Raw genomic sequence first — 111,556 nt, 5'->3', positions numbered from 1 at the left:
CGCTATCTGCCAATTGTTACTAATAAGATATCAACGGGACAAGATTCCCGTCAGGCCGCATCCAGCGACTGCTGTATGATGCGCGAGCCGCCGCCACCGAACACGTACGAGACAACCCTATGACTAAAGCCCTCATCATTGCCGAAAAGCCTTCCGTGGCGAACGATATCGCCAAGGCGCTCGGCGGCTTTACCAAGCACGATGAGTATTTCGAATCCGACGATTACGTGCTGTCGTCGGCCGTCGGCCACCTGCTGGAAATCGCGGTGCCGGAAGAGTATGACGTCAAGCGCGGCAAGTGGAGCTTCACCCACCTGCCGATGATCCCGCCGTATTTCGCGCTGAACCCGATTGCCAAGACCGAATCGCGCCTCAAGGTGTTGAACAAGCTGATCAAGCGCAAGGACGTCACCACCCTGATCAACGCATGCGACGCGGGCCGCGAAGGTGAACTGATCTTCCGCCTGATCGCCCAGAACGCCAAGGCCAAGCAATCGGTCAAGCGCCTGTGGCTGCAGTCGATGACCCCGGCCGCGATCCGCGACGGTTTCGCCCACCTGCGCAGCGACCAGGAAATGCTGCCGCTGGCCGATGCCGCGCGCTGCCGTTCCGAAGCGGACTGGCTGATCGGCATCAACGGCACCCGCGCCATGACTGCCTTTAACTCGAAAGAGGGCGGCTTCTTCCTGACCACCGTCGGCAGGGTGCAGACGCCAACTTTGTCGATCGTGGTCGAGCGCGAAGAAAAGATCCGCCGCTTCGTGCCGCGCGACTACTGGGAAGTGCGCGCCGAGTTCGGCGCCGCTGCCGGCATGTACGAAGGGCGCTGGCTGGACACCAAGTTCAAGAAGGACGAGAACGATCCGGAGCGCCGTCCAGAGCGCCTGTGGAGCAAGGCGGAAGCCGATGCCATCGTCGCCGCCTGCCAGGGCAAGCCGGGTACCGTCACCGAAGAATCGAAGCCGACCACCTCGATGGCGCCGGCCCTGTTCGACCTGACCTCGCTGCAGCGCGAAGCCAACGGCCGCTTCGGCTTCTCGGCCAAGAACACGCTGGGCCTGGCCCAGGCCTTGTACGAAAAGCACAAGGTGCTGACCTACCCGCGTACCGATGCGCGCGCGCTGCCGGAGGACTACATCGGCACCGTCAAGACCACGCTCGAGGTGCTGAAAGGCAATGCGAACTACCACCAGTTCGCCAAGCAGATCCTCGATAAGGGCTGGGTCAAGCCGAACAAGCGTATCTTCGACAACAGCAAGATCTCGGACCACTTCGCGATCATCCCGACCGGCGTGGTGCCGAAGAACCTGTCCGAGCCGGAACAGAAGCTGTACGACCTGGTCACGCGCCGTTTCATGGCCGTGTTCTTCCCGGCCGCCGAGTTCCTGGTCACGACCCGCTTCACCGAAGTCGCCGGCCACCAGTTCAAGACCGAGGGCAAGGTGATGACCAACCCCGGCTGGCTGGCGGTGTACGGCAAGGACACCACCGGCGACGACAAGGACGGGGCCAGCCTGGTCGCGGTCGCCAAGGGCGAACAGGTCAGCACGGACAAGGTCACGCCGAACGCGCTGGTGACGAAACCGCCGGCACGCTACAACGAAGCGACGCTGCTGTCGGCAATGGAAGGCGCGGGCAAGCTGGTCGACTCCGACGAGCTGCGCGATGCCATGGCCGGCAAGGGCCTGGGTACGCCGGCCACGCGCGCGGCCATCATCGAAGGCCTGCTGACCGAGAAATACCTGATCCGCGAAGGCCGCGAGATGATCCCGACCGCCAAGGCATTCCAGCTGATGACGCTGCTGCGCGGCCTGGGCGTGAACGAGCTGACCGCACCGGAACTGACCGGCGATTGGGAATACAAGCTGTCGCAGATGGAAAAGGGCAAGATTTCGCGTGAGGAATTCATGCGCGAGATCGCCGAGATGACGGAAATTATCGTCAAGCGTGCCAAGGAGTACAGTAACGACACCATCCCGGGCGAGTACACGACCCTCAAGACGCCGTGCCCGAACTGCGCCGGCGTGGTCAAGGAAAACTACCGCCGCTTCGCCTGCACCCAGTGCGATTTCTCGATGACCAAGGTGCCCGGCGGGCGCCAGTTCGAGATCGAGGAAGTCGAGGAACTCCTGCAGAACCGCACCATCGGTCCGCTGCAGGGCTTCCGCTCGAAGATGGGCCGTCCGTTCGCCGCCATCCTGCGCATCGTGCGCGACGAAGAAATCCGCAACTTCAAGCTGGAATTCGACTTCGGCCAGGACCAGGACGAGGGCGAAGAGGGCGAAGGCGTCGACTTCACCGGCCAGACCGCGCTCGGTCCGTGCCCGAAATGCAACGGCGGCGTCTACGAGATGGGCCTGGCCTATGTGTGCGAACACCAGGTCGCCAAGCCGAAGACCTGCGATTTCCGCAGCGGCCGCATCATCCTGCAGCAGGAAATCCTGCCCGACCAGATGGCCAAGCTGCTGAACGAGGGCAAGACCGACCTGCTGCCGGGCTTCGTTTCGCAGCGTACGCGCCGTCCGTTCAAGGCTTACCTGGTGCGCGGCAAGGACGGCAAGATCAGCTTCGAGTTCGAGGAGCGCAAGGCCAAGCCGGGCGCGAAGGGTAAGGCCGACGCCGGCGAGGGCGAAGAGGGCGGCGGCGTTGCAGTGGCGGCGAAGACGACGGCACGCAAGCCTGCCGCCAAGCCGATCGCCACCAAGGCGACGACCAAGACGGCCGCGGCCAAGACCGTAGCGGCGAAGAAGGCGCCGGCCAGGAAAGCAGCGGCGACGAAAAAAGTCACTGCTTAATTCGAGCCCGCTCCCCTTGAGCGTCGCCCCTGCGAAGGCAGGGGCCCAAGTTGCACGCGTTTCGACTGCGCATCAAACTTAGGCCCCTGCCTTCGCAGGGGCGACGGTTTTCAAGCCAACAAGTTTATTTTCGCTAATCAGCCTTCGACCTGTGACAATAAAAAAACCGCGACCCATCCGGCGTCGCGGTTTTTTTACGCCCGGCGCCACGAAGGGCGCGGCACGCATCCTGCCGGTGTCAGTCTTCCTGCAATGCGCGCAGAGCCGCCTCGCCATTGTGGATGGCTTTCACACGGCGCACGATCTCGGCGCGCCAGGCTTCGTCGGCATCCTGCTCGGGCTCGTCGCTATCCGTCAACAGCAAGCGCAACAGGTCGTGCTTGTCCGCGGCGGACAGTTGCTGGATCTGGACAGCCAGTTCGGCAACGGTAGACATTCGTAATGCTCCTGACACAAATATGGTTGAATAATATCTGGAACTCTAGAGCATGTCGACAGGTAACATGTTGTCTGTGGGCTTTCTATCAATCAATTTATTGTCGGGGTCAATGCCGGCCCGCGCCGGCCTTCCTGTCACGGTCAAAGTTATGGTTTGCGACGTCGCCGTCACCCGGCGCCGTTCGCGCGCCAGCGGGTTGCCGTCACCGTCGTCGACGCCGAATTCGATGTAATCGGCCAGCGCGGCCGGCTTTTCCTCGCCCAGTTCGCCGGCGCGCACCTTGCCCGCAGTGGCGTGGATCGTGACCGCATAGCGGCCGTCCGGCAGGCGCCGCGCCGTGGCGCTGTCGGCGCGATTCTCATACAGGACGATCGATTCGAACAGGTCGTCGATCAGGTAAGCCTTGTCGGGCGGGGTGACGGCGCGCAGGCGCTCGACCAGCGTCGACACCGTCGGGTAGGGCGCCGCCCGGAAGGCGAAATCCGCCACCAGCCCGTGCAGCACGCCATTGACCATGTCCTCGCCGAGCAGGTCCTGCAGCAGGTACATCGCCAGGCTGCCCTTGCGGTAGTGGATGTAACCCTGGTTTTCGTTCTGCGCCAGCGGCAGTTCCTTCTTGTTCTCGGTGGCGCGTCCCATCAGGTATTCGTCCAGGTCGTAGCGCAAGAAGCGCCGCATCCTGCCGGCGCCGACCGTGTTCTTCATCGTCATCAGCGCGGTGTACTCGGCCAGGCTTTCCGACAGCACGGTGGAGCCGCGCGCGTCGGCGCCGACGATCTGGTGGCCCCACCACTGGTGCCCGACCTCGTGCGCGCTGACGTAATACGGATAGTCGATGTCCTTGCGCGAATCCGGGTCGACCTTCGCGATGAAGCCGGCGCTTTCCGAGAATGGGATGGTGCCCGGCGCGGCCTGGGCGAAGGAAGCGTAGCGCGGGAATTCGGCGATGCGCAGCTCGCGCTGCTGGTAGGGGCTGAAATGCCTGGCGCCATAGGCCAGCGCCGCCTTGGCGCCGCGGATCATGCGGTCGACGTTGAAGTCATGGCCCGGATGGTAATAGACGTCGATGGTCGTGTCCTGCCAGCGGTCGTGGCGCACTTCGTAGCGCGCCGACTGGAAGGTGTAGACGTTCAGGATCGGCTTGTCCATGCGGAAATGGAAGTAGCGGCGGCCCTTGGCCATCCACTCCTGCTCGAGCGTTCCCGGTGCCACCACGGTCTGGTCCGGGCTGGTGCTGACCACGGCGTCGAAGCCGATCCAGTCGGCGTCGTTGCCGAGGTAGTTGTTGACGCGCGCGGCGCCGTCTTCGCGCGCCGCCATGCGCGCGCGCGGACCCAGGCCGTGGCGGCGGCGGTCGCGGTCGTCCTGCAACTCCATGAAGGGTTGGTAGCCGATGTGGGGCAGGATGGCGTTCGAAAAATAGGTGCCGTTGCCGACCACCGCGGTGTCGCGGCCCAGGCCGAGGATGCCGCCGGGGGCGTCTTCCATCTCGAAATCGAATCCCATGCGCGCGCCCGGCGGCAGCGGCGCGTCCAGCACGTAGCGCCAGACGCCGTGCTCCGGATCGGCGGCTACCAGCCGTGCCGGCTGCGACAGGCGTGGCTGCAGCTTCGGGCCCGGCTGCATCGTCACGACGATGTCGCGGATCGGCTGGCCGCTGCGGTTGTCCAGCTGGTAGAAGCCATGGATTTTCAGAGTGCGGGTCTCGGGCACGATGTCGACCTGCAGCTGCACCGCGGCGATGCGCGGCTGCGCCAGCGCGGCCAGGCTCTTCTTGTAGCGCTGCTCGTACTCGGCGCGCAGCGCATCCTGGCGCCAGGCGGTCTTGTAGGCGCCCAGGTGTTCGAGGTTGTACCACAGCAGGGCGCCGCTGCCGCCGAACAGCAGGGCGCCGATGCCGAACGCCGCCAGCACCGGCAGCCGCAGGCGGCGCCGCGCCAGGTGCAGGCGCTCCTTGACACTGTCGCTGACGCCGCGCGGCCACAGCACCAGTGCCAGTGTCGCCAGCATCAGCGCCGCGCCGCCCCAGTAGGCCAGCAGTGCGCGCCGCAGTGGCAGCGCGTTGCCGAAGCCGTTCATCGCCGAATAGGTGATGTCCGGCAGGTTTGCGTACAGCAGCATCGGATGCCCGAATCCGAAGCCGGACAGGGTGAGGGTGGCGACGTAGTACAGCACCAGCGCGAAATACGCCATGTAGCGCTGGTTGATGATGGCCTGCAGCGCGATCGCCAGCACCGCCAGCAGCGCGTATTGCGGCAGCAGGATGCCGAACAGGGTGTGCAGGTACAGGCCGGGTTCCAGCGCCAGGTAGCCGTGGGCCAGCTGGATCGCCATCCCGCACAGCATCGCCACCCCCAGCAGCAGCGCCTGCAGGCCCACCAGGGCGATGGTCTTGGCCGCCAGCGGCAGCCAGCTCGGCACCGGCAGCGCATCGATCATCTGGCCCATGCGCGCCTCGCGTTCGCGCCATACCATCTCGCCCGCATACAGGGCGGTGACCACCAGCACGAACAGCGCGAACACGTCGCGGATCAGCTCCAGCAGCATGTAGGTGACCGGATAGGTCCTGGTGCCGTAGATGGCGCCCAGGCCGAAGGAACTCGCCACCAGCACCAGTACGCCGGCCAGCGCGATCACGGCGAAGTACACGTTCTTGACCGCTTCGCGAAAATTCAGCCAGCTGCTCCTGGCCAGCAGCAGGCCCAGGCTGCGCGCGGCGAAGTCGGGACGCAGGCGGATGTCGGCGATGGCGTGAGCCGGTGCGGCACGATCGCCTTCGGGGCGCGGCTGGCGCCGTCCGGACGGCGTGGAAACGAAGGAGAAGCGCCAGTAGCCCAGCACCAGCACCGCCAGCGCGAACAGCGACCACACCAGGCGGTTGACCAGGAACACGCCCTCCAGCGGGATCTGGGCGGCGTTGCGCTCGGCCACGCTCCAGTACTCGGTCAGGCGCAGCAGGGCGGTGGTGCCGAACGGGTCGATCAGGGCCGCCAGCGTCTTGTAGTCGAGGTCGCGCGCCAGCGAAGGCGCGACGATGTAGCCGATCATCATGACCACGCTGGCCACGTACACCGGCAGCATGCGCCGCGTCAGCGCCGCCAGCATGAAGAAGATGGCGCCGAAGATGAACAGGTTGGGCAGCAGCGTAAACAGGTAGGGACGCAGGTAGCCCGCGAATGAGAACGGCCCGACCCGGGCCGGATCGATCCCCGGCAGCAGGCTGCCCAGCAGGTGGCCGAGCAGGATCGCCGAGAAGATCACGGCCAGCGTCGCCAGTGCACCGAGGAAGCGTCCGAACACGTAGGCGTGCTTGGGGATCGGCGCGCTGAAGAAGAAGTGGTGCATCTCGTGCTCGAAGTCCTGCTGCACCGAGCGCCCCATCAGGGCCGCCGCCACCACCACGCCAAGGCAGCCGAGGACGGAGGCGCAGATCGCGATCTGGCGCGGGGCGTTGATCAGGACCCGGCCGCCGAACGAGATGCTGGCGTCGCGGAAGGCGCCGCCGGCCGCGCCCATCCACAGCATCGCCAGCGCCAGGAAGACCAGGAAATAGACCCAGGTGGAGAGCAGCTTGAGGCGCTGGCGCGCTTCGAAGGCGGCAATGGCGAACAGGGCACGCATGGGGTCAGCAGTTGCCCGGCAGGGCGTTGTGGCGGCCGGCGATGGTGGCGAAGTACACGTCCTCGAGGGTCGGGTGGATCGGCTCGAAATCGTCGCCCGGGTAGCGCTCGGCATACACGTGGACCAGCGGACGGCCGGTCAGCAGGCGCGTCGAGATCACGGTGTGGCGCTTCTGGAAGTCGGGCAGGTCCTGCTTGGTGACGAAGCGCGCCCAGATCCGGCCTTCGATGCCTTCGATCAGGCGCGCCGGTTCGCCACACAGCAGCACGTGGCCCTTGTTGATGATCGCCATGCTGGCGCACAGGTCGGCCACGTCGGACACGATGTGGGTCGACAGGATCACGGTCTTGTCGTCGCCGATGTCGGACAGCAGGTTGTGGAAGCGCACCCGTTCCTGCGGGTCGAGGCCGGCGGTGGGTTCGTCGACGATGATCAGCTGCGGGTCGCCCAGCAGCGCCTGGGCGATGCCGAAGCGCTGGCGCATGCCGCCCGAAAAGGTGCCGAGCTTCTGGTGGCGCACCTCGAACAGGTTGGTCTGCTGGAGTAGGCCATCGACGACTTCGCGCCGCGGCCCGCGCTGCGACAGGCCTTTCAATTGCGCGAAATGGTCGAGCAATTCATAAGCGCTCACTTTCGGGTAGACCCCGAAATCCTGCGGCAGGTAGCCGAGCAGGCGGCGCACCTCGTCTTTTTCGTCGAGCAGGTCGATGTCTTCGAGGAAGACCGAGCCGCTGTCGCATTCCTGCAGCGTCGCCAGGATCCGCATCAGGGTCGACTTGCCGGCGCCGTTCGGCCCCAGCAGCCCGAACATCCCCGGCGGGATGCTCAGCGACACCCGGTCCAGGGCCACCACGCCATTGGCGTAGGTCTTGGACAGGTTGCGGATGCTTAATTTCATGAACACTCCCGGCACGATCGATTTGAGCATGTGAAAATGTGCGTATTTTCACGATTGTTGCATTGTATTAAAAACGAACGCCGACCGGAGTGCCGTTGCGATACACGGCGTTTTCATTCGCCCAGAGTGCAAAAAATCGGGGTCAGAGCGCAATGGCCCGACGCCCGAGCATACGCTCGACAAAAGCGAATGTCTACTTTGTCAACATTTGCGTGTATATCTCGCCCATGGGCATAATGGGGCCATGGACATCCCCATTCCCGAGGAAAAAATCCTGGCGATCACGCGCCAGGGCCGTACCCGGCTCGAAGCGACCGACTGGTTCCGCGTCGCCGCCGGCTTGCATTACCTGGCCGGGCTGATGACGCGCGAATCGATCGACTTCAAGGCGGTCGACCGCGACTGGAACCGCTTCATCTACCACAGCCTCGGCGGCGGCCACACGATCACCAGCGTGCTGCAGTTCATGAGCGGCGAGAACGTGCTGCCGACGCTGCGCTCGGCGCGCTTCATGGCGCTGTTCGCCGAGACCTGCCCGGAAGTGCCGGTCGATTCGATTCCCTTCCTGCTCGAACTGAACCTGGGCGTGGCCAAGAACATCTCGCAACTCGAGGTGGCGGGGCCGCTGCACGACTGGCTGCAGGCGCACAAGGCCCAGCGTGGCGAGGACGCGCCCGGCGAAGGCATATAATGGCGCTTTCAGGCGTACTCACATTGCAAGCTATGGACAACCTTACACGAGCCATCAACCCCTTCGATAACTTGATCGTCGGCTTCGACAAGGCCCTGCGCGTGGTGGGCGGCGTGGCCAAGGCGGCGCGTGCGAATCCGGGCACGCTGGCCAGCGACTGCGAACTCAACAACCAGGAGGCGCGCCACAGCGCCGGCCTGATGCGCGTCAACCACGTCGGCGAAGTGTGCGCCCAGGCGCTCTACGACGCCCAGGGCAAGCACGCCTCGACCCCGGCGATGCGCGCCCAGATGGCGGAATCGGGCCGCGAGGAAGAAGACCACCTGGCCTGGACCGCCGAGCGCCTGGCGGAGCTGGGCTCGCAGCCGAGCCTCCTGAATCCGCTGTGGTATGCCGGCGCCTACGCCCTCGGTTCGGTGGCGGCGCGCATGGGCGACGCGGTCAGCCTCGGTTTCGTGGTCGAGACCGAGCGCCAGGTCGAGGCGCACCTGAACAGCCACCTCGACGAACTGCCGCCGCAGGATGCCAAGTCGCGCGCCATCGTCACCCAGATGCGCGACGACGAGATCGAGCACGGCGGCAAGGCGCAGGCGATGGGGGCGGCCGAGATGCCGCTGCCGGTGAAAATGGCGATGCGGGCGATGGCCAAGGTCATGACCACCACTGCCTACTATATTTGATGGGTGGGACCGGTAGGGTGGGCACCCCGTGCCCACGCGAACGCTGGCGACGTGCTGGCTTGCGCGTGGGCTCGGGGAGGCCACCCTACGAAATCAGCCTTCGATAATTTCGAACGAGTGCGTGATCTCGGCCGTCTTGGCCAGCATGATCGACGCCGAGCAGTACTTGTCGTGCGACAGGTTCACCGCGCGCTCCACCGCCGCCGGCTTCAGGTTGCGGCCGGTGACCCTGAAGTGGAAGTGCACCTTGGTGAACACTTTCGGGTCGACGTCGGCGCGCTCGGCCTTGAGCGTCACGTCGCAGCCGCGCACGTCTTCGCGGCCGCGCTTCAGGATCAGGACCACGTCGTAGGCGGTGCAGCCGCCGGTGCCGAGCAACACCATTTCCATCGGACGCGGTGCCAGGTTGTGGCCACCGCCTTCGGGTGCGCCGTCCATGCTGACCAGGTGGCCCGAGCCGGTCTCGGCCCGGAAACTCATCCCGGAAGGGCCGTTCCAGCTGACTTTGACTTCCATTGCGTTCTCCGCTTTTTTGTGAGGCTGTATTGTAAGCCGATATGTGTAAGCTGATATCGCAAGGCGTTCAGACGGCCAGCACGTAGCGCTCGCTCTTCATGCGCCAGCTGGCAAAGGCGAACAGCGCCAGCGCCGCGACCGCCGAGCAGGCGAAGGTCAGCACGTAGGGCAGCGGGCCGAGTTCGCCGCCTTTCGAGATCTCGCGCATCAGGGTCTGGTTCGACAGCATCGGCACCGCGTACATCCAGGTCGCCGTCTTCAGGTCCATCATCGACACGACCAGGCCCGGCAGCATCGGCACGAAGGTGAGGATGGACACCGTACTCTGCGCCTCCTTGAACGAGCGCGCGTTCATTGCCACCGCGATCTGGGCCGCCGCGGCGAACAGCGGCAGCGGGACCGAGGCCAGGCACAGCTTGGCCAGGTCGCCCCAGCCCAGGCGCCAGCTCATCCCGATCTCTTCCAGCGGCAGCCAGGACAGGCCGATGTGCGCCACGATCAATTCAAACGTGATGCCGACGATGGCCAGCGAAGCCGCGGCCAGCCACTTGCCGCCCACCAGCTCCCAGGTGCGCACCGGCTGGGCCATCAGCACCTCGAGCGAACGGCGTTCGCGCTCGCCGGCGGTGCTGTCGACCGCGGCCGCCATGCCGCAGAAAAAGGCTGGGAAGAACAGGAAGCCCATCAGGCTGCCGATGAAGCCGGCCGAGCGCGCGGCATTGGTGCCGGTGTCGTAGCGCTGCAGGTCGATCGGCCCCAGCGTGACCGGCGACACGCCGTGGGCCAGCAGGCGCGCGCTGGCGATGTTGGCGTTGTAGGCGCGCAGCACGTCCTCGACGTCGCGCCGGCGCCGGTCCTGCTCGGTCGCCGAATCGAACCACAGCTCGATGCGGGCCGGGCGCATGGCCTGGTAGTTGTCGCTGAATTTGGGCGGCAGGCGCAGCACCGCCACCACTTTTTTCGCGCGCAGCATCTCGCCGATCGCCTCTTCGCCGGCGTCCGGGATATCGCGCACCGTGATGTTCTTCTGGCGCAGCTGCGACATCAGGGTCGGCGCCTGGCCCCCGCCGATCACGGCCAGTTCGATGCCTTCGCGCTCGGCGCGGGTGGCGCGCTCGATGTTCTGGTTCAGGATGTAGCCGAACATGATCGGGTACATCAGTGTGAACATGACGAGCAGGCCGAGCACGCGCTTGTCGCGCAGCGTTTCGCGCACTTCCTTCAGGAAGACGACCAGCAGTTTCGACCTCATGCCACGATCCCCTCATCGGTGCCGACCAGGCTGACGAAGGCGTCTTCCAGGTTGGCGATGCCGGTGCGCTGGCACAGCTGCTCGGGCGAGCCCTGGGCCACGGTATGGCCCTTGGCGATCACGATCACGTCGTCGCACAGGTGGCTGACTTCCTGCATCACGTGGGTCGCCATCACCACGCAGCAGCCCTCCGCGCGCAGGCTCGCCAGCGCATGGCGTACCGCGCGCGTGCTCATCACGTCGAGGCCGCGCGTCGGCTCGTCCAGCAGCAGGTGGCGCGGGCGGTGTAGCAGCGCGCGCGCCAGCGCCACCTTGATGCGCTGGCCCTGGGAAAAGCCCTTGCTGCGGCGTTCCAGGATGTCGTCCATCGCCAGCATTCCGGACACCTCGTCGATGCGCCGCCGCAGGTCGGCCTTCTTCATGCCGTTCAGTTCACCGAAATAGGTCAGGTACTCGCGCGTCGACAGGCGCTCGTACAGGCCGAACTGGTCGGTCAGGAAGCCGATGTTGCTGCGCACCTTGAACGGATCGCGTTCCGGGTCGACGCCGTCGACGGCGATGGTGCCGTGGTCGCGTTTCAGCATGCCGACCAGGGTGCGCAGCAGGGTGGTCTTGCCGGCGCCGTTGGGGCCGAGCAGGGCCGTGATGTGGCCGTCGCGGGCCGTGAAACTGACGCCGCCGAGCGCCTGGACCGGGCCGAATTGTTTGCGGACTTCGTGTGCTTCGATCATGTTCCGGGTCTCGATCAGGGTTGGGGGCCGGCGCTGCCGAGTTGGAAGGTGGGGGCGGGAATCTCGTCCAGGCAGCTGCCGTCGACTTTCCGCTCCGGATGGTCGAGGAAGGCGCGCAGCAGGCGCGGCGCGCAGCCCAGTTGCGACACGCCGTGGCCGACGTTGGGCGCGCTCAGGAGCTGGGCATGGGTCATGGTGCGTGCCGCGCTGGCGGCGCGATGCGGCGCCGTGACCGGGTCGAGTGCGCCGGACAGCAGCAGCACCGGCGCCTCGATCGTGGTCGGCGCCGGCAGGGCCACGGCCGGCACGTTCATGGCGCGGCACAGGCCGGGCAGGCGGCGCGCGAAGTCGCGCGTGAGTGGGGCATCGTCGCTGGCGACCAGTGCCGGCGTGAAGCGCGGCATGTCTTCGGCGCAGATCACCGCCAGGTAGAGCAGGGTGGCGGACGAGCCTTCCGGGGTGGAGTCGGCGCCCAGATTGCGGCGCGCCACGAAGGGCTGCCAGCGGCCCTGGGCCGCGCTGTGCACCAGGAAGGGCAGGCGGCGCGCGTCGGCCGGCGAGTACAGCATGCCGTGCACGGTGCCGAGCAGGCGTGCGCCCGTCATCTTGACGTCGACCTGGCGCGCGGTGCGCGGATCGGGCAGCGAGATCGTCAGGCCCTTGCCGACCTTGGCGACCAGGCCGTCGAACTCGGCGCGCAGGCCGGGATAGGCCTTGCGGCAGGCCGGGTCGGCATCGCACTGGCCGAACAGCTTGTCGAGCGCGGCCTGGCTGTCGCGGCCACCGGCCGGGATCACCTGGTCGGGCGCGGCGACGGCGTCCAGGATCAGGGTCCGCACGTTGCCCGGATAGGCGCGCGCATAGGCCTGGCCCAGGCGCGTGCCGTAGGAGCCGCCCCACAGGTTGATCTTGCCGTAGCCGAGCGCGCGCCGTACCTGTTCGATGTCGCGCGCGGCATTGGCGGTGGTGTAGGCGGCGAACGGCGCCTTGCTGGCCTGGATGCAGCGGACCAGGGCGGCGTCGACCTGGTCGTCGCTCAGGCTGCTGTCCTCGTCCAGGCCGGGCTCGCATTCGAGCTTGCCGGACAGGCCGGTGCCGCGCTGGTCGATGAAGACGATGTCGCGCGTCGGGCGCACGCGGCGCATGGCGGTGTTCAGGATCGGCACTACTTCGCTGCCGGCTTCGCCGGGGCCGCCGGCCAGCACGAACAGCGGATCGGGGCGGGCGCCTTCGCGCAGCGCCGGGGCGATCGTCACGTGCAGCCCGATGGTCTGGCCGGGGCGGGCCGGGTCGAGCGGGACGGGCAGCTTCAGGCAGCGCAGCGCGTCTTCGACGCCGGGCAGGTGGCAGCCGTGCGTCTGCGCCCTGGTGGAAGCATGCTGCGCCTGGGCGGCGCTGGGCAGGATGGCGGCCAGCAGCAGCGTGCCGAACAGCGTGCCGAAATTCAGGCTGGGTTTCAAGACACCTCCTTGTCAGGTGGGGTCATACTAAAGTGGCATTCTTTTCATGGTCAATGAAAAGTTGCGCGTATGCATTAAGAAACGTCCTACTATGCCTGTCTTTGCAACGTAAAACTAAACCTAACGCAAGACGAAGGCTGGCTTGACTGAGGTGTGCGGAATCGGCTATGATCGCAGGCTTTCCATTTGCTCAGGAAAAGACAATAAGGCCGAGTCCGCCGCTACTGACGCGCGGAACCACCATTTGAGCATTCAATACCTAGATATAGGAAGTCAACATGAAAACTTTTTCCGCTAAGGGCCATGAAGTCCAGCGCGATTGGTACGTGATTGACGCGACGGACAAAGTCCTCGGACGTGTTGCCAGCGAAGTGGCACTCCGACTGCGCGGCAAACACAAGCCTGAATTTACTCCGCACGTCGATACCGGTGACTTCATCGTCGTCGTCAACGCAGGCAAGCTGCGCGTGACCGGCACCAAAGCCACCCAGAAGACCTACTACCGTCACTCGGGCTACCCGGGCGGTATCTACGAAACCAACTTCCTGAAAATGCAACAGCGTTTCCCGGGCCGCGCCTTGGAAAAAGCCGTCAAAGGCATGCTGCCGAAGGGCCCGCTGGGCTACGCAATGATCAAGAAGCTGAAAGTGTACGCGGAAGCCACTCACCCGCACGCTGCCCAGCAACCGCAAGCACTCGACATCTAAGGAACTGACATGATCGGTAACTACAACTACGGCACCGGCCGTCGCAAGAGTGCAGTCGCTCGCGTGTTCATCAAGGCCGGCACCGGCCAGATCATCGTCAACGGCAAACCGGCCGCCGAGTACTTCTCGCGCGAAACCGGCCTGATGGTCATCCGTCAGCCGCTGGAACTGACCGGCAACGTCGAGCGTTTCGACATCAAAGTCAACGTGCATGGCGGCGGCGAGTCCGGCCAGGCAGGTGCAGTGCGCCACGGCATCACCCGTGCACTGATCGACTACGATGCAGGCCTGAAGCCTGACCTGGCACGTGCCGGTTTCGTCACCCGTGACGCCCGTGAAGTCGAGCGTAAGAAAGTTGGTCTGCGCAAAGCACGTCGCGCAAAGCAGTTCTCGAAGCGTTAATTCAGCTTCACCTCGCGGAATCGCAGCACTTCTGTGCTGCTTCCCCCGAAAAGCCGTCCGCCCCAAAGCCGACGGCTTTTTTGTTGCCCAAATTCGGGGTCAGAGCACTTATTCTGCTCTGACCCCGAATTGGTTTTATCTAGCGGCGCCGCGCCAGCGCCGCCAGCCCGATTCCGAGCGCGGCCCACAGCATGCGTTTACGGTTCGGGTAGTACTCGATGTGGCGCGTATAGAAACTCGATTCGATGGCTTCCTTCCCCCAGGTGCCGCGCACCGCGCCGATGCCGCGGGTTGGTTCGAACAGGTTGTCGTAGCGGTCGTCCGGCTTGTTTTCGGTCTGCAGCCGGAAACCGGCGCCGCGGGCCAGCATCAGCCGGTCGACCAGGCCGGGGCTGAGCTTGTCGAGGAAGATCGCCAGCGCCGCCTGGCCACCGACGACCAGGTTGCGGCGCGGGTGGGTCGCGGCGAACAGGATGGTGTCGGCCACCACTTCCGGCGCATAGATCGGCGGAATCGGCCGCGACTGGTGTCCGCCGAGCTTGGCGCGTGCATTGTGGAAGAAGGGCGTGTCGAGGAAGCCGGGCTGGATCAGGGTGACGGTGATCGGCATCTTTTCGTGCGCCAGGTCGAGCCGGATGCTGTCGGTGAAGCCGGCGATGCCGTGCTTGGACGCCACGTAGGCCGAATGCAGCGGTACCGCCCGATCGGATGCCGCCGAACCCATGTTGATGATGGTGCCGCTGCGCTGGCGCCGCATCGGACCGAGCGCCGCCTTCACGCCATAGATCTGGCCCATCAGGTTGACCTGGATGATGCGTTCCAGTTCCTCGATCGTCATGTCGACCACCGAGGCATGTTCGTTCACCGCCGCATTGTTGAGCCAGGTGTCGATACGGCCGAAGCGGCGCACCGCTTCGGCGGCCAGGTGCTCGACCTGGGGCCAGACGGCGACGTCGGTCACGATCACCTGCGCCTGGCCGCCGCTGGCCTCGATCTGCGCGGCGACATGCTCGAGCGCCTGGCGGTTGCGCGCCGCCAGCACCACGCTGGCCCCGCGTGCGCCGAAGGCGAGGGCGCTGGCGCGGCCGATCCCGCTGGACGCGCCGGTAATCACAACCACTTGTTCAGCTATCGGTTTCATTGGGTCTCCAGGAAAATCGTTTGTGCATCGCAGCAGAAATCCTAGCATTGCCGCGTCCGTCGCAGCGCGAGGCTGGCGCACTGTGCCTGTCAGGCTGTTAAAATTGCGCCCAATACGCGATGGATAGCGCTTACTTATTACTCGGGAAGGAAAGAACATGATCAAAGTTGGCATCGTTGGCGGCACCGGCTACACCGGCGTGGAACTGCTGCGGCTGCTCGCGGCCCATCCGGAAGCGCAGCTGACCGCCATCACGTCGCGCAAGGAAGACGGCCTGCCGGTCGCCGACATGTTTCCGTCGCTGCGCGGCCATGTCGACATCGCCTTCTCGAGCCCGGACAAGGCCGACCTGAAGCAGTGCGACGTGGTGTTCTTCGCCACCCCGCACGGCGTCGCCATGGCGCAGGCGCCGGAACTGCTGGCCGCCGGCGTCAAGGTGATCGACCTGGCCGCCGACTTCCGCCTGAAGGACCAGGCCACGTTCGAAAAGTGGTACAAGATCCCGCACACCGCCCCGGAACTGCTGGAAGAGGCCGCCTATGGCCTGGCCGAGCTGAACCGCGATGAGATCAAGAATGCGCGCCTGATCGCCAACCCGGGCTGCTACCCGACCACGATGCAGCTGGGCTACTACCCGCTGCTGAAGGCCGGCATCGTCGACGCCGGCAACCTGATCGCCGACTGCAAGTCGGGCGTGTCCGGCGCCGGCCGCAAGGCCGAGATCGGCACGCTGTTCTCGGAATCCAGCGACAACTTCAAGGCCTACGGCGTGCACGGCCACCGCCACACCCCGGAAACCTCGGCCCAGCTGCAGCGCTTTACCGGCGACAAGGTCGGCCTGATCTTCACGCCGCACCTGGTACCGATGATCCGCGGCATGCACGCGACACTGTACGCGCGCCTGACCCAGGACATCAGCAACGAAGCCCTGCAGGCGCTGTTCGAAGACCAGTACCGCGATGCGGAATTCGTCGACGTGATGCCGTTCGGCTCGCATCCGGAAACCCGCTCGACGCGCGGCTCGAACATGCTGCGCATCGCGCTGCACCGTCCGGACAACGGCAACACCGTGGTGGTGCTGGTGGTGCAGGACAACCTGGTCAAGGGCGCGTCCGGCCAGGCCGTGCAGTGCATGAACCTGATGTTCGGCCTGCCGGAAAGCACCGGCCTGAAGCAGATCGCGCTGCTGCCGTAAGAACTTGCCGGTGTCTGCTCGGAATTGTCGAGCAGACGCAGATCAAGGCCTCGGGCGGTGGGCACGGTAAATTGACGATGTTGCACTCAGTCATTTTTCGTGTTGCTCACTTTGCCAGGGGTCTGCCATGTTCGGTCGTAACGCCAAGAGCGAAATCGATAGCCTGATCGGTATTTCCGCACGCATCGAAGGGGACCTGATCTTCACCGGCGGCCTGCGCATCGACGGCGAGGTGCACGGCAACGTGATTGCCAGCGAGGGCGCCGAGAGCGTGCTGATCGTGTCCGAGCATGCACGCATCGAAGGCGAGGTGCGCTGTGCCAGCCTGGTGGTGAATGGTTATATCGCCGGGACTGTTTATTCAACGGAACTTCTTGAATTACAGCCGAAAGGCCGCATACATGGGGATGTCCATTACCGCCTGCTCGAAATGCACGGCGGTGCCCTCGTCACGGGCAAGCTGACCCATCAGCCGGCACCGCTAGCCGGCGGTGCCGAACCGGTGTTTCATTTTGGCGCGGCCGAAGCAGGGGCTTCAGCATGACCGGCGACAAGGGTCTATAATGGACGAATTCCGAAATTCATCAGGAGCTTATCCATGACCGCAATCGCCGAATTGCACCGCTCGCAAGAGCCGCAAGACGCCCCCCCGGCTCCCATCAACTTCTCGGACAGCGCAGCGCAAAAGGTCGCCCAACTGATCGAAGAAGAAGGCAATCCCGACCTGAAACTGCGCGTGTTCGTGCAGGGCGGCGGCTGCTCGGGTTTCCAGTACGGCTTCACCTTCGATGAAATCACGAACGAAGACGACACCGCGATGGAAAAGAACGGCGTCACCCTGTTGATCGACTCGATGAGCTACCAGTACCTGGTCGGCGCCGAGATCGACTACAAGGACGACCTCGAAGGCGCCCAGTTCGTCATCAAGAACCCGAACGCCACCTCGACCTGCGGTTGCGGTTCCTCGTTCTCGATGTAAGACCGTCTAGCACTTGCTGCCTTAAAAAGGCCGCCCCGGCATTGTCCGGTGCGGCTTTTTTGTTTTCATCGCCAGGCTGTTGGGTGTTTGCGCAAACAATTATTGAATGACAATGAAATGCGTCAAGGTTAGACTGGCATGTACGCCCTTTACCTGAAAACGCACATGCCTGCCAAGTCTCTTCTGATCTTCGGTGTTACCGCAATCACCATGTTCGCTGCGCCCGCGGTTACTGCGGCACCTGCGGTGGCCACCGCCCAGGCCGCCAAGCTGGACGACGGCAGCGGCGCCTACCGTACCCGCCGCTACCGCAACCTGCTGGCCGAGCGCCTCGGTGTCAGCCCGCAGGACACCCACCGCAAGATCGAAAGCGCCTTCCAGCAGCTGTTCCATGGCGACGGCCAGGAGCAGCGCATCTATTTCGAGACCGGCGCCAACGCCGACGGCCCGCTGGCCTACGTCACCGACTGGGCCAACAACGACGCCCGCTCCGAAGGCATGAGCTACGGCATGATGAGCGCGGTCCAGTTGGGCAAAAAACGCGAGTTCGACGCGCTGTGGAACTGGTCCAAGACGTATATGCAGACCACCGATCCGGCCAATCCCTCGCTCGGCTATTTCGCCTGGTCGATGGGTACCGACGGCAGCGCGCGCGCGGTCGGCGCCGCGCCCGACGGCGAGGAATATTATGTGATGGCCCTGTATTTCGCGGCGAAACGCTGGGGCAACGGCAAGGGCATCTACAACTACCAGAAGGAAGCCGACGCCATCCTGCGCGGCATGCGCCATCACCCGCTGGTCAGCGCCACCACGCCGTTCCGCATCCATCCGCAGGATCCGCCCTTCGTCGAGCCCGACCTGCCCTGGCCCAGCCCCAACAACCGTTACGAGCAGGCGCAGGCGGCGAAAGAGGGCAAGCCGTGGCCGCCGCACCGTCCGCACCACGCGCCGCGCCAGGTGACGGTCGGTCCGATGGTCGACGAAAGCCATGCGATGGTGCGCTTCGTGCCCGAGACCAGCATCCCGGGCAGCGACCCGTCCTACCACCTGCCGGCCTTCTACGAGCTGTGGGCACGCTGGGCGCCGCCTCAGGAACGCGCATTCTGGGCGCGCGCAGCCGCCGTGAGCCGCGACTATTTCGTCAAGACCGCGCACGCGCAGACCGGACTGGGGCCGGACCGCGCCGACTTCGACGGCACGCCGCTGCCGATGTGGGACGGCACGCCCGGCGCCTTCAGCTACGACAGCTGGCGCACCATCAGCAACTGGTCGGTCGATTACAGCTGGTGGGGCAAGGATGCGAGACAGACGGTGCTCAGCGACCGCGTGCAAACCTTCCTGGCCGGGCAGGGCATCGACCGCTTCGCCGACCGCTACACGCTGGACGGCAAGCCGATGTCGACCCGGCATTCGACCGGCATGCTGGCGGCGGCCGCGGTCGGCGGCCTGGCGGCGACGCCGGGCCAGGTGCCCGACGCCTTCCTGAAAGCGCTGTGGGACACGCCGGTGCCGGCCGGCGAGCAGCGCTATTTCGACGGCATGCTGTACTTGATGAGCATGATGCACCTGGGCGGGGAATTCCGGATCATCGACCGGCCGCAGCCTTGAGCGCTCGAGGCCGATGCGTCAGCGCGCCGCGTCCCGGTGCGCGAAAAAATCGCAGACGAAATCGACAAAGGCGTTCACTTTACGGGTAGCCAGGCGGCGCGACGCATGCAGCACCCATACTTCGACCGGCGGCCGGGTCGACGCGCCCCATTGGACCAGGCGCCCCGCCGCGATATCGTCGGCAACGATTGCATGCGGCACCATCGCCGCGCCGGCGCCGGCCACGATGGCATCGCGGATCGACAGGGGAGACGAGAGCCGCAGCACCGCACGCGGATGGTAGCGGCGGATCGCGCCGTCGTGTGCATCGATGACGGTCCAGGCATCCTCGTCGGCCATGCCGGTCCGCATCACGGCGGGAAAGGCGGACTCGTCGTCGTCCGGACGCCGTAAGCCGGGCGGTGCCACCAGTACCAGCGGATTGCGCAGGAAGCAGCGGCCGACCAGGTCGTCGTCCGGGCGTGGATTGGCGCGGATGACGATATCGATATCGCTGTCGCGCAAGTCGACGAAGCCGTCGTCGGTGCTGACTTCGAGCATGACGTCCGGATAAGCCCGCAGGAAGGCGGCCGCCAACGGACCCAGCGACAGGTTGGCGAACAGCAGCGGCGCACTGACGCGCAGGCGGCCGCTCGGCCGGCGCAGTCCGGCTTCGATGTCCTTCAGGGCGTCGGCGATGGCCCCGACCGGCGCCTCGGTACGCGCGTGGAGCGCTGCGCCGGCTTCGGTCAGACGCAGCGGCCGCGCGCCGCGCTCGATCAGGCGGATGCCGAGACTGTTTTCCAGTTCGCGGATGCGTCGTGACAAGGTCGCCTTGGAGATGGCTGTGGCGCGGCTGGCGGCGCCGAAGCCGCCATGTCTGGCGACCAGGTTGAAATCATTGACTGCGGTAAGGTCCATCCCGTTTCATTATTGAGACACGATGGCTCGATCTTAGCAGCTGTGCAATTCATTTTGGATACAGTAGGATCGTCCGCATCGATCGGAGCGAAGGAGAACGCAACATGAAGCAGACCGGCAATACCATTCTCGTCACGGGCGGCGGCTCGGGCATCGGCCAGGCGCTGGCACAGCGCTGGCACGATGCGGGCAACCACGTCATCGTCACCGGGCGCCGCCGCCAGGCATTGGACCAGGCGATCGCCGGCCGCGCGCGGATGCATGCCTATGTGCTCGACGTCACGGCGCCGGACGCTGTCGCGTCCTTCGCCCGCCAGGTGACGCAAGAGCATCCTCGGATCAATGTTCTGGTGAACAATGCGGGCATTTACAGTGCGGAGAAGATCGGCGCGCATCGCGACCTGTCCGATGCCGAAGGCATGATCGATACCAATATCCTTGGCCCAATTCGGATGATGAATGCCTTCATCGACCACCTCGCCACGCAGGCGGAGGCGGCCATCATCAATGTCTCGTCCGGTCTTGCCTTCGTACCTTATCCGGCCGCGCCCACCTACAGCGCGACCAAGGCGGCGCTGCATGCGTACACGGCTGCGATTCGCCCACTGCTCGAGGGCAAGGTGGAAGTGATCGAAATCGTGCCGCCCCAGGTGCAGACCGAACTGTCGCCAGGACAGTCGAACGACCCGAACAGCATGCCGCTCGACGCCTTCGCCGACGAAGTCATGGCATTGCTACATGCGGCGCAGACGCCCACCGAAGTGTGCGTGGAAGGCGTCCGCTATTTCCGCGAGGCCGAGGCCAACGGCCAATTCGACGAGGCATTGCGCATGCTGGCCAAGTACAGCTGATCACGATCCCGGATACGGCGCTTCCGCTACCGGCAAGGCCCGCCGCACCCTGATGGGAATGGTCAGCGCAGGATGCGATCCAGTTCCACGATGGCCGTCGCGACCGCAATTTCGCAATTAAATACGGCCTGATGCGTATCCCGGATCATCGACCGGCCGCGGCCGCGTCCCCGGGGCGAGCGGGTGTACCAGGCAATGCAAAATGGTGCCATGCGCGGCGCAGCTGGGTATCCGAACTGAATCCGGCCGCTGCTGCCGCCTGCGTCACGCTGTCGCCCGACGCCAGCGCCGTCTGCGCCACCGCCAGGCGGATACGGCGCAGGTACTGCAGCGGCGCGATCTGCGCATAGTCCATGAACAAACGCGTCAGGTGGCGTGGCGAGGTGTGCGCGACCGCCGCCATGGCGGACACCGACCAGTCGGCCGCGGGCGACTGGCCGACTGCGTCCTGCACCCGGTGCAGTGCCGGGTGCATATGGTGGCGATAGCTGAGAAACGGCGACAGCTCGGGGTCGTGCGGACCGCGCCGCAGTGCCACCACCATCGTCTGCGCCACCTGGGCCGCCAGCGCCGGACCGCACACGGCGCCGATGCGGTGCAGGACCAGGTCGATGCCGGTGGTGACGCCTGCGCTGCTGTAGACCGGGCCGTCTTCCACGAAGACCCGGTTGCGCACCACGTCACAGGCCGGCGCCACGCTTTGCAATTCATCGAGGTGGTGGTGATGGGTGGTGGCGCGCCGTCCCGCCAGCAAGCCGGCATGGGCGGCCAGGACGGCGCCGGCGCAAATCGTGACCAGTTCCAGCCGGCCCTGCGCCAGTTGCAGCGGGCGCAGCCAGTCGAGCAGGGCGCGCGTGTCGGGCGCGTCGATGCCGATGCGCGCGCCGGTCTGCCCCACCAGCACCACCCAGCTGGCATGCGGCCCAAGCGCTACCGGCAGTGCTTCCAGTCCCGCCAGCTGCACGCCGACCGAGGTGGTCGATTCCGGACGCGGCGACGCAAAGCGCAGCGCGAAGGGCGCGGCCTTGCCCTGCTTGCGCATCAGTCCATTGGCCGTGCGCAGGGCTTCGGCCGGACCCGCCCAATCCAGGATCAGGCTGTCCGGCAACAGCAGGAACAATACGTCGATCATGCCGCGCGCGCCAGGGCTTGTTGCACCGAGCACAAGGTGGCGAAACGCCCGCTCAAGACCGCGGCCGTGCGCGACTTGATGTCGGCCACGCGCAAGGGGCTGCCATCCGGCTGGCGCATGTCGAAGGTATGGGTGGCATCGGTGACGAAATCGATGTGCCAGCCCAGGTCGGACGCATGGCGCGTCGTCGTTTCGCAGCACTGCTCGGTACGGATGCCGCTGACGATCAGGCGCCGGATGCCCTGTTCGGTGAGCCAGACCTCGAGTCCCGTCCCCACCAACGCGCTGTGGCGGCGCTTCAGGAAGCTGGCGGCCGGGGTGAATGCGCGCAAGCCGCGCAGCGGCACCACATGGCCGGACTCGAGCGCGAACGGATTATCGGCCTGCGCCGGGCCGTCGCTGTGCAGCACCCGGACAATGGGGATGCCGCGCTCGTCGCAGCCGGCAATCAAGGCATTCTGGGCCTGCAGATAGAGTTCAAAGCCGTCTTCCGTGAAATAAGGGCGGTGGCGGAACGATTCCTGGACATCGATCACAATCAGACACGTTTTCATGGGCGCTTTCCTTCTCTGGTGAAGTATAGAGCCCTATTTTCTGTCTGTGGCATATTGCGCGCCGCTCACCGGCAGACCGGTTTCGATCATTTCCGGACATCGATCACCGCCATGTCGTAATCCATGTAGCGTGCCAGGCGCTCAACGTACGGATGCCACGCCTGGCGCATCCGTGCGTACTCTTGCGCGCCGGCGTCCTGGTCGGCACGCAGGCCGATGCCTGCCTGTTCCAGCTGGCGCAGCGCGGCCCGGTAGCTCGCGCGCCAGGCATCGTGCTGGCCCGCCTGCGCCGGCGCGTCCCGGGTGTCCGTTGCGTCGCCGGTCAGGAAGGTACCTTCCAGGGTCCTGGCCAGGAGCAGGGCCATGCCGCCGAGGTTTTCCACCGCCGCCGATTCCTTGAGCCAGCGGTATTGGCCGTCGTCGAGCGCGCTGCGCAGCAGCGTGACCGTGTCGAGTGCGATGAATGCGATCTGCGGGATCGAACTGGCCGGGTGGTAGGGCCGGTAAAAGAACAGCAGGGGATACAGGTGGTGCGCTTCCTTGATGGCCGCCAGCTGCGCCGCGAGGTTGGCCACGATGGTGTAGCCGCTGTCGAACCGGCCCTGCGGGCCCAGGCCGGCCAGCAGCACTGCAGGGTCGGCAGTGCCCTTGGTGATCATGCAGATGCTCAAGCCGAGGGCATTGCGCTGCTGTACCGCATTGTAGATCTGCATAACATAGGTGATCGTTACCGAGATACTGGCCGTGCCGATCAGCGCGTTGACGAGGTACAGCAGGCGATAGAAGCCCGTCTGCGGGTAAAAGTCGCTGCTGGAGGCGATCGACAGGCTGGAGCCGCCGACGTACAGGGCCGAGAGAAAGTCGTGGACGTGAGGGCTGCTGCTCGAGCGCACGCCTTCGCCGAGGGCCGGGTGCAGCATCAGCGCGGCGCCGACCGCCAGCAGCGTCGACCACACCAGCACCAGGCAGACCACGGTCACCGCCCCGCAAAACGACCAGACGGCGTCGCGCTTGAACGGCAGGCGGCTTGAGAGGTGCCGGAATAGCCACCAGACCGCGCGCGCGACCCGCAGGCTGATGATGCCGGCGCCGGCACGGCTGGCGCCGTGCGCGCCGATCTTTGCGTACAGGACGGTGAGAAAAATGTCGAGGAGGGCGCAAACGATCACCAGTGCGCCCGCCAGTTGCTCGATCCATCCGGCCATCGCGCCCTCCACCGAACCAGTCAACGGGTGCCACGAGTGGCAGGAGACTGATTGAACCGCAATCGGCAGGTTGCGGGCGCGCGGTTTGTTTCACCAGCTCGCGGCCGTTTAGTTCAGCATGGCAGCTTACCGGATCACAAAAATCACATGGCGTCGTGGGAATCGCAACCGACCAGAAGCAGACAGTCACATTCGCTTGCGCAGTCACAGCCAGCGGTCACGACCAGCCATGCTTTTACGACGCTTGGTGAACGGGAGGATCGAATTGTAAAGCGCCTGCGATACGATTCCAGGCATTGATGGCGCCAATCGCTGCCGTCAGGAATGCAATTTCGGACTTTGAAAACACGGCTTGCAGTTGTTCATATGCACTGTCTGCGATGTGATGCTGGGCCATCAACGTCAGAGCTTCCGTCCACGCCAAGGCAGCGCGCTCACGTTCCGAGAAGATCCGGCAGTCGCGCCAAGTGGCGACCAGATCGATCTTGGCCGGTGACAAACCATGCTTGCGTGCGAGATTCAAATGGTATTGCAAGCAAAACGCACATCCATTTATTTGGGATGCGCGCAGTTTTAGTAGCTCTGTCAGCTGCTTGTCCAGCCCCGACTCGTCGATGGCCTTGCCCAGCATCGCCAGCGCAGAAATGACACCTGGTGCCGCCTGTTCAAACGCATGCCAGTCACTTCGTTGAAAAAATTGAGATGCCACAGACACTCCAGAGAGTTAATATAAGAACTCGAACAATAATATTCGAACTCTAACATCATGCGCAAGTCTGAAACACATCACCTGGACATTCCAGAAATCGGCGAGGGCAAAAGGGGAGAGGCCGGGCATATCGGGTACTTGTTGAGGCAGGCGCACGGCGTTCATAGAATCAGGATGGAACGTGCATTGCACGATATGGGCGTCACCCTCCCTCAGTTTTCGGTACTGACGATGCTTGCTGCCTACCCGGGTACTTCAAGCGCTGAGCTAGCCAGATTGTCGTTGCTCACCCCACAGACGATGAGCGTAATCGTCGGAAATCTGGAGCGCACCGGCTTGATTTCACGGCGGCCGCATGCGCAACATGGACGCGTACTGACGATTGACATTACCGAGTCAGGATTGCAATTGCTGGCCCGTTGCAAACTGGCAGCACAGCAAGCTGAAACGGCGTTACTGAAAAATGTCAGCCCCGCTGACGAAATTGCCGTTCGTCGGTGGCTGGCCGAGGTGGCTAGAAATTTTGACGATACAACGCCTGATACCAATGCGCTTCCAGACGCGCCGCGATAATGGCGCTTGGCAGCTTTTGTGGCTGGACGACTCTACGCGCTAAGCCGACAACAAGCCGTCCAGTGGAGACGCTTCCTGCCTCCATGGCGTTCTAGGCGGGATACAGCGCCCCCAGCACCCGCAGCCCCGCCGCGCCGGTCACGGCCGGCAAGTTGCCCGGCTGGCGCCGCATGAAACGGTAGCCCAGCCAGGCAAAGGCCAGCGCCTCGACCCGGTTCGGCGCCACGCCCAGCGTGTCGGTCGACTCGACCGGGACGGCGCCGCCCAGCGCCTGCCGGATCTCGTCCAGCAGCACGCCGTTGTAGGCGCCGCCGCCGCATACGTACACGGCCGCCGGCGCCCAATGCCGCGTGGCTTCCCGGATCGCCTGCGCGATCGACAGCGCCGTCAGCCGCGTCAGCGTGGCCTGCACGTCGGCCGGTGCCAGGCCCGGGTACATGGCCAGCTTGGCGTCGAGCCATTCGGCATGGAACAGGTCGCGCCCGGTCGACTTGGGCGGCGGCTGGCGGAAATAGGGTTCGTCCAGCAGGCTTGCGAGCAACGCATCGTCGACCGTACCAGTCGCCGCCCAGGCGCCATCGGCGTCGTAGGCCTGCCCCAGGTGGCGCGCGATCCATAAGTCCATCAGCACATTGCCCGGCCCGGTGTCGAAGCCGCTGACCCGGCCGTCGCCGTGCAGCACGCTGATGTTGCCGATGCCGCCGATATTCACCACCACGCGCACCTGGTTGCGCTTGCCGAAGCGCGCTTCATGGAAGGCCGGCACCAGCGGCGCACCTTGGCCGCCGGCGGCGACGTCGCGCGCGCGGAAGTCGGCGATGACGTCGAGGCCGGTCAGCTCGGCCAGCAGGGCCGGGTTGTTGGTCTGGCGCGTAAAGCCGCGTTCCGGCCGGTGGCGGATGGTCTGGCCGTGCACGGCGACGGCGCGTACCGGTCCCGGCGCCAGGGCGACGAGTTGCTGCACGCAATCGGCATAGCAGTGCGCCAGCACATTCGCGGCCAGCGCTTCGCGCTCGAGTTCGTTGTGGCTGGCGGCCTGCAGCGCCATCAGTTCGGCGCGCAGGTCGGGCGGGAAGGGCGTGAAGGCGGCCTGCAGCGTGCGGATGCCGCGGCCGTGGAAATCGGCCAGCACGCCGTCGACGCCGTCCAGGCTGGTGCCGGACATCAGTCCGATGTAGAGGGAAGAGGCGGCCATGATGCGGTCTCGTCTAATATATAAATAGAGGGTACAAGCTGGCGGTCCAAAGCAAAAGCGCCTTGCACTGTCAGCAGTGCAAGGCGCTTCCTTGTTTCAGCGCGTTAGTGGCTGACGATCAGCGTGCAGCCATCGTGTTGCCGGCCGGGGTCAGCAGCGAGAAGCGGTGCGACATGTCGGCGGCAGCCATCTTGAAGCGCGACAGTTCGCCGGTGGTCAGCGGCTGTTGCTGCAGGTTCTTCAGGCCCATCGGGTCGACTGCCTGGCCGCCGATGCGGAATTCATAGTGCAGGTGCGGGCCGGTGGCCCAGCCGGTGGCGCCGACGTAGCCGATGATGTCGCCCTGGTGGATCTGCTGGCCGCGGCGCAGGCCGCTGGCGAAACGGCTCATGTGGCCGTAGGCGGTGCTGTAGTTCGACCAGTGCTTCAGGACGACCAGGTTGCCGTAGCCGTTCGAGGTGCCGGCGAAGTCGACGGTGCCGTCGCCGGAGGCGCGGATCGGGGTACCCATCGGGGCCGCCATGTCGATGCCCTTGTGCGCTTTCCAGACGTTGAACACCGGGTGCGTGCGCATCGAGAAGCCCGACGAGATGCGGGTAAAGGCGACCGGGGACTTGAGGAAGGCTTTTTTCAGTGCCTTGCCGTCCAGGCTGTAGTAACCGCCCTGGTGGCTGACCGGGTCTTCGTACCAGACCGACTGGTAGGCGACGCCGCGGTTGATGAACTCGCCGGCCAGCACGCGGCCGGTGCGGACGAGTTCGCCGTCCTGGTAGAAGTTTTCGTAGACGACGTTGAAACGGTCGCCTTTCTTCAGGTCGCCGCGGAAGTCGATGTTGGTCGAGAACATCTCGACGATCTGGTTGACCACCTGGTCCGGGATCTGGCCGCCGTCGACGTTGGCGTCGGCCGCCGAGTACAGCGAACCGTTGGTGATTTCGCGCGAACGCATTTCGACGCGGCGCTCGAGTTCGACCGGAGCCTTGGTCGAAACGAATTGTTCGCCCTTGCGGGTGATGGTGACGGTGTTGAAGCTGTCCTTGCCGACGGCGATCGTGGCGCGCAGGGTCAGCAGCAGGCCGTTCTCGTCGGTTTCCGCCTGGATGCGCTTGCCGGTCTTCAGGCTGAGGATGCTGCGCGCCAGCTTGTCCTTGCGCACGAAGGCCTGGGCTTGCTGGTCTTCGATGCCGAGGCGGGTGAACACGGAGCCGAGCGAGTCGCCGGCACGGATGCGTTCTTCGTGGATGAATTGCTGCTCGTTCTGTTGCAGGGCAGCGATCTGGTCGGAGAGGTTGGGCAGCTGGAGGTCTTCCGCAACCGACTTGGTCGGCATGTCGGCCGGATCCTGGGAGATCGGCGCGACTGCGGTCGCACCGAAAGCGGCCAGGGCCAGGGCGGTGGCGCCGCCGGCGACGATACGGGTTTTACGGCTGGTGTTGACCAGGCCGAACCAGAGCTTACCGGTGATTTTCTGTATTGGATTCATGCAATCAGTTAAAATTTACCGCTTCAAGGTTCCAGCCCAACTCTCTTTTATTATTTTTCTTAGTCTAGTCGTCTTTGAAACTTTTCATGCGGCAAGATTGACGGGATCGCGAATTATATCAAAATACGGCGTCCTACAACCGTTTTAGCCAAATTCCTACACGAAATTATGACTTCCCAAGAGCTTTCTGGTAATGCCAGAACAACAACATCTGCTGCCAGCCCTGCGCTTCTTCCTCTCAGCGACGCGGTCCAGGAAGCCCTTGCCATCACCAAGCGCGGCGTCGACGAGCTGCTGATCGAAACCGAATTCGCCCAGAAACTGGCGCGCTCCGAAAAAACCGGCACTCCGTTGCGCATCAAGCTGGGCCTGGATCCGACGGCCCCTGATTTGCACCTTGGCCACACTGTCGTGTTGAACAAGATGCGCCAGTTGCAAGACCTGGGTCACCAGGTGATTTTCCTGATCGGCGACTTTACTTCGATGATCGGCGATCCGTCGGGCCGCAATGCCACCCGTCCGCCGCTGACCAAGGAGCAGGTCGAAGCCAATGCGATGACCTATTTCAAGCAGGCTTCCCTCGTGCTCGACCCGGCCCGCACCGAAATCCGCTACAACTCCGAGTGGTGCGACCCGCTCGGCGCGCGCGGCATGATCCAGCTGGCCTCGCGCTACACCGTGGCGCGCATGATGGAACGCGACGACTTCACCAAGCGCTACAAGAGTGGGACTCCGATTGCGGTGCATGAGTTCCTTTACCCGCTGATGCAAGGTTATGATTCAGTGGCTTTGAAATCAGACCTTGAGCTAGGTGGAACGGATCAGAAATTCAACCTCCTCGTCGGCCGTGAGTTGCAGAAAGACTACGGACAGGAACAGCAGTGCGTCCTGACCATGCCATTGCTGGAAGGCCTGGACGGTGTCGACAAGATGTCGAAGTCGAAGAACAACTACATCGGCATCACCGAGCCGGCCAACACCATGTTCGGCAAGCTGATGAGCATTTCCGACGTCATGATGTGGAAGTACTACGAGCTGCTGTCGTTCCGCTCGATCCAGGACCTGGCCGCGCTGCGTGCCGAGGTCGAGGGTGGCAAGAACCCGCGCGACGCCAAGGTGGCGCTGGCCCAGGAAATCGTGGCGCGCTTCCACTCGCAGCAGGCGGCCGAGGATGCACTGGCCGACTTCGTCAACCGCTCGAAAGGCGGCATCCCGGACGACGTGCCGGAAGTTGCCATTAGCGGTGCGCCGCTGGGTCTGCCGCAACTGCTGCGCCAGACCGGCTTGTGCGCCTCGTCGGGCGAAGGAATGCGCATGATCGACCAGGGCGGCGTGCGCATCGACGGCACAGTGGTGACCGACAAGGGCTTGCAGGTCCAGGCCGGTACCTTCGTGCTGCAGGTCGGCAAGCGCAAGTTCGCGCGCGTGACACTCGGCGCATGATCGGCCTGCTCCAGCGCGTCAGTGCCGCCAGCGTCAGCGTCGACGGTGCCGTCATCGGCGCCATCGGGCGTGGCTTGCTGGTGCTGGTGTGCGCCGAAAAGGGCGATACCGAGCGCGAAGCCGACGCGCTGCTGGGCAAGCTGCTCGGCTACCGCGTGTTTTCGGACGAGGCCGGCAAGATGAACCGCAGCCTGGCCGACGTCGAAGGCGGCCTGTTGCTGGTGCCCCAGTTTACGCTGGCGGCCGACACCCGCTCCGGCACGCGCCCCTCGTTTTCGCCGGCCGCCGCGCCGGCGGACGGACGGCGCCTGTTCGACCATGCCGTGCGCCAGGCGCGGGCACGCCACGCTATCGTCGAGACAGGCCAGTTCGGCGCCGACATGCAGGTGGCGCTCACCAACGACGGACCGGTGACCTTCTGGCTTCGGATTGATCCACCCAAGACATCAGCTTGAAAACTTGAAACCAGGGCGGGCCGCCGTAGTCAATAAGAGGAAAGCGGTCAGCGGAGAGCGAGCAGGGGGCGACAATGAAGATCTGGAGTGATTCCTTTACCGAAGGCGGCACGATTCCGTCGCGCTGCGCGTTTGCCGCCATCGATCCCGCCAGCCACATCAGGCTGTCGAGCAACCGCAGCCCCCACGTCGCCTGGGACGACGTCCCGGCCGGCACCGAGTCGCTGGTGCTGCTGTGCCACGACCTGGACGTGCCGACCGTCGGCACCGACGTCAACCAGGAAGGCCGCGTGGTGGCCGACGCGCTGCCGCGCACCGATTTCTATCACTGGGCGCTGGTCGACATCCCGGTCAGCCTGCATGCCTTCGCCGAAGGCCTGTTCTCCGATATGGTCACCCCCGGCGGCAAAAGCGGCCCGCTGGTGCCGTTCACGATCAAGAACGGCACCGAGCACCAGCTGCGCCATGGCGTCAACGACTACACCGGCTGGTTCGCGAGCGACCCCGACATGGCCGGCGAATACTATGGCTACGACGGTCCATGCCCGCCCTGGAACGACGAACGCGCGCACACCTACGTGCTTACCCTGTATGCGCTCGACATCCCGCGCCTGCCGCTCGACGGCCGCTTCACCGGCAAGGAAGCGCGCCTGGCGATCAAGGGCCACATCCTCGACGAGGCCAGCATCTTCGGCGTGTATGCATTGAATCCCGAGATTGCGGCCATCCTGCCCAAAGAATAATCATCCCCGATGCACCTATTGCCGACTACCGCACCCACCACCATCCTCCTGATCCGGCACGGCGAAACCGCATGGAACGCCGAGCGCCGGCTGCAGGGCCATCTCGACATTCCGCTGAATCCCGAAGGCGAACGCCAGGCGCGGCTGCTGGCGGCGGCGCTGGCAACCGAGCCGCTCGACGTCCTCGTCTCCAGCGACCTGATGCGCGCACGCCAGACCGCGCAGGCGATCGCCGACCTGCGCGGCATGCCGCTCCAGATCGAACCCGGCTTGCGCGAGCGCTGCTACGGCGGTTTCGAGGGCTTGCTGTATGCCGAGATCGAGGCGCGTTACCCGCGCGAGTTCGCGGCCTGGCAGGCACGCGACGTCGATGCCGTACTGCCGCCGGGCGCCAATCGCGGCGAAACCTTCCGCGCCTTTTTCGAACGCGCCACCGCCGCCATCCTGGCGCTGGGGGCGGCACATCCCGGCAAGACGATCGCGCTGGTGGCGCATGGCGGCGTGCTCGAGTGCGCCTACCGGCTGGCGCGCGGACTGCCGCTGGAGACGCCGCGCGACTTCAAGGTGTTCAATGCGAGCGTCAACCGGTTCGTGCTGGAGGAGGGGGTGTTGCGCTCGACCAGTTGGGGCGAGGTCGAGCATTTGCGGCCGGCTGTGCTGGATGAGCTGACCTGAAACTTTTATTAACGTCGCCCCTGCGAAGGCAGGGGCCCAAGTTGCACGAGCGGCCGAAACGCGTCGAAATTGGGCCCTGCCTTCGCAGGGCGACGGCTCAAGCGCAGCAGCTGCCCCGAAGTACGAACCATTTGCAAGCGATTTATATCGCGTACGCAACAATCCTCCAAAAAAATGTGCTGAGAAATTAAGCAGAGCTTCGGGTAAAATAGCGAGTTCCCGTCGACGCTTGTGGTTTTCTGCCGTGCAAATTGGTCCTTACCTCCTTCGCAACAATGTCTTCGTCGCCCCGATGGCCGGCGTGACCGACCGTCCGTTCCGCCAGCTGTGCAAGCAACTCGGCGCCGGCTATGCGGTGTCGGAGATGGCGGCCTCGAACCCGCGCCTGTGGGCCAGCGAAAAGAGCGCGCGCCGCACCGACCACGCCGGCGAGATGGAGCCGAAGGCGGTGCAGATCGCCGGCGCCGATCCGCAGGACCTGGCCGATTGCGCCCGGTTCAACGTCGAGCGCGGCGCCCAGATCATCGACATCAACATGGGCTGCCCGGTCAAGAAGGTGTGCAACAACTGGTGCGGCTCGGCCCTGCTGCAGCACGAAGACCTGGTGCAGCGCATCCTCGACGCCGTGGTGAGCGCGGTCGACGTGCCGGTCACGCTGAAGTTCCGTACCGGCTGGGATCGCGAGAACAAGAATGCACTCACCATTGCCCGCATGGCCGAGCAGGCCGGCATCGCGATGCTGACCCTGCACGGCCGCACCCGCGCCGACGGCTACAAGGGCGATGCCGAATACGACACCATCGCCGCGGTGAAGGCGGCGGTGTCGATTCCGGTGGTGGCCAACGGCGACATCACCAGCCCGGAAAAGGCGAAATTCGTGCTCGACTACACCGGCGCCGATGCCGTCATGATCGGCCGCGCCGCCCAGGGCCGCCCGTGGATTTGCCGCGAAGTCGATCATTACCTGCGCACCGGCGAACTGCTGCCGGCGCCGCGGGTCGACGAAGTGCGTCAACTGATGAACGAGCACCTGCCGGCCCACTACGCGTTCTATGGCGAATACCTGGGCGTGCGCACTGCGCGCAAGCATATCGGCTGGTATGTCGAGGATTTGCCGGGCGGCGAGGAATTCCGCCAGCGCATGAACCTGCTGGAATCGACCGCCGACCAGCTGGCCGCCGTCGATGAATTTTTCAAATCACAACATCGGTACGGGGAGCGGTTACAATACCGGCCCGCGCATTCCACCGAGGATGCGATTGCCGCCTAATAAATAACAAGAAAAAGAGATTCGGAGACGTTGTTGCCACAAGCAGCATATTAACCAGGACACAGCAGCAGATATGAGCAAAGAAAGTATCCAGGAAGTCGTACAGAAAAGCCTCGAAGACTATTTCAACGACCTGGGCGAGCAAAAACCGTCGAATATCTATGACATGATGCTCCTGACCGTCGAAAAACCGATCCTGCAAGTCGTGATGACACGTGCCGAAGGCAACCAGTCGCACGCGGCCCAGATGCTGGGCATCAACCGCAACACCTTGCGCAAGAAGTTGCAGGAGCACGGGTTGCTGTAATCCGCCGACGGAGGGCCGGGGCGGTGCAGTTGATGAAACCTGCCGCGTCGGCCGTGGTCCGATGTACGGAGCAACAACAGCACCGCACCATCTTTCATCAACAGGCCTTCCCCATGATCAAACAAGCCCTCATTTCCGTTTCAGACAAAACCGGCGTGCTCGATTTCGCGCGCGCACTGTCCGCGCTCGGCGTGAACATCCTGTCCACCGGCGGCACTGCCAAGCTGCTGCAGGACAATGGCGTCGCCGTGACCGAAGTTGCCGACTACACCGGTTTCCCGGAAATGCTCGATGGCCGCGTGAAAACGCTGCACCCGAAGGTGCACGGCGGCATCCTGGCCCGTCGCGATTTTCCAGAACACGTCGCCAAGCTGGAAGAGCACGGCATTCCGCAGATCGACATGGTGGTGGTCAACCTGTACCCCTTCCAGCAGACTGTGGCCAAAGAACAGTGCTCCCTGGAAGAAGCTATCGAGAACATCGACATCGGCGGCCCGACCATGCTGCGCTCGGCAGCCAAGAACCACCGCGACGTGGTCGTCGTCGTCGATCCGGCCGATTACGACGTCATCCTGGCTGAAATGAAAGCGGGCGACGTCGGCTACGACACCAAGTTCCGCCTGGCCAAGAAAGTGTTCGCCCATACCGCCCAGTACGACAGCGCGATCACCAACTACCTGACCAGCCTGGGCGAAGACAAGCAGCACACCACCCGCGCCGCCTACCCGCAGACGCTGAACCTGCACTTCGAAAAAGTCCAGGACATGCGCTACGGCGAAAACCCGCACCAGAGCGCCGCCTTCTACCGCGATCTGGCCCCTAGTGACGGCAGCCTGGCCAACTACCGCCAGCTGCAGGGCAAGGAACTGTCGTACAACAACATCGCCGACGCCGATGCGGCCTGGGAATGCGTGAAGTCGCTCGGCGGCTTCGAGCAGCCGGCCGGCTGCGTGATCATCAAGCACGCCAACCCGTGCGGCGTGGCGATCGGCGCCGATGCGCTGGACGCCTACCAGCGCGCCCTCAAGACCGACCCGACCTCGGCCTTCGGCGGCATCATCGCCTTCAACGTGCCGGTCGACGGCCGTGCGGCGGAAGCGATCGCCAAGCTGTTCGTGGAAGTGATCATCGCGCCGGTGTTCACGCCGGAAGCGCTGCAGATCCTGGCGGCCAAGCAGAACGTGCGCCTGCTCGAGATCGCCCTGGGTAACGGCCAGAACACCTTCGACGTCAAGCGCGTCGGCGGCGGCCTGCTGGTGCAATCGCCGGATGCGCGCGACGTCGGCCTGGCCGACCTGCGCGTGGTCAGCAAGCTGCAGCCGACCCCGCAGCAGCTGCAGGACCTGCTGTTCGCCTGGCGCGTGGCCAAGTACGTCAAGTCGAACGCGATCGTGTTCTGCGCCGGCGGCATGACCCTCGGCGTCGGCGCCGGCCAGATGAGCCGCATCGATTCCGCCCGCATCGCCTCGATCAAGGCGCAGAACGCCGGCCTGTCGCTGAGCGGTTCGGCAGTGGCGTCGGACGCCTTCTTCCCGTTCCGTGACGGCCTGGACGTGGTGGTCGACGCCGGCGCGACCTGCGTGATCCACCCGGGCGGCTCGATGCGCGACCAGGAAGTGATCGACGCGGCGGACGAGCGTGGCGTGGTCATGCTGTACACTGGCACCCGTCACTTCCGTCATTAAGACTGGGTAGGGTGGACGGCTCTGCCGTCCACGCGTTCAAGCGTCCTCCGATTTGTTGCGGATGAATGCGAGCGGTACGTATCACCGCGTGGACGGGGAACCCGTCCACCCTACGGTTGTGGTGACAAAGTCGCCACGACCTGTGTTTTTGCACAGTATTTTTTCCCACGAAACACCCTGGCCGGTATAACATTCGAAGATGATTATTCTCGGCATCGACCCGGCCCTGCGCACCACAGGGTTCGGGGTTATTGAAAAGCAGGGCAGCCGGCTGCGCTACATCGCGTCCGGCACCATCAAGACCGGCAGCGAAACCGCCTTGCCGCCGCGCCTGAAGGTGATCCTCGCCAGCATCGGCGAAGTCATCGCCACTTACCGGCCGGCGTGCGCCGCCATCGAAAAAGTCTTCGTCAACGTCAATCCGCAATCCACGCTGTTGCTGGGCCAGGCGCGCGGGGCGGCGATTACCGCGCTGGTCGGCGCCGACCTCGACGTCGCCGAGTTCACGCCGACCCAGATCAAGCAGGCCGTCGTCGGCACCGGCAAGGCCACCAAGGCACAGGTGCAGGACATGGTCGCGCGCCTGCTCAAGCTGCCCGGCCTGCCCGGCAGCGATGCCGCCGACGCGCTGGCGGTGGCGATCTGCCATGCGCACAGCCATGATGCACTGTCGCTGATCGGTTCGCTGTCGCCGGGCGCGTCAAGCCTGCACATGAAGAACGGCCGCCTGGTCTAACCTGTCCCCAATATTGAAAGGTCACCGATGATCGGTCGTCTGTCTGGAATTCTGCTGGAAAAAAATCCGCCGCAAGTGCTGGTCGATTGCCAGGGCGTCGGCTACGAAGTCGACGTGCCGATGAGCACCTTCTACAACCTGCCGCACACCGGCGAGAAAGTGGTCCTGCACATCCATTACGTGGTGCGCGAGGATGCCCATCTGCTGTTCGGCTTCGGCACCGCCAGCGACCGCGCCGTGTTCCGTCAATTGATCAAGATCACCGGCATCGGTGCGCGCATGGCGCTGTCGATCCTGTCCGGCATGACGGTGGCGGAATTGTCGCAGGCGGTCACGCTGCAGGAAGCCGGCCGCCTGGTGAAAGTGCCCGGCATCGGCAAGAAGACCGCCGAACGCCTGCTGCTGGAACTGAAGGGCAAGCTGGGTGCCGACATCGGTGTGGTGGCGCGTGACGACGCCCAGGCGGACGTGATGAACGCGCTGCTGGCACTGGGGTATTCTGACAAGGAAGCGCTGGCTGCGCTCAAGACCATGCCGGCCGGCACCAGCGTGTCCGACGGCATCAAGCTGGCGCTGAAGGCCTTGTCGAAAGCGTAAACTAGAGAGCAACAATGAGCATCCAGACCGACAACTTCACCGAGCAGCGCATCATCGATGCGGAACCGGCCTCGCCCAACGAGGAGGCGATCGAGCGCGCCTTGCGCCCGAAGCACCTGGACGAATACGTCGGCCAATCCAAGATCCGCGACCAGCTCGAAATCTTCATCCACGCCGCCCGCAAGCGGCGCGAAGCGCTGGATCACACGCTGCTGTTCGGTCCGCCGGGCCTGGGTAAAACCACGCTGGCTCACATCATCGCGCGCGAGATGGGCGTCAACCTGCGCCAGACCTCGGGCCCGGTGCTCGAGCGCCCGGGCGACCTGGCGGCGCTGCTGACCAACCTGGAAGCCAACGACGTCCTGTTCATCGACGAGATCCACCGCTTGTCGCCGGTGGTCGAGGAGATCCTGTATCCGGCGCTGGAAGACTACCAGATCGACATCATGATCGGCGAAGGCCCGGCCGCGCGCTCGGTCAAGCTCGACCTGCAGCCCTTTACCCTGGTCGGCGCCACCACCCGCGCCGGCATGCTGACCAACCCGCTACGCGACCGTTTCGGCATCGTCGCCCGCCTCGAGTTCTACAACGTCGAAGAGCTGACCAAGATCGTCAGCCGCAGCGCCGCTCTCCTGGCGGCCCCGATCAACGAGGAGGGTGCCTGCGAAGTCGCCAAGCGCGCCCGCGGCACACCGCGTATCGCCAACCGCCTGCTGCGCCGCGTGCGCGACTATGCGGAAGTGAAGGGCAACGGCGAGATCACCAAGGACATGGCCGACCGCGCGCTGAAGATGCTCGACGTCGACACGGTCGGCTTCGACGTGATGGACCGCAAGCTGCTGGAAGCGGTACTGTTCAAGTTTGCCGGCGGCCCGGTCGGCATCGGCAACCTGGCGGCGGCGATCGGCGAAGCGGCCGACACCATCGAAGACGTGCTCGAGCCCTACCTGATCCAGCAGGGCTACCTGCAGCGTACCCCGCGCGGGCGCATCGCCACGCCGCTGGCGTATAAGCACTTCGGCGTGTCCGCGCCGCGCATCAGCCCCACGGGTGACCTGTGGGACAACCTGCCCACCTCATGATGTCTGTGCGCTGATGGAGATCTGGGTCGACGCCGACGCCTGCCCGGGGGTGATCAAGGAAATTCTGTTCCGGGTGGCCGATCGCCTGCAATTGCAGGTGACCCTGGTCGCCAACCAGCTGATCCGGGTGCCTGGCTCGCGCTTCATCCGCGCGCTGCAGGTACCGAGCGGCCCGGACGTGGCCGATACCGAAATCGTGGAGCGCCTGGCGCCGGGCGACCTGGTCGTCACCGGCGATATCCCGCTGGCGGCGCGGGTGCTGGAGAAGGGCGGATTTGCATTGAATCCGCGCGGCGAGTTTTACACCAAAGACAATATCGCCCAACAGCTGACGATGCGTGCCTTCATGGAAGAGTTGAGGAGCGGCGGCGTCGACACCGGCGGCCCGCCCGCCTTCAGCCAGGCCGACCGCCAGCAATTCGCGAATGCGCTCGACCGCCATCTTGCGCGCCACTTTCCGCGCAAGCCTCGATAAGGACGCTCAGTCGGCTGCCGGCACCGGCATCAGGATGGCCGACGGTTCCTGGCGTTCGCGTTCATGCTCGCGCATCGGGCGCTGGCGCGGGTCCAGCGTCGGCATGATCACGAAGTGCAGCAGCAGGACGATGGTGAATACCAGCAGGGCGCCGCTGCCCCAGAGCAAAGGCGCGTCGCCACGCGTGGCGATCGTGGCCAGCGCAGCGATCGCCGGCACCATCAGAAGGGCGGCGCCCACCATGCGTGCCTGGCCGCCACGGCGCATCTTCCTGCCGGCCGCACCCACATAAAAGAAAGTCGAGGCGACCATGACGATGCCGAGGATACCGGCCATGACGGTCCCGAGCGGCACGTCACTGGCCATCGGCATCAGCATCGGCGGTACGACCAGCACCAAGCCACCAGCGAGCAGTGAAAGCAAACGCATGCCACCACTCATGGCTGCCCCCGGCGCGCAAAATGAAGGGAAACGGAAGGGTAAGTCATGTTGACGTATGGATATTGAAGATTGGTATTGTAGATTATCATGGATGCAATATGACGGGCGTCTGTTTTGTTGACTGTTACATCTACTGTTGTAAGTCCGCTCCAGTCCAGTCAGGCGATTGATTGTGAAAAGGAAATTTCCTTAAAGTATTGAGATCGCGCATTCCGGGGAGTGGGGTCCCTTCATAAGATCGGCTTTTGCGATCGTGAAGGAGCCTGTGCCATGGCGGTTACCCGATGAATGTCCCGCTCGACATCGCCGCGCTGTCCGGCGCCGGCCTGAGCCAGCATGCGCGCCTGCTCACCCTGGCCAGTGCCCACGACAGCGGCGTGCCCGAATCGCTGGCCGTCGAAGCGATCCACGGCTTCGAGGCCATCAACGCCCTGTTCAGCTTCGACGTCGACGCCCTGAGCACCTCGGCCGATCTCGACCTGGCGCAATTCCTCGGCGAAGAACTCACGATCGGCCTGCTGCAGCCGGACGGCAGCCGGCGCGCCTGGCACGGCATCTGCACCGGCGCAGGCTGGCTGGGCGCGGATGGCGGCGTGGCGCGCTACCGCCTGCGCCTGGAACCGGCCCTGTGTCTGCTGGCGCTGCGCCGCGACAGCTATATCTTCCAGGAACAGGATGCGCGCGCCGTCGTCACCGAACTGCTGCGCGATTATCCGCAGGTCCGCTTCGATTTCGACCTCACCCAGCCGCTGGCGGTGCGCCCGGTGTGCACGCAGTACCGCGAAAGCGATCTCGCCTTTTTCACGCGACTGCTGGCGTCGGAAGGCCTGAGCTGGCGCTTCGAGCACGAACAGGCGCTGGACGCGGAGCTCGATGACCACGGCCAGGCGCGCCATCGCCTCATCGTCTTCGACAGCCGCGCCGCGCTCCCGCCTACGCCGGGCGGCGACGTGCTGCGCTTTCACGGCGTGCGCGCCACCGAGCGCGACGACACCATCGACGGCTTCGGTGCGCGGCGCCGGCTCGCCGCCAATGCCGCTGGTATCAGCAGCTGGGATCCGGCGCAACTGCTGGCGCCCGCCGCCGAACGGCAATCCTGCCTGGATGCGGGCGCGCTGCCGTCGATGCCGGTCTACGACGGCAGCGGCGAACGCGTGGTCGCCGGCCGCGAGGCCGCCGACCTGCACGGCCGCCTGATGCTGCAGGCGCTGGAGCTGGACAACAAGGATTTCGAAGGCGCCGGTGCGGTGCGCCGCCTGGCGGCCGGCTGTACCTTCCAGCTGACCCAGCACGCGCGCTACCCGGCCGGCGACAACGCGTTCACGGTGCTGTGGGTCGAGCACGAGGCGCGCAACAACTTCCGCACCGGCATCCGGCGCGCCGCGCAGGACGGTATCGACGACGGGACTTACCGCAACCGCTTTGCCTGCGTGCGCGACACCGTCCCGATCGTGCCCGCCGGCGCCGCGGCGCCACGTCCCCGCACTGCACCCGGCCCCCAGACCGCGCTGGTGGTCGGCCTGGCGCAGGGCATTGCCACCAGCACCCGCGACCACCAGGTGCGCATCCAGTTTCCATGGCAGCGCGGCGCCGCGCCGAACCCGGGCGGCATGCCCCACGACACCGATGCCCGCGGCAACGCCCCCGGCAACGAGACGGCCGGCACCTGGGTGCGCGTGGCCGAAGCGCTGGCCGGACCCAACTGGGGCACGCTGTTCACGCCGCGCATCGGCACCGAAGTGCTGGTCGATTTCATCGAAGGCGACATCGACCGGCCGGTGATCGTGGCGCAGCTCTACAACGGCACCGACACGCCGCCGTTCGCCGCCGGCGTCGACGCCGATGCCGGGCACGCGGGCGTCCTGTCCGGTATCCACACGCACAACTTCGACGGCAGCGGCTTCAATCAATGGCAGCTGGACGACACCCCGGGCCAGCTGCGCACCCGGCTGGCGACCTGCAGCGCCGCCAGCCAGCTGAACCTCGGCTACCTGGTCGATCAGCCACCCGGATCCGCCGTGCGCGGCGCCTACCGCGGCAGCGGCTTCGAACTGCGCACCGACGCCTGGGCCGTGGTGCGCGGCGCCGAAGGCGTGCTGCTGTCGACCAGCCGCCGCCCGGCGCTCGGCAGCGGCATCACCTCGACCCAGATGGAGGTGGCCGAAGCGCTATCGATGTTCAAGGGCGCGCATGCGCTCGGCCAGGCACTGGCCGGCGCCGCGGCCCAGCAGGGGGCGCTCTACAGCAGCGCCGCGGCCGAGGCCCAGCGCGCCTTCATCGCCCAGCTCGATCCGCAGCAGCAGGGCAAGTACACGGGCGCCGTCAACGGCCAGCCGGCCCTGAAACCGCAGCCCGGAACGCGCACGCCGGACGCCTGCCAGCCGGTGGAAAAATTCGGCGCCGCCGTCGTGCTGATGGAATCGGCGGCCGCCATCAACTGGGCCACGCCGGCGTCCACGGTGCTGTACGCGGGCCGGCAGCTGCACTGGACCACGCAGTCGGACCTGCACATCGCGGCGGCGCACACGGTGTCGTCGGTGGCCGGGCAGGCGGCCAGTTTTTTCACCCACGCCGGCGGCATCCAGGCGATTGCCGCCAACGGACCGGTGTCGTTGCAGGCGCATACCGATCAGCTGGAGATCCTGGCGGACAAGGAAGTGGTGGTGATCTCGGTCAACGACGGGATCGAGATCAAGGCGAGCAAGAAGATCGTGCTGCAGGCGGGGCAGTCGGCGGTGACGCTGGAAGGTGGGGACATCACGTTTGCCTGCCCGGGGACATTCAGTGTGAAGGGTGGGCAGCATGTGTTCGACGGCGGTGCGAGCCAGACCGCCAATATCCCGAATCTGCCAGGCGGGCTTGCGCAAGAGGCGCAGCACTGGATCGCGCTGCACTATCTGGACCCCGAGACGAACGAAGGCATTGCCGGCGCTGACTACGAGATCCACTTTGCGGGCGGTCCGATGCTGACCGGGACCCTGGACCAGGACGGCAAGGCGCGCCATGAAAACGTGCTGGACAAGCCCGTCAAGAAAATCGTGTACAAGCCGCGCAAGCCGGCGTCGCCGGCGTTGGCGCCCAGGCTCGAAGAGATTCTCAAGGGATAGGGGGCCGGCATGAGCGACGTAGCGACGACGCCGATGCGCGACGCCCTGGCCTGGGCGACGAACGACACCAGCAAGGCCAAGGAACCGAGTACCAATCCTTTCGTGTGGCTGTGGGAAGCGATTGAAGGCGACTTCAACGACGAGCGCTCGACGGCGCAGATCCTCTTCGATGCCGCAGTATCGATGATTCCTTTGGTGGACCAGTTATGCGATATGCGCGACCTGGTTGCCAACGTCAGGAAGCTGTCGCGCGACGCACACGACATGTGGAACTGGGTCGCGCTCGTGCTTACCCTGATTGGTCTGTTTCCGACCCTGGGTTCACTGGTCAAAGGTGTACTCAAGATTTTCTTTGCCTTCATTCGGCACCATGGCGGCACGGCTGCGGCCAAAGCCGTCGATGCGGGGATGACATGGGTAATTACCTTTTTGCGGCGCAGGGATGTGCAGCGCTATATCAGCCTGAGCAAGATTGACGAGATCTTCAAATGGTTGGCGACCGAAATCCGGGCCATGCGCGCCAAGGTGAATGTCAGGGAGCTCATGCGTGCTTTCGACCGGGGGATCGATGTCCTTCAGGGGCTGGTGGGCAAGGTCGAAATCATACCGGTGGTCGGCAAGAAGGCGACTGCCACGCTGGAAGACGTCAGGCGTATCCGCATGATGGCAAACGAGCACTTCGCGGGTGCGATCAGGCCGGTTCAGGATCTGCTGGATAGCATCGTGTTGCGGCTGGAAAAGGAGGCGCTGGCCAAACAGAAAGGCATTGTCGACGTCGCGAACATTCACTTTCGTGGCAACTTGCCTGAGGCGGCTGCGGTGGCTTTGATGAGGAAATATTCACCTAGATGGCTAAGCAAAAATGGAGACGAATTTCTTTATAGCGTGAAGGCCGACGACTTTCGCACAATAGTTAGAAATGTCAGTGCCAAGACTGATCCCCATGGTCGGCTGATACCGGAAAAAGACCGGTTTCCCTATCTTTCCGACCAGAGTGTCGAGTCCTTCCATACGCTTGCACAACACGTAATCCGAGGGCCTGCTCGCCTGTATCGGGTGCTCGGCCCATCCAGCCGTGCCATGAGCGATTGCTGGGTCACGGAAGCCGTCTTCAAAAAGCTGCAAAGCGCTCCGGACCCGAAAGCCGCATGGCGTGAACATTTGGCGGTGTGGCCAGATTGGAACCCGGACGGGCAGTTCGTCATCTACGACATCAAGGCCGGCGAAACCCTGAATGTGTGGTGCGGAAAGGCAGCAAGCCAGAGGAAAGCTGGTCTACCCGATCATTTCTTACGAGGAGGAGAGGAACAGATCGTCTTCAATATCGAGCGCACCGATGTGCGTAACGATACGGTTCTGTACTACAAAAACACATCCGGAAAGCCACTGTCACAGGTAAAACCAATGACGCAAGAGCAGGTGAATGCTCTCAAGCAGAACATGACAGCCGCACAAAGGAAAGCATTCGACGATTCTCATCTGTGCTTGCGTCAAAAAATCAATCACCCGAATATCAGCGGTCCGTTCGAAACCGGATGGGGATATACCGAGTTCGATGGCGTGCTTCGAGCGGCAAAAATTGGATTACCCGAACTTCCGGGTCAACTCACCACAGTCAACAGGTAAATCACATGGATTCTGATGGCCTCAACAGCAAGCTTGCACTCAGCCCTTGGCAACAAAAGCAGGCAGCAATGCTCACCTATTTCTCGTCGCTGGAATACCTGATCAGCTTGCATACGCTTGTGACCCGTTTAATCGACGGGAACATTGATCCAGTTCTGGACCAGGCGAAATCGCAGGGTCGAGATGCCGTGCTGGTTGACGAGCGCTGGGGAACGCGCGATACCTCACAAAATTGGTCCAACAATGGATGGCCTTACTTGAAGGGCCTGCAGGATTTGCTTGCCAAACAAATAGCCGAACGGCCGCTTGGAAAATATGCCATGGCGCCGGTCAACGAATCTTTTCGCGGCATGGATCAGTTTTCCCTGGGATGGATGACGCCGGACGAGGAAGACGCCTTCGATGAAGAAAGGCAGAAAATCAGCGATTGGGCATCGCCCATCAATTACACGATGGCTGACCGGATGTCGAAGGCGTGGAACGACTTTTATTTTGCGTGTCATTATCCTGCATTTGCTTCCCGCTTTGACCGGATCCCCAGGTTCCGCATTCGCACCGATATTGCTTACCCGACGGGCGTCATCCCTAAACAAACCGGTATCTATATAGCGAAAGACGATCCTCATGCCGCCCTGCAGTTCGCATGGTGCGGCAAACACGGACGCGAGTTGCGCCAGGCGACCACGTTTAACGAATTGGGCCTGGACGCCTTCGCCGCAGTCGGCCGCCAGGATCTGTGGTTCAGCGACGAAAAGATGTTCAAGTTCACGACATCACCTCCTTACGCCAAACTCTTCCATGAAGACGTCATCTGGAAAGACGGCCCGCATCCCAATCTTGCGCCGTCAGCCGTCGCCAGAAGAGCATTCACTAAGCATGATTCGGAGTGGTACCTGCTTGAACGCATTGAAGGCGAATTCGACAGCTTGGCCGATCTCGAGACTTCGGAGACCGTGAAGGTGAGCCCACGCATCACTGGTGGAGAAAAATGTGTAGAGCCGGGATTCTACTTCTCGCCGTCTCGACCGGGCTCGCGCCGCTACCTTGCCAAGGACGAGCTCGCACCGACCTTCGATACCGAATATGGCCAAACCTTCTGGCAATGGGATGCCGGCCAGACCTAGCCAGCAGAAATTTTTGCACCCCGGCGCCGGCGCCACAACCGGCGCCCGCCCCAGCCCAGCACCGACATCAGCAACAGCCACGGAATCAAGTAAGCCAGCCCCGTGATTGCCGTCGAGATCCCCTCCGCCAGGTGCCCACCGAACTCCCGCAGCGCGCGCCCGATCGGCGCCCAGAACGAGCGGTGCCGCGCCGAGCGGATCGAGACGTCGAGAATCTCGGTCTCGACGCGCTGGGCGAGCAGGGCGCGCTTGCCGGCGGCGGCTTCATAGTTGGCCTGCACCTCGGCCAGCTCGTGGTTCACCTTGATCAGCGCCTCGATATCGTTGCCTGCCCGGCTGCGCAGGGCTTCGAGGCGGGTGCGGTAGTCGTCCAGCATGGCCAGCTGGCGGGCCGCGTCCGCGATCGGGGCCGACAGGTCTTCGGCGCGTGTGGACTGGCGGACCAGCTCGGCGTGTTGGCCCATCGCCGCCACCAGCTTCGGAATGACGTCCGGCCGGGCGCGGAATTTCAGCGTGGCCGCGGCGTTGGGCTCGCCCTCGATGCTCGACGCGAGCAGGGTGCATGCGGCGGCGGTGGCGTCGCGGCAGGCGCGCAAGCCGGCGGCCTGGGTGCTTGCCACCCGGTCCGGCGCGGTATCGATGTCGACCTCGTGCTCATAGGCGAGCTGGCGTGCCGGTCCGGCCGCCTGTTGCGCGACTTGCGCGTTGCCCTGCTCGGCGCCATGCCGCGCCGAGCAGCCGGCCAGCAGCACCAGCAGGCCCGCGCAGACAATGGACAATGGTCGTGGATGCATGCTTGGGCGCGTGTGCCGCTGAGCTTATTCCTGGCGCAGCCACACCTGCGAACGGCCGAACATCGGCATGCCGATGAAGCCGCGCACCTCGACCTTCTTGCCGCCCTCGCGCACGGTCAGCTTGCTCTTGTAGACCTTGCCGTTCTTCGGATCGAGGATCTCGCCGCCGGTGTATTCGTCGCCGGTCTTCTTCAGGCCGGTAACGATGGTCATGCCGACGATCGGCTGGTCCTTGCGCCCGTCCGTGCATTGCACGCATTTCGGGTTCTGGTCTTCGTTCGGTGCGCGGAACAGTTTTTCGATCTTGCCCTGCAGTTCGCCCTGCTGCTCGGTGATGCGGATCAGGGCGGTCGGCTTGCCGGAGGCATCGTCGATGGTCTTCCACAAACCGACCGGCGAGCCGTCCTGCGCCATGGCGAGGGGGGTAGCGGCGATGGCGGCAAGCAGGGACAGGGTGAGCAGGGGGCGCATGGCAGTCTCCGGTTGAGTTATCTGGCCAGTGTAGCAAACTGCTCGACCGTGCGGTCATGTGTTGCCTAGAAGTGACATTTGTCATACGAAAGTCATGGCAGTCGTGTCTGCCGCCGTGGGCCGGGTTTGCGGATACTCCTTCCATCGATAACGACATGAGGGTTCCATGAAACCGACCATCCTGACCACCCTGCTTCTGGCCGCCGGCCTGGCCTGTGCGAGCGCCGCCCATGCGGGCACCACCCTGATCCGCGACGTGCGCGTGTTCGACGGCGCCGTCGCGCGCGAACACCGTTCGGTGCTGGTGCGCGACGGCGCCATCGTCGATGCCGATTATGCCGGCGAGGTACCGGCCGGTGCGCGCGTGGTGTCCGGTGCCGGGCGCACGCTGTTGCCGGGCCTGATCGACGCCCATGTACACGCCTTCCAGCATCTCGACCTGCCCTTGATGTTCGGCGTGACCACGCAGGTCGACATGTTCACAGGCGTGTCGGTGATGCAGGCAGTGACCAGGGACATGGCGGCCGGCCGCAACGGCAGCCGGGCCGACCTGTTCTCGGCCGGCACCCTGATCACCGCGCCGGGCGGCCACGGTACCGAATTCACGCTGCCGATCCCGACGCTGGAGAAGGGCGCCGACGTCCAGGCTTTCGTCGACGCCCGCATTGCCGAAGGCTCGCATTTCATCAAGGTCGTGATGGAGGAGGGCTTCGGCGAGCACCATTTCAAGAGCCTTGACCTGGCCACCGTAAAAGCCGTGATCGACGCGGCCCACAAACGCGGCAAGATGGCGGTCGTGCACATCAGCACCTTGCAGAACGCGCGCGCCGCGCTGGAAGCCGGTGCGGACGGCCTGGCCCACCTGTTCCCGGGCACCGCGATTGCGCCGCAAGACGTGGACGGGCTGGTACGGCTGGCGAAATCGCATGGCGCCTTCGTGATCCCGACTTTCTCGGTGCTGGAAAGCGTGGCCGGCATCAAGCCGCGCGATCTGCTGGACGACCCCGGCGTGACCGGCCTGCTCGACAAGGATGAGCGCACCACGCTCGAAGTCGGTTATGGCCAGACCCCGGCGCCGGCGCGCCTGACGGCGCCCAGGATCGTGACGGCGGCATTGCGCGAGGCCGGCGTCCCGCTTTTGGCGGGCACCGACGCCGGTAATCCCGGTACCCAGTACGGGGCCAGCCTGCACCACGAGCTGGCCAGCCTGGTCGACGCCGGTCTCAGCCCCGCCGAAGCGCTGGCCGCAGCGACCAGCGTGCCGGCCGCCGTGTTCAAGTTGGGCAAGCGCGGGCGCATTGCGGCCGGTTACAAGGCCGACCTGGTACTGGTACAGGGCAATCCGCTGCAGGACATCGGCGCTACCCGTCGCATCGTCGAGGTGTGGAAGGATGGCGCCAGCGTCGAAGCGCTGCGCCAGCAGCAGCGTCGCCAGGTGGCGCAGGAAGCGGTACCCCGCACCTCGCCGGCGCCGGCGCTGCCGCCCGACGGGCGCATCAGCCTGATCAAGGACGGCAGGCTGGCCAGTCCTTTTGGCGTTGGCTGGATGCCGTCGGATGACAGCGTGGCAGGGGGCGCCTCGCGCGTGAAGCTGGCCACGCAGGCAAGCGAAGGACAGGCCGTGGTGACGGTCGAGGCCAGCGTGAAGGCCGGCTTCTTCTATCCGTGGGCCGGCCTGGCCTTCCTGCCGGGCGCGGCGGCGCCCGGCGCCATAGGCGAGGCCGACCTCGGCGCCGTCCGCGCGATTCGCTTCCGCGTGAGGGGAGACGGCAAGACCTATCAGCTGACGATGGCGTCGCGCGGCATGCGCATCCCGCGCACCGTCAACTTCACCGCCGGCACGCAATGGGAAGAGGTGGCGATTCCGTTCAGCGCCTTTGCCGGGGTCGATCCGGCGGCGGTGACCATGATAGGATTTAATGCCGGGCCACAACCCGGCGACTACCGGTTCGAGATCGCCGACGTGCGCTTGCTCGACCGCTGATCCTCACCACAGGCACAATCGATGGAACGACTTGTCAGCATCATGCGGCGCATCTCGGATGGTCCCTGGGTCCCGCCCGAACTGGGCAAGATGCCCTACCTGTGGGCCGCATCGCTGGTATTCATGGTGTGGCAGTATTTTTTCAAGCCGCCCGGCGCGCTGGAACTGGCCATGCTGTTGTTGACCGTGGCGCTGTTCGTGCCGCTCTACCTGGCCAGCTTCTGGGCCAGGGACCACGGCGTCGTCGCCTGCGCACTACTGGCATGCAGCGTCGGTTTCCTGTGGGCGCCCTGGAATTCGGGTGCCGGCACCTTCTTCATCTTCGCCGCCGGCATGTGCGGACGCCTGGCGCCGGCGCGCAGTGCCTACCGGCTGCTGGCGCTGGTCCTGGGACTGGTCACCGTGGCCGCCTTCACGGTGTCGCCGTTCGGCCTGCCCTTCCTGATCGCGCCCTGGACCATCGGCCTGCCGGTCGGCATCGCCTCGATCATGGAGCAGGGACTACGGGTGTCGCGACGCCAGCTGCATCGCAAGCAGGAAGAAGTCGAGCACATGGCGCGGATCGCCGAACGCGAACGCATTTCGCGCGACCTGCACGACCTGCTGGGCCATTCGCTGTCGCTGATCGCGCTGAAGGCCGAACTGGCCGGCAAGCTCGCCGGGCGCGATGCGGAGGCCTGCAGGCGCGAGATCGGCGACATCGAAACCAGCGCGCGCCAGGCGCTGGCCGAGGTGCGCGCCGCCGTCACCGGTTACCGCCACAGCGGCCTGTCCGGCGCACTGGCCGGCGCGCGCGCCAGCCTGGCCACCGCCAACGTCGAATTGCGCGAGGAGGTGGCCCAGTTCGCGCTGGCGCCGGCGGCGGAACACGTGCTGGCGCTGGCGCTGCGCGAAGCCGTCACCAACGTCGTGCGCCACGCCGGCGCCAGCCGCTGCACGCTGGGCCTCGCGCTGGAGCAGGGCAGCGCGGTGCTGCGCGTGGCCGACGATGGCGTGACCCTCGAGTCAGGCGCGGAGATCCGCGTCGGCAATGGCCTGGCCGGCATGCGCGAACGCGCGGCCGCCCTGGGCGGCAAGCTGCTGCTCAGCGTCGACGCCGGCCTGCGCCTCGAGCTGCGCGTACCGGCGGGAGACGCACCATGATCCGCATCGTCATCGCCGAAGACCAGGCCCTGGTGCTGGGTGCGCTCGCCGCGCTGCTCGGGCTGGAAGACGACCTGGAGGTGGTCGGCACCGCCGGCAACGGCAAGGATGCGCTGGCGTTATGCCGTGAGCGGCGGCCGGACATCGTGCTGACCGACGTCGAGATGCCGCAGATGACCGGCCTCGAACTGGCGGCGCAGCTGCGCGAGCTCGGCCTGCCGTGCAAGGTCGTGATCGTGACCACCTTTGCCCGCAGCGGCTACCTGCGGCGCGCGCTCGAGTGCGGGGTATGCGGCTACCTGCTCAAGGATGCGCCGGCCGACACGCTGGCGGCAGCCATCCGCCAGGTCCACGGCGGCGGCAGGGCGATCGCGCCCGAGCTGGCGCTGGAAAGCTGGAGTGCGGGCCCGGACCCGCTATCGGAGCGCGAGCGCCAGGTGCTGCGCCTTGCGGGCGAAGGCAAGACCAGCGCCGAGATCGCGAAGCTGGTGCACCTGTCGGAGGGCACCGTGCGCAACTACCTGTCGGAGGCGATCAGCAAGCTGAACGCCGGGAACCGGGTCGAGGCTTACCGGCTGGCGCGCAACGCGGGCTGGCTGTAAGCCGCCTCCTGCTGCCGCAGCGCGCAACCAGCAGTGCACGACGCGCCCGGTCGGACTAGCCTGAATAGCCACCGCCCTGTGCGCGGTACAGGCTTTCCTGGCGCCTGCCGCGTCAGCGCGTGCATTGCGGCAGCGTGCCCCGGGTCGCGATCACGGCGGCGCTGTCGTCCTGGGAGCGGGTGTTGTCGGTGAACTTGCAGCCGTACTGCGGATCGGCCACCACCGAGGGTGTCAGCACGTCGTCGCCAGCCGGCTTCACGCCCTGCTGTTCCCACTTGATCATCGCGTCGAAGGCGGCCGCCTGCTCGGCGATGGTGAAGTCGCAGTGGCTGATGCCGCGGATCGCGCGCTGTACCAGCATGCTTGAGGTGCCGAGCGCGTCGGCGCGGCGCTTGTAGATCTGCTCCATCTTGAACGGCACGTACAGGTCGCCCAGGGTGTGGATCGTCACCACCGGCACCTTGATCTGGGCGTTGGTCTTGGGCACCCAGCGCAGGCCGTCGCGGCGCAGGCGGTTGGCGTCCGGGGTGGCCTGGACGCGGTAGATCGCCGCGTTGTAGGCCTGTTCCGCGGCGCTCATGGCCGGGTCGGCGTCGAGCTGGAACACGATGTCCTTGGTGGTGACGACGTCCTCGTTCAGGATGCCCAGCATCTTGCCGTCGCGGCCGAAGGTGCTCCACACGGTCGCCTGCAGCGGGCTGGCGTAGGCGTAATCGAACAGCGGACGCGGGCCGCCGCTGAGGTTGGCGACGATCTGCTTCAGGCGCAGGCCCTGTTCGGTCGGTACCGCCGGCGCGGTCGGCGTGCTGCCGCCCGGGAAGCTGGAGAACATTTTCGCCTGCACCTGCGGGCCGACCGTGGTCCAGTCCTGCGCCGGCCAGCTGGTGGCCGGCATGCCGGCTTCCTGCATCGCCGCGGTCTGGTAGGCGGCGAAGTAGTCGTACAGCTCGGTGTCGCCCAGCACGCCGCACATCGGGACGGCGCCGTTGTAGCGGATCTTGTTGTTGGCGGTGGCGATGTTTTCCTCGTCCACGGCGGCCGCCGTGACGTGGCCGCCCATCGATATGCCGATGATGTAGGTCTTGCTCGGCGCCGCCAGCATGCGGCCGTTCTTGCCGGCGATGTCGCGGAAGGCCAGCGCCAGCGCGTTGGTGTCCTCGACGCCGGCGCGCACGTCGTAGTAATTGCGGCTGTAGCTCGACGCGGCCCAGGCATAGCCCTGTTCCAGCAGGTGGCGGCGGATGGCCGGCGGCGATACCGACAGCGCCGCCCCGGTACCGGCGTAGCCGTGGGCATACATGACGAGCATGCCGTTCCAGTTTTTCGGCACCTCGATCTGGTAGCCGGCGTTGTTCAGCACGCCCCACCAGCGGTCGGCGTCAGGCGCGCCGCTCAGGGCGGCGAGGGGGAGGTTGGCTTCGTTCACGGTGTAGACGCGCGCATCCTGCGGCCGTGCCGGCTCCGGCTGTACCTGCACCGGCGGTGGCGGCGTTACCTGTGTCACGGTGTCGTCGTCGCTGCCGCAGGCGCTGAGGGCCAAGGCGGCGAACAAGGGGAGGATGCAGGGGATGAACGTGCGGGGCTGCTTTTTCATTCGAGTCTCCATGATCGTTGTTGTGCGCTACATGTTTCGCACAGCGAAATGAAGAACCGCTGTGTGATTTATTGTAGGTCTAAAACAAGATCAGGAGAGCAAGCACCAAAAAGAATGGCCCGTATGCCGCCGTGTTCAGGGCATACGGGCCAGTGGCGGGGCCTGGAACCAGGCCCCGCGGGAATTACGAGATACGACCGTGGGCGATGGCCGCTCAGGCCGGCGGCAGCTTTGCCAGCTGCTCGCGCATCTTGTCCAGCGTGGCGCTGAAGTTGGCCACGCGTTCGCGCTCCTGGGCCACCACGGCGGCAGGGGCACGGGCGACGAAGCTTTCGCTCGACAGCTTGCCGTTGGCCTTGGCGATCTCGCCTTCGACGCGCGCGATTTCCTTGGACAGGCGCTCGCGCTCGGCGGCGACGTCGATCTCGACCTTCAGCATCAGCTTGGTGGTGCCGACGATCGACACGGCTGCCGGCGATTCCGGCAGGGCGTCGACGATCTGCACTTCCGACAGCTTGCCCAGCAGCTGGACGTAGGGTGCGAAACCCTGCGCCGCGATGCGGTCGGCTTCGGAACCCGGTTCCACGATCAGCGGCACGCGCACCGACGGCGACAGCTTCATTTCGCCGCGCAGGTTGCGGGTGGCGTCGGTCAGCTTCTTGAACTGGTCCATCCAGGCTTCGGCGCCTTCGTCGATCATCGCTTGGTCGGCGACCGGGTAGGGCTGCAGCATGATGGTGTCGCCCGTCTTGCCGGCCAGCGGCGCGACTGCATGCCACAGCTGCTCGGTCACGAACGGGATGATCGGGTGCGCCAGGCGCAGGATCACTTCCAGCACGCGCAGCAGGGTGTGGCGGGTGGCGCGCTGCTGCGCCTCGGTGCCTTGCTGGACCTGGACCTTGGCCAGTTCCAGGTACCAGTCGCAGTACTCGTCCCACACGAACTTGTAGATCGCGTTGGCGATGTTGTCGAAGCGGTAGTCCTCGAAACCTTTCGCTACTTCGAGTTCGACGCGGTTCATCAGCGAGATGATCCAGCGGTCGGCCTGCGACAGGTCTGCCGGGTCCGGCTTGCCGCAGTCTTTTCCTTCGGTGTTCATCAGCACGAAGCGGGTGGCGTTCCACAGCTTGTTGCAGAAGTTGCGGTAGCCTTCGGCGCGGCCGAGGTCGAAGTTGATGTTGCGGCCCAGCGAGGCGTAGCTGGCCATCGTGAAGCGCACGGCGTCGGTGCCGAAGGCCGGAATTCCGTCCGGGAACTCCTTCCTCGTGGCTTTCGCGATCTTATCAAGAGCGCGCGGGTCCATTAGGCCGGATGTGCGCTTGGTCACCAGCGACTCGACGTCGATGCCGTCGATCAGGTCGATCGGATCGAGCGTATTGCCCTTCGATTTCGACATCTTCTGGCCCGACGAGTCGCGCACCAGGCCGTGCACGTACACGGTCTCGAACGGTACCTTGCCGGTGAAGTGCGCGGTCATCATGACCATGCGCGCGACCCAGAAGAAGATGATGTCGAAGCCGGTCACCAGCACCGACGACGGCAGGAACATCTTCATGTCCGGGGTCTCTTCGGGCCAGCCCATGGTCGAGAAGGGCACCAGCGCCGACGAGAACCAGGTATCGAGCACGTCGTCGTCACGGCGCAGCGCGCCGGTGATGCCGGCGGCTTGGGCCTTGGCCTGCGCTTCTTCTTCGTTGCGGGCAACGACGATCTGGCCGTCCTCGGCATACCAGGCCGGGATGCGGTGGCCCCACCACAGCTGGCGCGAGATGCACCAATCCTGGATGTTGCCCAGCCACTGGTTGTAGGTGGTGGACCAGTTCTCGGGCACGAACTTGATCTCGCCATTCGCCACTTTTTCGAGGGCGACTTCGGTGATCGACTTGCCCGGATTGAAGGTGCCTTCCGGCGCCGGCTTGCTCATCGCGACGAACCACTGGTCGGTCAGCATCGGCTCGATGACGACGCCGGTGCGGTCGCCGCGCGGCACCATCAGCTTGTGCGGCTTGACCTGTTCCAGCAGGCCTTGCTCTTCGAGGTCGGCGACGATCTTCCTGCGCGCGGCAAAGCGGTCCAGGCCGCGGTAGGCTTCGGGCGCGTCGTCGACGATCTTCGCTTCCAGCGTCATGATCGACAGCATCGGCAGCTTGTGGCGCTGGCCGACCGCGTAGTCGTTGAAGTCGTGCGCCGGCGTGATCTTCACGCAGCCGGTGCCGAAGGCCTTGTCCACATACTCGTCGGCGATGATCGGGATCTCGCGGCCAACCAGCGGCAGCTTCAGCATCTTGCCGACCAGGGCGGTGTAGCGCTCGTCGGTCGGGTCGACCGCGACGGCGACGTCGCCCAGCATGGTTTCCGGACGGGTGGTGGCGACCGTCAGGTGGCCGCTGCCGTCCGCCAGCGGGTACTGGATGTACCACATCGAGCCGTCTTCTTCCTGCGAGTCGACTTCCAGGTCGGAGACGGCGGTGCCCAGCACCGGGTCCCAGTTGACCAGGCGCTTGCCGCGGTAGATCAGGCCCTGCTCGTACAGGCGCACGAAGACTTCGGCCACGGTTTTCGAGCGCGGCTCGTCCATCGTGAAGTATTCGCGGTTCCAGTCGGCGGAAGCGCCCAGGCGGCGCATCTGGCCGGTGATGGTGCTGCCCGACTTTTCCTTCCACTCCCAGACTTTTTTGACAAATTCCTCGCGGCCGAGGTCATGGCGCGAGATCTTCTGGGCGTCCAGCTGGCGCTCGACCACGATCTGGGTCGCGATGCCGGCGTGGTCGGTGCCCGGGATCCAGGCGGTGTTAAAGCCACGCATGCGGTAGTAGCGGGTCAGGCCATCCATGACGGTCTGGTTGAAGGCGTGGCCCATGTGCAGGGTGCCCGTCACGTTCGGCGGCGGCAGCTGGATGCTGAACGACGGCTTGCCGGCGTCCATGGTGGCGGCGAAGTAGCCGCGCTGTTCCCATTCGGTGCGCCAGAATTGTTCGATATCGGCTGGCTCGAAAGACTTTGCTAATTCCATGATTGGCGGTCGGGGGTAAAGGGTAAATATAGCGAAACGGCCATTATAAATGACGGGAGCGCCGAAGCGCTCCCTGCTTGATTACCGCTTATTGCCCGCTTATTGTCACCCTTTGCCGCTTTTTTAAGCGGATCAGAACGCTGCGCGCAGCGTCAGCCGCAGCGTGCGCCGCTCCACCGGGTGGGTGTGGATGTCGTCGACGCCCTCGGCCGGCTCGCCCGGCAGGCGCGAGGTGTAGTAATAGTCGACGTCGCTGGCCCTGCGGTCGAACAGGTTGAACACGTCGGCCGTCAGCCGCCAGCGGCGGTCCAGGCGGTAGCCGGCGCGCAGGTAGGCGATCGCCGTGGTGGCCGAGCGCACGCTGTTGTCTTCCACCAGCGGCCGTGGCCCGAAATAGCGCAGCTGGAAGGCGCCCGACCAGGGGCCGAGGTCGTTGACGGTGGCGCCGAACGAGGCGACCCGCTCGACCGCCCCCGGGACGTGGTCGCCGGCCGGGTCGAAGCCGGTGTAGCGGGCGGTCGATGCCGCCAGGTCGAGATCCAGCAGCAGCCAGCGGCTGGCCACGTAGTGATTGTTCCACTCGATGCCGGCGCGCTTGCTGGCGCGGCTCGGCGCGGTGTCGCCGGCGTCGCCCGAGAACACCAGTTCGGAGCCGGAGCGCAGGCCCCACAGCGCGATCGAGGTTTGCAGGCCCGCGACGATCTCGCTGCGCAGGCCGATCTCGGCGCCGCGGGTCTTCACCAGCGGCGTGACCGGCTCGACCGGCTCGCGCGCGCGCGGCGACAGCCGGGCCGTGGTGCCGCGCGCATCGTTGCTGTGAAAGCCTTCGCCGTAGTTGGCGAAGAATTCGGTCTTGTCCCATGGGCCGAGCACGAACGACAGCTTGGGCGAGGCGATGTGGTCGTCCGCGCTGCCGGCATTCTCGGCGATCGAGCTGCCGACCTTGAAGCGGTAGCGGTCGTAGCGCACGCCGGCGATGGAACGCAGCCACGGCGTCCATTGCACGGTGTTCTGGAACCACAGCGCGGCGCTGGCCTCCGACACCTGCGATTCGGCGATGGTGTCCAGCACGCGCTGGCGGGCGGTGGCGTACAGGCCGAGCGGGGCGATGCGGTCGAAGCGGCCCTGGATGCCGACGGCGTTGTTCATGGCGCGCTCGCCGAGCCGGCCGAACCAGGTGTGCGACAGATCGAAGCCGCCCATCTTGCGCCGTTCGGTCTGCAGGAACTGGTCGCCGTTCACCGGGTCGTCGAGGTAGTAGGTGAAGTCGTTGTACAGCGCCAGGTCGGAGCGCACCGCGTAGACATGCGCTTCGGTCAGCGTGTCAAGGCCGCGGCGGCGCCATTCGCCAGACAGGCTGTAGCGTGCCGTGCTGCCGCCGTCGCTGGGATCGACCGCGGCGAACCGGTCCAGGCTGCCGTCCTGCACCGCGCGCAGCGGAATCTGGCTGGTGGCGTGCCAGGCACCCTTGTAGCCCATCGCGGTCAGGCTGAAACGCTCGGCGGCGGTGCCGGCGCTGTAGCGCAGCAGGGCCGACGATTTGTGGAAAGCTTCCGGCGTCTGCCATGGGCCGTCGTTGTGCGCCAGTTCCAGCGCATACAGCAGGGTGCCGTTGCCGGCGCCGGTGGAGCCCGTGACCAGGCCGCGGCGGTAGGCGTTGGCGCCCGCGGTTAGGGCGGCGACGCCTTCGTCCAGCCTGTCGGCCAGGCCCAGGTGCGCGGAGCCGACCGAGGCGAAATCGCCTTCGTCGGCGTAGTAAGGGCCCTTGCGGTAGTGGATGTTCTTGACCAGTTCGGGGATCAGGAAATTCAGGTCGGTATAGCCCTGGCCATGCGCATGGGTGCGCATGTTGACCGGCATGCCGTCGACGAAGGTGGCGAAGTCGGTACCGTGGTCGAGGTTGAAGCCGCGCAGGAAGTACTGGTTGGCCTTGCCGTCGCCGCTGTGCTGGGTGACGATCACGCCGGGCACGAATTCGAGCACTTCGCCCGGCCGCAACGCCGGGCGGCTGGCAATCAATGCCGCCGTCACGCTGCCTTCGCTGGCGGCGTCGGAAGTGCCGACGCCGTTGTCGTAGTGGCCAAGCACGCGGACCGTGTTCTGGGTTTCCTGTGGCGGGTTCTCCGCCGGTTGTTGCGCATGCGCGTGCGCGGCCGCGCACAGCGCCCCGGCGACGCCGAGTATCACTCTGGTTTTCATAGGATGGATGTCAAGCTGCCGCCGCACCCACTTCCCCGTAAGCGCGGCTGAACGGTGCGCGCCGCCTCGCGGCCGCGCGTACCACCTGTCTGGCCGGTATCCGGGCTGGCAAGGCGGACCATCTCGCCTTCCCATGCTGTTAAGAGCCTGTCTCAGCAGGCGGAAGTCGCTGCTGGCGCGCCTGACGAGCGTGAGCGGCGTTGTTCGTCGTCGCATGGATCACCATGCTTCCTCCTCACGCCTTGCTCACACTCGCCATCCATCGCCATCCGCTTCTTCCCGCCTGCCGAGACAGGCTCTTGTGCACAGTGGCGTTCGAGATGGCCTGTCGTCAGCGACGACGCTTGCTTACCGTTGCGGGGGCAGCACACCCTGGCCTGCCGGTGGAACCGGCGCGGCCATGTGTTTCCCGTTTAACTGCGCGCTCGAGACAAGCGCGCGGGCACCAAACGCCGTCATTATAGTTGAGGCACCGTGGCGGCCGGTCAAAGCGCCGCGTACCAGCCCGCATACGGCGTGTTGGCCACCAGCTTGCGGTTGAAATCCGGTGCGCCGTCGTTCCACCAGACCGGGCCGCGTTCGCCCAGGCCGCGCTTGGCGTCGTCGACCGCGGCGCGGGCGCGCCGTTCGGCCTCGGGGTCGGCGGCCTTCTTCGCCGCGCCGACCTGGCGCCGGGCCTGCATCAGCGCATTGACCAGTGCCTGGCGCTGCGCCGGATCGAGATCGGGATTGCTCATGCGCCAGAGGCGGTCCTTGACGACGAAGTAGCGACCGTCCGGGGTGCTGGGGTAGTTGGCAGGGCTGGGCATGGGTCCACTATACGCAAAGAGGCTCATTGGCTGCGTCCGTCAGCGCCTGCGCGGGTGTACCATGCGGTTTCACCCGACTCCCTGGACGCCGCGATGCGCACGCCGACGACACGCCTCCTGTTCCCGCTCCTGGTCCTGCATTGCGCAGCCGGCTTCGCCTGCGCCATCGTCCCGCCCGAAAAGCAGGCCGAGACGCATGCGAAACACCTTGCGGCCTACAAGGCCGAAGTGGCGGCGGTCAAGGAGGAAGCCGACCTGATCTTCATGGGTTCGCTGAGCACGCTGACCTCGACCCCGGAAACCGTGACGTTAGCGTCGGGACAGTCCCGGGTGCTGCAGCACCACCAGGCGGTATTCCTGCCGTGGGAGCAGATCAAGGGCGTATACCGCGACGGCCAGGTGCTCGACTACACTACCGACAAGAACCGGGTAATGGTCGGCTGCGGTCCGGCATTCCGGACCCTGCCGAAGGAAAACGGGGCAGGGGAGGTCTACCTGGTGTACGCCCGCGAGGGCAGGATTCTGCGCACCAATCATATTCCGATGGATGCGCAGGTCCTGAGCGGCTACGAGGAAGCGGCCTTCCTGCGCGGCGGCGAGTAGCGGCGCTTAGTTTTCGCAGCCCACGACTTGATGCTGTCGCAGGCGGCTTTGGTCTGCACCAGGCCGTCGCCGTACTTTACAAAATTGATTGTCAATCGTGCGCGCGGGATGTTGCGTTATCGCTGGAATATGCAATTTGATTGACGAAGCGCCTTGCCGGCATGCTATATTTTTGGCCGTCGGATTTCGGTCATGTGGCATTGCATCCGCAATGATCGATTCACTTCCTTCTTCACGCGAGAACGATAACAATGAACGCGACCCTTTCCCCCCGCCGCCTGGTCCTGCTGGTCGACGACGATGCCATCCTGCTGGAATACCTGTCCACCGTCCTGAAGCATGCCGGCTACGACACGCTGGAAGCCGCTTCCGCGCCCGAGGCGCTGCAACGCATCGCCGAGCGCGAAGGCGACATCGCGCTGGCCCTGCTCGACATCAACATGCCCGGCATGTCCGGCCTCGACCTGGCGCGCCGCCTGAGGGACCACACCCAGGTCGCCTTCATGTTCCTGTCCTCGGTCGACGACGCCGAAACCGCGCGCCAGGCCGCCAGCCATGGCGCGGTCGGCTTCGTGGTCAAGCCGGTCGACGCCGCGCGCTTGCTGGCGGCCTTCGAATCGGCGCTGGCGCGCGCCGACGAGATCCGCCAGCTGCGCCGCACCGAAGCCAACCTGAACGCGGCGCTGGCCGCCGGCCGCGAAACCAGCCTGGCCGTCGGCTTGCTGATGGCGCGCTTCCAGACCGACCGCAACACCGCCTTCGAAGTCCTGCGCGATCACGCGCGCTCGAACCGGCGCAAGGTCAACGAAGTGGCCGAACAATTGATCGCGGCCGAGGAGCTGCTCAACAGCCTGCACGGGGCGTTTGCCGGGCGCCTGCGCAGCAAATAAGCTATTTGGCCGCGGACACGCCGGTGGTGGCGAAGCGTTCGCGGTACAAGGTGGGCGCGATGCCCATCCGTTTCTGGAACACGCGCCGCATCTGCGCTTCGCCGTTGAAGCCGGCGCGTGCCGCCACTGTCTTCAGCGGCAGCGCCAGGTCGGACAGCAATTGCTTGGCGCGCTCGAAGCGGCAGGTTGCGATGAATTCCTGGGTGCTCAGTCCGACTTCCTGCAGGAACACGCGGGCGAAGTGGCGCTCGCTCATCATGGCCTTTTGCGCCAGCTGGGCCACCGACAGCCGTTCGTGCAGGTTGTCCAGAATCCATTTCTGAATGTCGCGGATGCCGGGCCGTGCGGTCCGTTCGCTCAGCAGGTGCGAGCTGAACTGCGACTGGCCGCCGGGGCGTTTCAGGTAGACGACCATGTCGGTGGCGACCTGCAGCGCCAGTTCCTTGCCGAGGTCTTCCTCGACCAGCGCCAGCGCCAGGTCGATGCCGGCGGTGACGCCGGCAGAGGTCCACAGGTGGCCGTCGCGCACGAAGATGGCGTCGGCATCGACCGCCACGCCGGGGTAGTCGGCCTGCAGGGCGGCCGCCACGCTCCAGTGGGTGGCCGCCGCCTTGCCGTCCAGGACGCCGGCGGCGCTCAGGAAGAAGGCGCCGGAACACAGCGCCGCCAGGCGCTGCAGGCGGGTACAGGCACGCGCCACCCAGTCGACGATGGCGCCGCCCTCGGCCAGTGCCCCCCGGATATCGCGCGCACCGACCACGATGGCGGTATGCGGCAAGGCCCGGGGATCGAGCGCCCGGGTGGCCTGCAGCGACATCAGCGTATCGGAAGGGATGTTGCCCTCGCGTGTGGACACGACCTGGACGTCGTAGGCGGCCGCTTTACCGGCGCGCCGCAGGTGCACGTTGGCATATTCGAACACCGACATCGGGCCGATGGCTTCCATGGCCTTGAAGCCGGGGTAGACGATGATGTCGATGGTGATCGGTGCGCTGGCTGGCCTGTCTTGCATGGTTCCGCTAAAGATGTTGGGGGCTGGCAAATCCGGTCATTATTGCACCATTTTCTGCCATCTAAGGGTGTGCCCCTTGGCCGCAGGCGGGCTTGTGCGGATAATGGCCGCATCGCATAACCATCCAGGAAAGTATCGAACATGAAAACCAAGGCAGCGATTGCATGGCAGGCGGGTAAGCCGCTGACGATCGAGGAAGTCGAACTCGAAGGCCCGAAGGCGGGCGAGGTACTGGTCGAAGTCAAGGCGACCGGTATCTGTCATACCGACTACTACACGCTGTCCGGCGCCGATCCGGAAGGCTTGTTCCCGGCCATCCTCGGCCATGAAGGCGCCGGCGTGGTGGTCGACGTGGGCCCGGGCGTGACCAGCGTGCGCAAGGACGACCACGTCATCCCGCTGTACACCCCGGAATGCCGCCAGTGCAAATTCTGCCTGTCGCAAAAGACCAACCTGTGCCAGGCCATCCGCTCGACCCAGGGCCGCGGCCTGATGCCGGATGCGACCTCTCGCTTCTCGCTCGACGGCAAGCCGATCTATCACTACATGGGCACGTCGACCTTCTCGAACTACATCGTGGTGCCGGAAATCGCGCTGGCCAAGGTGCGCAGCGACGCCCCGTTCGACAAGATCTGCTACATCGGCTGCGGCGTCACCACCGGCATCGGCGCCGTGATCTTCACGGCGAAAGTGGAGGCGGGCGCCAACGTGGTCGTGTTCGGCCTGGGCGGCATCGGCCTGAACGTGATCCAGGCGGCGCGCATGGTCGGCGCCGACAAGATCATCGGCGTCGACATCAACCCGGACCGCGAAGACATGGCGCGCAAGTTCGGCATGACCCACTTCGTCAATCCGAAGGAAGTCGGCAACGTGGTCGACGCCATCGTCCAGCTGACCGACGGCGGCGCCGACTACTCGTTCGAGTGCATCGGCAACACCACCACCATGCGCCAGGCGCTGGAGTGCTGCCACAAGGGCTGGGGCCAGTCGATCATCATCGGCGTGGCCGAAGCCGGCGCCGAAATCTCGACCCGTCCGTTCCAGCTGGTCACCGGCCGCGAATGGAAAGGCTCGGCCTTCGGCGGCGCCCGCGGCCGCACCGACGTGCCGAAGATCGTCGACTGGTACATGGAGAACAAGATCAACATCGACGACCTGATCACCCATCACCTGCCGCTGGACCGCATCAACGAAGGTTTCGACCTGATGAAGTCGGGCGAGTCGATCCGCTCGGTGGTCGTGTACTGATCGACTTCTGCGGCACGCCATGCCGTAGTTTATTGCGTTAGCTCCTATACGTCGCCCCCGGCCTAGGCGGCCCCCTTGGCGGGGGCCCCAAGTTTGCCTGCGTTACGTCAGCGCGCAAAACTTGGGCCCCTGCTTTCGCAGGGGTGACGTAATCCTTTCTCGTTTCTCCTCCTTTTCTCCCGTCTGTTCCGCCGATCCTGCAGCCTGTCGCAGCCTGCTGGCCCGGCCGCGCACGTCCCGCTATCGTGCAGCCATCCACCCCACGTGCACATCTAGAAAAAAAGTTCTAGACAAAACTTTCTAGTCATTCCATACTGCCCTGGACAAAAGGAAACGGCATGAACCCGCACTTCACCTACAAGCGCAAGGCGCTGCCATGAACGCCCTGGCCTGGGCACTGCTCGATTTCGTCTGGCAGGGCGCGCTGCTGGGCTGCGCCGCCGCCGCCGTGCTGGCGCTGATGGGCCGGGCGCGGCCGCAGACGCGCTATGCGCTTGCCTGCGCCGCCTTGCTGCTGTGCGCGGCCTTGCCGCTGGCCGGGGTGCTGGTGCGCCTTGGCGGCGTCGAGGTCGGTGCCGGTTCCGCACTGCCGGGCGTGCTGCTGCCGGATACGGCGGGCCGGGCATCCGCCGCCGCCTTGGCAGCGCAGGGCCTGGACACCGGCGCCGGCGCGCATGGCTGGCTGGAAGCCATGCGGCTGGGGCTGCAGCCGCGCCTGCCGCTGGTGATCCTGTGCTGGGCGGGCGGGGCAGGGATGCTGGCCCTGCGCCTGCTGCTGGGCCTGGCCTGGGTGCGGCGGTGCAGCCGTCCCGGCGCCTGGCGTCCCGACCCGGCCTGGCAGGCCGTGCTCGACCGCATGGCGGCGCGCCTCGGCATCGGCCGGCGCGTGATGCTGGGCCTGGTCGACGATGCCGGGGCGCCGGGAGAAGCGCGCATCGGCGGGCCGGTCACGGCGGGCTGGTGGCGTCCGCTGGTGCTGGTGCCGGCGGCGCTCGCCACCGGCATGGCGCCGCCGCTGCTGGAAGCCTTGCTGGCGCACGAACTGGCCCACGTGCGGCGCCACGATTACCTCGTCAACCTGATGCAGAGCGCGGTCGAGGTCCTGCTGTTCTATCACCCGGCGGTGTGGTGGCTGTCGCACCGCATCCGGATCGAGCGCGAACTGATCGCCGACGATCTTGCCGCAAGCTTGCTGGGCGAACCGCGGCGCCTGGCGCTTGCCCTGTCCGAGCTGGACCAGTTCCAGCTGTCCACCCACTCGCTCGCCCCTGCGGCGCACGGAGGAAATCTCATGTCCCGTATCAAACGCCTGGTTCGTCCGCAATCCGACCCTCACACTGGAAAACCGAACTGGAAGCTGGCGCTGCCGCTGCTGGCCCTGGTGCTGTCGGCCGCGGCATCGACCCGGATCGGCAGCGCCAACGCCGCGCCGCAAGCGCAAGCCGAGGCGGCGGCAGCGCAAGCACAAGCCGCGGCAAGCCGTGCGCAAGCACAAGTGCAAACAGCCGCCGGCCAGGCCAGGGCCGCGGCACGCGATGCCGAGCGCAGCGCCGGCCACCGCCGCCATGACGAGAGCTTTGCGCTGGTCAGCGGCACCGAGCACAACCTGAGCGCCAGCGGCGACGTGAGCGACTGGGCCGATATCCGGCAACTGCGCCGCAGCATCGACGGCGAATTCCTGTGGTTCCGGGCAGACGGCAAGTCCTGGGTCGTGCAGGATCCGAAGGTGCTGGCCCAGGTGCATGCCGCGTACGAGCCGATGGAGCGCCTGGGCCGGCAAATGGAAGGCTATGGCAAGGAGATGGACCGTCACGGCAAGGCGATGGATGCGCTCGGCAAGGACATGTCGCGTTCGGCGGCCGATATCCGCCCCGACCAGGCCCGCCTGCACGACCTGCAAAGCCGGATGAACGACCTGGGCCGCCAGATGGGCGACCTCGGCCGGCAGATTGCACAGGCCGAGGACGACGGCGAACGCCAGCGCCTGCAAACCCGGATGAACCGCTTGAGTGCACAAATGAACACCCTCGGTACCCAAATGGGCGAAGCCGCGGATGCTGCCGCCCAGCGCGCCGCCCGCCAGAAGACGGACGAGATCGGCCGCCGCATGGACGAAGCCGGCAAACCCATGGATGCGCTCGGCAAGCAGATGGACGCGCTGGGCAAGCAGATGGAGCGGGAAGGGGAGCGTGCCAATGCTGCGGTGCGCGCCCTGATCCGCGACGCCATGGCGCGCGGCCTAGCGCGGCCGGCACCGCAAGGATGAGCCGCTCGCTGTGACCGACCGTCAATACGCTCCCTTAACTGCAGAGTATCATTTTCGCCACAAACAGGGGCACGATTGCACCAGCGCCGTGCAAGAATGTCATTGAATGGTTATAATTGCTTCTCTGCAATTGATAAATTAACTCAATTGCTCAATACATATTTATTGATCAGGAAATCGACATGTTGAAGAAATTTGCTGCCGCTGCAGCCCTGGCCCTGGTGGCTTCCTCCTCGTTCGCTGCCGCCCCGACCGCCTTCTACGGCGGCCTGGACGTCGGTTCGACCAAGATCGACGACTTCGACCAGGACAAGACCAGCTTCGGCGGCTTCCTGGGCTACGGCTTCAACCAGTTCTTCGCAGTTGAACTGGGCTACCGTTACCTGGGCAAGTTCGACGTGTTCGGTACCGACGTCAAGGCCAAGCAGACCCACCTGTCGCTGGTCGGCTCCTACCCGCTGAACGCACAGTTCGACGTGTACGGCCGCCTGGGCTACAACAACCTGCGCGCTGAAGCCAAGGCCAATGGCATCACCTACGGCGACGACACCGACGGTGGCCTGTACGGTATCGGCCTGAACTACAACTTCAACCCGCAGCTGTCGGGCCGTTTCGAAGTCCAGAAGCCATCGAGCGACTCGACCAACTACAGCGTCGGCGTGGTCTGGAAGTTCTAAGCGACTTCTCGTAGCACGAAGCTTACAAAAACGGCGGCTGTTCCCGAGGGGGCAGCCGCCGTTTTGCTTTGTAGGCGTTGTGTGTCATCCAGTAAATATTGTCGGGCTGGTATTTATATGGCAGCATGTCGGCGCGCCGCTGACCGGGTGGCGCGTTGTCATTTCCAGTATCCCACCAGGAACCTGCCCATGCGCCAGTTCGTTCGCCTTGCCGTGTCCGCCACTTTGGCCGGACTTGGCGCCCTTGCCACTGCCCAGACCACCACGCCCGCGCCCGCCGCCTCCGCTGCACCTGCGGCCAAGGCGGAACGCCCGGCCACCGAATTCCCCTACACGCCGGGTCTCGACGTGAATGCGATGGACCGCAGCGCCGATCCCTGCGTCGACTTCTACCAGTACGCCTGCGGCGGCTGGATGAAGAACAACCCGATCCCGGCCGACCAGGCGCGCTGGTCGGTGTACGGCAAGCTGGCCCAGGACAACCGCCGCTACCTGTGGGGCATCCTGGAAGACCTGGCCAAGCGCCAGGACGGCCGCAGCGTCAGCCAGCAAAAGATCGGCGACTACTTCGGCGCCTGCATGGACGAGCGCGCGATCGAGGCGCGTGGCGCCGAGCCGCTGAAACCCTACTTCGACCAGATCGCCGGCCTGCGCTCGCAGCGCGACCTGCCGCGCGTGCTGGCGAAACTGCACCTGGCGCTGGCCGACCAGGGCCTGTACTTCGGCTTCGGCTCGAGCCAGGACTACGGCGATTCCTCGCGCGTGATCGCGTTTGCCGTCGCCGGCGGCCTGGGGCTGCCGGACCGCGATTCCTACCTCAAGACGGACCAGCGCTCCAAGGACATCCGCGCCAAGTACGTGGCCCACATCGCCAACACCTTCAAGCTGCTGGGCGACACCCCGGAGCAGGCGCAGCGCGAAGCCGCGCGCGTGATGGAGATCGAGACTGCGCTGGCCAAGGCCTCGCTGTCGCGCGTCGACAAGCGCGACCCGTACAAGCTGTTCCACAAGGTCGATGCCAAAGGCCTGCAGGCGCTGACTCCGGGCTTCGACTGGCAGGCCTACCTCGATGAGCTGGGGCAGGGCAAGCAGACCACCTTCAACGTCACCGAGCCGGCCTTCTTCAAGGCGCTGGGCCAGATGTGGAAGAGCGGCGACATCGCATCGACCCGCACCTATTTGCGCTGGCACGTGGCCCGTACCATGTCGCCGGCGCTGGCCTCGAACTTCGACAACGAGCATTTCGACTTCTTCAGCAAGACCCTGCGCGGCGTGCAGCAACAGCCGCCGCGCTGGAAACGCTGCGTGGCGCTGGTCGACCGCCAGCTGGGCGAAGCGCTGGGCCAGGAATTCGTCAGCCGCGCCTTCTCGCCGGCACTCAAGGCCAAGTCGCTGCACATGACGCGCCAGATCGAAGACGCGATGAAGAAGGACATCGAGTCGCTCGACTGGATGAGCGCGGACACCAAGAAGAAGGCGCAGGAAAAGCTGGCCGCGATCGTCAACAAGATCGGCTATCCGGACAAATGGCGCGATTACAGTGCCTATGACGTAAAGGCGGGCGATTTTGCCGGCAACGTCGTGCGCGGCAACATGTTCGAACAGCGGCGCGACCTGGCCAAGATCGGCAAGCCGCTCGACCGCAGCGAGTGGGGCATGACGCCGCCGACGGTGAACGCCTATTTCAATCCGCAGATGAACGACATCAACTTCCCGGCTGGCGTGCTGCAGCCGCCGCTGTTCGACCCGAAGATGGATGATGCGCCGAACTACGGCAACACCGGCGGCACCATTGGCCACGAACTGACCCACGCCTTCGACGACGAAGGCCGCCAGTTCGATGCCAACGGCAACCTGAAGGACTGGTGGACCAAGAAGGATGCCAAGGCCTACGAAGAGCGCGCCCAGTGCATCGTCGACCAGTACGCGCAGTACACGGTGGTGGACGACATCAAGATCAACAGCAAGCTGACGCTGGGCGAGGACATCGCCGACCTGGGCGGCCTGATCCTGGGCTGGATGGCGTGGAAGGAAGAAATGGCGAGCATGCCGCAACAAGCCCAGCCGGCGCAGCCGCGCGACGGTCTCACGCCGGAGCAGCGCTTCTTCATCGGCAACGCCCAATGGGCCTGCGAAAACGACCGCCCGGAAAACCTGCGCGTGACTGCCATGACCGATCCGCACTCGCCGGGCAAGTTCCGCGTGAACGGGCTGGTGGTGAACATGCCGCAGTTCCAGCAAGCCTTCCAGTGCAAGGCGGGCCAGCCGATGGTCAAGGAAAAGCGCTGCCGCGTGTGGTAAATGCCTTGGTAGCTTTATTAGTAAGCGCATAAATAACAACGCCACCGGAGGGTGGCGTTGTTATTTAGTAAGGAATCAACAGGCTTCAATGGCGCACTCCCAGTTTGCCGAACTGGGCCTGCATGTGCACCAGGTTCGCTTCGAACACCTGCATTTCCAGCGCCACCGCGCTCAGGTCCAGATGGGCCAGTTCCAGCATGGGGAACAGTTCCTCTTCTTCTTCGCGGATGTGCGCCAGGGTCGACTGGATCATGTCGCGCATCAGCATGTCGGCACGCCGTTCGTCGATATGCATGCCCTGCAGCGCCGCCAGCATGTCGTCGACGTTCAGGTGTTCTTCTTCGAAGTGGGCAACCAAGTTCGGCTCGACCTTGCGCACGCCGGGATAGAACACCGCTTCTTCGAGGCGCGAGTGGGTGTGGATGGCTTGCACCAACTGGATCGCTGCTTGGCGCCGTACATCCAGGCTATGGCCGTTGAGATATTTGTCGGCCAGCTTGCGGATCATGTCGTGGTCGCGGCGCAAAGTCTGGATCGGGCTTTCTGCGAACGCATCGCGCGGACGCCGGGCGTTGGGGTGGTGAATGCTGGCCATGGTTTCTCCTGATTGTCTTAAAACCATGGTAGTCCCGAAATGAGCGTAGCACCGGAATGTTTGGTCACAAAATGTAAAAACGCCGCACGAGGCGGCGTTTTGACAGAGGATGCTCGCTTAATGCTGAGAGATGCTGCCGCGCCAGGCGCCGGTCTCGCGGCCGCGTTTTTCCAGCATGTCCTTGAATTTCTGCAAGTTGCCGCAGGTTTCCAAACGCACGGCACCGAAGGCGTCGCCCAGTTTCTCGAGCGGGCCTTCCGGCTGGTAATCCATCTGCAGGGCCACGCGGGTCAGGTTGTCCGAGATCTTGTGGAAGGTGACGACGCCGCCGTTCGGCACGCCGCTAGTGCTGCGCCACGCGATGCGCTTGTCGGGGATCTGTTCGGTGATCTCGACATCCCACTCCTTTTCTTCGCCGGCGACATTCGCTTTCCAGTGCAGGTGCTTGTCGTCGAGCTGGCGGATTTCATGAACGCTGGCCATGAACTGCGGGAAATCTTCGAATTGGGTCCACTGGTTGTAGACGGTGCTGACCGGCGCATTGACCTCGATCGTTTCGATGATCGAGGAATCCATGCCGGAGCCCTTGTTTTTCTTCATTTGTTTCGACAGCAGTGCACCGCCCACGGCGAGTGCAGCGACGGTAACGACGCGGTTCAGCATGTTCAGCCTCCTTATGGCAAAAAAGTTCGCGGCCCGCAATCCCGCAGCTTGGCGGGGCGGCGGCCTGGGGAACACATCGGCTGCCAAACGTACGGTATCCGTGCGCGCCATGGCGCCAGCGAGCCGTGCGGAAAGATTGCACACCGCCAGATCGCGTCGTGAAAACCTCCGGGTTGCCCGTTGTGATACTGTATATATGATCAGTAAAAACCCATCTCCGCGACGCCGCTGGCATGGTCCGACGGTATAATGCCTGCATGAATCTCCTCGACAACCTGAATCCCGAACAGCTGGCATCCGTCACGCTGCCGTCCCAAAGTGCCCTGATCCTGGCCGGCGCCGGCTCGGGCAAGACCCGTGTCCTGACCACCCGGATCGCCTGGCTGATCACGACCGGGCAGGTGTCGCCGGCGGGCATCATGGCGGTGACGTTTACCAACAAGGCGGCCAAGGAGATGCTGACCCGCCTGTCGACCATGTTGCCGATCAATACCCGCGGCATGTGGATCGGTACCTTCCACGGCCTGTGCAACCGCCTGCTGCGTACGCACCACCGCGACGCCGCGCTGCCCCAGACCTTCCAGATCCTGGACAGCCAGGACCAGCTGTCGATGATCAAGCGCATGCTGAAGGCGATGAACGTCGATGATGAGAAGTACCCGGCCAAGGACTTGATGTACTTCATCAACAACAACAAGGACCAAGGCCTGCGCGCGCACGACGTCGAAGCCTACGACCACGTGCAGCGCCGCATGGTCGAGCTGTACGAAGCCTACGACAACCAGTGCCAGCGCGAAGGCGTGGTCGACTTTGCGGAACTGCTGCTGCGCGCCTATGAGCTGCTGCAGCGCAACCACCCGCTGCGCCAGCATTACCAGATGCGCTTCCGTCATATCCTGGTCGACGAGTTCCAGGATACCAACGACCTGCAGTACAACCTGCTGAAGCTGCTTGCCGGCCACAACGAGCCGGCCGGCGGCGCCATCTTCGCCGTCGGCGACGACGACCAGAGCATCTATGCCTTCCGCGGCGCCAACGTCGGCAACATGCAGGCGTTCGAGCGCGACTTCGAGGTCAAGAACCTGATCAAGCTGGAGCAGAACTACCGCTCGCACGGCCACATCCTCGACAGCGCCAACCTGCTGATCGCCAACAACGCGAAGCGCCTGGGCAAAAACCTGCGCACCGACGCCGGCCAGGGCGAGCTGGTGCGCGTGTACGAAGCCTCGTCCGACCTCGAGGAAGCCCAGTGGATCATCGAGGAAGCCAAGAGCCTGATGGCCGAGGGCATGTCGCGCAACGAGATCGCGATCCTGTACCGTTCCAACGCCCAGAGCCGCGTCATTGAGCACGCGCTGTTCGCGGCCGGCCTGCCGTATACCGTCTACGGCGGCCTGCGCTACTTCCAGCGCGCCGAGGTCAAGCACGCGATCGCCTATCTGCAGCTCATGGACAACCCGCACAACGATTCGGCCTTCCTGCGCGTGGTGAACTTCCCGACCCGCGGCATCGGCGCGCGCTCGATCGAGCAGCTGCAGATGGCGGCGGACGCCCACCGCGTGTCGCTGTACGCGGCGGTGCCCTACATGACCGGCAAGGCGGGCAGTTCGCTGGGCAATTTCGTCAAGCTGATCGAGAGCGCGCGCTTCGAGACCCAGCAGTTGCCGCTGCCGGACATGGTGCGCGTGGTGCTGGAGCGCAGCACGCTGCTGGCGCACTACGAAAAGGAAAAAGAGGGCCAGGAGCGCATCGAGAACTTGCAGCAGATGGTCAACGCGGCCACCCAGTTCGTGCAGGAAGAGGGCTTCGGCACCCACACGCCGGCCCACCTCGGTCCGCAGGCCGCGGCGGCCAGCGGCGACGCCATCGTGAATGCCGACGGGGTCGAGATCATCGACGCCGATGCGCCGCTGGCGGCCGTGATGTCGCCGCTGTCCGCCTTCCTGGCGCACGCTTCGCTGGAAGCGGGCGACGCCCAGGCCCAGGCCGGCCAGGAAGCGATGCAGCTGATGACCGTGCACTCGGCCAAGGGCCTGGAATTTGACGCCGTCTTCATTACCGGCATCGAAGAGGGCCTGTTCCCGCACGAGAGCAGCGCGCGCGAGCTCGATGGCGTCGACGAGGAGCGGCGCCTGATGTACGTGGCGATTACGCGCGCCCGGCGCCGCCTGTACATGAGCTTTACCCAGCAGCGCATGCTGCACGGCCAGACCCGCTTCAACATGAAGTCGCGCTTCTTCGACGAACTGCCGGAAGAGTCGCTGAAATGGCTGTCGCCGCGCGTGCAGACCAACTGGTTCGCCGGCCGCAAGTCGACCACGGCCTGGGACGACGCCAACTTCCGCGAAGGCGGCGTCGACAACCAGATCGCCAAGCAGATCACGCAGAAGTCGACGAGTGCGCTAGGGAACGGCACCGGCTGGCGCATCGGCGAGACCGTGTCGCACGCGCGTTTCGGCGAGGGCGTGATCGTCAACATCGAGGGCGGGGCGGGCAGTGCGCGCGCGCAGATCAATTTCGGCGCGGCGGGGATGAAGGTGCTGGACCTGTCGGTGGCCAAGCTGGAGCGGGTGGGGCGGTAATCGGCTTGGGCCGGTAGCTGAGCACCGGGGTCATAGCCCCTCAAAGCAAAACCGGGCTCTGACCCCTAGGCAACACCGGGCTCTGATCCCTCCGCCGGCTTGCCGAAAATGGTGCGATAACCCGCATACATCGCACACTGCAGCAGCAGCACGAACAGGAACACCACCCACATCACCACCACCTGGCCGATCCAGATTTCACGGAACAGCAGCTGCGCGATCCAGACCAGCACGAAGAACAGCCCGAACCAGGCCAGCAGCAGCACCAGGAACACGCGTGCCGAGCGCACCACCGCGAAGAAGCTGTAGAACAGCGCCTTGCCGGTACTCATGTGCTTCCAGTAGGTCAGCGGTCCGGCAAAATACAGCGTGATCATGATCAGCATGTTCACAATCATGATGCAGAAGAAGGTCATGAACAGCGGCGCCGCTGCCATGATCTGCGCTTCGTCCTTGGCCAGCTGCCGGCTCTCGGCCACCTTCTGGAAGAATTCCGGCCCCAGGGTCAGCGCCACGATCCCCATTTCGACCAGCCAGACCCCGAGGTAGACCAGGCCGACCTTGCACAGGGCCGCCAGCGCCGGCTTGCGAAAGCCGGTCAGCAGCACGGACAGCGTGACGCGTTCGCCGTTCTCGATCATCAGGCAGGCCTGCATGACCGCCATCGACAGCGACGGCACCAGCACCGGCCCGAGCAGGGGGCCGAACAGCGGCACCAGGCCCAGGAGCAGGCTGAACAGGATGGTGGCGAACAGGAGCGTGGTCAGGGCGGCCGGCTGCTTGCGAAACAGGCCGATGCCTTGCTTCAGCCAATCCCAGCCGGTACTTGCGGGGAGCTTGTTCATGCGTTCAGCCGGGGTGCGGGCGTCTGGAGGCGTTGGCGCAGGACGCGCTCGAAATGGGTCGGATCGTGCGGCGTCAGCATCTCGGCCGCGCGCGGCTTGTAAAAGTCATGCAGGCGCGACACCCAGAAGCGCAGCGCCGCGGCGCGCAGCATCGGCTGCCAGGCGTCCTGCTCGGCCGCGGTGAACGGGCGCGCCGCGTGGTAGGCATGGGTCAGCGCCTGCACGCGCGCCGGGTCGAGCGCGCCGGTGGCCAGGTCGATGCACCAGTCGTTGACGGTGACGGCGATGTCGAACAGCCAGCTGTCCCAGCCGGCGAAATAGAAATCGAAGCAGCCGCTCAGCTTGTCGCCGACGAACATCACGTTGTTGCGGAACAGGTCGGCGTGCACCGGACCGCGTGCCAGCGCACGGTAGGTGTCGGTGGCGGCAAATTCTTGCTGGAACGCGAGTTCCGACGACAGCAGGGCGGCGGTGTCCGCATCGAGGTGGGCCAGGACGCCGGGCACGGTCTGGGTCCACCAGTCGAGGCCGCGCAGGTTCGGCTGTTGCAACGTGAAATCGCGTCCGGCCAGGTGCATGCGTGCCAGCATGGCGCCGACTTCGGCGCAGTGCACCGGTTGCGGGTCCATCTGCGAGCTGCCTGCGAGCTTGCTGACGATGATCGACGGCTTGCCGTGCAGCGGCACCACCAGTTCGCCGCGTTCGTTGGCCACCGGATCCGGGACCGGCACGCCGCGCTCGGCCAGGTGGCGCATCAGTTGCACGTAGAAGGGCAGTTGCTCGAAGCTGAGGTTTTCGAAAATCGTGAGGACGAACTCGCCGCGTTCGGTCGTCAGGAAGAAATTGGTGTTTTCAATGCCGCTTGCAATGCCCTGCAGGTTGAGGGCTTGGCCAAGGGGAAACTGCTTGATCCACTGGGACAGATCGTCCAGTGTGACCGAGGTGAATACTGCCATTGTCGTGGTGAAGTGGGGGCAATGAAAGGCTCGACACATCGGCCGCGCATCGGACGGCCGATCGAGAGGATGGCTTACTTGGTGTCCGGTCCCGGACCGGCAGGCATCGGCGGCGGTGGCGGCGCATCGGCCGTGGTCGGGGTGTTCTGGCCGGCTTCGTTGCCGGCGCGGCGCTTGCCGCTCAGGTCGAACTCGCCCACTTTCCACTGCGGCGCGCGGATCGCGGTGGTCTGCGCGTTGCCCGGCTGGTTATTCGGCCGCATGTAATAGTGGCTGCCACCGGCGGTGACTTCGACTTCGGTAACCTGGCCGCTGTTGTTGCGGTGTTCGGTGATCTCGGTACCGCGCTTCGGCGGAATGTTGGTGGCCGGCACGTCGCTGCCCGGTTCGATACGCTGCACGTTGGCCGGCGGCGTCTGGTTCTGGGTTGCTTGCGAGCTGCCTTGCTGGGCCGCGGCCTGGCCGGCGGCAAGCGCCAGCAGGGCTGCCGACAGCGGCATGGAGAGTTTCAGGGCGGAAAATGAGCGCGGCATAATGGTCACCTTTGTCGATTTGGCCATTGTAACAAACACGCCCGCTCCCTGTGAAAGTGTTGAAGCGTCCCCATCTGTAGTGCATAGCGAGTGCAACCCCGGCCGTGCTTTTTTGCTGGCCGATTCTGCGATAATGGCACCGATTCGCCGCGTCCGCCGCGGCCCACCCGATTTCAGTTTCCATGGACAATACTCTCCTTCTCGTCGACGGTTCCAGCTACCTGTACCGCGCCTTCCACGCACTGCCGGACCTGCGCAGCGGCGACGGCCACCCGACCGGCGCCATGCACGGCATGGTCAACATGCTGCGCCGCCTGCGCACCGACTTCCCGGCCGCCTACATCGCCTGCGTGTTCGACGCCAAGGGCAAGACCTTCCGTGACGACCTGTATCCCGAGTACAAGGCCACGCGCGCCTCGATGCCGGAAGACCTGGCCAAGCAGATCGAGCCGATCCACGAAGTGGTGCGCCACATGGGCTGGCCGATCCTGATGGTCGAAGGCGTCGAGGCGGACGACGTGATCGGCACCCTGGCGGCCCAGGCGACCGCGCGCGGCATGAAGACCGTGGTCTCGACCGGCGACAAGGACCTGGCCCAGCTGGTCAACGACAAGGTCATGCTGATTAATACGATGAGCAACGAAAAGCTGGACGAAGCCGGCGTCGTGGCCAAGTTCGGCGTGCCGCCGAACCGCATCATCGATTACCTGACCCTGATCGGCGACACCGTCGACAACGTCCCGGGCGTGACCAAGTGCGGCCCCAAGACCGCGGTCAAGTGGCTGGCCTTGCACGGCTCGCTGGATGGCGTGATCGAAAACGCGGCCTCGATCGGCGGCGCCGTCGGCGCCAACCTGCAGGCGGCGCTGGAATGGCTGCCGAAAGGGCGCGAGCTGATCACCGTAAAAACCGACTGCGACCTCGCCAACCACCTGGTGTCGATCGAGGAATCGCTGGTCGGCCGTCCGGAAGACAAGGACGCCCTGCGCGATTTCTTCCAGCGCTACGGTTTCAAGAGCATGCTGCGCGAACTGGGCGCGGGCGGCGCTAACCCGGGCAAATACCTGTCGCCGGGCGCGAATGTCGACGCCAACGGCGCCCTCAACTCGCCGGAAGGCGCGGCCGCCGGCACCCAGCCTGGCATGCCGATCATCAAGGGCGAATACGAGACCGTCAGCACCGAGGAACAACTGGCGCGCTGGCTCGACCTGATCGACAGGGCCGAACTGACCTCGGTCGATACCGAAACCACCTCGCTCGACCCGATGACGGCCGAGATGGTCGGCATCTCGCTGTCCGTCGAAGCGGGCAAGGGCGCCTACATCCCGCTGGCGCACCGCTACGCCGGCGTGCCCGAGCAGCTGAACCGCGAAGACGTGCTGGCGCGTATGAAGCCGTGGCTGGAAAATCCGGACAAGCCCAAGCTCGGCCAGAACCTGAAGTACGACAGCCACATCTTCGAAAACCACGGCATCAAGTTGCGCGGCATCGTGCACGACACGCTGCTGCAATCCTACGTGTTCGAGTCGCACAAGCCGCACGACATGGACACCATGGCGCTGCGCCACCTCGGCTACACCACGATCCCCTTCGTCGACGTGTGCGGCAAGGGCGCCAACATGATCTGCTTCGACCAGGTTGAACTGGGGCGCGCCACCGAGTACGCGGCCGAGGATTCGGATATCACGCTGCGCCTGCACCAGGCCATGATCGGCCACGTGGAAAGCGACAAGGGCCTGGATTACATCTACCGCAAGATCGAGCTGCCGACCTCGGTCGTGCTGCAGAAGATCGAGCGCAACGGCGTGCTGATCGATGCGGACCTGCTGGCCGTGCAGTCGAACGAACTGGCGGCGCGCATCCTGGAACTGGAAAAGCAGGCCTACGAGCTGGCCGAAGGCCCGTTCAACCTCGGCTCGCCGAAGCAGATCGGCGAAATCTTCTTCGGCAAGCTGAAGCTCCCGGTGATCAAGAAGACCGCCACCGGCGCACCGTCGACCGACGAAGAGGTGCTGCAGAAGCTGGCCGAGGATTACCCGCTGCCGAAGGTACTGCTGGAACACCGCGGCCTGTCGAAGCTGAAGTCGACCTACACGGATAAATTGCCGAAGATGGTCAACCCGAACACCGGTCGCGTGCACACCAACTATGCGCAGGCGGTGGCGATCACCGGACGCCTGGCGTCGAGCGATCCGAACCTGCAGAACATCCCGGTGAAGAACGCGGAAGGCCGCCGCATTCGCGAAGCCTTCGTGGCGCCGCCGGGCAGCGTGATCGTGTCGGCCGACTATTCGCAGATCGAACTGCGCATCATGGCGCACATCTCGGGCGACGAGGCGATGCTGCGCGCGTTCGCCTCCGGCGAGGACATCCACCGCGCCACCGCCGCCGAAGTCTTCGGCGTGGCGCCGGAAGAGGTGAACAGCGAACAGCGCCGCTACGCCAAGGTCATCAACTTCGGCCTGATCTACGGCATGAGCGCGTTCGGCCTGGCCCAGAACCTGGGCATCGAGCGTGGCGCCGCCAGCAACTACATCGACCGCTACTTCGCGCGCTTCGCCGGCGTCAAGCAATACATGGACGAGACGCGCCTGTCGGCCAAGGCCAAGGGCTACGTCGAAACGGTGTTCGGCCGCCGCCTGTGGCTCCCCGAGATCAATTCGCCCAACGGCCCGCGCCGCGCCGGCGCCGAACGCGCGGCGATCAACGCGCCGATGCAGGGCACGGCGGCCGACCTGATCAAGCTGGCCATGGTGGCGGTGCAGGACTGGATCGAGACCGACCAGCTGGGCACGCGCATGGTGATGCAGGTGCACGATGAACTGGTGCTGGAAGTGCCGGAAGGCGAGCTGGAACTGGTCAAGGCCAAGCTGCCGGAGCTGATGGCGGGTGTGGCGACGCTGAAGGTGCCGCTGGTGGCCGAGACCGGGGTGGGGCGGAATTGGGAGGAGGCTCACTGAGCCTCCGCGCACTAGCACTTCCGCGAGCTGCCGGCTCGTTTCATTCGTTGGCTTGAAAACGTCATCCCCGCGAAGGCGGGGATTCAAGTTTGCATAAGCCGTCGAAACGCGCGCAACTTGGATTCCCGCCTTCGCGGGAATGACGCTCAGGCGTCAGCGGTTCGGCGTGCGCCACCCGCGCACCAGCGCCAGCAACGTCAACCCACCCAGCAACAGCGCCGAGGTCTCCGGCTCAGGCACCGGCACCGCATGCGACTCCGCCACCGCATACGCGTCGAACGCCAGCCGACCTTCCGCCCATTCCCCCTGCGAGGCCGCCGTTACCGACAGCGTGCCGCGCCGCACGCCATCCTCGAGCCGGAAGGTGTCGGTAAAACGCTCCCCGTCATTGAACCCATCGAGCGAGCCATACAGCTCGGCCATCGCGGTCGGCCACGACACGCCGGGCGTCTCCGGCCGCGCCCACAGGTCGGCATCCACGCTGAATGTCACCTGCGTATGTGGCGACAGCAAAAAGTGCAGGCTGCGGTTGGCGCTCACGTAGCCCCAGCCGCTGTACAGCGTCAGCAGCACATTGGCGGCATCGGCACTGGTTTGGGCATGCAGGCTGGCCCAAGGATTGTCGAAGCCGGTGCTGCCGAAACGGTCGATGTCCGTGCCCGCGACCTCGTTCCCTTCCTGGTCATAGACGTGCGCATAGGCGTGGGTGGCCTGGCTGTTGAAGCCGATCCACGGGTCGATGCCATCGTCCGGCGCCAGGTCGAGCAGGCGATAGCCGAGTTGGCCGAGGGTGACGCCGGCCGCTTGCTGGGCCTGTGCGGGCGCGGTGGAGGTGGCAGCCAGCAGGGCGATGGCGCAGGCTGCGAGGACGGGCTTCAGTTGCATGATGTCTCCAGAAATAAGGTCATGCCGCACTGTACGGCAGCGTCCGCCAGAGACTTTATGACGCGTCAATACCCGGTCGGCATGCATTCAGGCAACAAGGTGCGCGCCAGCAGCGCGCCGGCCCCGCTGCTAAGATAGGCCCCCCTTGCCATCCCGACCGAAAAACGACCTATGACAGATAACTCTCAGAAAAGCGGCACCGGCTTCGCCGCCGCCACGCCACCGACGGCCAACGTGATCACGACCGATACCGAGGGCCTCAGCGCCGGCTGGATCGACCTGGACGTGAACGGCCAGACCGTGCCCGTTTACCGCGCGCAGCCGGCCGGGCAATCGGACCTGCCCATCGTCCTGGTGATCTCGGAAATCTTCGGCGTCCACGAACACATCGCCGACGTCGCGCGCCGCTTCGCCAAGCAGGGTTACCTGGCGCTGGCGCCGCAGCTGTTCGTGCGCCAGGGCGACCCGTCCACCATCGCCGACATTCCCACGCTGTTCCGCGACATCGTCTCGCAGGCGTCGGACGCCCAGGTGAACGGCGACCTCGATGCCTGCGTGGCCTGGGCCGCGCGGAACGGCGGCGACGTCGACAAGCTGGGCATCACCGGCTTCTGCTGGGGCGGACGCGTGACCTGGCTGTATTCGAGCCATAACCCGAAGGTGAAAGCGGGCGTGGCCTGGTATGGCCGCCTGGCCGGCGACACCAACGGCAAGCAGACCAGCCACCCGGTCGACGTCGCGCCTGCGCTGCGCGTGCCCGTGCTGGGCCTGTACGCCGCCCAGGACACCGGCATCCCGCTCGATACCGTGGAACGGATGAAGGCCGCGCTTGCGCAAGGCAGCAGCGGTTCCGAGTTCGTGGTCTATCCGGATGCCGGCCACGCCTTCTATGCCGACTACCGCCCGAGCTACAACGCGCGGGATGCGCAGGACGGCTGGAACCGTGCCCTGGACTGGTTCCGCCAGCACGGCGTCGCCTGAAGCCGCGAGTACTGCCGAGTTGCACGGACGCGCGCCGGGGAGGGTACAATGCCCGGCTCGCATACGATCAATAAGAAGAGGCTCTTAAATCGATCCCGTCCTCATCTCCATCCTGCTGGCCACCGGGCTGGCGGGCGTTGTCAGCATCACGGCTGCCGCGGTGTTTTCATTTACCCTGCTCTCGAAAGTGGTCGAGCGCATGGTCAGCCTGTCGGTCGGCATCATGCTGTCGACCTCATTGCTGCACGCGCTGCCGGAGGCGTTCGAGTCGAAGGCGGATCCGCACAAGCTGTTCGCGACCCTGCTGGGTGGCCTGCTGGCCTTCTTCCTGCTGGAGAAGGTGGCCCTGATGCGCCACTCGCACCACCACGAAGGCGACGGCCACCACCATCATCACGGCCACGACGCGCAGCAGGCCGGCAAGGCCGGCTGGATGATCCTGATCGGCGACGGCATGCACAACTTCACCGACGGCATCCTGATCGCCGCTGCCTTCCTCGCCAATCCGCAACTGGGCATCGTCACCGGCGTGGCCATCATCGCCCACGAGATCCCACAGGAGATCGGCGACTTCATCGTGCTGCTGAACGCCGGTTTTTCACGCGTGCGCGCCTACGTCTTCAACCTGTTGTGCAGCCTGCTGGCGGTGGCCGGCGGCCTGCTCGGCTACTACACCCTGGAAAATGCCAGCGACCTGGTGCCTTACGTGCTGGTGTTCGCGTCCTCGGGCTTCATCTACATCGCCGTGAGCGATTTGATGCCGCAGATGCAGCGCCGTGCCACGCTGCGCGAATCGATCCCGCAGGTGCTGCTGATCGGGTTGGGGGTGGTGATCGTGTTGTTCCTGACGCATGGACACTAAGGACCACTGAGGGCCAATGAGGCGCATTAACCTCATGCGGGCCGGATATTGCGCCGCAAGATTGACAGCCTAATTTCTTCCATTTTATGCTGAATCGTTAGTCGGGATTCAGCTCGATGCGCAGTTCAATGCGCAGTTCAATGGAGAAAAGCATGGCAAGCCTGGTCAGTCAACTCACGGCCCAATGCGTCGCGGCGCTGCGCGAAAAACCGTGGCGTTTCGGTTACGTGCTCGGCGCACTGGTGGTCTCGGTGGTGCTGTTCACGATGGCGGACATCCTGCCCGCCCCGTACGACTACAGCCGCTGATTCAGCTGCCGGTGGCCACCGGCCGTGAAGGATCGGCGCTCCACTCGCTCCACGATCCCGGATACAGCGCCGCGCCGGGCAGAGCGGCCACTTCCAGCGCCAGCAGGTTGTGGCAGGCGGTCACGCCCGAGCCGCACTGCATGATCGCCCGTGCCGGATCGCCGACGATGCTCCCCAGTTCCGCCTGCAGCTGCGCCGGCGCCTTGAAGCGGCCGTCGGCCTGCAGGTTGTCCTTGAAGAAGCGGTTCTTCGCGCCCGGGATGTGGCCGCCGACCGGGTCGATGGTCTCGTTCTCGCCGCGGAAGCGATCCGGCGCGCGCGCATCGACGACCGTGCGGCCGCCGTCCTGTACATTCTGCAAGACCTCGTTCACGTCGACGCTGGCGACCAGCGTATCGCGCAGCGCGATCGTGCCGCGCGCACGCGGGGCAGGAGCCTCGGTCGACAGCGCATTGCCCGCAGCCTGCCACGCCGGCAGGCCGCCATCCAGCACCGCCACCGCCTCGTGGCCGACCCAGCGCAGCATCCACCACACGCGCGCCGCGAACATGCCGCCGTGGGCGTCGTAGGCGACGACCTGGGTAGCGTCGTCGATGCCCCAGGCGCGCAGCTGCTCGATGAATGCTTCGCGCTGGGGCAGCGGATGGCGGCCGCGGAAGGCGCCGTCACTGCCGTCAGCTTGAGGATAGCGTTTCGCGCCCGACAGCGCGGTCTCGACGTCGGCGAACTGCGCCTGCGGCAAGTGCCCGGCCGCATAGGCGTCGCGGCCCGCGGCCAGGTTCACCAGGTCGTGCCGGCAGTCGAGCACGACCCAGGCCGGGTCGTCGATGCGGGCGGCCAGGGTGGCGGGGTCGATCAGGGTCGTATACATGGGAGGCTCCTTATTCGCTGGCGATGGGGTCGGTGTCCTTGACGACGGCGCCGCGCGCCGTTTTCTGCGTATTGTAGAACGTCGCGGCGATGCCGGAGGCCAGGATCACGGCCATGCCCAGCCAGACGTGCCAGTCGAATACGTCGCCCCACAGCAGCATGCCCCACAGGCTGGAAAAGATGATGCCGGTGTACTGCAGGTTGGCCACCACCAGCACCTTGCCAAGGCGGTAGGCGCGCGTCATCGCCATCTGGGCCAGCAGGGCCGGGAAGCCGACCGCCAGCAGCAGGCCGGCGCTGTGCCAGGTATGCGCGTGCAGCGGAGTAGCGAAGCCGTTCTCGAACGGGGTGCCCAGCAGGCCGGCAATCGCCATGGTCAGCGAAAAATAGAACACCACGCGGTATTCGGGCTCGCCCATCTGGCCCAGGCGGCGCACCTGCAGGTAGGCCATCGCCGCAATGACGGAGGAGGCGATGGCGACCGCGCCGCCCAGCCACTGGTCGGTCTCGGCCGCCGGGCGCAGCACCTGGGTCACGCCGACGAAGCTCGCGCCGACGGCTAGGATCAGCGGCCATTCGCTCAAGCCTTTGCCCTGCCACCAGCCCTTGAAGAACATGTACGCGGAGAGCCAGATCGGCGCCATGTAGTTCAGCGTGATGGCGGTGGCCAGCGGCAGCTTGCCGATCGCGTAGAACCACATCCACAGCGAGACCACGCCGACGATGCTGCGCCACAGGTGGGCCTTGGGGAAGGGTGTGCGCAGCGTACCGCGCTGTTGGCGGATCATCGGCAGCAGCAACAGGCTGCCGAGGATCCCGCGGTACATCACGATTTCGGAGGTGGAGTAGGTGAGGGAGGCCAGCTTCACGGCCGCACCCATGGCGGCGAACGCAAAGCTGGCGAACAGCATCCATAAAGCAGGCATCAAACTCCCGAGGCGCCCGGCCCGATGTCCTGCAGGCGGCTGCGGTACCACTCGTGGAAGTGCTGCATGCCGTCTTCCATCGGCGACTGGTAAGGACCCACTTCGCTGACGCCGCGTTCCATCAGGATCTTGCGGCCGGCATCCATGCGCAGGGCGATCTCGTCGTCCTCGACGCAGGTTTCCATGTAGGCGGCGCGTTCGGCTTCGACGAAGCCGCGCTCGAAGAGCACGAATTCCTCGGGGTAGTAGAACTCGACCACGTTGCGCGTCTTTTGCGGACCCATCGGCCACAGCGTCGACACCACCAGCACGTTCGGATACCACTCGACCATGATGTTCGGATACAGCGTCAGCCAGATCGCACCATACTTCGGCGGCTGGCCGTTGTTCAGCCTCAGGATCTGTTCCTGCCATTTTTTATAGGCAGCCGACCCGGATTTCTGCAGGCCGCGGTGCACGCCCACGGTCTGCACGCTGTAGTCCGGCCCGAATTCCCATTGCAGGTCGTCGCAGCTGACGAAGTTGCCCAGGCCCGGGTGGAAGGGCTCGACGTGGTAATCCTCCAGGTAGACTTCAATGAACGTCTTCCAGTTGTAGTCGCACTCGTGCACTTCGACGTGGTCGAACATGTAGCCCGAAAAGTCGAGGTCCTTCGTCACCGACATGTTCTTGAGCTTGTCCATGACGTGGTAGCCGTTCTGTTCGAACAGCAGGCCGTTCCAGTTCTGCAGCGGCGTCTTCGACAGGTTCAGGCAGGGGGTGTCGGCAAAATGCGGTGCGCCGATCAGCTCGCCCTTGAGGTCGTAGGTCCAGCGGTGCAGCGGGCACACGATGTTGTTGGCATTGCCGCGGCCATTGAACATCAGCGCCTGGCGGTGGCGGCAGACGTTCGACAGCACTTCGATGCCGCCCTGGTTGCGCACCAGCATGCGGCCCTCGTTCTCCGATTTCAGGGTCGCAAAGTCGCCCAGTTCGGGCACCATCAGTTCGTGGCCGACGTAGCGTGGGCCATTCAGGAACAATTGCTGCATTTCGCGCTGCAGCAGCGCTTGGTCGAAGTAAACATTTACCGGCAGCTGCGCGGACGAGCGCGCCAGCTTGGCGTGGGTAGCCAGATCGGACATCCCAACCCCCCTTTAGAAATCAGTCAAAGAAGAGAAAGAATCCGAGAACCAGCATTACAGAGCGTAGAACCTTTATGGTTTTTTACGCTCTTTTAAGGAACGGAATGCGGTAATTCGGAGACAGAACCGGAGATTATAGCCTGTAAAGAGGCGTCTAGTCTCGGGCCCGCTCGCGGTTGTGGTCCTTGCGTGCTCAAAAATTGCCTGAATGGCATCGTTTTCATGAATCCGGGGACGCTTTGCGATAAAATGTATCTTTGCTTGCAAGCTTGCAGCGACTGTTGCACCGTCATGCACGAGTATGATTGTTTAAAATAAGCGATTAGACTGGCGTGCTGCGCGCAAAGTTGCCCAGGACCCGAAACAATCAAAGTCATTATGCCAAATAAAACAACCGCGGAGAGCGCCGTAGCCGGCACGCAAGCTCCGGAGTCTTTCGAACAGGCGATGGCCGAACTGGCCCAGCTGGTGAGCCAGATGGAAGGCGGCGCGCTGCCGCTGGAAGCCTCGGTCGCCGCCTACGCGCGCGGTTCCGAACTGGTGCGCTATTGCGCGGCCCAGCTGGAAAAGGTCGAAGCGCAAGTCAAGGTGCTGGAAGGCGAGATGCTCAAGCCCTTCAGCGACGGTGGAGACGACGCATGAGCGGCGTTGCATCGGCATCCGGCGCCGGCTTCGGCGTCTGGATGAAGGACGTCCAGGCGCAGACCGAGGCCGCCCTCGGCGCCTTCCTGCCGCCGGCCGGCCGTGAACCGGCCAAGCTCCACGAAGCGATGCGCTATACGGTGCTGGGCGGCGGCAAGCGCGTGCGCCCGCTGCTGGCGTATGCCAGCGGCGCGCTGTTCGGCGCCGATCCGGATGCGACGGCGCGTGCCGCCAGTGCGGTCGAAATGATCCACGCGTATTCGCTGGTGCACGACGACATGCCGTGCATGGACGACGACGCCCTGCGCCGCGGCAAGCCGACGGTGCACGTGGCCTACGACGAAGCGACCGCGCTGCTGGTCGGCGACGCGCTGCAGGCGCAAGCCTTCGAGGTGCTGGCCGGCGCCGCCAGCGTGCCGCCGGCCCGCCTGGTAACGATGCTGCGCCTGCTGGCCGAAGCCGCCGGTTCGGCCGGCATGTGTGGCGGCCAGGCGATCGACCTGGATAGTGTGGGCATTAGCCTGAGCCTGGAACAGCTGGAGCGCATGCACCAGCTGAAGACCGGCGCCATGCTGCGCGTGTCGGTACTGCTCGGCGCACTGGCCGGCCGCGACCTGGCAGCGCACGAACAGGAAGCGCTGGCGGCCTACGCGCGCGCGATCGGCCTCGCTTTCCAGGTGGTCGACGACGTGCTCGACGCCACCGCCGATTCGGCGACACTGGGCAAGACCGCGGGCAAGGATGCGGCGGCCAACAAACCGACATACGTATCGATTCTGGGGCTGGAGCCGTCCAAGGCACTGGCGGAACAATTGCGGCAGCAGGCGCATGAGGCGCTGGCGCCGTTCGGAGAGCAAGCACTGCGGCTGCGCGAACTCGCGGACCTGATCGTGCAGCGGAAGGCATAAATGAAACTGCTAGAGACCATCAACGACCCGGCCGACCTGCGCAAACTGGCGCGCACCCAGCTCACCCCGCTGGCCACGGAGCTGCGCGACTACCTGCTGGATTCGGTATCGAAAACCGGCGGCCACCTGTCGTCCAACCTCGGCACCGTCGAGCTGACGATCGCGCTGCACTACGTGTTCAACACGCCGGAAGACCGCATCGTGTGGGACGTCGGCCACCAGACCTACTCGCACAAGATCCTGACCGGCCGCCGCGACCGCATGCCGACGCTGCGCCAGCACAATGGCCTGTCCGGGTTCCCGAAACGCGACGAAAGCGACTACGACACCTTCGGCACCGCGCACTCGTCGACCTCGATCTCGGCGGCGCTGGGCATGGCGACGGCGGCCAAGATCAAGGGCGAGAAGCGCCATGCGATCGCCGTCATCGGCGACGGCTCGATGACCGCCGGCATGGCCTTCGAAGCACTCAACAACGCCGGCGTCGAGGACGACGTCAACCTGCTGGTGGTCCTGAACGACAACGACATGTCGATCTCGCCGCCGGTGGGCGCGCTGAACCGTTACCTGGCCCGTTTGATGAGCGGCCAGTTCTACGCCGCCGCCAAGAACGTCGGCAAGAGTGTGCTGCCGGCCCCGATGCTGGAGCTGGCGAAAAAGCTGGAAGAACACGCCAAGGGCATGGTGGTCCCGGCCACGATGTTCGAGGAATTCGGTTTCAACTACGTCGGCCCGATCGACGGCCACGACCTCGACTCGCTGATCCCGACGCTGCAGAACATCCGCAAGCTCAAAGGCCCGCAATTCCTGCACGTGGTGACCAAGAAGGGGCAGGGCTACAAGCTGGCCGAGGCCGAGCCGATCCTGTACCACGGCACCGGCAAGTTCAACCCCGTCGAAGGCATCAAGCCGGCCACGGCGCCGGCCAAGATCACCTATACCGAAGTGTTCGGCAACTGGCTGTGCGACATGGCCGCCGCGGATAAACGCCTGGTCGGCATCACGCCGGCGATGCGCGAAGGCTCGGGCATGGTGCGCTTCCACCAGCAATACCCGGAGCGCTACTTCGACGTCGGCATCGCCGAGCAGCATTCCGTCACCTTCGGCGCCGGCCTCGCCACCGAGGGCATGAAGCCGGTGGTCGCGATCTACTCGACCTTCCTGCAGCGCGGCTACGACCAGCTGATCCACGACGTGGCCCTGCAGAACCTGGACGTGACCTTCGCACTGGACCGCGCCGGCCTGGTCGGCGCCGACGGCGCGACCCACGCCGGCAACTACGACATCGCCTACCTGCGCTGCATCCCGAACATGGTCGTGATGGCGCCGTCGGACGAAAACGAATGCCGCACCATGCTGACCACGGCTTATCACTACCCGGGTCCGGCGGCGGTGCGCTACCCGCGCGGCGCCGGCGTCGGCGCGGCCATCCAGCAGGAACTGACGTCGATCGAGATCGGCAAGGGCCTGGTGAAACGCCAGGGCAAGAGCGTCGCCATCCTGGCCTTCGGTTCGATGGTGGCACACAGCCTGAAGGCGGCCGACGACCTCAACGCCACGGTCGCCGACATGCGCTTCGTGAAGCCGCTCGACGTCGAACTGGTCAAGCGCCTGGCCAGGGACCACGACTACCTGGTGACGGTGGAAGAGGGCTGCATCATGGGCGGCGCCGGTTCGGCCGTGGCCGAGGCGCTGGCCACCGAAGGTATCGTCAAGCCGCTGCTGATGCTGGGCCTGCCGGACAAGTTCATCGACCATGGCGACCCGGCGCTGCTGCTGGCGTCCGTTGGCCTGGACGCGCATGGCATCGGCAAGTCGATCCGCGAGCGCTTCGGGATCGGCGAGCCGCGGCTGGTGGTGAACAACACCTGATCTGCTCACCGCTTCACGCTGAACGCCATGCCGGCAAGACCGGGATGGCGTTTTTTTTCGGCCGTGCCACCGGCGCGTTTTCCAGGAATTGAAAATTATTTGTGTCACATATGTCGTATTTATGCAAAGCAACATAGTTTGTAAATTCAGCATCGGTTACGCTTACGTCTTCAGCCTGTCTTGACGATTGCCGCTCCGTCCGTGCCTTTCATTTCACAATTACCCAACATCTCCCGCCACCTCCCGCCGTCGCTGGAAGAGGTTTACCAGGCCGACATGGCGGGCGAAAAACTTCGCATCTTCTATATCGCCTGCGGATTGAGCTCCTTGCTCTACCTGGGCTTTGCCCCGCTCGATGTCGTTGCCCTGTCGAGCAACCTGACGAGTGCCTGGATGGTGCGCGCCGCCGTGATGCTGGCGACCGGGGCGGCCGCACTGTTTGCCCATCTGCGGCGCGACGCCTTCCTGCACCATTATCCCGTCGTCATTTGCCTGGTCTATCTGGGTTGGGGCGCCGGGGTCGAGGCGCTGCTCATGCTGTCGCAGCCGACCGATCTGGCGTGGAGCAGCTATTACGCCGGCCTGATGCTGGTATTGATGGCTTTATATACTTGGTCTTATCTGCGTCCGCTGCATGCGGGACTCGCCGGACTGGCGGTGGTGGCCAGCTACGTGGTGGCAGGCCTGTGCTACCAGCGCATGGGGGAACGCGGCCATTGGGTGCCCCTGGTGCAGAATGTCTGTTTTCTGGCCGGGACCAATGTGGTCGGCGCCTTTGCGTTGACGACGCGCGAACGGTTTGCGCGCCAGGCTTTCCTGCTCAAGGACGCCCTGCTGCGCGATTTGCGGCTGAAGGAGGAAGCCAAGCGCCGCAGCGAACACCTGGCCGGGCACGATGCCTTGACCGGACTGCCGAACAGGGTATCGTTCCTGCGCCGGCTCGGTGAGCTGATGGCCACCCGCGCGCAGGACGACACGGTGGGGGTGCTGTTCCTCGACCTGGACGGTTTCAAGCCGGTCAACGACCAGCACGGGCACGCTGCCGGAGACCACGTGCTGGCGGTCGTCGCCCAGCGCATCCGCAACGCCATCCGCGCCGAGGACGTGGCGGCACGCATCGGCGGCGACGAGTTCGTGGTCGCCTTGCCGCTCGCCGGCCAGGCGGATGCCGCCATCGTCGAACGCACCCGTGCCGCGCTGCGCAAGTCGATCGCCGAGCCGATCGACTACAACGGATGCAGCCTGCGGGTGACGGCGAGCATCGGGATGGCGCTCCGCTGCCGGGACGGCGGCAGCGCCGAGGAGCTCCTGCACCTGGCCGACCAGAGCATGTATGAGTCCAAGCGCGGCGGCAAACGGCAAACGGCGGCGTGCCTGGCCTGAAAACACCTGCCGTCAATACGATTCGTGACTACAATGGCGGCTCGCTCAGTCTTCATGGAGTCCGCATGCGTTTCCGTTCTTCTCGTGTTGTCCCGTTTTTCTTCGCGTCGATGATGTTACTGTCCGGCTGCGCCGCCCTGAGCGGCATGAACACCGGACCCCTGATCGACCGCCATGTGCCCAAGGATTACAGCGGCGTCGTCGCCGTGCGCGAGCATACCGGTGCGACGCTGGTGACGCATGCGAGCGGCCTGGCCGTGCGCGAGGTGGCGCAGGCGAACACCCAGGACACGCGCTTCATGATCGGCTCCATCACGAAATGGATCAGCGCCGTCACCGTGCTGCGCCTGGCCGACATGGGCAAGCTGGACCTGGATGCGCCGATCGCACGCCAGCTCCCCGAATTGCCGGCCGCGACGGGGGCGGTGACGCTGCGCCAGCTGCTGACGAACCGCAGCGGCATCCCGAACGGCTTGTCGGCGGCGCTGCGCAAGGATGCTTCGCTCGGCAAGCTGGATATCGGACCGGTGGCGGCGGCACTGCGCTTCGGCACCGGGACGCTCGAGGCGGCGCCCGGCGAAAAATGGGATTACTCGGTCACCAACTGGATCCTCGTGGCTGCCGTCGTCGAACGGGCCAACAAGAAACCGTTCACGGAAACCGTGGAAGAACTGGTGCTGGCGCCCGCCGGCGTGCGGGATACCAGTTTTGCGAGTCCCGACGATGAAGACGCGGTGGGCATGGCGGTGGCCTACGGCGCCTCTGGCGCACGCAAGCTGTCGCCGGCGCCGCCGATGGTGGCGGCCAGCGGCACCCTGGTCAGCACCGCGCGCGACCTGGTCGCGCTTGCCGACGCCGTGTACGGGCCCAAGCTGCTGTCCGACAAATCACGCCAGGCGCTGTCGGCGATCCAAGTCGCGTCCGAAGACTATGCGCTCGGCGGCCGTGTCAAAACGGTGGCCACCAAGCACGGCAGCCGCACCCTCGCCTGGGAATCGGGCGTCATCGGCGGGTACAAGACCCTGCTGGCCTACGACCCCGGCAATGGGCGGGCCGTGGTCCTGCTGAACAATACGGACATGCAGCAGTCGGAGCAGGCCAGGATCGCCGTCGCGCTGTTCGGTGACCTGTAAAAAGCCGGTTGCAGATGTCATGGGAAATCGGTTGTCCAAAGCTGCCAATGCTTGTCCAAAGTGCAATCAAAGCGACGCTGTTGTTTCAAAACTTCTCCTGATCGGGGATAAAAGCCCCAATGAGGAGGTGGCGGGACATCCACGACGTCACCAGCTTGCAACCGATCAGATCTTGCCACAGTATTTGACGGCAGGCCCGTTGCGACAGTTCGTCAACGGCCATTACTGCACCCGCTGCGCCATCGGATTCGTATCCACGGAAGCCGTTAAGCCATCCAAGTTTTAATCAAGCACGACATAATGGGGATGAGCATCACAGACGAAGACGTCATCAGGGCGTTGACACGCGGTGGTATCGCGCTGGAACGTTGGCGCTTGGTGAACGGTCAGGTGATTGGCTATGTCAATGACAAAGGTGCCCTGATGCGACGCATTATCGAGGATGAGGCGCTGGCCGCTGCTACGTCCAGATTGCTTCAAGAGCGTGGGCAGATTCATCAAACAAACACTGTTGAAAAGCCTGTGGGCGACGCCCGACTGGAGCGCAAGCGGATGCGATCGCAGCGCCGCAACCGGTAAGGCGCCGGGCAGCTCATCGATCTGCCCGTATCTGTCAACTTGCCTTGTTCTGCCCCGGCACGTGCAGCGAGCGCGCCAGCAGATGCCCGGCCAGCCAGCCGCCGGCGAGCCCGCCGATGTGCGCCGCATTGTCGGTATGCGGATACAGGAAGCCCGCCGACAGGTTAAACAGCAGGAACGGCAGGATCGACCCGCGCAGGTCGCTGACCACGGTCGGCGGCACGCCGCTGTTCTGGCGTCCGATAAATGCCAGCAGGCCGCCGATGATGCCGAAGATGGCGCCGGATGCGCCGACGCTGTTCACATGCGGGTTCCACAGCACGCTGGCCAAGCTGCCGGCCAGGCCGGCCAGCAGATACAGTCCGGAAAAGCGCAGGCTGCCGAAGATGCGTTCGACCAGGCGCCCGACCTGCCACAGCGCGAACATGTTGAACGCCAGGTGCAGCAGGCTGCCGTGCAGGAACATCGAGGTGAACAGGCGCCACCACTGGCCGCCGAGGGTCAGGCGGCCGACGTTCGACCCCCAGTACACCAGCTGGATCGAGCGGCGCACGGCATCCTGGCCGGCACCCCAGGCCAGCAGCGACTGCGCATTGAAGGCGGTATGGCCCTGGCGCGCGAACCACATGAGGAAGAAGATGCCGATGTTCGCCACCAGCAGGCACCAGATCACCGGCGTCGACGGGCTCCAGTAATCGATGCGGTCGTGGAACACGTTGCGTTCGGCGTACTCGACCTCGAACCGGGCCGTGCGGCGGGTGGGCAGGGTGGCGGCGAGGCGCTGGGCGGCCTCGCGGCTGCCGGCGCTGAAGCCGACTTCGCGTTCATGCACCTGCGCCTGCTCCACGCCGAGCACGTCGAAGATCACGTCCTCGCCCTCGACGCGCACGTTGATGATGTCGGCCATGCGCAGGCGGTGCTGCTCGCGCTTCGAAAAGCGGAACGAGCGGTGGCTGCAGCCGTGCACGGTGACGAAGTCGGGCTCGATCGCGACCTGGCCCGCGCCCTGGAACATGAAGGGGTTCATCGGCCAGTTCTGGCCACCGCGGTAGAAACGGACGTCGTAGGTCGTGCTGCCGGTCATGCGTTCCCCATCAGCCGCGCTTGCGCTCGTGCTGCCACAGCACGTCGCTGCCGCCGGCATGGCGGTTCAGCACGCGCGCGAGCACGAATATCAGGTCGGACAGCCGGTTGACGTACTGGCGCGGCTGGGCGTTGAGGGTGTCCGTATGCGACAGCGCCACGATGCTGCGCTCGGCGCGGCGGCACACGGTGCGGCAGACGTGGGCCAGCGACGCCGCGCGCGAACCGGCCGGCAGGATGAATTCCTTCAGCACCGGCAGGTCGGCATTGTATTTTTCCAGCAGGCCGTCCAGGCGCGCCACGTGCTCGTCCTGGATCATCTGGTAGCCGGGGATGCACAGCTCGCCGCCGAGGTCGAACAGGTCGTGCTGGATCGACACCAGCTCTTCGCGCAGGGCAGGGGGCATGTCTTCGCACAGCAGCAGGCCGACGAAGGAGTTTAGTTCGTCGACGTCGCCCAGCGCGTGGACGCGTGCGCTGTCCTTGCCGGTGCGGCTGCCGTCACCCAGTCCGGTGCTGCCGTCGTCGCCGGTGCGGGTCGCGATCTTCGATAAGCGATTGCCCATGCTTGTGCCCTGCCTGTAAAAAAAGATAGCCGGAGCATACGCCAAAATAATCTGATTGTGCTTAGAATCGGCGCATGAGCCCGTCGGCTGACACGTCTTCCATCACTTACTGGAGCAACTGTTTGATCAAGGTACCGCATTCCATCCTCGCCGCCTGTATCGCCCTCGGCCTCGGCGCCAGCGCGCAGGCCGCCCCCAAGCCCGCTTCCAAGGCGCTCGAACCGAATGCCGAAGGGTTCATGACCCTGTACATCGGCCTGTGCATGAACCACCTGAGCGACCTCCAGGCCCTGCGCACCGACCTGCTGCGGGGCGAGGCGCCCAAGCTGCCGCCCGAGAGCGCGGCGCGCTTCCTGAACGGCCAGCCGGGCGACGCCTGGCCGGTGCCCTACAAGGGCCAGCTGGGGAATTACGTGGTGGCGCTGCCGGCCGGGAACAGCATGTGCACGCTGCATGCGCGCCATGCCGATCCGGCCAGCGTCGAACGCGCCTTCGCGAAGGTGGTCGACAAGGCGCCGTCGCCGCTGGTCGCCAAGCGCGGCAAGAGCCAGGAGCATCCGGGCGGCGCGGCCGGCAAGCTGCGCACGCTGTCCGCCACCTGGGTCCAGCCGGGCGCCGAGCGCCGGATGCAGTTCATGGTGACCACGGCGGCCTCGGACAAGGCCGGACGCCAGGCGGTGGGTTCGGTGGCGATCGTCGGCGAGCCGGACAAGAAATAAACCCTGCGGCATGCGTGCCGGCCCTGCGGCCGGCTTTGCTTTACTATCGGGGCGTGATGCGAACGACAGGAGAAGCGGCATGCTGACATTGGGGAACATGGACAATCGACTGGTCGACAAGCTCGGCGTGCTCGCCGCCAAGGCGGTCGAAGACGCGCTGGCCTCGGGCCTGACCTGGGACCAGGCCGTGATGGCCTTCGGGGTGGCGAGCAAGGCGATTGCCGTCAAGGCGGCCAGCCAGGCCAATGGCGCCCCGGCCGAATTTGCGGCGCATGCCGAAAAGCGCCTGAAATACGGCATGGACCACAGCGCGGAAGTCCTGCGCTCCTTCCTGGCCTGACACCGTCCCGCATCTGGCGCCGTCCGGCTGCATTTGGCGCCGCCGGCGGGCGCTTCGTCGCATTGCAACCCGCCGGCCGGCAGCCGCTGGCAAAGTCGTGCCACCTCAACCGACTTTGCGGAGCCTGCCATGCTGATTCAAATCGTGTCCCACACCCCGATCCACGTCTGGGCCATCCTCACCTTCCTGGTTTATCGCGGCATGGCCGCCAGCCGCGACCGCGAGGTCGAGCTGCGCAAGTTGTGCATCATCCCGGTCGTGATGCTGGTGCTGTCGCTGCAGGACATCTCGGCCAAGTTCGGCCTCGACGGCATCCCGCTGGCCGCCTGGGCCGCCGGCGTGGCGCTGGCGCTGGCGCTGGCGCCGGTGCTGCTCTTCGGTGCCGACCGTATCGCGGCGGGTAAGCAAGCCGGCACGGTGCGCGTGCGCGGCAGCTGGATGCCGCTGGCGCTGATGATGGCGGTGTTCTTCACCAAGTATGCGGCCTCGGTGCTGCTGGCGGTCTTTCCGCAGGCGCACCAGAACACGCTGGCCGCCGGCGCGGTCTGCGTCCTGTTCGGCCTGTTCAACGGCGTCTTCCTCGGCCGCCTGGCACGCGACTTCTGGACCCATGCGAACCTGCAGGCCGGCGCCGCCGTGCCGGCTCGCCCCATCTGACGCCCGCTTCGCCACAAACCGGTTGTTCCAGGTGTGCCGGCACGGCATCCTTGTCTGACATACCAACGACGAGGATGCGATGAAACGACGTGATCTGTTGAAGGCTTCACTGTCTGCCGGCGTGCTGCAGGCCCTGCCGCGCCCGGCGGCGGCGCGGGCAGCGCAAGCAGGCTTCAGCCGGGCCCGACCCGGCACGCCGCAGTGGCCTGGCGCCGGCGAGTGGCAGACCCTGCGCACGCAAGTCGGCGGCCGCCTGCTGGCGCCGGCCTCGCCCTTTGCCCGCGGCCAGGCCGACGCCGTGCGCGCCGAAGCGCTGGAAGGCATCAAGAACCCGTACTTCATCGGCGACCATCCGGCGCTGACCCAGACCAGCGGCTGGCAGGACGCCTGGACCTCGCAGGCCTGGGTGTGTGCGGGGGGGGCGCCCGCCCCCGCCGCGGTCGCGGCGGCGGTGAACTTCGCGCGCCGCCACAACCTGCGGCTGGTGGTCAAGGGCGGCGGCCACAGCTACATGGGCGCGTCCAACGCGCCCGATTCGCTGCTGGTCTGGACCCGCGCCATGAACCGGGTGCAGATGCACGACGCCTTTGTCGCCCAGGGCTGCGCGCCGGGCAGCGCCCAGCCGGCGGTGAGCGTCGGCGCCGGCGCGATGTGGGCCGATGCCTATGCCGAAGTCACCACGCGCGGCGGCCGCTACGTGCAGGGCGGGGGCTGCACCACCGTCGGCGTGGCCGGGCTGGTGCAGGGCGGCGGCTTCGGCAGCTTTTCCAAGCGCTTCGGCACGGCGGCGGCCAGCCTGATCGAAGCGGAAGTGGTCACCGCCGACGGCGCCATCCGTATTGCCAACGCCTGTACCAACCCGGACCTGTTCTGGGCACTGAAGGGCGGCGGTGGCGGCAGTTTCGGCGTGGTCACGCGGCTGACGCTGCGTACCCACGCGCTGCCCGCATTCTTCGGCGCCGTGTCCGGCGAAATCACCGCCGCCAACGATGGCGCCTGGCGCGCGCTGGTGGCCCGCTTCGTCGACTTCTACGGTGACAGCCTGTTCAACGAACACTGGGGCGAACAGGTCTCGCTGCGCGACGGCCGGCGCCTGAAACTGTCGATGGTGTTCCAGGACCTGACCCAGGCGCAGGCCGAAGCCGCGTGGGCGCCGTTCTTCGCCTGGGTGAGGGAGCGCAAGGAGTACAGCTTTTCGGAAGCGCCCAGCGTCATCGCGATTCCGGCGCGCCGCTTCTGGGATCCCCAGCTGTTCCAGAAATATGCGCCCGGGATCGTCACCATGGATGACCGTCCGCAAGCCTCGCACGACCATTTCGTCTGGAGCGGCGACCGCGGGCAGGCCGGCTGGTTCATTCACGGCTACCAGTCGGCCTGGCTGCCGGCGGGGCTGCTCGGCAAGGAGAACAGGGCCAGGCTGGTCGATGCGCTGTGCGCCGCGGCCGGCCAGTGGTGGGTCGAGCTGCACTTCAACAAGGGCATCGCCGGCGCGCCCAGGGACGCGCTGGATGCCACCCGCGACACCGCGATGAACCCTGCTGTGCTCGACGCGTTTGCGCTGGCCATCATCGCCGGCGGCGGCGACCCGGCGTTTCCCGGTATGCCGGGAGCCACGGCCGATCCGGCGCGGGCGCGCAAACGCGCGGCCGGCATCCGCGCCGCGATGGATGCGCTGCTGAAGGCGGCGCCGGATGCCGGGGCTTATGTGTCCGAAAGCGATTATTTCCAGCAGCGTTGGCAGGATGCCTACTGGGGTGCCAATTATGCGCGGCTGGCCAGGGTGAAGCGGGCGGTCGATCCGGATGGCTTGTTCTTCGTGCATCACGGGGTGGGGAGCGAGGCGTGGAGTGCGGACGGCTTCACGCGGACCACGTGAAGTGCGGCGCCGTGGTAGCATCGGCGCCCCTATTCATGTTGGTTGGAGTTTCCCGTGAGTTTCGTGTTTCGGCTGATTTCCCAGGATGAGGATGCGGCGCCCTCGGTCGCGTTCCAGGATTCGATCAGTCCCGGCTACGTCCCGCTGTGGGAAAAGGTCGGCGTCTACGATGCCCTGTACAACAGCGACGGCCGGCGCGCGCGCGACGTCTCGCGCGCGGTCGCCTACGGCATCGACCAGTTGGCCGAGGACGAATCGCTGGGCCGCATGCTGCCGACCACCTGCCGCCTGGGCGAGGCGATCCGCTTCCTGGAAAACGTGCACCGCGGCTGCGTCACCCACGCTTCCGCCATCATCGAAACCCGCTGACGGCGGTCAAACCGCGTTTTGCTGGCGCGGCCTGTCCCTGCTCGGCGCATTGCCGAACAGGCGCGCGTACTCGCGGCTGAACTGCGACGCGCTCACGTAACCGACGCGCCCGCCCGCGGCGCTCGCGCCCAATCCCGTCGACATCAGCCGGCGCGCCTCGTGCAGGCGCAGGATCTTCTGGTACTGCAAGGGACTCATCGAGGTCACCGACTTGAAATGCTGGTGCAGCGTCGAGGCGCTCATGTGCACCATGCCGGCCAGGTCGTCGATGCTGATCGGCTGGTCGTAGTGGTCGCGCAGCCACGCCACCGCGCGGCCGATGCGGTGGGTGCCGGAGTCGGCCTGCCCGATCTGGGCCAGGCGCCCGCCGATCGGGCTGCGCAGCAGGCGAATCAGCAGTTCGTCGGTCACCACCGGCGCCAGCAGGGCGGCCTCTGGCGGGTCGTCCATCAGCGCCATCAGCCGCGCCGCGGCGTCGACGATCGCGTCGCCGGCCTGGGCCAGGTACAGCGCGCGGCCTTCGCGCTCGCGCGGCGGCCCGTCCGGATACACCTTCAGCGTCAGCGCGGCGATGCGCTGCGCATCGAGATCGAGCCGGAAGCACAGGTAGGGCCGCGAGGGCGTGGCCTGCAGCACCTGGGCCGCGACCGGCAGGTCGACCGAGAACACCAGCATGCGCGCGGCATCGTAGGTATAGGCCTCGCCGCCCAGCAGCACGGTCTTGGCGCCCTGGGCGACGATGCACACGGACGAGCCCTGCACGCCGTGCACCAGGTCGGCGTTGGGGCGCGATGCCCGGATCGCATGGACGCCGGGCACGCACAGCTCGATGCTGCCGTCGCCCGGCGTATGGGCACGCAGCAGATCCGCCAGCCGGGAAAGAGGCGGGCTGGCTGGCGGACCGGAGGCGGGGATCGAATCGGCGAGTTTGTTCATGTAGCCCAGCATACCGCCTCTTTCCTTCATTGCCTACTCAAGCGGCGTGGTCGGTCGATGTGGACAGCGTCTCGAAGGCGCGGATCTCGTCCAGGCGGGCCTGCAGCGATCCGGTGGCCATGCCGACGGCATCGCTGCCGGCCAGGAAATGCTTCGGCGGCGACGGCATCGCGGCCAATTCCACCAGCACCGTGCCCAGGCGCGCCGGATCGCCCAACTGGCGGCCGTTGTAGCCCCCGTAGATATCCTTGGCGTCGCCGTCGGCATAGTCGCCGATGTTCGCGGCGGCGTAGCTGACCGAGGTCGGCTCGAGGAAGTCGGTGCGGAAGAAGCCCGGCTCGACCAGGGTGACCGAGATGCCGAAGCGCTCGACCTCCGTCGCGATCGACGCCGACAGGCCTTCGACCGCGAACTTGCTGGCGCAGTACACCGACGCGCCCTGGAAGCCGATCAGGCCGGCGATCGACGACAGGTTGAACACGCGGCCGCTGCGCTGGCGCCGCATCACCGGCAGCACGGCGCGCATCACGTGCATCAGGCCGAACACGTTGGTGGCGAACTGCCGTTCGATCGCCTCTTCCTGCACTTCCTCGAAGTTCCCGAGCAGGCCGTAGCCGGCATTGTTGACCAGGACGTCGATGCGGCCGAAGCGTTCCAGCGCGACCTGTACCGCGGCGTCGATCTGCGCCGGGCTGGTGAGGTCCAGCGCGGCCAGCGCCAGGCGCTCCTGCGGCGCGTCGGCGTGGGCGCTGCGCAGCTGGTCGAGGCTGCGGGCGGTGGCGACGACGCGGTGGCCGGCCTGCAGTGCCGCCTTGACGGTGTGGGCGCCGATACCGCGGCCGGCGCCGGTGATGAACCAGACTTGACTCATGTGCTTCTCCTTGGATAAGCCGCCCGGTCGGGCAGCGGATGAAGCACATTCTAGGGAGCGGGGCAGGGACGGACTTGCCTGAAAGTCCGGACGATTGGCGCATTCCTTTCGCGCTCGCCGTGTATGCTGTGGCCTTCCGATTTCAGCCATCCCCGTACCATGCCCCGCCCGACCGTCACCCTCTCGAACGAGACCATCACCCGCGACCGCATCGAACAGCTGCTGGCGGACGACGCCTTATTGGTGTTCGACGCCTGCGACCTGGAAGGCGCCGACCTGTCGCGCCTGAACCTGCAGGAGTGCGTGTTCCAGCATTGCGCGCTGGCCGAGGCGTCCTTTTATGCCGCCAACCTGGCGCGCACGCGCTGGCAGCGCTGCCGCGGCGGCCATGCCGATTTCGAATCCGCCGACCTGGTCGACGCGCGCTTCGAAGGCTGCGACCTGAACAACGCGAGCTGGCGCCGCACCAAGCTGGCGTCCGCCGCCTTCCGCGGCTGCAAGCTGACCGGCGCCCGCTTCGAGGAAGTCGGCCAGCTCGGCCTGAGCTTCGAGGATTGCCTGCTGGTCGGCGCCGACCTGCGCCGCATGTCCTTCCGCAAGGCCCGTTTGAACGGCCTGGATTTTTCGGAGGCCGACCTGGCCGGCTGCGACTTCCGCGACGCCGTGTTCGAAGGCGGCAGCCTGCGCGACGCCCACATCAAGGACGCGCGCTTCGAGCACGCCGACCTGCGCGAAGCCGATCTCGGTGGCTTGAAACTGCCGAACGCCAAGCTATTTGCGGGGGCCACGATCTCGCCGCGCCAGGCAGCCGAACTGGTACGGACGATGGGCCTGAACGTCGGCTGATTTTTCATCGGATTACGCATCGGCAAGGTGAGTAGCTGTAGTAATATTACATCTCATTCATCATGCCGGATTGCCATGACCTCCGGCGCTATAGGGGACACCGATGCGTTTACGCCTGATTGCCGCTGCGGCAATGTTTTCAAGTTACATCGCCATGCCCGCCTGGGCCCAGCAAGTCGTGGCGTCCGCCGCATCGCCCGGCAACGTGCTGAGCGTCGAGGTGCAGATCGACCCGATGGGCAAGCTGGCGTATGACGTCAAACGCAAGGGCAAGGAGGTCATCGGCCTGTCGCGCCTGGGTTTCAACCTGGCCAACGCGCCCAAGCTGGACGGCAATTTCAAGCTGGTGAACAAGGGCGTCAGCGACCATGACGACACCTGGGAGCAGCCGTGGGGCGAGCGCCGCTACGTGCGCAACCATTACCGCGAACTGCGCGTCGAGGTCGCGCAGGACACCGCCGAGCAGAGCAAGCGCCTCAAGCGCGGCTTGACCGTCGTCTTCCGCATCTACGACGACGGCGTCGGCTTCCGTTACGAGTTCCCGGCGCAGCCGGACGGCCGCGACGTCGCCATCAGCGACGAACTGACCGAATTCGCGGTGGCCCAGCCGGCCACCGCCTGGTGGATCCCGGCCGGCGAGCTGCCCGGCCTGGAAGAGCTGGTGCAAAAGGCGCCCCTGAAGGAGATCGGCACTGCCAACAGCCCGCTGACCGTGCGCCTGGAGGACGGTACCCATATCGCCTTCCACGAAGCCGCGCTGGTCGATTACGCGTCGATGTGGATCCGGAAAGTCCAGGGCCAGACGCTGCGTGCGCAGCTGGCGCCATCGACCACCGGCCCGAGCGTGGTGCGCAAGGGCCCGTTCACTACCCCGTGGCGCACGATGCGCATCGCCGACGACGCGGCCGGCCTGTACATGTCGGACCTGGAACTGAACCTGAACGAGCCGAACAAGCTCGGCGACGTGTCGTGGGTGAAGCCGTCCAAGTTCGTCGGCGTGTGGTGGGGCATGCACCTGCAGCAGACCACCTGGAACGCGGGACCGAAGCATGGCGCGACCACCGCGAATACCAGGCGCTACATCGATTTCGCCGCCCAGAACGGCTTCCGCGGCGTGCTGGTCGAAGGCTGGAACAAGGGCTGGGAAAGCGACTGGGGCCATGGCGGCGCCGACTTCAGCTTCACCCAGGCCTATCCCGACTTCGACCTGCCTGCGCTGTCGAAGTACGCCCAGCAGAAGGGCGTGCGCCTGATCGGCCACCACGAGACCGGCGGCAACGTCGCGGCCTACGAAAAGCAGATGGATGCGGCGTACAAGCTGTACGCGCAGCTGGGCGTGGACAGCGTCAAGTCGGGCTACGTGCACGAAGCCGGCACCATGCAGTTCCCGAGCGCGGGCGGCGGCATCCACTACGGGAACTACGATTCCCAGGAAGGCGTGCGCCACTTCGTGAAAGCCGTGACCGAAGCCGCGCGCTACAAGATCGCCGTCGACACCCACGAGCCGGTCAAGGACACCGGCCTGCGCCGCACCTACCCGAACTGGCTGTCGCGCGAAGGCGCGCGCGGTGTCGAGTACAACGCCTGGGGCAACCCGGTAAACCCGGTCGACCACGAGGTCAAGCTGGTGTTCACGCGCATGCTGAGCGGCCCGATGGATTACACGCCGGGCGTCCTGAGCCTGGTCGGCGCGGACAACAAGGTGTTCAACTCGACCCAGGCCAAGCAGCTGGCCAACTTCGTCGTGATCTATTCGCCGATCGCGATGGCGGCCGACATCCCGGAAAACTACGCCAAGTACCCGGCCGCCTTCAAGTTCATCCGCGACGTGCCGACCGACTGGGCCGACACCCGCGTGCTGAACGGCGCGGTGGGCGAGTACGTGACCATCGCGCGCAAGGACCGCAAGTCGGACGACTGGTACCTGGGCGCGGTGACCGACGGCCAGGCCCGCACCGTCTCGCTGCCGCTGGCATTCCTGGAGCAGGGTAAGCAATACGTCGCCGAGATCTACCGCGACGGCGATGCGGCCGACTACCGCAACGAGCACCGCTTCGACATCGTCATCGAGAAGAAGACCGTGACGGCTGGCGACACGCTGCAGGTCAGGCTGGCGCCGGGGGGCGGGCTGGCGATCCGGTTCTCGCCGCAGAAGTAAGGTATGCACGTCGTCCCCGCCTGCGCGGGGACGACGTTTCAAGGGCAGTGATTTTTCGAGAGCTTCCACACAATCGGTATATGGCATTATCGAAGGCTTCAGCCCTCACGAAGCAAGCCATGCCCAGCGCCGCTCAACGCAGTTCAATCGCATTTTTCACCGCCCTGGCCCTGGTCTGCGGCGCCGCCTCCGCCGCCCCCGCAGCGCGCGAAGAAACCATCGACTTCGGCAAGACCCAGGGCGCGCGCTTCACCCTGCAGCGCGACGGCGCGCCCGACGTCCGCTACGTCATTTCGCGCCCGGCGCAGCGCGCGCCGCTGGTGCTGTATGTCCAGGGATCCGGCAGCATCCCGCCTTTCGTCGGTCTCGGCACGCCCAACCGGGCATCGACCATCTTTTCCTGGGTCCCGCTGGCGCAGCAGGGGCGCTATGCGGTGATGGCGGTCGACAAGCCGTATCAGCCGGAAGGACAGCAGCCAGGGCAGCAGGGCGGCGCGCTGGACTGCCCCAAGGGCTTCAACGATCACTTTTCGTACGACCGCTGGCTTGCCACGCTGGTGCAGGCGGTGCGCCATGCAGCGACCCTGCCGTATGTCGATGCCCGGCGCGTGCTCGTGATCGGCATCTCCGAAGGGGCGACGATGGCGGCCGGCCTCGCACGCGCGCTGCCGGAGGTGACGGACGTGGCGCTGGTAGGCGGCAGCGGGCCGACGCAGCTGTTCGACTTCGCTGCCAATATCTACCGCGCGGACGCCGCCGACGCGGAAAAGCTGCGCCGCCTGCAGGAACTCGACGCCACCGTCAGCGACATCAAGGCCGATCCGGCCAGCACCGCCAAATTCGCCTGGGGCCACACCTACCTGCGCTGGAGCAGCTTCTTCGCCCAGTCCTCGAGCGACAACCTGTCGCACGCCAAAGCCCGCATCTACCTGGCCAGCGGGATGCAGGACGACAGCGTGCCGATCCTGTCGACCGAAGCGATGTACGCCCAGTTGCGCGCGCAGGGCAGGGACGTGACCTTCCGCCGCCTGCCGGGCGCCAACCACAGCCTGCAGGCGCAGGGACAGCCGTTCCCGGACGTGCAGAAGGAATACGATGGCATCATGCGGTGGTTCGAGCAACGCTGAACGTACAAGGCCGGCATCCATGAAACGCGTACTCTTCATCTGCACCCAGAACCGCCTGCGCAGCCCGACCGCGGAGCAGGTGTTCTCGACCTGGCCGGACGTCGAGACCGACTCCGCCGGCCTGGGCAACGATGCCGACGTGCCGCTGTCGCCCGAGCAGATCGCCTGGGCGACGATGATCTTCGTGATGGAGAAGCGGCACCGCAACCTGCTCTCGAAAAAGTTCAGGCAGCACCTGAGCGGCAAGCGCATGATCTGCCTGGATATTCCAGACGATTACGATTACATGCAGCCGGAGCTGGTGCGGCTGCTGCAGGCCAAGGCGGGGCCGTTCCTGCGCTAGGCGCTGGCGCCTACCTTGCTGATGGCGCTTATTGCTGTAATACCTGCTCGATCTCGTCGGCGATGTCCTCGGGCTTGGTCTGGGGCGCATAGCGGTGCACCACCTTGCCGTCGGGGCCGATCAGGAACTTGGTGAAGTTCCACTTGATCGCTTCGGTGCCCAGCACGCCCGGCGCCTCGCCCTTCAGGTGCTTCCACAGCGGGTGCGCACCGTCGCCATTGACTTCGACCTTGGCGAACATCGGGAAGGTGACCCCGTAGTTCTGTTCGCAGAAGGCGCCGATCTCGGCTTCCGTGCCCGGTTCCTGGTGGCCGAACTGGTCGCAAGGGAAGCCCAGCACTTCGAAGCCGTGGCCGCGTGCATGCAGTTCGCGGTACAGGGTTTCCAGGCCCTGGTACTGCGGCGTGAAGCCGCATTTGCTGGCGGTGTTCACGATGAGCAGCACCTTGCCGCGGTATTGGGCGAGGTCGACCGGCTTGCCGTCGAGGGCCGTGGCCTGGAAGTCGTAAACGTTCATGGGTGTCTCCTGCATCCTGTATTAATACGAATGCAAGAGTGTACGGCAAAGCAGGGCGGGATGCCCGCCCACTGTCGCGCAGCCTTGGCCTCAGACGAGGCCGAGGCTCTCGGTCCCGGCCGAGAAATCGCGGTTTTTCGCGTGCTTGCTATTGAGCTTGATGTTCAGGCGCAGGTCGTTCACCGAATCCGCATTGCGCAGCGCATCCTCGTACGAGATCTTGTCGGCCTCGTACAGGTCGAACAGCGCCTGGTCGAAGGTCTGCATGCCCAGCTCGCGCGACTTCTTCATGATCTCCTTGATCTCGTGGACGTCGCCCTTGAAGATCAGGTCCGAGATGAGCGGGGAGTTCAGCAGGATTTCCATCGCCACCACGCGGCCCTTGGTTTCCTTTTTCGGGACCAGGCGCTGCGAAATCAGGCCCTTCAGGTTCAGCGACAAGTCCATCAATAACTGCTGGCGGCGCTCTTCGGGGAAGAAGTTGATGATGCGGTCGAGCGCCTGGTTACTGCTGTTGGCGTGCAGCGTGGCCAGGCACAGGTGGCCGGTTTCGGCAAAGGCGATCGCGTGTTCCATCGTTTCGCGGTCGCGGATCTCGCCGATCTGGATCACGTCCGGCGCCTGGCGCAGGGAGTTCTTCAGCGCCGCTTCGAAGCTGTCGGTGTCGACCCCGACTTCGCGCTGCGTGATCACGCAGTTCCTGTGCGGGTGGACGAATTCGACCGGGTCTTCGATCGTGATGATGTGGCCGTAGCTGTTTTCGTTGCGGTAGCCGACCATCGCCGCCAGCGAGGTCGACTTGCCGGAGCCGGTGGCGCCGACCATGATCACCAGGCCGCGCTTGGTCATGATCACGTCCTTCAGTACCTCGGGCAGCTGCAGGTCTTCGAACTTCGGGATGGTGGTCGTGATCACGCGCAGCACCATGCCGACGCAGCCCATCTGCATGAAGGCCGAGACGCGGAAGCGCCCGAGGTCGCCCGGGCTGATCGCGAAGTTGGCTTCTTTGGAGAGTTCGAACCCGGCTGCCTGCTTGTCGTTCATGATGGCGCGCGCCAGGTCGGCCGTGTGGCCGCCGCTGAGCGCCTGGCTCGACACCGGCGTCATCTTGCCGTCGATCTTGATCGCCGGCGGGAAGCCCGCCGTGATGAACAGGTCGGAGCCTCCCTTGCTGACCATCAGGCGCAGCAGGTCGAACATGAATTTTGAGGCCTGGTCGCGTTCCATGATCCGTCCTTACCCGGGGAAGTTTTCCGGAATCTTGGCCGCCGAACGCGCGGCGGCGGACGAGATCACGTTGCGGCGCACCAGGTCGGTCAGGTTCTGGTCCAGGGTCTGCATGCCGACGCTGGAGCCGGTCTGGATCGCCGAATACATCTGCGCGATCTTGGCTTCGCGGATCAGGTTGCGGATCGCCGGGGTGCCGATCATGATCTCGTGCGCGGCCACGCGCCCGCTGCCGTCCTTGGTCTTGAGCAGGGTCTGCGAGATCACGGCCTGCAGCGATTCCGACAGCATCGCGCGCACCATCTCCTTTTCTTCGGCCGGGAATACGTCGACGATACGGTCGATGGTCTTGGCGGCCGACGAGGTGTGCAGGGTGCCGAATACCAGGTGGCCGGTCTCGGCGGCCGACAGCGCGAGGCGGATGGTTTCGAGGTCGCGCAATTCGCCGACCAGGATCGCGTCCGGGTCTTCGCGCAGCGCCGAACGCAGCGCGTTGTTGAAGGAGAGCGTATGCGGGCCGACTTCGCGCTGGTTGATCAGGCACTTCTTGGAGTCGTGCACGAACTCGATCGGATCTTCGATCGTCAGGATGTGGCCGTACTCGTTTTCGTTGAGGTGATTCACCATCGCCGCCAGCGTGGTCGACTTGCCGGAGCCGGTCGGCCCCGTCACCAGCACCAGGCCGCGCGGCCGCATCGCCAGTTCGGCGAAGATCTTCGGCGCGTTCAGTTCTTCCAGCGACAGGATCTTCGATGGAATCGTCCGCATCACGGCCGAGGCGCCGCGCTCCTGGTTGAAGGCGTTGACGCGGAAGCGCGCCAGGCCCGGGATCGCGAACGAGAAGTCGCACTCCAGCACTTCCTCGTACTGCTTGCGCTGGCCGTCGTTCATGATGTCATAGATCATGCCGTGCACGTCCTTGTGCTCGAGCGGCGGCAGGTTGATGCGGCGCACGTCGCCATGCACGCGGATCATCGGCGGCAGGCCGGCCGACAGGTGCAAGTCCGAGGCTTTGTTCTTTACCGAGAAGGCGAGTAATTCCGAAATGTCCATTTATAATCCTGTGGTGGAGACCTCGCAAACCTGCTGCGCGTCGGATTTTCGCCCTGCGATGCTCGCCGTACCGTAAGTACGGCTGCGCTTCTCGGACGAAACTCCTTCCGCTCGCTACGGTTTGCGAGGCCCCTTTGGCGCCGCATGTATCTGAGAAATATTTCCTGTAGAAAACCATTATGTCCACAATCGCCGGGAACTTGCAAGCTGTCGAAGCGACAATCCAGACCGCCTGCCAGGCCGCCGCGCGGTCCCGTTCCACCGTCCAGCTGCTGGCCGTTTCCAAGACGTTTCCCCCTGAAGCGGTGCTGGAAGCGGTCGATGCCGGCCAGCGCGCCTTCGGCGAAAATTATTTGCAGGAAGGCGTCGATAAAATCGCGGCTGTCGCAAAAGCGCGACCCGATACACCCCTGGAATGGCATTTCATCGGGCCGATCCAGTCCAACAAGACGCGTCCGATCGCGACCCATTTCGACTGGGTGCACACGGTCGAGCGCCTGAAGATCGCCCAGCGCCTGTCCGAGCAGCGTCCCGCCGAGCGCGGCCCGCTGAATATCTGTCTGCAGGTGAACATCAGCGGCGAAGCGACCAAGAGCGGCGCCCATCCCTCCGAACTGCTGGCGCTGGCGCGCGAGGTGTCCCAGCTCCCCAACCTGCGCCTGCGCGGCCTGATGGCCATCCCCGAGCCGGAAGACGATCCGGAACTGCAGCGCGTGCCGTTTGCGAAGCTGCGCGCGCTGGCCCAGGAGGTCATCGATGCCGGCATCTTCATCGACACGCTGTCGATGGGCATGTCGGGCGACCTGCGCGCGGCGCTGCTGGAAGGCTCGACCATCGTGCGCGTCGGCAGCGCGATCTTCGGTTCGCGCACTTACGAATAAACAGACAGGACATCTCATGAAGATCAGTTTCATCGGCGGCGGCAACATGGCCACCGCGCTCATCGCCGGCCTGGTCGGCAAGGTACCGCAACCCGGCGACATCCACGTCGTCGATCCGAACCCGGAGGCCCTGAACAAGCTGCACACCCAGTACGGCGTGGACACGGCGTCCGCCATCGGCGACGCGGTGTCTGCCAGCAGCGTCATCGTGCTGGCCGTGAAGCCGCAGCAGATGCGCGAGGTGGCCGCCCAGCTGCAGCCGCACTTGACCGGGCAGCCGCTGCTGCTGTCGATCGCGGCCGGCATCCGCAGCGCGGACCTGTCGCGCTGGCTGGACGGCTATGGCGCCATCGTGCGCGCGATGCCGAACACGCCGGCGCTGATCAAGAAGGGCATCACCGGCATGGTGGCGATGGCGGACGTGAGCGCGGACCAGAAGGAACTCGCCGACGAAGTCATGCGCGCGGTCGGCGACACGCTGTGGCTGGACGACGAGAGCCAGATCGACGCGGTGACGGCGGTGTCGGGCAGCGGTCCGGCCTACGTGTTCTACTTCCTGGAAGCGATGCAGCAGGCCGCCACCGAGATGGGACTGGCGCCAGAGGAAGGCAAGCAGCTGGCGCTGGCCACCTTCATGGGCGCGGCCCGTCTGGCCGCGCAGTCCGACGAAGAACTCGCCGTGCTGCGCCAGCGCGTGACCTCGAAGGGCGGCACCACGCACGCGGCCATCACCAGCATGGAAGGGGCCGGTGTGAAACAGGCAATCATCGAGGCGATGAAGGCGGCGCAGGCGCGCGGACGCGAGCTGGGCGACGAATTGGGGAAATAAGCTGGTAAATAGGCGCCCGAGCCGCGCGGCGGCCCGGGACCAGATGCTCAGGAAAGACGATCAGCGGCGGTAATGCGCCAGCGTGGCCAGCGCCGCCTGCGCCACGCGCCAGGCCGACATCGCCGAGGCGACGATGCCGCCGAGGCGCTTCTTGCGGGTAAAGGCCAGGCCGATCACGGCGGCCAGGCCGCCCAGCACCAGCTTGCGATGGCTGGCGACGTAGCCGGCCACCGGATTGTCGATGATGGCGGAAGGGCGCAGCGCCTGCAGCTCGAAGGCGAGGCCGGTGCGCTGCTCGGCACAGCGTTCGACCAGTTGACGGCGGCGTTCGGCCAGCGTGGGCTTGGTGCTTGCATCAGCCATGGGTGGCCTCCTCGGGCGTGGGTTGCACGGCAGCGGCGTGGCCGCGGATGTAGGCGACGTCGTTGCGCAGTTCGGCCAGCGTGGTCGAGAACGGGGTTGCCTGGTTGTTCAGCCCGGACTTCACCTTCATCACGATCAGGCCTGCCACGGCCGCGAACAGGACCGCCATGCCGCCGATCGCCTGCAGGCGGTAGTCGTCCCAGAACAGCACGATGACGAACAGCGCCACCAGCATGAAGGCCCCACCCGCGAGGAAGACCGCCAGCAGCGTCCACGCGAGGTAGCCGAGCAGGCGCCGCGCGTCTTCCTGGAATTCGACGGCAGCCAGCTCGAGCCGGGTGCCGATCATGGCGACCACGTTCGCGGCGATGCGGCCCGCAGCCGCCAGGATGCCCATTACTTACGGCCGAGCAGCAGGCCGATCAGGGCGCCGACGGCGATGCCGACACCGACGGCTTGCCACGGGTTTTCGTGCACGTACTCGTCGGTGGCCTTGTAGGCGACCTTGGCTTTTTCGACGGCGGCTTCTTCGATGCGGATAATGTCATCCTTGGCCTTGACGACGGTACGCTCGAACTTGGCCTTGGCCGCCTTCAGTTCGTCGCCGGTCAGCTGGCCGCTGTTGCGCAGCCAGGCTTCGGCGTCCTGGACGAAGGATTTCAGGTCGGACAGCAGTTGGTCGCGGGTACCGGATTGGGTCGGGATTTTTTCGATCATGGTGGAAGCCTCTTCATTGTTTGTGTTTCGGACAATGTTATCGTAAAGCATAATCCAGTGCGACGCCAACGAACAGTGCGGCCCCCAGCCAGTTGTTATGGCGGAAGGCGGCAAAGCAGCGCATGCGGTCGCGGCCGCGGATCAGCGTGTAGTGGTAGAGCGCCATGCCGGCCGCCACGACGACGCCGGCCACGAACCACCCACGCAGCCCGAGCATCCAGCCGCACACCAGATCGATGCCGAGCGCCACCGTGTAGCACAGCATGACCGCGAACACATCATATTTGCCGAAGGTGATGGCCGAGGTGCGCATGCCGATCTTGATGTCGTCGTCGCGGTCGACCATCGCGTATTCGGTGTCGTAGGCCACGGCCCAGAAGACATTCGCCACCAGCAGCCACCAGGCGACCGCCGGCACCGTGTTCTGCACGGCGGCAAAGGCCATCGGAATGCCGAAGCCGAAGGCGATGCCGAGGTAGGCCTGGGGAATCGCGAAGAAGCGCTTGAAATAGGGGTAGCTGCCGGCCACGATCACCGCCACCACGGACAGCTGCTTGGTCAGCGCATTCAGCGGCAGGATCAGCAGGAAGGACACCAGCGCCAGCACCGCCGCGACCATGACCGCTTCCCAGCTCTTGATGCGGCCGCTGGTCAGCGGACGGTCGACGGTGCGCTTGACGTGGCGGTCGAAGTCGCGGTCGGCGTAGTCGTTGATGGCGCAGCCAGCGGAGCGCATGAGGGCGGTGCCGAGCACGAAGATCACGACGACCATCGGGTCGGGATGGCCGCCGGACGCCATCCACAAGGCCCACAGGGTGGGCCACAACAGCAGGAGGATGCCGATCGGTTTGTCGGCACGGATCAGGCGGAAGTAGAGCGCCAGCTTGTTCATGGGCGGATTCGGCGTGAAAAAATTGCAAAGCCGAATTGTATCTGACGTAGCTGACGTAGCTGGCTTCGCTGGGCGAAGCCAGCTACGTCGCCCCTGCGAAGGCAGGGGTCCAAGTTGTACGCGTATCGATAACGCGGGCAGAATTGGACCCCTGCCTGCGCAGGGGCGACGTGTTAAGGCTAGTGGCGGTACTCAGGTTACGAGCGTTCGTGTTATCAAGCCGCAGCCTGCAACTTGACCATCTCCACCCCCGGCAACCCGCAGTCGGCCACCGCATTCACCACCGCATCGATCGCTGCCTTGCGCGTAAAGCTCTTGCGCCAGACGATCACCACGCGGCGCGACGGCGCCGGTTCCTTGAAGGGGACGAAGGTCAGCAGGCCGTTCGGGTCCTTCATGCTCGGCACCGAGGCGCGCGGCAGCACGGTCAGGCCGATGCCGCTGGCGACCATGTGGCGGATCGTCTCCAGCGACGAACCCTCGAAGGCGCGTTGCATGCCGTTGTTCGGGTTGGACGAGAAGCGCGCCATCTCGGGGCAGACTTCCAGCACCTGGTCGCGGAAGCAGTGGCCGGTGCCGAGCAGCAGCATGGTCTCGCTCTTCAGGTCTTCGGCCGAGATCTCGTCGCGGCCAGCCCAAGGGTGCGCGGTCGGCATCGCCACCACGAAGGGTTCGTCGTACAGCGCCTGCACCGACATCCCGTGTTCCGGCAGCGGCAGCGCCATGATGGCGGCGTCCAGTTCGCCCTGGCGCAGCAGGTCGAGCAGCTTGACGGTGAAGTTCTCCTGCAGCACCAGCGGCATCTGCGGCACGTTGTCGATGAGGTTTTTCACCAGCGGCGGCAGCAGGTAGGGGCCGACCGTGTAGATCACGCCCAGGCGCAGCGGGCCCGACAGCGGGTCCTTGTTCTGCTTGGCCAGCTCCTTGATGGCGGCGGTTTGTTCGAGCACGCGCTCGGCCTGCGCCACGATCTGGGCGCCCAGCGGGGTGACGGACACTTCCGATCCGCCGCGCTCGAACAGCGTCACGCCGAGCTCGTCCTCCAGCTTCTTGATGGCGACGGACAGGGTTGGCTGGGCAACGAAACAGGCTTCGGCGGCATGGCCGAAGTGCTTGGCACGGGCAACGGCAACGATGTATTTCAGTTCGGTCAGGGTCATGGACGTATCGGGTCGGAATACGGGAAAACGTGTTGGGGACGACACATTTGCCGCACTACAGGTACATCAAGGTATTTTACCGTTAAAGCAGTCGATATAATGGCCGGGCCAGTAATGTTGCTGGGTGGAATTTATTTGTTGCCATAAAGGTATCCATCATGTCCTCGACCTTCGGGCCGGCCGAAGCCCAGGCCTATATGCACAAGCTGCTGGCCGTCATGCACCAGCAGGGCGGTTCCGATTTGTTCATTTCCGCCGATTTCCCGCCCAGCATGAAATACCAGGGCGCGATGAAGCCCCTGAGCAACCAGCGCCTGAGCGGCGACGTGACGCGCGCGCTGGCCCTGTCGCTGATGAACGAGCGCCAGCGCGCCGAATTTGAAGCCCAGATGGAATGCAATTTTGCCATTTCGCTGCCAGGCGTCTGTCGTTTTCGCGTCAACGTCTACGTGCAGCAGCAGAGCGTCGGCATGGTGGTGCGCACGATCGCATCGGAAATCCCGAATTTCGAGAAGCTCGACCTGCCCGAAGTGCTGAAGGACGTCGTCATGACCAAGCGCGGCCTGGTGCTGGTCGTCGGCGGCACCGGCTCCGGCAAGTCGACCACGCTGGCGGCGATGATCGACTACCGCAACGCCAACTCGGCCGGCCACATCATCACGGTCGAGGACCCGGTCGAATACGTCCACAAGAACAAGAACTGCCTGATCACGCACCGCGAGGTCGGCGTCGACACCCATTCCTGGCACAACGCACTGAAGAACACGCTGCGCCAGGCGCCGGACGTGATCCTGATCGGCGAGATCCGCGACACTGAAACGATGGAACACGCGATCGCCTTCGCCGAAACCGGCCACCTGTGCCTGGGCACGCTGCACGCGAACAATGCCAACCAGACCATGGACCGCATCATCAACTTCTTCCCGGAAGAGAGAAGGAACCAGTTGCTGATGGACTTGTCGTCGAACCTGCGCGCCATCGTCTCGCAGCGCCTGGTGCGCACCGAGGACGGCAAGGGCCGCAAGGCCGCCATCGAGATCCTGCTGAACACCCCGACCATCAGCGAGTTGATTTTCAAAGGGAACTTCCACGGCATCAAGGAAATCATGGCCAAGTCGCGCGAACTCGGCATGTGCACCTTCGACCAGGCGCTGTACGAGTTGTATAACAAGGGCTACATCAGCTACGAGGAAGCCCTGCGCAACGCCGACTCCGCCAACGGCCTGCGCCTGCAGATCAAGCTCTCGGGCGACCGCAAGGCGCCGGCGGAGGGCGCTGCCGCGTCGAAGCCGGCCGAGCTGTCGATGCTGGTCGAGGAAGAACCGGAGCCGGGGGCGCCGGGGGCAAGTTAAAATCGACGGACCGCGAGGCATCTTGCGCCCCGCACCCCGTAAACGTCGTCCCCGCGAAGGCGGGGACCCAAGTTCGGCATCAGACAAACGCGACGCCGGCAGACCTGCTCCCGAAACAAAACTCATGCCCACCTTCGAACAAAAACTCACCACCCGCGCCACCCTCAAGGACCGCATCGCCCAACTGCCGAAACCCGTGGTCCTCACCAACGGCGTCTTCGACATCCTGCACCGCGGCCACGTCACTTATCTCGCCCAGGCCCGCGAACTCGGCGCCTCGCTGGTCGTCGCCGTCAACACCGACGCCTCGGTCAAGCGCCTCGGCAAGGGCGACGACCGCCCGCTGAACACCATGCTCGACCGCATGGCGGTGCTGGCCGCACTCGAATCGGTCAGCCTGGTGGTCGAATTCGACGAAGACACGGCCCTCGAAGTGGTGCAGGAAGCCCGCCCCGACATCTACGCCAAGGGCGGCGACTACGTGATGGACGCCATCCCGGAAGGGAAGGAAGTCATCGCCCAGGGCGGCAAGGCAGTCGCGATCGACTTCCAGCATGACCGCTCGACCAGCAAGCTGGTCGCCAAAATCCGCCAGTTCGGCTGAGCCGCGCCGGCGGCGCCAACACGTTCTGCAGACAGTGATCGACCCAAGTTAGATAGGCACCCTACACCTCAAGCACGCTTGACCAGTTCGACACGCCGGTTTTTGGCGCGCCCTGCGTCGTCCTTGTTATCGGTCACCGGCTTGGTATCGCCGAAGCCCGCCGCACCGAGGCGCTCTTTGGAGATGCCAGCGGTAATGAGTGCGGCCATCACGGCATCCGCCCGCTGCTGCGACAGGGCTTTGTTATGCGCCGAGTCGCCAACATTGTCCGTGTGGCCCTCGATGGTCAGCTTCAAAGCAGGGTTCTGTTCCAGGAGCTTGACGATTTCGTCCATGGCGGGCTTGGCGTCGGGACGAATCGTGGCCTTGTCGGTATCGAAGTTGATATACAGGGCGACATGGCCGGCCGAAGTCAGTTGGCTTTGCATGGTATCGGCCGTGACAAAGGCAATCGTCTGCTTGAAGGCCTGGTCCGCCACCACGAGGGTAGTGACGCTGCTTTCGTTGGCCATCAAAACGATCCAGATCAGTTGATCGGGTTTGCGCACCAGATACGCGTCATACGTCATCGTCCCGCCCGGGAATCGGGTTTTCTCTTCGTTCGCCGCCGTCACATCGGCCAGGCCGGGCGCAAGTTCGGAGGGGGTCGCATCGTTGACCTTCACGCCGCCCATCCGCGTAATCAGGTTTTCATAATTACGCCGCGCTTCCGCTTCGCTCATCGTCACATCGCTCAGGTAAAACTGGTGCGTTTCGACACGGCCTTCGACTTTCCTGAGTTGCTTCCCGGTGACGACGTAGAGCGAGTCGAAGTTGGCCTTTTTCGTGAAGAACATCGATGGATCAAGGCCAGGGGGATACGCCAGATAAGGGAAAGGCGGCAGCGCAGCATGACTGAGCGGGATTTTTTCGAGATCAAACTGCGCGTTGCGTGGGGGCGCATCGCTGCCGGAGGACGCGACGCTCCCCCCGCTAGTCGGTGCTGCCGATGAGGTTGCGGTGCCGGCGGCACCGTCGGGATGCGGCGCGGGGGGCTTGGGTTGACAGGCGGCCAAGGAAAAGCTCATGGCTGCCAAAGCGATAGCTGTACGATGTGTAGGCATATTTGTAGTCTGGAAAAATGGATGGGTCCGATCGTCGACGGTCGATCTGTCCCAAAGCACGACCTTGTCTACCCGAACAAGACGCCGTTGGGCGGATTGGCGGTGGTCGCTGTGACGGACTTGTTGGTTGCGGCAGGCATGCGGTCCCGACATGCGTGCGCGGCGGTATTCAACGCTTTTCCTTGTCGATCTTCTGCAGCAGCTTGAACGCTTCGCGGTCGATCATCGGCTCCGCAGCCGCCAGCTCCTTGCTTGCCTGGACATAGGCGGCGCGCTTGTGCTCCTTCTTTTCTTCCGGCGGCACGGCCGCCGTCATGCCAGGCATCATGATCTGCGAGCTGCCGTTGTATTTCCTGTGGATGACCTGCTTGCCATAGGGCGTGTTATAGAAACGCGTCATCTCGGTCGCGGTGTCGGCCGAAATGAAGGGCGCCACTTGCGGCGCCAGGCGCTGGTAGACCTCCGCGGGCGGCGTCCTGTCGATCTTGGCGTACACCGCTTGCCGCTGCGCGTCGTTCGCGTAGCGGCTGCGCGCGGCGACGCCCTTCAGTACCTTCTCGACCTGCATCGCGCCGAGCAGGTCCTGCACGGCTTTCACGTGTGCGGGACCGGAGGCCGCAGCCTGTGCGGCAGGGGCGGAAGCGGCGGCGGGCGCGGCGAATGCGGGGGCGGCGAACACCAGCGACAGGCCCATCGCGGCCTGGACTACGAACTTCATACATTTCCCTTCGGGTCGGATCCGGAAGCCGTCAGGCTACCAGAGCAGGGCGGCTGAAAATGCGTGCTTTGTCACGCCTTGCCGATCGATGATCCCGGCGCGCCGCACCTTATTTGAGGACGACGCGCGCCACGACCGGATCGTGGTCGGACGGATAGCGGCGGTCGACCGTATCGCTCAGGACCGCGTATTTGAGAACGTCGAAACGGCCGTCGACGAAGATGTAGTCGATGCGATCGAGCATCGGCGCATCTAGCTGGAAGCCGTTGAAGGTGCCTTGCGGGCCGTACGGCGGCGTCTTGCTGACCCGGGCCGCGTCGCGCAAGCTTGTCGACATGGTCTGGATCTGCACGGTGTCCGGCGTCGAATTGAAATCGCCCACGCAAATAACCGGTTCGCCGCGCGTGATCGCGGCGATCTTGCGCAGCATCAGGTCGGCCGACTCGCGGCGCGCCTGTTCGCCTTCGTGGTCGAAATGGACCGAGAACACGTAGAACACGCGTGCCGTGCTGCGGTCGCGCAGGCGCGCCCACGAGGCGATGCGGTGGCAGCACTTGGCGTCCCAGCCGAACGAGGGGCGATCCGGGGTTTCGCTGAGCCAGAAATCGCCCTTGCCCAGCAGCGCGAAACGGCTTTTGCGGAAGAAGATCGCGGAATGTTCGCCGGCGTCCTTGCCGTCGTCGCGGCCGACGCCGACGTGCTCGTAGTCGTCCATCTGCGCCAGATCGGCGATCTGACCGGCCAGGCCTTCCTGGGTGCCGAAGATGTCGAACTCGTGATAGCGGATCAGCGCCTTGACCATGTCCTTGCGGGCAGGCCAGGCATTCGGGCCATCGCCGGGATTGTTGTAGCGCAGGTTGTAGCTTGCGACGTTGATCGGCGCGGCCGCGTTGGGCGCCGCCGATGCGGGCGCGGACACCATGCAAAGGAGCAGCGCATACGCAAGCAGGTGCGCGATGGGCGAGAAGATTTTTTTCATGTGGATGGGCTCTGGGACCTGACAATGCGCTGCGGCGACATGGCAGGGCCGCAGCAATCCGCGCGTGGCTGGCGCGCTCGGGAAAAGAGTTAACCATATTCCGCAATCCGGATTGCGTCAGCGGCCGAAAAACGGCGCAGTTTACGTTTTTTTAGTAAACAGGACGGGCACGCCGCAGCGTGACGAAACGCCGCTTCCACGTGACGGCCTCAGGGCAAGCCACCGTCCCGGCCCTGACGGCCACTGCTATACTTTTGGCAATGAATCGCCCCCTGCCTACCCTCAAGCCCGCAGTCCGGACCATCGCCGTCACGGTGCTGCTGTGGACGGCCATCACGGCCCTCGGCGCACTGCAGACCTACAGCGACAACCTGCGCGGCGGCGCCGCCAGCCACTATCCGTCGCTGTTCGTGAAATGGTTCCTCGAATACGCGGTGCCGCTGATCGTCCTCAGCGCGGGCCTGAGCCTGGCGCTGACGCGTTGGCCGGTCCTGCTCGAACGGCCCCGCAACGTGGTGGGATTGTTCTTTGGCCTGGTGCTGGTGTTCCAGCCGGCCCAGTGGCTGTACATGGC

Annotated in this window: 106 protein-coding genes and 1 riboswitch (1 of these 107 running past the window's edge); of the genes, 59 read left to right on the top strand and 47 right to left on the bottom strand. The window is 65.1% G+C overall.

Features of this window, described 5'->3' with window-relative positions; genetic code table 11:
- Positions 1-119: 119 nt before the first annotated feature.
- On the top strand, positions 120-2,795 hold the full coding sequence (locus U1H99_RS18630) for a DNA topoisomerase III (protein WP_323143198.1): 2,676 nt from the start codon (positions 120-122) through the stop codon (positions 2,793-2,795).
- 238 nt (positions 2,796-3,033) lie between these two features.
- Here the strand turns inward: U1H99_RS18630 and U1H99_RS18625 are convergent, their stop codons facing one another.
- The 3 genes from U1H99_RS18625 to U1H99_RS18615 are packed head-to-tail and all read right to left on the bottom strand — an operon-like array spanning position 3,034 to position 7,753.
- The gene (locus U1H99_RS18625) at positions 3,034-3,231 is read right to left on the bottom strand and encodes an addiction module protein (RefSeq protein ID WP_141838804.1); all 198 of its coding nucleotides are present in this window, start codon (positions 3,229-3,231) and stop codon (positions 3,034-3,036) included.
- A 45-nt stretch (positions 3,232-3,276) separates the two neighbouring features.
- Positions 3,277-6,855, bottom strand: a complete 3,579-nt coding sequence (locus U1H99_RS18620) for an ABC transporter permease/M1 family aminopeptidase (protein ID WP_323143197.1) — start codon at positions 6,853-6,855, stop codon at positions 3,277-3,279.
- A 4-nt stretch (positions 6,856-6,859) separates the two neighbouring features.
- Positions 6,860-7,753, bottom strand: a complete 894-nt coding sequence (locus U1H99_RS18615) for an ABC transporter ATP-binding protein (RefSeq protein WP_323143196.1) — start codon at positions 7,751-7,753, stop codon at positions 6,860-6,862.
- A 244-nt stretch (positions 7,754-7,997) separates the two neighbouring features.
- Between U1H99_RS18615 and U1H99_RS18610 the strand changes: the two genes are divergently transcribed.
- Entirely contained in the window at positions 7,998-8,444 is a 447-nt protein-coding gene (locus U1H99_RS18610; RefSeq protein ID WP_323143195.1) for a hypothetical protein, read from the top strand.
- A 32-nt stretch (positions 8,445-8,476) separates the two neighbouring features.
- Complete coding sequence (coq7, locus tag U1H99_RS18605; protein WP_323143194.1) at positions 8,477-9,124, top strand: 2-polyprenyl-3-methyl-6-methoxy-1,4-benzoquinone monooxygenase; 648 nt, start codon at positions 8,477-8,479, stop codon at positions 9,122-9,124.
- A gap of 93 nt (positions 9,125-9,217) precedes the next feature.
- On the opposite strand, the gene U1H99_RS18600 is transcribed toward coq7, so the two are convergent.
- The 4 genes from U1H99_RS18600 to U1H99_RS18585 form a co-directional block, all read right to left on the bottom strand.
- Positions 9,218-9,640: an OsmC family protein gene (locus U1H99_RS18600; RefSeq protein WP_323143193.1), complete on the bottom strand. Its 423-nt coding sequence runs from the start codon at positions 9,638-9,640 to the stop codon at positions 9,218-9,220.
- Between the two features lie 67 nt (positions 9,641-9,707).
- Positions 9,708-10,892 carry an ABC transporter permease gene (locus tag U1H99_RS18595; protein WP_323143192.1) on the bottom strand — a complete coding sequence of 395 codons (1,185 nt, stop codon included), beginning with the start codon at positions 10,890-10,892 and terminating at the stop codon, positions 9,708-9,710.
- Positions 10,889-11,623: an ABC transporter ATP-binding protein gene (locus U1H99_RS18590; protein ID WP_323143191.1), complete on the bottom strand. Its 735-nt coding sequence runs from the start codon at positions 11,621-11,623 to the stop codon at positions 10,889-10,891. Before U1H99_RS18590 ends, U1H99_RS18595 begins: the two co-directional genes overlap by 4 nt.
- 14 nt (positions 11,624-11,637) lie before the next feature.
- Positions 11,638-13,083 (bottom strand): alpha/beta fold hydrolase, encoded by a 1,446-nt coding sequence (locus tag U1H99_RS18585; protein WP_323143190.1) that lies wholly within the window; start codon positions 13,081-13,083, stop codon positions 11,638-11,640.
- A gap of 278 nt (positions 13,084-13,361) precedes the next feature.
- Between U1H99_RS18585 and rplM the strand changes: the two genes are divergently transcribed.
- Entirely contained in the window at positions 13,362-13,790 is a 429-nt protein-coding gene (gene rplM / locus U1H99_RS18580; protein ID WP_141838788.1) for a 50S ribosomal protein L13, read from the top strand.
- Positions 13,791-13,799: 9 nt separating this feature from the next.
- Positions 13,800-14,192, top strand: a complete 393-nt coding sequence (gene rpsI / locus U1H99_RS18575) for a 30S ribosomal protein S9 (RefSeq protein WP_323143189.1) — start codon at positions 13,800-13,802, stop codon at positions 14,190-14,192.
- A gap of 139 nt (positions 14,193-14,331) precedes the next feature.
- Here the strand turns inward: rpsI and U1H99_RS18570 are convergent, their stop codons facing one another.
- Entirely contained in the window at positions 14,332-15,333 is a 1,002-nt protein-coding gene (locus U1H99_RS18570; protein ID WP_323143188.1) for an SDR family oxidoreductase, read from the bottom strand.
- A 157-nt stretch (positions 15,334-15,490) separates the two neighbouring features.
- Here U1H99_RS18570 and argC point away from each other — a divergent pair, with 157 nt between their 5' ends.
- The 4 genes from argC to U1H99_RS18550 all read left to right on the top strand — a co-directional run bounded on the left by argC (position 15,491) and on the right by U1H99_RS18550 (position 19,115).
- Positions 15,491-16,528, top strand: a complete 1,038-nt coding sequence (gene argC / locus U1H99_RS18565) for an N-acetyl-gamma-glutamyl-phosphate reductase (protein WP_323143187.1) — start codon at positions 15,491-15,493, stop codon at positions 16,526-16,528.
- Positions 16,529-16,655: 127 nt separating this feature from the next.
- Positions 16,656-17,072 carry a bactofilin family protein gene (locus U1H99_RS18560; protein WP_141838778.1) on the top strand — a complete coding sequence of 139 codons (417 nt, stop codon included), beginning with the start codon at positions 16,656-16,658 and terminating at the stop codon, positions 17,070-17,072.
- A 54-nt stretch (positions 17,073-17,126) separates the two neighbouring features.
- Positions 17,127-17,507 (top strand): iron-sulfur cluster insertion protein ErpA, encoded by a 381-nt coding sequence (gene erpA, locus U1H99_RS18555; protein ID WP_141838777.1) that lies wholly within the window; start codon positions 17,127-17,129, stop codon positions 17,505-17,507.
- A 210-nt stretch (positions 17,508-17,717) separates the two neighbouring features.
- On the top strand, positions 17,718-19,115 hold the full coding sequence (locus tag U1H99_RS18550) for a family 8 glycosyl hydrolase (RefSeq protein ID WP_323143186.1): 1,398 nt from the start codon (positions 17,718-17,720) through the stop codon (positions 19,113-19,115).
- Between the two features lie 18 nt (positions 19,116-19,133).
- On the opposite strand, the gene U1H99_RS18545 is transcribed toward U1H99_RS18550, so the two are convergent.
- On the bottom strand, positions 19,134-20,015 hold the full coding sequence (locus U1H99_RS18545) for a LysR family transcriptional regulator (RefSeq protein ID WP_323143185.1): 882 nt from the start codon (positions 20,013-20,015) through the stop codon (positions 19,134-19,136).
- Between the two features lie 104 nt (positions 20,016-20,119).
- Here U1H99_RS18545 and U1H99_RS18540 point away from each other — a divergent pair, with 104 nt between their 5' ends.
- Positions 20,120-20,866 (top strand): SDR family oxidoreductase, encoded by a 747-nt coding sequence (locus U1H99_RS18540; RefSeq protein WP_323143184.1) that lies wholly within the window; start codon positions 20,120-20,122, stop codon positions 20,864-20,866.
- A gap of 145 nt (positions 20,867-21,011) precedes the next feature.
- On the opposite strand, the gene U1H99_RS18535 is transcribed toward U1H99_RS18540, so the two are convergent.
- From U1H99_RS18535 to U1H99_RS18520, 4 genes are all read right to left on the bottom strand, one after another.
- The gene (locus tag U1H99_RS18535) at positions 21,012-21,998 is read right to left on the bottom strand and encodes a GlxA family transcriptional regulator (RefSeq protein ID WP_323143183.1); all 987 of its coding nucleotides are present in this window, start codon (positions 21,996-21,998) and stop codon (positions 21,012-21,014) included.
- A complete protein-coding gene (locus tag U1H99_RS18530; protein ID WP_323143182.1) occupies positions 21,995-22,552 on the bottom strand; it encodes a cysteine hydrolase family protein in 558 nt (185 codons plus the stop codon). Before U1H99_RS18530 ends, U1H99_RS18535 begins: the two co-directional genes overlap by 4 nt.
- A gap of 86 nt (positions 22,553-22,638) precedes the next feature.
- Positions 22,639-23,757, bottom strand: coding sequence for a hypothetical protein (locus U1H99_RS18525; RefSeq protein WP_323143181.1), 1,119 nt, complete (start codon positions 23,755-23,757; stop codon positions 22,639-22,641).
- Positions 23,758-23,992: 235 nt separating this feature from the next.
- Complete coding sequence (locus U1H99_RS18520; protein WP_323143276.1) at positions 23,993-24,388, bottom strand: carboxymuconolactone decarboxylase family protein; 396 nt, start codon at positions 24,386-24,388, stop codon at positions 23,993-23,995.
- Between the two features lie 135 nt (positions 24,389-24,523).
- On the opposite strand from U1H99_RS18520, the gene U1H99_RS18515 reads away from it, so the two are divergent.
- Complete coding sequence (locus U1H99_RS18515; RefSeq protein WP_323143180.1) at positions 24,524-25,039, top strand: MarR family winged helix-turn-helix transcriptional regulator; 516 nt, start codon at positions 24,524-24,526, stop codon at positions 25,037-25,039.
- Positions 25,040-25,130: 91 nt separating this feature from the next.
- Here the strand turns inward: U1H99_RS18515 and U1H99_RS18510 are convergent, their stop codons facing one another.
- Positions 25,131-26,234, bottom strand: coding sequence for an anhydro-N-acetylmuramic acid kinase (locus tag U1H99_RS18510; RefSeq protein ID WP_323143179.1), 1,104 nt, complete (start codon positions 26,232-26,234; stop codon positions 25,131-25,133).
- A gap of 118 nt (positions 26,235-26,352) precedes the next feature.
- Positions 26,353-27,717, bottom strand: coding sequence for a M23 family metallopeptidase (locus tag U1H99_RS18505; RefSeq protein WP_323143178.1), 1,365 nt, complete (start codon positions 27,715-27,717; stop codon positions 26,353-26,355).
- A 168-nt stretch (positions 27,718-27,885) separates the two neighbouring features.
- Between U1H99_RS18505 and tyrS the strand changes: the two genes are divergently transcribed.
- The 11 genes from tyrS (at position 27,886) to U1H99_RS18450 (ending at position 37,185) form a co-directional block, all read left to right on the top strand.
- Entirely contained in the window at positions 27,886-29,160 is a 1,275-nt protein-coding gene (gene tyrS, locus U1H99_RS18500) for a tyrosine--tRNA ligase (RefSeq protein WP_323143177.1), read from the top strand.
- Entirely contained in the window at positions 29,157-29,615 is a 459-nt protein-coding gene (dtd, locus tag U1H99_RS18495) for a D-aminoacyl-tRNA deacylase (RefSeq protein WP_323143176.1), read from the top strand. Before tyrS ends, dtd begins: the two co-directional genes overlap by 4 nt.
- Before the next feature lie 74 nt (positions 29,616-29,689).
- Entirely contained in the window at positions 29,690-30,358 is a 669-nt protein-coding gene (locus tag U1H99_RS18490; RefSeq protein WP_323143175.1) for a YbhB/YbcL family Raf kinase inhibitor-like protein, read from the top strand.
- A gap of 9 nt (positions 30,359-30,367) precedes the next feature.
- The gene (locus tag U1H99_RS18485) at positions 30,368-31,033 is read left to right on the top strand and encodes a histidine phosphatase family protein (protein ID WP_323143174.1); all 666 of its coding nucleotides are present in this window, start codon (positions 30,368-30,370) and stop codon (positions 31,031-31,033) included.
- Positions 31,034-31,277: 244 nt separating this feature from the next.
- Positions 31,278-32,303: a tRNA dihydrouridine synthase DusB gene (gene dusB / locus U1H99_RS18480; RefSeq protein WP_323143173.1), complete on the top strand. Its 1,026-nt coding sequence runs from the start codon at positions 31,278-31,280 to the stop codon at positions 32,301-32,303.
- A 73-nt stretch (positions 32,304-32,376) separates the two neighbouring features.
- Positions 32,377-32,610 carry a helix-turn-helix domain-containing protein gene (locus U1H99_RS18475; protein ID WP_056447956.1) on the top strand — a complete coding sequence of 78 codons (234 nt, stop codon included), beginning with the start codon at positions 32,377-32,379 and terminating at the stop codon, positions 32,608-32,610.
- Positions 32,611-32,723: 113 nt separating this feature from the next.
- Positions 32,724-34,295, top strand: coding sequence for a bifunctional phosphoribosylaminoimidazolecarboxamide formyltransferase/IMP cyclohydrolase (gene purH, locus U1H99_RS18470; RefSeq protein ID WP_323143172.1), 1,572 nt, complete (start codon positions 32,724-32,726; stop codon positions 34,293-34,295).
- Between the two features lie 199 nt (positions 34,296-34,494).
- Positions 34,495-35,031, top strand: a complete 537-nt coding sequence (gene ruvC, locus U1H99_RS18465; RefSeq protein ID WP_323143171.1) for a crossover junction endodeoxyribonuclease RuvC — start codon at positions 34,495-34,497, stop codon at positions 35,029-35,031.
- Positions 35,032-35,058: 27 nt separating this feature from the next.
- On the top strand, positions 35,059-35,628 hold the full coding sequence (gene ruvA, locus U1H99_RS18460) for a Holliday junction branch migration protein RuvA (protein WP_323143170.1): 570 nt from the start codon (positions 35,059-35,061) through the stop codon (positions 35,626-35,628).
- Between the two features lie 14 nt (positions 35,629-35,642).
- Positions 35,643-36,710 (top strand): Holliday junction branch migration DNA helicase RuvB, encoded by a 1,068-nt coding sequence (ruvB, locus tag U1H99_RS18455; protein WP_323143169.1) that lies wholly within the window; start codon positions 35,643-35,645, stop codon positions 36,708-36,710.
- Positions 36,711-36,723: 13 nt separating this feature from the next.
- Positions 36,724-37,185, top strand: a complete 462-nt coding sequence (locus tag U1H99_RS18450; RefSeq protein WP_323143168.1) for a YaiI/YqxD family protein — start codon at positions 36,724-36,726, stop codon at positions 37,183-37,185.
- A 6-nt stretch (positions 37,186-37,191) separates the two neighbouring features.
- Here the strand turns inward: U1H99_RS18450 and U1H99_RS18445 are convergent, their stop codons facing one another.
- On the bottom strand, positions 37,192-37,614 hold the full coding sequence (locus U1H99_RS18445; protein ID WP_323143167.1) for a hypothetical protein: 423 nt from the start codon (positions 37,612-37,614) through the stop codon (positions 37,192-37,194).
- Positions 37,615-37,910: 296 nt separating this feature from the next.
- Between U1H99_RS18445 and U1H99_RS18440 the strand changes: the two genes are divergently transcribed.
- The 3 genes from U1H99_RS18440 to U1H99_RS18430 are packed head-to-tail and all read left to right on the top strand — an operon-like array spanning position 37,911 to position 43,483.
- Positions 37,911-40,733 (top strand): type VI secretion system Vgr family protein, encoded by a 2,823-nt coding sequence (locus tag U1H99_RS18440; RefSeq protein WP_323143166.1) that lies wholly within the window; start codon positions 37,911-37,913, stop codon positions 40,731-40,733.
- A gap of 9 nt (positions 40,734-40,742) precedes the next feature.
- Positions 40,743-42,359 carry a hypothetical protein gene (locus tag U1H99_RS18435; RefSeq protein ID WP_323143165.1) on the top strand — a complete coding sequence of 539 codons (1,617 nt, stop codon included), beginning with the start codon at positions 40,743-40,745 and terminating at the stop codon, positions 42,357-42,359.
- 5 nt (positions 42,360-42,364) lie between these two features.
- The gene (locus U1H99_RS18430) at positions 42,365-43,483 is read left to right on the top strand and encodes a hypothetical protein (protein WP_323143164.1); all 1,119 of its coding nucleotides are present in this window, start codon (positions 42,365-42,367) and stop codon (positions 43,481-43,483) included.
- On the opposite strand, the gene U1H99_RS18425 is transcribed toward U1H99_RS18430, so the two are convergent.
- Positions 43,480-44,277, bottom strand: coding sequence for a DUF4349 domain-containing protein (locus tag U1H99_RS18425; RefSeq protein ID WP_323143163.1), 798 nt, complete (start codon positions 44,275-44,277; stop codon positions 43,480-43,482). The two genes, U1H99_RS18430 and U1H99_RS18425, sit on opposite strands and share 4 nt — an antisense overlap.
- Positions 44,278-44,301: 24 nt before the next feature.
- Positions 44,302-44,748, bottom strand: a complete 447-nt coding sequence (locus U1H99_RS18420; protein WP_323143162.1) for a DUF2147 domain-containing protein — start codon at positions 44,746-44,748, stop codon at positions 44,302-44,304.
- 166 nt (positions 44,749-44,914) lie between these two features.
- Between U1H99_RS18420 and U1H99_RS18415 the strand changes: the two genes are divergently transcribed.
- The 3 genes from U1H99_RS18415 to U1H99_RS18405 are packed head-to-tail and all read left to right on the top strand — an operon-like array spanning position 44,915 to position 48,477.
- Positions 44,915-46,732: a CIA30 family protein gene (locus U1H99_RS18415; RefSeq protein ID WP_323143161.1), complete on the top strand. Its 1,818-nt coding sequence runs from the start codon at positions 44,915-44,917 to the stop codon at positions 46,730-46,732.
- A 21-nt stretch (positions 46,733-46,753) separates the two neighbouring features.
- Complete coding sequence (locus U1H99_RS18410) at positions 46,754-47,875, top strand: sensor histidine kinase (RefSeq protein WP_323143160.1); 1,122 nt, start codon at positions 46,754-46,756, stop codon at positions 47,873-47,875.
- Positions 47,872-48,477 (top strand): response regulator transcription factor, encoded by a 606-nt coding sequence (locus U1H99_RS18405; RefSeq protein ID WP_323143159.1) that lies wholly within the window; start codon positions 47,872-47,874, stop codon positions 48,475-48,477. Before U1H99_RS18410 ends, U1H99_RS18405 begins: the two co-directional genes overlap by 4 nt.
- A gap of 112 nt (positions 48,478-48,589) precedes the next feature.
- Here the strand turns inward: U1H99_RS18405 and U1H99_RS18400 are convergent, their stop codons facing one another.
- The 4 genes from U1H99_RS18400 to U1H99_RS18385 all read right to left on the bottom strand — a co-directional run bounded on the left by U1H99_RS18400 (position 48,590) and on the right by U1H99_RS18385 (position 56,092).
- Entirely contained in the window at positions 48,590-50,071 is a 1,482-nt protein-coding gene (locus tag U1H99_RS18400) for an alpha/beta hydrolase family protein (protein ID WP_323143158.1), read from the bottom strand.
- Positions 50,072-50,285: 214 nt separating this feature from the next.
- The gene (locus U1H99_RS18395) at positions 50,286-53,084 is read right to left on the bottom strand and encodes a valine--tRNA ligase (RefSeq protein ID WP_323143157.1); all 2,799 of its coding nucleotides are present in this window, start codon (positions 53,082-53,084) and stop codon (positions 50,286-50,288) included.
- 132 nt (positions 53,085-53,216) lie between these two features.
- Positions 53,217-55,283, bottom strand: a complete 2,067-nt coding sequence (locus U1H99_RS18390) for a TonB-dependent receptor (RefSeq protein ID WP_323143156.1) — start codon at positions 55,281-55,283, stop codon at positions 53,217-53,219.
- 74 nt (positions 55,284-55,357) lie between these two features.
- Positions 55,358-55,748: riboswitch (cobalamin riboswitch) on the bottom strand.
- Positions 55,749-55,768: 20 nt separating this feature from the next.
- Positions 55,769-56,092 (bottom strand): hypothetical protein, encoded by a 324-nt coding sequence (locus tag U1H99_RS18385; RefSeq protein WP_323143155.1) that lies wholly within the window; start codon positions 56,090-56,092, stop codon positions 55,769-55,771.
- 93 nt (positions 56,093-56,185) lie between these two features.
- On the opposite strand from U1H99_RS18385, the gene U1H99_RS18380 reads away from it, so the two are divergent.
- Entirely contained in the window at positions 56,186-56,695 is a 510-nt protein-coding gene (locus U1H99_RS18380) for a hypothetical protein (protein WP_323143154.1), read from the top strand.
- A 251-nt stretch (positions 56,696-56,946) separates the two neighbouring features.
- Complete coding sequence (locus tag U1H99_RS18375) at positions 56,947-57,585, top strand: ANTAR domain-containing response regulator (RefSeq protein WP_323143153.1); 639 nt, start codon at positions 56,947-56,949, stop codon at positions 57,583-57,585.
- Position 57,586: 1 nt separating this feature from the next.
- Here U1H99_RS18375 and U1H99_RS18370 read toward each other — a convergent pair whose 3' ends face one another.
- On the bottom strand, positions 57,587-58,597 hold the full coding sequence (locus U1H99_RS18370) for a GlxA family transcriptional regulator (protein WP_323143152.1): 1,011 nt from the start codon (positions 58,595-58,597) through the stop codon (positions 57,587-57,589).
- Positions 58,598-58,738: 141 nt separating this feature from the next.
- Here U1H99_RS18370 and U1H99_RS18365 point away from each other — a divergent pair, with 141 nt between their 5' ends.
- The 4 genes from U1H99_RS18365 (at position 58,739) to U1H99_RS18350 (ending at position 65,089) form a co-directional block, all read left to right on the top strand.
- Positions 58,739-59,845, top strand: a complete 1,107-nt coding sequence (locus U1H99_RS18365) for an S-(hydroxymethyl)glutathione dehydrogenase/class III alcohol dehydrogenase (protein WP_323143151.1) — start codon at positions 58,739-58,741, stop codon at positions 59,843-59,845.
- Positions 59,846-60,221: 376 nt separating this feature from the next.
- Positions 60,222-62,111 carry a M56 family metallopeptidase gene (locus U1H99_RS18360; protein WP_323143150.1) on the top strand — a complete coding sequence of 630 codons (1,890 nt, stop codon included), beginning with the start codon at positions 60,222-60,224 and terminating at the stop codon, positions 62,109-62,111.
- A 182-nt stretch (positions 62,112-62,293) separates the two neighbouring features.
- On the top strand, positions 62,294-62,788 hold the full coding sequence (locus U1H99_RS18355) for an outer membrane beta-barrel protein (protein ID WP_323143149.1): 495 nt from the start codon (positions 62,294-62,296) through the stop codon (positions 62,786-62,788).
- A gap of 189 nt (positions 62,789-62,977) precedes the next feature.
- A complete protein-coding gene (locus U1H99_RS18350) occupies positions 62,978-65,089 on the top strand; it encodes a M13 family metallopeptidase (RefSeq protein ID WP_323143148.1) in 2,112 nt (703 codons plus the stop codon).
- A gap of 85 nt (positions 65,090-65,174) precedes the next feature.
- On the opposite strand, the gene U1H99_RS18345 is transcribed toward U1H99_RS18350, so the two are convergent.
- Complete coding sequence (locus tag U1H99_RS18345) at positions 65,175-65,684, bottom strand: hemerythrin domain-containing protein (protein WP_323143147.1); 510 nt, start codon at positions 65,682-65,684, stop codon at positions 65,175-65,177.
- Positions 65,685-65,801: 117 nt separating this feature from the next.
- Positions 65,802-66,347 carry an SRPBCC family protein gene (locus tag U1H99_RS18340; RefSeq protein WP_323143146.1) on the bottom strand — a complete coding sequence of 182 codons (546 nt, stop codon included), beginning with the start codon at positions 66,345-66,347 and terminating at the stop codon, positions 65,802-65,804.
- 257 nt (positions 66,348-66,604) lie between these two features.
- Here U1H99_RS18340 and U1H99_RS18335 point away from each other — a divergent pair, with 257 nt between their 5' ends.
- The gene (locus U1H99_RS18335; protein ID WP_323143145.1) at positions 66,605-68,929 is read left to right on the top strand and encodes a UvrD-helicase domain-containing protein; all 2,325 of its coding nucleotides are present in this window, start codon (positions 66,605-66,607) and stop codon (positions 68,927-68,929) included.
- 65 nt (positions 68,930-68,994) lie between these two features.
- On the opposite strand, the gene U1H99_RS18330 is transcribed toward U1H99_RS18335, so the two are convergent.
- The 3 genes from U1H99_RS18330 to U1H99_RS18320 form a co-directional block, all read right to left on the bottom strand.
- Positions 68,995-69,774 carry a BPSS1780 family membrane protein gene (locus U1H99_RS18330; protein ID WP_323143144.1) on the bottom strand — a complete coding sequence of 260 codons (780 nt, stop codon included), beginning with the start codon at positions 69,772-69,774 and terminating at the stop codon, positions 68,995-68,997.
- The gene (locus U1H99_RS18325) at positions 69,771-70,730 is read right to left on the bottom strand and encodes a homoserine kinase (protein WP_323143143.1); all 960 of its coding nucleotides are present in this window, start codon (positions 70,728-70,730) and stop codon (positions 69,771-69,773) included. Before U1H99_RS18325 ends, U1H99_RS18330 begins: the two co-directional genes overlap by 4 nt.
- 74 nt (positions 70,731-70,804) lie before the next feature.
- Complete coding sequence (locus U1H99_RS18320) at positions 70,805-71,263, bottom strand: hypothetical protein (protein WP_323143142.1); 459 nt, start codon at positions 71,261-71,263, stop codon at positions 70,805-70,807.
- Positions 71,264-71,445: 182 nt separating this feature from the next.
- On the opposite strand from U1H99_RS18320, the gene polA reads away from it, so the two are divergent.
- Positions 71,446-74,223 (top strand): DNA polymerase I, encoded by a 2,778-nt coding sequence (gene polA / locus U1H99_RS18315; RefSeq protein WP_323143141.1) that lies wholly within the window; start codon positions 71,446-71,448, stop codon positions 74,221-74,223.
- A gap of 153 nt (positions 74,224-74,376) precedes the next feature.
- On the opposite strand, the gene U1H99_RS18310 is transcribed toward polA, so the two are convergent.
- On the bottom strand, positions 74,377-75,108 hold the full coding sequence (locus U1H99_RS18310) for a PEP-CTERM sorting domain-containing protein (protein ID WP_323143140.1): 732 nt from the start codon (positions 75,106-75,108) through the stop codon (positions 74,377-74,379).
- A gap of 171 nt (positions 75,109-75,279) precedes the next feature.
- On the opposite strand from U1H99_RS18310, the gene U1H99_RS18305 reads away from it, so the two are divergent.
- The 3 genes from U1H99_RS18305 (at position 75,280) to U1H99_RS18295 (ending at position 77,259) form a co-directional block, all read left to right on the top strand.
- A complete protein-coding gene (locus U1H99_RS18305; RefSeq protein WP_323143139.1) occupies positions 75,280-76,089 on the top strand; it encodes a dienelactone hydrolase family protein in 810 nt (269 codons plus the stop codon).
- A gap of 112 nt (positions 76,090-76,201) precedes the next feature.
- Positions 76,202-76,951: a ZIP family metal transporter gene (locus tag U1H99_RS18300; protein WP_323143275.1), complete on the top strand. Its 750-nt coding sequence runs from the start codon at positions 76,202-76,204 to the stop codon at positions 76,949-76,951.
- Positions 76,952-77,103: 152 nt separating this feature from the next.
- The gene (locus U1H99_RS18295; RefSeq protein WP_323143138.1) at positions 77,104-77,259 is read left to right on the top strand and encodes a hypothetical protein; all 156 of its coding nucleotides are present in this window, start codon (positions 77,104-77,106) and stop codon (positions 77,257-77,259) included.
- Between the two features lies 1 nt (position 77,260).
- Here U1H99_RS18295 and U1H99_RS18290 read toward each other — a convergent pair whose 3' ends face one another.
- The 3 genes from U1H99_RS18290 to U1H99_RS18280 are packed head-to-tail and all read right to left on the bottom strand — an operon-like array spanning position 77,261 to position 80,179.
- The gene (locus U1H99_RS18290) at positions 77,261-78,130 is read right to left on the bottom strand and encodes a sulfurtransferase (RefSeq protein ID WP_323143137.1); all 870 of its coding nucleotides are present in this window, start codon (positions 78,128-78,130) and stop codon (positions 77,261-77,263) included.
- Between the two features lie 10 nt (positions 78,131-78,140).
- Positions 78,141-79,055, bottom strand: coding sequence for a DMT family transporter (locus U1H99_RS18285; protein WP_323143136.1), 915 nt, complete (start codon positions 79,053-79,055; stop codon positions 78,141-78,143).
- Positions 79,055-80,179, bottom strand: a complete 1,125-nt coding sequence (locus U1H99_RS18280; protein WP_323143135.1) for an aromatic ring-hydroxylating oxygenase subunit alpha — start codon at positions 80,177-80,179, stop codon at positions 79,055-79,057. The genes U1H99_RS18285 and U1H99_RS18280 overlap by 1 nt, the downstream gene beginning before the upstream one ends.
- 378 nt (positions 80,180-80,557) lie before the next feature.
- On the opposite strand from U1H99_RS18280, the gene U1H99_RS18275 reads away from it, so the two are divergent.
- The 6 genes from U1H99_RS18275 to U1H99_RS18250 all read left to right on the top strand — a co-directional run bounded on the left by U1H99_RS18275 (position 80,558) and on the right by U1H99_RS18250 (position 86,696).
- Positions 80,558-80,821 carry an exodeoxyribonuclease VII small subunit gene (locus U1H99_RS18275; RefSeq protein WP_141838673.1) on the top strand — a complete coding sequence of 88 codons (264 nt, stop codon included), beginning with the start codon at positions 80,558-80,560 and terminating at the stop codon, positions 80,819-80,821.
- Positions 80,818-81,729, top strand: coding sequence for a polyprenyl synthetase family protein (locus U1H99_RS18270; protein WP_323143134.1), 912 nt, complete (start codon positions 80,818-80,820; stop codon positions 81,727-81,729). Before U1H99_RS18275 ends, U1H99_RS18270 begins: the two co-directional genes overlap by 4 nt.
- Complete coding sequence (dxs, locus tag U1H99_RS18265; protein WP_323143133.1) at positions 81,730-83,601, top strand: 1-deoxy-D-xylulose-5-phosphate synthase; 1,872 nt, start codon at positions 81,730-81,732, stop codon at positions 83,599-83,601.
- Positions 83,602-83,877: 276 nt separating this feature from the next.
- Positions 83,878-84,984 carry a diguanylate cyclase domain-containing protein gene (locus U1H99_RS18260; protein WP_323143132.1) on the top strand — a complete coding sequence of 369 codons (1,107 nt, stop codon included), beginning with the start codon at positions 83,878-83,880 and terminating at the stop codon, positions 84,982-84,984.
- A 146-nt stretch (positions 84,985-85,130) separates the two neighbouring features.
- The gene (locus U1H99_RS18255; protein ID WP_323143131.1) at positions 85,131-86,117 is read left to right on the top strand and encodes a serine hydrolase domain-containing protein; all 987 of its coding nucleotides are present in this window, start codon (positions 85,131-85,133) and stop codon (positions 86,115-86,117) included.
- Positions 86,118-86,423: 306 nt separating this feature from the next.
- Complete coding sequence (locus tag U1H99_RS18250; protein ID WP_323143130.1) at positions 86,424-86,696, top strand: hypothetical protein; 273 nt, start codon at positions 86,424-86,426, stop codon at positions 86,694-86,696.
- Positions 86,697-86,730: 34 nt separating this feature from the next.
- On the opposite strand, the gene U1H99_RS18245 is transcribed toward U1H99_RS18250, so the two are convergent.
- On the bottom strand, positions 86,731-87,780 hold the full coding sequence (locus U1H99_RS18245; protein ID WP_323143129.1) for a rhomboid family intramembrane serine protease: 1,050 nt from the start codon (positions 87,778-87,780) through the stop codon (positions 86,731-86,733).
- Between the two features lie 10 nt (positions 87,781-87,790).
- Positions 87,791-88,345: a cob(I)yrinic acid a,c-diamide adenosyltransferase gene (locus U1H99_RS18240; RefSeq protein WP_323143128.1), complete on the bottom strand. Its 555-nt coding sequence runs from the start codon at positions 88,343-88,345 to the stop codon at positions 87,791-87,793.
- 74 nt (positions 88,346-88,419) lie between these two features.
- On the opposite strand from U1H99_RS18240, the gene U1H99_RS18235 reads away from it, so the two are divergent.
- The 5 genes from U1H99_RS18235 to U1H99_RS18215 all read left to right on the top strand — a co-directional run bounded on the left by U1H99_RS18235 (position 88,420) and on the right by U1H99_RS18215 (position 92,306).
- Positions 88,420-89,064 (top strand): NMCC_0638 family (lipo)protein, encoded by a 645-nt coding sequence (locus U1H99_RS18235; protein WP_323143127.1) that lies wholly within the window; start codon positions 88,420-88,422, stop codon positions 89,062-89,064.
- A 79-nt stretch (positions 89,065-89,143) separates the two neighbouring features.
- Positions 89,144-89,404, top strand: coding sequence for a hypothetical protein (locus tag U1H99_RS18230; protein WP_141838655.1), 261 nt, complete (start codon positions 89,144-89,146; stop codon positions 89,402-89,404).
- A gap of 129 nt (positions 89,405-89,533) precedes the next feature.
- A complete protein-coding gene (locus U1H99_RS18225; RefSeq protein ID WP_323143126.1) occupies positions 89,534-90,061 on the top strand; it encodes a DUF6622 family protein in 528 nt (175 codons plus the stop codon).
- A 79-nt stretch (positions 90,062-90,140) separates the two neighbouring features.
- Entirely contained in the window at positions 90,141-91,937 is a 1,797-nt protein-coding gene (locus U1H99_RS18220; RefSeq protein ID WP_323143125.1) for an FAD-binding oxidoreductase, read from the top strand.
- Positions 91,938-91,991: 54 nt separating this feature from the next.
- Positions 91,992-92,306 carry a hypothetical protein gene (locus tag U1H99_RS18215; RefSeq protein WP_323143124.1) on the top strand — a complete coding sequence of 105 codons (315 nt, stop codon included), beginning with the start codon at positions 91,992-91,994 and terminating at the stop codon, positions 92,304-92,306.
- 6 nt (positions 92,307-92,312) lie between these two features.
- Here U1H99_RS18215 and U1H99_RS18210 read toward each other — a convergent pair whose 3' ends face one another.
- Together U1H99_RS18210 and U1H99_RS18205 are read right to left on the bottom strand one after the other, a co-directional pair.
- Positions 92,313-93,242: an AraC family transcriptional regulator gene (locus U1H99_RS18210; RefSeq protein ID WP_323143123.1), complete on the bottom strand. Its 930-nt coding sequence runs from the start codon at positions 93,240-93,242 to the stop codon at positions 92,313-92,315.
- 37 nt (positions 93,243-93,279) lie between these two features.
- Positions 93,280-94,113 carry an SDR family NAD(P)-dependent oxidoreductase gene (locus U1H99_RS18205; RefSeq protein WP_323143122.1) on the bottom strand — a complete coding sequence of 278 codons (834 nt, stop codon included), beginning with the start codon at positions 94,111-94,113 and terminating at the stop codon, positions 93,280-93,282.
- Positions 94,114-94,272: 159 nt separating this feature from the next.
- Between U1H99_RS18205 and U1H99_RS18200 the strand changes: the two genes are divergently transcribed.
- From U1H99_RS18200 to U1H99_RS18185, 4 genes are all read left to right on the top strand, one after another.
- Entirely contained in the window at positions 94,273-94,959 is a 687-nt protein-coding gene (locus U1H99_RS18200) for a pentapeptide repeat-containing protein (protein WP_323143121.1), read from the top strand.
- A gap of 133 nt (positions 94,960-95,092) precedes the next feature.
- Positions 95,093-97,117, top strand: a complete 2,025-nt coding sequence (locus tag U1H99_RS18195; protein WP_323143120.1) for a glycoside hydrolase family 97 protein — start codon at positions 95,093-95,095, stop codon at positions 97,115-97,117.
- 119 nt (positions 97,118-97,236) lie between these two features.
- Positions 97,237-98,244, top strand: a complete 1,008-nt coding sequence (locus tag U1H99_RS18190; protein WP_323143119.1) for an alpha/beta hydrolase family protein — start codon at positions 97,237-97,239, stop codon at positions 98,242-98,244.
- A gap of 19 nt (positions 98,245-98,263) precedes the next feature.
- Positions 98,264-98,587 carry a low molecular weight protein tyrosine phosphatase family protein gene (locus U1H99_RS18185; RefSeq protein WP_323143118.1) on the top strand — a complete coding sequence of 108 codons (324 nt, stop codon included), beginning with the start codon at positions 98,264-98,266 and terminating at the stop codon, positions 98,585-98,587.
- A 28-nt stretch (positions 98,588-98,615) separates the two neighbouring features.
- Here the strand turns inward: U1H99_RS18185 and U1H99_RS18180 are convergent, their stop codons facing one another.
- The 3 genes from U1H99_RS18180 to U1H99_RS18170 form a co-directional block, all read right to left on the bottom strand.
- Positions 98,616-99,104, bottom strand: a complete 489-nt coding sequence (locus tag U1H99_RS18180) for a glutathione peroxidase (protein WP_323143117.1) — start codon at positions 99,102-99,104, stop codon at positions 98,616-98,618.
- Between the two features lie 90 nt (positions 99,105-99,194).
- A complete protein-coding gene (locus U1H99_RS18175; protein ID WP_323143116.1) occupies positions 99,195-100,331 on the bottom strand; it encodes a PilT/PilU family type 4a pilus ATPase in 1,137 nt (378 codons plus the stop codon).
- Positions 100,332-100,340: 9 nt separating this feature from the next.
- Positions 100,341-101,384, bottom strand: coding sequence for a type IV pilus twitching motility protein PilT (locus U1H99_RS18170; protein WP_323143115.1), 1,044 nt, complete (start codon positions 101,382-101,384; stop codon positions 100,341-100,343).
- Positions 101,385-101,563: 179 nt separating this feature from the next.
- Here U1H99_RS18170 and U1H99_RS18165 point away from each other — a divergent pair, with 179 nt between their 5' ends.
- On the top strand, positions 101,564-102,265 hold the full coding sequence (locus tag U1H99_RS18165; RefSeq protein ID WP_323143114.1) for a YggS family pyridoxal phosphate-dependent enzyme: 702 nt from the start codon (positions 101,564-101,566) through the stop codon (positions 102,263-102,265).
- 16 nt (positions 102,266-102,281) lie between these two features.
- A complete protein-coding gene (gene proC, locus U1H99_RS18160; RefSeq protein ID WP_323143113.1) occupies positions 102,282-103,094 on the top strand; it encodes a pyrroline-5-carboxylate reductase in 813 nt (270 codons plus the stop codon).
- A gap of 60 nt (positions 103,095-103,154) precedes the next feature.
- Here proC and U1H99_RS18155 read toward each other — a convergent pair whose 3' ends face one another.
- The 5 genes from U1H99_RS18155 to U1H99_RS18135 form a co-directional block, all read right to left on the bottom strand.
- Positions 103,155-103,457: a hypothetical protein gene (locus U1H99_RS18155; RefSeq protein ID WP_323143112.1), complete on the bottom strand. Its 303-nt coding sequence runs from the start codon at positions 103,455-103,457 to the stop codon at positions 103,155-103,157.
- Complete coding sequence (locus U1H99_RS18150; protein ID WP_323143111.1) at positions 103,450-103,854, bottom strand: phage holin family protein; 405 nt, start codon at positions 103,852-103,854, stop codon at positions 103,450-103,452. Before U1H99_RS18150 ends, U1H99_RS18155 begins: the two co-directional genes overlap by 8 nt.
- Positions 103,854-104,174, bottom strand: a complete 321-nt coding sequence (locus tag U1H99_RS18145; protein ID WP_323143110.1) for an ElaB/YgaM/YqjD family protein — start codon at positions 104,172-104,174, stop codon at positions 103,854-103,856. Before U1H99_RS18145 ends, U1H99_RS18150 begins: the two co-directional genes overlap by 1 nt.
- A 37-nt stretch (positions 104,175-104,211) precedes the next feature.
- A complete protein-coding gene (gene ubiA / locus U1H99_RS18140) occupies positions 104,212-105,066 on the bottom strand; it encodes a 4-hydroxybenzoate octaprenyltransferase (protein WP_323143109.1) in 855 nt (284 codons plus the stop codon).
- A 215-nt stretch (positions 105,067-105,281) separates the two neighbouring features.
- Entirely contained in the window at positions 105,282-106,226 is a 945-nt protein-coding gene (locus U1H99_RS18135) for a hydrogen peroxide-inducible genes activator (RefSeq protein WP_323143108.1), read from the bottom strand.
- Between the two features lie 158 nt (positions 106,227-106,384).
- On the opposite strand from U1H99_RS18135, the gene U1H99_RS18130 reads away from it, so the two are divergent.
- Positions 106,385-107,578 (top strand): PilT/PilU family type 4a pilus ATPase, encoded by a 1,194-nt coding sequence (locus U1H99_RS18130; RefSeq protein WP_323143107.1) that lies wholly within the window; start codon positions 106,385-106,387, stop codon positions 107,576-107,578.
- 124 nt (positions 107,579-107,702) lie between these two features.
- Entirely contained in the window at positions 107,703-108,182 is a 480-nt protein-coding gene (gene rfaE2 / locus U1H99_RS18125; protein ID WP_323143106.1) for a D-glycero-beta-D-manno-heptose 1-phosphate adenylyltransferase, read from the top strand.
- 68 nt (positions 108,183-108,250) lie between these two features.
- Here the strand turns inward: rfaE2 and U1H99_RS18120 are convergent, their stop codons facing one another.
- The 3 genes from U1H99_RS18120 to U1H99_RS18110 all read right to left on the bottom strand — a co-directional run bounded on the left by U1H99_RS18120 (position 108,251) and on the right by U1H99_RS18110 (position 110,982).
- Positions 108,251-109,249 carry an OmpA family protein gene (locus U1H99_RS18120; protein ID WP_323143105.1) on the bottom strand — a complete coding sequence of 333 codons (999 nt, stop codon included), beginning with the start codon at positions 109,247-109,249 and terminating at the stop codon, positions 108,251-108,253.
- 205 nt (positions 109,250-109,454) lie between these two features.
- The gene (locus tag U1H99_RS18115) at positions 109,455-110,003 is read right to left on the bottom strand and encodes a hypothetical protein (protein WP_323143104.1); all 549 of its coding nucleotides are present in this window, start codon (positions 110,001-110,003) and stop codon (positions 109,455-109,457) included.
- Positions 110,004-110,112: 109 nt separating this feature from the next.
- Positions 110,113-110,982 carry an endonuclease/exonuclease/phosphatase family protein gene (locus U1H99_RS18110; RefSeq protein ID WP_323143103.1) on the bottom strand — a complete coding sequence of 290 codons (870 nt, stop codon included), beginning with the start codon at positions 110,980-110,982 and terminating at the stop codon, positions 110,113-110,115.
- A gap of 260 nt (positions 110,983-111,242) precedes the next feature.
- On the opposite strand from U1H99_RS18110, the gene U1H99_RS18105 reads away from it, so the two are divergent.
- Positions 111,243-111,556, top strand: the 5' portion of a protein-coding gene (locus U1H99_RS18105) for a sensor histidine kinase (RefSeq protein ID WP_323143102.1). It continues 787 nt past the right edge of the window; the window shows 314 of its 1,101 coding nt (coding positions 1-314); its start codon is at positions 111,243-111,245; the stop codon falls past the right edge of the window.

Source organism: Massilia phyllosphaerae, from assembly GCF_034659755.1.
Taxonomy (GTDB): domain Bacteria; phylum Pseudomonadota; class Gammaproteobacteria; order Burkholderiales; family Burkholderiaceae_D; genus Telluria; species Telluria phyllosphaerae.
The sequence above is the reverse complement of the archived record's forward strand: the minus strand, read 5'-3'. Positions and strand labels throughout refer to the sequence as shown.

Excerpts from the sequence above, each read along its gene's own strand:
- erpA (WP_141838777.1), top strand. The coding sequence starts at position 17,127 with ATGACCGCAATCGCCGAATTGCACCGCTCGCAAGAGCCGCAAGACGCC.
- U1H99_RS18360 (WP_323143150.1), top strand. The coding sequence starts at position 60,222 with ATGAACGCCCTGGCCTGGGCACTGCTCGATTTCGTCTGGCAGGGCGCG.
- dxs (WP_323143133.1), top strand. The coding sequence starts at position 81,730 with ATGAAACTGCTAGAGACCATCAACGACCCGGCCGACCTGCGCAAACTG.
- U1H99_RS18485 (WP_323143174.1), top strand. The coding sequence starts at position 30,368 with ATGCACCTATTGCCGACTACCGCACCCACCACCATCCTCCTGATCCGG.
- U1H99_RS18175 (WP_323143116.1), bottom strand. The coding sequence starts at position 100,331 with ATGGAACGCGACCAGGCCTCAAAATTCATGTTCGACCTGCTGCGCCTG.
- U1H99_RS18430 (WP_323143164.1), top strand. The coding sequence starts at position 42,365 with ATGGATTCTGATGGCCTCAACAGCAAGCTTGCACTCAGCCCTTGGCAA.
- U1H99_RS18510 (WP_323143179.1), bottom strand. The coding sequence starts at position 26,234 with ATGGCCGCCTCTTCCCTCTACATCGGACTGATGTCCGGCACCAGCCTG.
- U1H99_RS18285 (WP_323143136.1), bottom strand. The coding sequence starts at position 79,055 with ATGCCTGCTTTATGGATGCTGTTCGCCAGCTTTGCGTTCGCCGCCATG.
- U1H99_RS18435 (WP_323143165.1), top strand. The coding sequence starts at position 40,743 with ATGAGCGACGTAGCGACGACGCCGATGCGCGACGCCCTGGCCTGGGCG.
- U1H99_RS18170 (WP_323143115.1), bottom strand. The coding sequence starts at position 101,384 with ATGGACATTTCGGAATTACTCGCCTTCTCGGTAAAGAACAAAGCCTCG.
- U1H99_RS18535 (WP_323143183.1), bottom strand. The coding sequence starts at position 21,998 with ATGATCGACGTATTGTTCCTGCTGTTGCCGGACAGCCTGATCCTGGAT.
- U1H99_RS18440 (WP_323143166.1), top strand. The coding sequence starts at position 37,911 with ATGAATGTCCCGCTCGACATCGCCGCGCTGTCCGGCGCCGGCCTGAGC.
- polA (WP_323143141.1), top strand. The coding sequence starts at position 71,446 with ATGGACAATACTCTCCTTCTCGTCGACGGTTCCAGCTACCTGTACCGC.
- U1H99_RS18630 (WP_323143198.1), top strand. The coding sequence starts at position 120 with ATGACTAAAGCCCTCATCATTGCCGAAAAGCCTTCCGTGGCGAACGAT.
- U1H99_RS18190 (WP_323143119.1), top strand. The coding sequence starts at position 97,237 with ATGCCCAGCGCCGCTCAACGCAGTTCAATCGCATTTTTCACCGCCCTG.
- U1H99_RS18350 (WP_323143148.1), top strand. The coding sequence starts at position 62,978 with ATGCGCCAGTTCGTTCGCCTTGCCGTGTCCGCCACTTTGGCCGGACTT.
- U1H99_RS18365 (WP_323143151.1), top strand. The coding sequence starts at position 58,739 with ATGAAAACCAAGGCAGCGATTGCATGGCAGGCGGGTAAGCCGCTGACG.
- U1H99_RS18325 (WP_323143143.1), bottom strand. The coding sequence starts at position 70,730 with ATGGCAGTATTCACCTCGGTCACACTGGACGATCTGTCCCAGTGGATC.
- U1H99_RS18450 (WP_323143168.1), top strand. The coding sequence starts at position 36,724 with ATGGAGATCTGGGTCGACGCCGACGCCTGCCCGGGGGTGATCAAGGAA.
- U1H99_RS18110 (WP_323143103.1), bottom strand. The coding sequence starts at position 110,982 with ATGAAAAAAATCTTCTCGCCCATCGCGCACCTGCTTGCGTATGCGCTG.
- ruvC (WP_323143171.1), top strand. The coding sequence starts at position 34,495 with ATGATTATTCTCGGCATCGACCCGGCCCTGCGCACCACAGGGTTCGGG.
- U1H99_RS18375 (WP_323143153.1), top strand. The coding sequence starts at position 56,947 with ATGAACGCGACCCTTTCCCCCCGCCGCCTGGTCCTGCTGGTCGACGAC.
- U1H99_RS18615 (WP_323143196.1), bottom strand. The coding sequence starts at position 7,753 with ATGAAATTAAGCATCCGCAACCTGTCCAAGACCTACGCCAATGGCGTG.
- U1H99_RS18380 (WP_323143154.1), top strand. The coding sequence starts at position 56,186 with ATGCGCACGCCGACGACACGCCTCCTGTTCCCGCTCCTGGTCCTGCAT.
- U1H99_RS18395 (WP_323143157.1), bottom strand. The coding sequence starts at position 53,084 with ATGGAATTAGCAAAGTCTTTCGAGCCAGCCGATATCGAACAATTCTGG.
- U1H99_RS18320 (WP_323143142.1), bottom strand. The coding sequence starts at position 71,263 with ATGCCGCGCTCATTTTCCGCCCTGAAACTCTCCATGCCGCTGTCGGCA.
- U1H99_RS18240 (WP_323143128.1), bottom strand. The coding sequence starts at position 88,345 with ATGGGCAATCGCTTATCGAAGATCGCGACCCGCACCGGCGACGACGGC.
- U1H99_RS18410 (WP_323143160.1), top strand. The coding sequence starts at position 46,754 with ATGGAACGACTTGTCAGCATCATGCGGCGCATCTCGGATGGTCCCTGG.
- argC (WP_323143187.1), top strand. The coding sequence starts at position 15,491 with ATGATCAAAGTTGGCATCGTTGGCGGCACCGGCTACACCGGCGTGGAA.
- U1H99_RS18540 (WP_323143184.1), top strand. The coding sequence starts at position 20,120 with ATGAAGCAGACCGGCAATACCATTCTCGTCACGGGCGGCGGCTCGGGC.
- U1H99_RS18600 (WP_323143193.1), bottom strand. The coding sequence starts at position 9,640 with ATGGAAGTCAAAGTCAGCTGGAACGGCCCTTCCGGGATGAGTTTCCGG.
- U1H99_RS18625 (WP_141838804.1), bottom strand. The coding sequence starts at position 3,231 with ATGTCTACCGTTGCCGAACTGGCTGTCCAGATCCAGCAACTGTCCGCC.
- U1H99_RS18570 (WP_323143188.1), bottom strand. The coding sequence starts at position 15,333 with ATGAAACCGATAGCTGAACAAGTGGTTGTGATTACCGGCGCGTCCAGC.
- U1H99_RS18185 (WP_323143118.1), top strand. The coding sequence starts at position 98,264 with ATGAAACGCGTACTCTTCATCTGCACCCAGAACCGCCTGCGCAGCCCG.
- dtd (WP_323143176.1), top strand. The coding sequence starts at position 29,157 with ATGATCGGCCTGCTCCAGCGCGTCAGTGCCGCCAGCGTCAGCGTCGAC.
- U1H99_RS18590 (WP_323143191.1), bottom strand. The coding sequence starts at position 11,623 with ATGATCGAAGCACACGAAGTCCGCAAACAATTCGGCCCGGTCCAGGCG.
- U1H99_RS18310 (WP_323143140.1), bottom strand. The coding sequence starts at position 75,108 with ATGCAACTGAAGCCCGTCCTCGCAGCCTGCGCCATCGCCCTGCTGGCT.
- U1H99_RS18390 (WP_323143156.1), bottom strand. The coding sequence starts at position 55,283 with ATGAAAACCAGAGTGATACTCGGCGTCGCCGGGGCGCTGTGCGCGGCC.
- U1H99_RS18345 (WP_323143147.1), bottom strand. The coding sequence starts at position 65,684 with ATGGCCAGCATTCACCACCCCAACGCCCGGCGTCCGCGCGATGCGTTC.
- U1H99_RS18610 (WP_323143195.1), top strand. The coding sequence starts at position 7,998 with ATGGACATCCCCATTCCCGAGGAAAAAATCCTGGCGATCACGCGCCAG.
- U1H99_RS18420 (WP_323143162.1), bottom strand. The coding sequence starts at position 44,748 with ATGCGCCCCCTGCTCACCCTGTCCCTGCTTGCCGCCATCGCCGCTACC.
- U1H99_RS18620 (WP_323143197.1), bottom strand. The coding sequence starts at position 6,855 with ATGCGTGCCCTGTTCGCCATTGCCGCCTTCGAAGCGCGCCAGCGCCTC.
- tyrS (WP_323143177.1), top strand. The coding sequence starts at position 27,886 with ATGACTTCCCAAGAGCTTTCTGGTAATGCCAGAACAACAACATCTGCT.
- coq7 (WP_323143194.1), top strand. The coding sequence starts at position 8,477 with ATGGACAACCTTACACGAGCCATCAACCCCTTCGATAACTTGATCGTC.
- U1H99_RS18475 (WP_056447956.1), top strand. The coding sequence starts at position 32,377 with ATGAGCAAAGAAAGTATCCAGGAAGTCGTACAGAAAAGCCTCGAAGAC.
- U1H99_RS18120 (WP_323143105.1), bottom strand. The coding sequence starts at position 109,249 with ATGAGCTTTTCCTTGGCCGCCTGTCAACCCAAGCCCCCCGCGCCGCAT.
- U1H99_RS18150 (WP_323143111.1), bottom strand. The coding sequence starts at position 103,854 with ATGGGCATCCTGGCGGCTGCGGGCCGCATCGCCGCGAACGTGGTCGCC.
- U1H99_RS18210 (WP_323143123.1), bottom strand. The coding sequence starts at position 93,242 with ATGAACAAACTCGCCGATTCGATCCCCGCCTCCGGTCCGCCAGCCAGC.
- U1H99_RS18270 (WP_323143134.1), top strand. The coding sequence starts at position 80,818 with ATGAGCGGCGTTGCATCGGCATCCGGCGCCGGCTTCGGCGTCTGGATG.
- U1H99_RS18385 (WP_323143155.1), bottom strand. The coding sequence starts at position 56,092 with ATGCCCAGCCCTGCCAACTACCCCAGCACCCCGGACGGTCGCTACTTC.
- U1H99_RS18490 (WP_323143175.1), top strand. The coding sequence starts at position 29,690 with ATGAAGATCTGGAGTGATTCCTTTACCGAAGGCGGCACGATTCCGTCG.
- purH (WP_323143172.1), top strand. The coding sequence starts at position 32,724 with ATGATCAAACAAGCCCTCATTTCCGTTTCAGACAAAACCGGCGTGCTC.
- U1H99_RS18330 (WP_323143144.1), bottom strand. The coding sequence starts at position 69,774 with ATGAACAAGCTCCCCGCAAGTACCGGCTGGGATTGGCTGAAGCAAGGC.
- U1H99_RS18415 (WP_323143161.1), top strand. The coding sequence starts at position 44,915 with ATGAAACCGACCATCCTGACCACCCTGCTTCTGGCCGCCGGCCTGGCC.
- U1H99_RS18560 (WP_141838778.1), top strand. The coding sequence starts at position 16,656 with ATGTTCGGTCGTAACGCCAAGAGCGAAATCGATAGCCTGATCGGTATT.
- U1H99_RS18505 (WP_323143178.1), bottom strand. The coding sequence starts at position 27,717 with ATGAATCCAATACAGAAAATCACCGGTAAGCTCTGGTTCGGCCTGGTC.
- U1H99_RS18245 (WP_323143129.1), bottom strand. The coding sequence starts at position 87,780 with ATGACCGGCAGCACGACCTACGACGTCCGTTTCTACCGCGGTGGCCAG.
- U1H99_RS18520 (WP_323143276.1), bottom strand. The coding sequence starts at position 24,388 with ATGCTGGGCAAGGCCATCGACGAGTCGGGGCTGGACAAGCAGCTGACA.
- U1H99_RS18260 (WP_323143132.1), top strand. The coding sequence starts at position 83,878 with ATGGCGGGCGAAAAACTTCGCATCTTCTATATCGCCTGCGGATTGAGC.
- ruvA (WP_323143170.1), top strand. The coding sequence starts at position 35,059 with ATGATCGGTCGTCTGTCTGGAATTCTGCTGGAAAAAAATCCGCCGCAA.
- U1H99_RS18130 (WP_323143107.1), top strand. The coding sequence starts at position 106,385 with ATGTCCTCGACCTTCGGGCCGGCCGAAGCCCAGGCCTATATGCACAAG.
- U1H99_RS18200 (WP_323143121.1), top strand. The coding sequence starts at position 94,273 with ATGCCCCGCCCGACCGTCACCCTCTCGAACGAGACCATCACCCGCGAC.
- U1H99_RS18195 (WP_323143120.1), top strand. The coding sequence starts at position 95,093 with ATGTTTTCAAGTTACATCGCCATGCCCGCCTGGGCCCAGCAAGTCGTG.
- U1H99_RS18530 (WP_323143182.1), bottom strand. The coding sequence starts at position 22,552 with ATGAAAACGTGTCTGATTGTGATCGATGTCCAGGAATCGTTCCGCCAC.
- U1H99_RS18135 (WP_323143108.1), bottom strand. The coding sequence starts at position 106,226 with ATGACCCTGACCGAACTGAAATACATCGTTGCCGTTGCCCGTGCCAAG.
- U1H99_RS18525 (WP_323143181.1), bottom strand. The coding sequence starts at position 23,757 with ATGGCCGGATGGATCGAGCAACTGGCGGGCGCACTGGTGATCGTTTGC.
- U1H99_RS18305 (WP_323143139.1), top strand. The coding sequence starts at position 75,280 with ATGACAGATAACTCTCAGAAAAGCGGCACCGGCTTCGCCGCCGCCACG.
- U1H99_RS18425 (WP_323143163.1), bottom strand. The coding sequence starts at position 44,277 with ATGCATCCACGACCATTGTCCATTGTCTGCGCGGGCCTGCTGGTGCTG.
- U1H99_RS18595 (WP_323143192.1), bottom strand. The coding sequence starts at position 10,892 with ATGAGGTCGAAACTGCTGGTCGTCTTCCTGAAGGAAGTGCGCGAAACG.
- U1H99_RS18230 (WP_141838655.1), top strand. The coding sequence starts at position 89,144 with ATGCTGACATTGGGGAACATGGACAATCGACTGGTCGACAAGCTCGGC.
- U1H99_RS18355 (WP_323143149.1), top strand. The coding sequence starts at position 62,294 with ATGTTGAAGAAATTTGCTGCCGCTGCAGCCCTGGCCCTGGTGGCTTCC.
- U1H99_RS18235 (WP_323143127.1), top strand. The coding sequence starts at position 88,420 with ATGAGCCCGTCGGCTGACACGTCTTCCATCACTTACTGGAGCAACTGT.
- U1H99_RS18255 (WP_323143131.1), top strand. The coding sequence starts at position 85,131 with ATGAACACCGGACCCCTGATCGACCGCCATGTGCCCAAGGATTACAGC.
- U1H99_RS18405 (WP_323143159.1), top strand. The coding sequence starts at position 47,872 with ATGATCCGCATCGTCATCGCCGAAGACCAGGCCCTGGTGCTGGGTGCG.
- U1H99_RS18165 (WP_323143114.1), top strand. The coding sequence starts at position 101,564 with ATGTCCACAATCGCCGGGAACTTGCAAGCTGTCGAAGCGACAATCCAG.
- U1H99_RS18445 (WP_323143167.1), bottom strand. The coding sequence starts at position 37,614 with ATGCGTTTGCTTTCACTGCTCGCTGGTGGCTTGGTGCTGGTCGTACCG.
- U1H99_RS18515 (WP_323143180.1), top strand. The coding sequence starts at position 24,524 with ATGCGCAAGTCTGAAACACATCACCTGGACATTCCAGAAATCGGCGAG.
- ubiA (WP_323143109.1), bottom strand. The coding sequence starts at position 105,066 with ATGAACAAGCTGGCGCTCTACTTCCGCCTGATCCGTGCCGACAAACCG.
- U1H99_RS18225 (WP_323143126.1), top strand. The coding sequence starts at position 89,534 with ATGCTGATTCAAATCGTGTCCCACACCCCGATCCACGTCTGGGCCATC.
- proC (WP_323143113.1), top strand. The coding sequence starts at position 102,282 with ATGAAGATCAGTTTCATCGGCGGCGGCAACATGGCCACCGCGCTCATC.
- U1H99_RS18295 (WP_323143138.1), top strand. The coding sequence starts at position 77,104 with ATGGCAAGCCTGGTCAGTCAACTCACGGCCCAATGCGTCGCGGCGCTG.
- U1H99_RS18545 (WP_323143185.1), bottom strand. The coding sequence starts at position 20,015 with ATGGACCTTACCGCAGTCAATGATTTCAACCTGGTCGCCAGACATGGC.
- U1H99_RS18550 (WP_323143186.1), top strand. The coding sequence starts at position 17,718 with ATGTTCGCTGCGCCCGCGGTTACTGCGGCACCTGCGGTGGCCACCGCC.
- U1H99_RS18290 (WP_323143137.1), bottom strand. The coding sequence starts at position 78,130 with ATGTATACGACCCTGATCGACCCCGCCACCCTGGCCGCCCGCATCGAC.
- U1H99_RS18280 (WP_323143135.1), bottom strand. The coding sequence starts at position 80,179 with ATGTCCGATCTGGCTACCCACGCCAAGCTGGCGCGCTCGTCCGCGCAG.
- U1H99_RS18115 (WP_323143104.1), bottom strand. The coding sequence starts at position 110,003 with ATGAAGTTCGTAGTCCAGGCCGCGATGGGCCTGTCGCTGGTGTTCGCC.
- U1H99_RS18155 (WP_323143112.1), bottom strand. The coding sequence starts at position 103,457 with ATGGCTGATGCAAGCACCAAGCCCACGCTGGCCGAACGCCGCCGTCAA.
- U1H99_RS18340 (WP_323143146.1), bottom strand. The coding sequence starts at position 66,347 with ATGCTGAACCGCGTCGTTACCGTCGCTGCACTCGCCGTGGGCGGTGCA.
- U1H99_RS18250 (WP_323143130.1), top strand. The coding sequence starts at position 86,424 with ATGAGCATCACAGACGAAGACGTCATCAGGGCGTTGACACGCGGTGGT.
- U1H99_RS18400 (WP_323143158.1), bottom strand. The coding sequence starts at position 50,071 with ATGAAAAAGCAGCCCCGCACGTTCATCCCCTGCATCCTCCCCTTGTTC.
- U1H99_RS18370 (WP_323143152.1), bottom strand. The coding sequence starts at position 58,597 with ATGCAAGACAGGCCAGCCAGCGCACCGATCACCATCGACATCATCGTC.
- U1H99_RS18145 (WP_323143110.1), bottom strand. The coding sequence starts at position 104,174 with ATGATCGAAAAAATCCCGACCCAATCCGGTACCCGCGACCAACTGCTG.
- U1H99_RS18335 (WP_323143145.1), top strand. The coding sequence starts at position 66,605 with ATGAATCTCCTCGACAACCTGAATCCCGAACAGCTGGCATCCGTCACG.
- rfaE2 (WP_323143106.1), top strand. The coding sequence starts at position 107,703 with ATGCCCACCTTCGAACAAAAACTCACCACCCGCGCCACCCTCAAGGAC.
- rpsI (WP_323143189.1), top strand. The coding sequence starts at position 13,800 with ATGATCGGTAACTACAACTACGGCACCGGCCGTCGCAAGAGTGCAGTC.
- U1H99_RS18180 (WP_323143117.1), bottom strand. The coding sequence starts at position 99,104 with ATGAACGTTTACGACTTCCAGGCCACGGCCCTCGACGGCAAGCCGGTC.
- ruvB (WP_323143169.1), top strand. The coding sequence starts at position 35,643 with ATGAGCATCCAGACCGACAACTTCACCGAGCAGCGCATCATCGATGCG.
- U1H99_RS18205 (WP_323143122.1), bottom strand. The coding sequence starts at position 94,113 with ATGAGTCAAGTCTGGTTCATCACCGGCGCCGGCCGCGGTATCGGCGCC.
- U1H99_RS18275 (WP_141838673.1), top strand. The coding sequence starts at position 80,558 with ATGCCAAATAAAACAACCGCGGAGAGCGCCGTAGCCGGCACGCAAGCT.
- rplM (WP_141838788.1), top strand. The coding sequence starts at position 13,362 with ATGAAAACTTTTTCCGCTAAGGGCCATGAAGTCCAGCGCGATTGGTAC.
- U1H99_RS18220 (WP_323143125.1), top strand. The coding sequence starts at position 90,141 with ATGAAACGACGTGATCTGTTGAAGGCTTCACTGTCTGCCGGCGTGCTG.